At 62.4% G+C, this 110,826-nt stretch carries 113 protein-coding genes (2 of these 113 cut by a window edge); 53 read left to right on the forward strand and 60 right to left on the reverse strand.

Going from position 1 to position 110,826, the window contains the following annotated elements; all coding sequences use genetic code 11:
* Positions 1 to 425, reverse strand: partial view of a polysaccharide biosynthesis/export family protein gene (locus tag K6301_RS20190; RefSeq protein ID WP_246665731.1) — the start only. The gene continues 796 nt to the left of window position 1, outside the view; only the first 425 of its 1,221 coding nucleotides appear in the window; its start codon is at positions 423 to 425; the stop codon falls past the left edge of the window.
* A 63-nt stretch (positions 426 to 488) separates the two neighbouring features.
* Positions 489 to 1,166 (reverse strand): sugar transferase, encoded by a 678-nt coding sequence (locus K6301_RS20195; protein WP_134646331.1) that lies wholly within the window; start codon positions 1,164 to 1,166, stop codon positions 489 to 491.
* 710 nt (positions 1,167 to 1,876) lie between these two features.
* Between K6301_RS20195 and K6301_RS25040 the strand changes: the two genes are divergently transcribed.
* Together K6301_RS25040 and K6301_RS20205 are read left to right on the forward strand one after the other, a co-directional pair.
* Positions 1,877 to 2,197: an exopolysaccharide production repressor protein gene (locus K6301_RS25040; RefSeq protein WP_281505907.1), complete on the forward strand. Its 321-nt coding sequence runs from the start codon at positions 1,877 to 1,879 to the stop codon at positions 2,195 to 2,197.
* Between the two features lie 119 nt (positions 2,198 to 2,316).
* Entirely contained in the window at positions 2,317 to 3,312 is a 996-nt protein-coding gene (locus K6301_RS20205; RefSeq protein ID WP_247222345.1) for a glycosyltransferase family 2 protein, read from the forward strand.
* Between the two features lie 4 nt (positions 3,313 to 3,316).
* Here the strand turns inward: K6301_RS20205 and K6301_RS20210 are convergent, their stop codons facing one another.
* Complete coding sequence (locus K6301_RS20210; RefSeq protein WP_247222346.1) at positions 3,317 to 4,243, reverse strand: polysaccharide pyruvyl transferase family protein; 927 nt, start codon at positions 4,241 to 4,243, stop codon at positions 3,317 to 3,319.
* Positions 4,244 to 4,262: 19 nt separating this feature from the next.
* Complete coding sequence (locus tag K6301_RS20215; protein WP_247222347.1) at positions 4,263 to 5,222, reverse strand: glycosyltransferase family 2 protein; 960 nt, start codon at positions 5,220 to 5,222, stop codon at positions 4,263 to 4,265.
* 121 nt (positions 5,223 to 5,343) lie between these two features.
* Here K6301_RS20215 and K6301_RS20220 point away from each other — a divergent pair, with 121 nt between their 5' ends.
* From K6301_RS20220 to K6301_RS20260, 9 genes are all read left to right on the forward strand, one after another.
* Positions 5,344 to 6,822 carry a lipopolysaccharide biosynthesis protein gene (locus K6301_RS20220; RefSeq protein WP_247222348.1) on the forward strand — a complete coding sequence of 493 codons (1,479 nt, stop codon included), beginning with the start codon at positions 5,344 to 5,346 and terminating at the stop codon, positions 6,820 to 6,822.
* A 369-nt stretch (positions 6,823 to 7,191) separates the two neighbouring features.
* Entirely contained in the window at positions 7,192 to 8,313 is a 1,122-nt protein-coding gene (locus K6301_RS20225; RefSeq protein ID WP_247222457.1) for an acyltransferase family protein, read from the forward strand.
* A 2-nt stretch (positions 8,314 to 8,315) separates the two neighbouring features.
* The gene (gene exoK / locus K6301_RS20230) at positions 8,316 to 9,101 is read left to right on the forward strand and encodes an endo-1,3-1,4-beta-glycanase ExoK (RefSeq protein WP_484594001.1); all 786 of its coding nucleotides are present in this window, start codon (positions 8,316 to 8,318) and stop codon (positions 9,099 to 9,101) included.
* Positions 9,102 to 9,114: 13 nt separating this feature from the next.
* On the forward strand, positions 9,115 to 10,320 hold the full coding sequence (locus K6301_RS20235) for a glycosyltransferase family protein (protein WP_247222349.1): 1,206 nt from the start codon (positions 9,115 to 9,117) through the stop codon (positions 10,318 to 10,320).
* A complete protein-coding gene (locus tag K6301_RS20240) occupies positions 10,310 to 11,308 on the forward strand; it encodes a glycosyltransferase family 2 protein (protein WP_247222350.1) in 999 nt (332 codons plus the stop codon). Before K6301_RS20235 ends, K6301_RS20240 begins: the two co-directional genes overlap by 11 nt.
* Positions 11,305 to 12,228 (forward strand): glycosyltransferase, encoded by a 924-nt coding sequence (locus K6301_RS20245; protein WP_247222351.1) that lies wholly within the window; start codon positions 11,305 to 11,307, stop codon positions 12,226 to 12,228. The genes K6301_RS20240 and K6301_RS20245 overlap by 4 nt, the downstream gene beginning before the upstream one ends.
* Positions 12,225 to 13,235, forward strand: coding sequence for a glycosyltransferase family 2 protein (locus K6301_RS20250; protein ID WP_247222352.1), 1,011 nt, complete (start codon positions 12,225 to 12,227; stop codon positions 13,233 to 13,235). The genes K6301_RS20245 and K6301_RS20250 overlap by 4 nt, the downstream gene beginning before the upstream one ends.
* Positions 13,236 to 13,239: 4 nt before the next feature.
* Positions 13,240 to 14,145, forward strand: a complete 906-nt coding sequence (locus K6301_RS20255; RefSeq protein ID WP_247222354.1) for a UTP--glucose-1-phosphate uridylyltransferase — start codon at positions 13,240 to 13,242, stop codon at positions 14,143 to 14,145.
* A gap of 82 nt (positions 14,146 to 14,227) precedes the next feature.
* Positions 14,228 to 16,594, forward strand: a complete 2,367-nt coding sequence (locus tag K6301_RS20260; protein ID WP_247222355.1) for a polysaccharide biosynthesis tyrosine autokinase — start codon at positions 14,228 to 14,230, stop codon at positions 16,592 to 16,594.
* Positions 16,595 to 16,958: 364 nt separating this feature from the next.
* On the opposite strand, the gene K6301_RS20265 is transcribed toward K6301_RS20260, so the two are convergent.
* From K6301_RS20265 to K6301_RS20300, 8 genes are all read right to left on the reverse strand, one after another.
* Positions 16,959 to 18,281, reverse strand: a complete 1,323-nt coding sequence (locus K6301_RS20265) for an NAD(P)/FAD-dependent oxidoreductase (protein WP_247222356.1) — start codon at positions 18,279 to 18,281, stop codon at positions 16,959 to 16,961.
* A 91-nt stretch (positions 18,282 to 18,372) separates the two neighbouring features.
* Complete coding sequence (locus K6301_RS20270) at positions 18,373 to 19,293, reverse strand: DMT family transporter (RefSeq protein ID WP_247222357.1); 921 nt, start codon at positions 19,291 to 19,293, stop codon at positions 18,373 to 18,375.
* Positions 19,294 to 19,356: 63 nt separating this feature from the next.
* A complete protein-coding gene (locus K6301_RS20275; RefSeq protein ID WP_247222358.1) occupies positions 19,357 to 19,749 on the reverse strand; it encodes a Rid family hydrolase in 393 nt (130 codons plus the stop codon).
* 48 nt (positions 19,750 to 19,797) lie between these two features.
* On the reverse strand, positions 19,798 to 20,532 hold the full coding sequence (locus tag K6301_RS20280; RefSeq protein ID WP_247222359.1) for an SDR family NAD(P)-dependent oxidoreductase: 735 nt from the start codon (positions 20,530 to 20,532) through the stop codon (positions 19,798 to 19,800).
* A 24-nt stretch (positions 20,533 to 20,556) separates the two neighbouring features.
* Positions 20,557 to 21,372 (reverse strand): pyrroline-5-carboxylate reductase, encoded by an 816-nt coding sequence (gene proC / locus K6301_RS20285; RefSeq protein WP_247222360.1) that lies wholly within the window; start codon positions 21,370 to 21,372, stop codon positions 20,557 to 20,559.
* A gap of 10 nt (positions 21,373 to 21,382) precedes the next feature.
* A complete protein-coding gene (locus tag K6301_RS20290) occupies positions 21,383 to 22,687 on the reverse strand; it encodes an alpha/beta fold hydrolase (RefSeq protein ID WP_247222361.1) in 1,305 nt (434 codons plus the stop codon).
* A gap of 15 nt (positions 22,688 to 22,702) precedes the next feature.
* Positions 22,703 to 23,680, reverse strand: a complete 978-nt coding sequence (locus K6301_RS20295; RefSeq protein WP_134646293.1) for an alpha-ketoacid dehydrogenase subunit beta — start codon at positions 23,678 to 23,680, stop codon at positions 22,703 to 22,705.
* The gene (locus tag K6301_RS20300; protein ID WP_167718776.1) at positions 23,680 to 24,651 is read right to left on the reverse strand and encodes a thiamine pyrophosphate-dependent dehydrogenase E1 component subunit alpha; all 972 of its coding nucleotides are present in this window, start codon (positions 24,649 to 24,651) and stop codon (positions 23,680 to 23,682) included. The genes K6301_RS20295 and K6301_RS20300 overlap by 1 nt, the downstream gene beginning before the upstream one ends.
* 262 nt (positions 24,652 to 24,913) lie before the next feature.
* Here K6301_RS20300 and K6301_RS20305 point away from each other — a divergent pair, with 262 nt between their 5' ends.
* The 7 genes from K6301_RS20305 (at position 24,914) to K6301_RS20335 (ending at position 31,368) form a co-directional block, all read left to right on the forward strand.
* Entirely contained in the window at positions 24,914 to 25,954 is a 1,041-nt protein-coding gene (locus tag K6301_RS20305; RefSeq protein WP_247222363.1) for a transporter substrate-binding domain-containing protein, read from the forward strand.
* Positions 25,955 to 26,024: 70 nt separating this feature from the next.
* Complete coding sequence (locus K6301_RS20310) at positions 26,025 to 27,185, forward strand: amino acid ABC transporter permease (RefSeq protein ID WP_247222364.1); 1,161 nt, start codon at positions 26,025 to 26,027, stop codon at positions 27,183 to 27,185.
* Positions 27,186 to 27,195: 10 nt separating this feature from the next.
* Positions 27,196 to 28,308 (forward strand): amino acid ABC transporter permease, encoded by a 1,113-nt coding sequence (locus K6301_RS20315; protein WP_247222365.1) that lies wholly within the window; start codon positions 27,196 to 27,198, stop codon positions 28,306 to 28,308.
* 11 nt (positions 28,309 to 28,319) lie between these two features.
* Positions 28,320 to 29,060, forward strand: coding sequence for an amino acid ABC transporter ATP-binding protein (locus K6301_RS20320; RefSeq protein WP_247222366.1), 741 nt, complete (start codon positions 28,320 to 28,322; stop codon positions 29,058 to 29,060).
* A 121-nt stretch (positions 29,061 to 29,181) separates the two neighbouring features.
* Positions 29,182 to 29,916 (forward strand): GntR family transcriptional regulator, encoded by a 735-nt coding sequence (locus K6301_RS20325; protein ID WP_247222367.1) that lies wholly within the window; start codon positions 29,182 to 29,184, stop codon positions 29,914 to 29,916.
* A 172-nt stretch (positions 29,917 to 30,088) separates the two neighbouring features.
* Positions 30,089 to 30,802 carry an SDR family oxidoreductase gene (locus K6301_RS20330; protein WP_247222368.1) on the forward strand — a complete coding sequence of 238 codons (714 nt, stop codon included), beginning with the start codon at positions 30,089 to 30,091 and terminating at the stop codon, positions 30,800 to 30,802.
* A gap of 29 nt (positions 30,803 to 30,831) precedes the next feature.
* Positions 30,832 to 31,368: a hypothetical protein gene (locus K6301_RS20335; RefSeq protein ID WP_247222369.1), complete on the forward strand. Its 537-nt coding sequence runs from the start codon at positions 30,832 to 30,834 to the stop codon at positions 31,366 to 31,368.
* An 18-nt stretch (positions 31,369 to 31,386) separates the two neighbouring features.
* Here the strand turns inward: K6301_RS20335 and K6301_RS20340 are convergent, their stop codons facing one another.
* The 7 genes from K6301_RS20340 to K6301_RS20370 form a co-directional block, all read right to left on the reverse strand.
* The gene (locus tag K6301_RS20340; RefSeq protein ID WP_247222370.1) at positions 31,387 to 32,676 is read right to left on the reverse strand and encodes an NAD(P)/FAD-dependent oxidoreductase; all 1,290 of its coding nucleotides are present in this window, start codon (positions 32,674 to 32,676) and stop codon (positions 31,387 to 31,389) included.
* On the reverse strand, positions 32,669 to 33,418 hold the full coding sequence (locus K6301_RS20345; RefSeq protein ID WP_343298962.1) for an ABC transporter ATP-binding protein: 750 nt from the start codon (positions 33,416 to 33,418) through the stop codon (positions 32,669 to 32,671). Before K6301_RS20345 ends, K6301_RS20340 begins: the two co-directional genes overlap by 8 nt.
* Positions 33,342 to 34,172: an ABC transporter ATP-binding protein gene (locus K6301_RS20350; protein ID WP_247222371.1), complete on the reverse strand. Its 831-nt coding sequence runs from the start codon at positions 34,170 to 34,172 to the stop codon at positions 33,342 to 33,344. The genes K6301_RS20345 and K6301_RS20350 overlap by 77 nt, the downstream gene beginning before the upstream one ends.
* Positions 34,169 to 35,164 (reverse strand): branched-chain amino acid ABC transporter permease, encoded by a 996-nt coding sequence (locus K6301_RS20355; protein WP_247222373.1) that lies wholly within the window; start codon positions 35,162 to 35,164, stop codon positions 34,169 to 34,171. The genes K6301_RS20350 and K6301_RS20355 overlap by 4 nt, the downstream gene beginning before the upstream one ends.
* Positions 35,164 to 36,114 carry a branched-chain amino acid ABC transporter permease gene (locus K6301_RS20360; RefSeq protein ID WP_134646273.1) on the reverse strand — a complete coding sequence of 317 codons (951 nt, stop codon included), beginning with the start codon at positions 36,112 to 36,114 and terminating at the stop codon, positions 35,164 to 35,166. Before K6301_RS20360 ends, K6301_RS20355 begins: the two co-directional genes overlap by 1 nt.
* A 123-nt stretch (positions 36,115 to 36,237) precedes the next feature.
* The gene (locus tag K6301_RS20365; RefSeq protein WP_247222374.1) at positions 36,238 to 37,347 is read right to left on the reverse strand and encodes a branched-chain amino acid ABC transporter substrate-binding protein; all 1,110 of its coding nucleotides are present in this window, start codon (positions 37,345 to 37,347) and stop codon (positions 36,238 to 36,240) included.
* Between the two features lie 130 nt (positions 37,348 to 37,477).
* Positions 37,478 to 38,251: a GntR family transcriptional regulator gene (locus K6301_RS20370; protein ID WP_247222375.1), complete on the reverse strand. Its 774-nt coding sequence runs from the start codon at positions 38,249 to 38,251 to the stop codon at positions 37,478 to 37,480.
* Between the two features lie 112 nt (positions 38,252 to 38,363).
* Between K6301_RS20370 and K6301_RS20375 the strand changes: the two genes are divergently transcribed.
* Complete coding sequence (locus tag K6301_RS20375; RefSeq protein WP_247222376.1) at positions 38,364 to 39,122, forward strand: pyrroline-5-carboxylate reductase family protein; 759 nt, start codon at positions 38,364 to 38,366, stop codon at positions 39,120 to 39,122.
* 18 nt (positions 39,123 to 39,140) lie between these two features.
* On the opposite strand, the gene K6301_RS20380 is transcribed toward K6301_RS20375, so the two are convergent.
* Positions 39,141 to 39,995: a hypothetical protein gene (locus K6301_RS20380; protein ID WP_247222377.1), complete on the reverse strand. Its 855-nt coding sequence runs from the start codon at positions 39,993 to 39,995 to the stop codon at positions 39,141 to 39,143.
* A gap of 107 nt (positions 39,996 to 40,102) precedes the next feature.
* Positions 40,103 to 41,842 (reverse strand): cobalamin-dependent protein, encoded by a 1,740-nt coding sequence (locus K6301_RS20385; protein ID WP_247222378.1) that lies wholly within the window; start codon positions 41,840 to 41,842, stop codon positions 40,103 to 40,105.
* A gap of 237 nt (positions 41,843 to 42,079) precedes the next feature.
* Between K6301_RS20385 and K6301_RS20390 the strand changes: the two genes are divergently transcribed.
* Positions 42,080 to 43,684, forward strand: coding sequence for an FAD-dependent oxidoreductase (locus K6301_RS20390; RefSeq protein ID WP_247222379.1), 1,605 nt, complete (start codon positions 42,080 to 42,082; stop codon positions 43,682 to 43,684).
* Positions 43,685 to 43,984: 300 nt separating this feature from the next.
* A complete protein-coding gene (locus K6301_RS20395) occupies positions 43,985 to 44,260 on the forward strand; it encodes a DUF982 domain-containing protein (RefSeq protein WP_247222380.1) in 276 nt (91 codons plus the stop codon).
* Positions 44,261 to 44,273: 13 nt separating this feature from the next.
* On the opposite strand, the gene K6301_RS20400 is transcribed toward K6301_RS20395, so the two are convergent.
* Positions 44,274 to 44,714 (reverse strand): hypothetical protein, encoded by a 441-nt coding sequence (locus K6301_RS20400; RefSeq protein ID WP_247222381.1) that lies wholly within the window; start codon positions 44,712 to 44,714, stop codon positions 44,274 to 44,276.
* 220 nt (positions 44,715 to 44,934) lie between these two features.
* Entirely contained in the window at positions 44,935 to 45,402 is a 468-nt protein-coding gene (locus K6301_RS20405; RefSeq protein ID WP_247222383.1) for a pyridoxamine 5'-phosphate oxidase family protein, read from the reverse strand.
* Between the two features lie 249 nt (positions 45,403 to 45,651).
* Here K6301_RS20405 and K6301_RS20410 point away from each other — a divergent pair, with 249 nt between their 5' ends.
* The 8 genes from K6301_RS20410 to K6301_RS20445 all read left to right on the forward strand — a co-directional run bounded on the left by K6301_RS20410 (position 45,652) and on the right by K6301_RS20445 (position 55,340).
* A complete protein-coding gene (locus K6301_RS20410; RefSeq protein ID WP_247222464.1) occupies positions 45,652 to 47,457 on the forward strand; it encodes a sensor histidine kinase in 1,806 nt (601 codons plus the stop codon).
* Positions 47,454 to 48,797: a sigma-54-dependent transcriptional regulator gene (locus tag K6301_RS20415; RefSeq protein WP_134650304.1), complete on the forward strand. Its 1,344-nt coding sequence runs from the start codon at positions 47,454 to 47,456 to the stop codon at positions 48,795 to 48,797. Before K6301_RS20410 ends, K6301_RS20415 begins: the two co-directional genes overlap by 4 nt.
* Positions 48,798 to 49,003: 206 nt before the next feature.
* On the forward strand, positions 49,004 to 49,987 hold the full coding sequence (locus K6301_RS20420) for a tripartite tricarboxylate transporter substrate-binding protein (protein WP_247222384.1): 984 nt from the start codon (positions 49,004 to 49,006) through the stop codon (positions 49,985 to 49,987).
* Positions 49,988 to 50,081: 94 nt separating this feature from the next.
* On the forward strand, positions 50,082 to 50,543 hold the full coding sequence (locus K6301_RS20425; RefSeq protein WP_247222385.1) for a tripartite tricarboxylate transporter TctB family protein: 462 nt from the start codon (positions 50,082 to 50,084) through the stop codon (positions 50,541 to 50,543).
* A gap of 9 nt (positions 50,544 to 50,552) precedes the next feature.
* Entirely contained in the window at positions 50,553 to 52,058 is a 1,506-nt protein-coding gene (locus K6301_RS20430; protein ID WP_247222386.1) for a tripartite tricarboxylate transporter permease, read from the forward strand.
* Between the two features lie 96 nt (positions 52,059 to 52,154).
* Positions 52,155 to 53,147 carry a Bug family tripartite tricarboxylate transporter substrate binding protein gene (locus K6301_RS20435; protein ID WP_247222387.1) on the forward strand — a complete coding sequence of 331 codons (993 nt, stop codon included), beginning with the start codon at positions 52,155 to 52,157 and terminating at the stop codon, positions 53,145 to 53,147.
* Positions 53,148 to 53,296: 149 nt separating this feature from the next.
* Positions 53,297 to 54,766: a sensor domain-containing diguanylate cyclase gene (locus tag K6301_RS20440; RefSeq protein ID WP_247222388.1), complete on the forward strand. Its 1,470-nt coding sequence runs from the start codon at positions 53,297 to 53,299 to the stop codon at positions 54,764 to 54,766.
* Positions 54,767 to 54,962: 196 nt separating this feature from the next.
* Positions 54,963 to 55,340 (forward strand): response regulator, encoded by a 378-nt coding sequence (locus K6301_RS20445; RefSeq protein WP_134650310.1) that lies wholly within the window; start codon positions 54,963 to 54,965, stop codon positions 55,338 to 55,340.
* Positions 55,341 to 55,363: 23 nt separating this feature from the next.
* On the opposite strand, the gene K6301_RS20450 is transcribed toward K6301_RS20445, so the two are convergent.
* Positions 55,364 to 56,251 carry a LysR family transcriptional regulator gene (locus tag K6301_RS20450; RefSeq protein ID WP_160872358.1) on the reverse strand — a complete coding sequence of 296 codons (888 nt, stop codon included), beginning with the start codon at positions 56,249 to 56,251 and terminating at the stop codon, positions 55,364 to 55,366.
* Positions 56,252 to 56,405: 154 nt separating this feature from the next.
* Here K6301_RS20450 and K6301_RS20455 point away from each other — a divergent pair, with 154 nt between their 5' ends.
* Positions 56,406 to 57,302 carry a DMT family transporter gene (locus K6301_RS20455; protein ID WP_247222390.1) on the forward strand — a complete coding sequence of 299 codons (897 nt, stop codon included), beginning with the start codon at positions 56,406 to 56,408 and terminating at the stop codon, positions 57,300 to 57,302.
* A gap of 123 nt (positions 57,303 to 57,425) precedes the next feature.
* On the opposite strand, the gene K6301_RS20460 is transcribed toward K6301_RS20455, so the two are convergent.
* The 8 genes from K6301_RS20460 to K6301_RS20500 form a co-directional block, all read right to left on the reverse strand.
* Positions 57,426 to 58,775: an LLM class flavin-dependent oxidoreductase gene (locus tag K6301_RS20460; protein ID WP_247222392.1), complete on the reverse strand. Its 1,350-nt coding sequence runs from the start codon at positions 58,773 to 58,775 to the stop codon at positions 57,426 to 57,428.
* A gap of 9 nt (positions 58,776 to 58,784) precedes the next feature.
* A complete protein-coding gene (locus tag K6301_RS20465; protein WP_247222394.1) occupies positions 58,785 to 60,020 on the reverse strand; it encodes an SfnB family sulfur acquisition oxidoreductase in 1,236 nt (411 codons plus the stop codon).
* A 16-nt stretch (positions 60,021 to 60,036) separates the two neighbouring features.
* Positions 60,037 to 61,269 carry an SfnB family sulfur acquisition oxidoreductase gene (locus K6301_RS20470; protein ID WP_247222396.1) on the reverse strand — a complete coding sequence of 411 codons (1,233 nt, stop codon included), beginning with the start codon at positions 61,267 to 61,269 and terminating at the stop codon, positions 60,037 to 60,039.
* A gap of 19 nt (positions 61,270 to 61,288) precedes the next feature.
* Positions 61,289 to 61,942 carry a methionine ABC transporter permease gene (locus K6301_RS20475; protein WP_134650316.1) on the reverse strand — a complete coding sequence of 218 codons (654 nt, stop codon included), beginning with the start codon at positions 61,940 to 61,942 and terminating at the stop codon, positions 61,289 to 61,291.
* Positions 61,923 to 63,059, reverse strand: coding sequence for a methionine ABC transporter ATP-binding protein (locus K6301_RS20480; RefSeq protein ID WP_425475430.1), 1,137 nt, complete (start codon positions 63,057 to 63,059; stop codon positions 61,923 to 61,925). Before K6301_RS20480 ends, K6301_RS20475 begins: the two co-directional genes overlap by 20 nt.
* A complete protein-coding gene (locus tag K6301_RS20485) occupies positions 63,047 to 63,850 on the reverse strand; it encodes a MetQ/NlpA family ABC transporter substrate-binding protein (protein WP_247222397.1) in 804 nt (267 codons plus the stop codon). The genes K6301_RS20480 and K6301_RS20485 overlap by 13 nt, the downstream gene beginning before the upstream one ends.
* 36 nt (positions 63,851 to 63,886) lie before the next feature.
* Complete coding sequence (locus K6301_RS20490) at positions 63,887 to 64,726, reverse strand: MetQ/NlpA family ABC transporter substrate-binding protein (RefSeq protein ID WP_425475431.1); 840 nt, start codon at positions 64,724 to 64,726, stop codon at positions 63,887 to 63,889.
* A 549-nt stretch (positions 64,727 to 65,275) separates the two neighbouring features.
* The gene (locus K6301_RS20500; RefSeq protein ID WP_247222398.1) at positions 65,276 to 67,717 is read right to left on the reverse strand and encodes a GcvT family protein; all 2,442 of its coding nucleotides are present in this window, start codon (positions 67,715 to 67,717) and stop codon (positions 65,276 to 65,278) included.
* Between the two features lie 92 nt (positions 67,718 to 67,809).
* Here K6301_RS20500 and K6301_RS20505 point away from each other — a divergent pair, with 92 nt between their 5' ends.
* Positions 67,810 to 68,727 (forward strand): LysR substrate-binding domain-containing protein, encoded by a 918-nt coding sequence (locus K6301_RS20505; protein WP_247222399.1) that lies wholly within the window; start codon positions 67,810 to 67,812, stop codon positions 68,725 to 68,727.
* Positions 68,728 to 68,784: 57 nt separating this feature from the next.
* Here K6301_RS20505 and K6301_RS20510 read toward each other — a convergent pair whose 3' ends face one another.
* The 6 genes from K6301_RS20510 to K6301_RS20535 form a co-directional block, all read right to left on the reverse strand.
* Entirely contained in the window at positions 68,785 to 69,519 is a 735-nt protein-coding gene (locus tag K6301_RS20510) for an aspartate/glutamate racemase family protein (RefSeq protein ID WP_247222400.1), read from the reverse strand.
* Between the two features lie 66 nt (positions 69,520 to 69,585).
* The gene (locus tag K6301_RS20515; protein WP_247222401.1) at positions 69,586 to 70,425 is read right to left on the reverse strand and encodes a substrate-binding periplasmic protein; all 840 of its coding nucleotides are present in this window, start codon (positions 70,423 to 70,425) and stop codon (positions 69,586 to 69,588) included.
* A gap of 23 nt (positions 70,426 to 70,448) precedes the next feature.
* A complete protein-coding gene (locus K6301_RS20520) occupies positions 70,449 to 71,111 on the reverse strand; it encodes an amino acid ABC transporter permease (RefSeq protein ID WP_247222402.1) in 663 nt (220 codons plus the stop codon).
* Positions 71,111 to 71,755: an amino acid ABC transporter permease gene (locus K6301_RS20525; RefSeq protein WP_247222404.1), complete on the reverse strand. Its 645-nt coding sequence runs from the start codon at positions 71,753 to 71,755 to the stop codon at positions 71,111 to 71,113. Before K6301_RS20525 ends, K6301_RS20520 begins: the two co-directional genes overlap by 1 nt.
* Entirely contained in the window at positions 71,752 to 72,516 is a 765-nt protein-coding gene (locus tag K6301_RS20530) for an amino acid ABC transporter ATP-binding protein (RefSeq protein ID WP_134650325.1), read from the reverse strand. The genes K6301_RS20525 and K6301_RS20530 overlap by 4 nt, the downstream gene beginning before the upstream one ends.
* A gap of 328 nt (positions 72,517 to 72,844) precedes the next feature.
* Positions 72,845 to 73,756 (reverse strand): NmrA/HSCARG family protein, encoded by a 912-nt coding sequence (locus tag K6301_RS20535; protein ID WP_247222405.1) that lies wholly within the window; start codon positions 73,754 to 73,756, stop codon positions 72,845 to 72,847.
* 117 nt (positions 73,757 to 73,873) lie between these two features.
* Here K6301_RS20535 and K6301_RS20540 point away from each other — a divergent pair, with 117 nt between their 5' ends.
* Together K6301_RS20540 and K6301_RS20545 are read left to right on the forward strand one after the other, a co-directional pair.
* Positions 73,874 to 74,296: a winged helix-turn-helix transcriptional regulator gene (locus K6301_RS20540; protein ID WP_247222406.1), complete on the forward strand. Its 423-nt coding sequence runs from the start codon at positions 73,874 to 73,876 to the stop codon at positions 74,294 to 74,296.
* Between the two features lie 195 nt (positions 74,297 to 74,491).
* On the forward strand, positions 74,492 to 76,081 hold the full coding sequence (locus K6301_RS20545) for an ABC transporter substrate-binding protein (protein ID WP_247222407.1): 1,590 nt from the start codon (positions 74,492 to 74,494) through the stop codon (positions 76,079 to 76,081).
* Positions 76,082 to 76,166: 85 nt separating this feature from the next.
* Here the strand turns inward: K6301_RS20545 and K6301_RS20550 are convergent, their stop codons facing one another.
* The 15 genes from K6301_RS20550 to K6301_RS20620 form a co-directional block, all read right to left on the reverse strand.
* Entirely contained in the window at positions 76,167 to 76,859 is a 693-nt protein-coding gene (locus K6301_RS20550; protein ID WP_247222408.1) for an RraA family protein, read from the reverse strand.
* A 28-nt stretch (positions 76,860 to 76,887) separates the two neighbouring features.
* Positions 76,888 to 79,248, reverse strand: coding sequence for a molybdopterin-dependent oxidoreductase (locus K6301_RS20555; protein ID WP_247222409.1), 2,361 nt, complete (start codon positions 79,246 to 79,248; stop codon positions 76,888 to 76,890).
* 26 nt (positions 79,249 to 79,274) lie between these two features.
* Positions 79,275 to 80,297, reverse strand: coding sequence for an ABC transporter substrate-binding protein (locus tag K6301_RS20560; RefSeq protein WP_247222410.1), 1,023 nt, complete (start codon positions 80,295 to 80,297; stop codon positions 79,275 to 79,277).
* Between the two features lie 41 nt (positions 80,298 to 80,338).
* Positions 80,339 to 81,718: an FAD-binding oxidoreductase gene (locus K6301_RS20565; RefSeq protein WP_247222411.1), complete on the reverse strand. Its 1,380-nt coding sequence runs from the start codon at positions 81,716 to 81,718 to the stop codon at positions 80,339 to 80,341.
* Positions 81,719 to 81,738: 20 nt separating this feature from the next.
* Entirely contained in the window at positions 81,739 to 82,398 is a 660-nt protein-coding gene (locus K6301_RS20570) for a 4-carboxy-4-hydroxy-2-oxoadipate aldolase/oxaloacetate decarboxylase (protein ID WP_160872377.1), read from the reverse strand.
* A 16-nt stretch (positions 82,399 to 82,414) separates the two neighbouring features.
* Positions 82,415 to 83,605: a mandelate racemase/muconate lactonizing enzyme family protein gene (locus K6301_RS20575; protein WP_247222412.1), complete on the reverse strand. Its 1,191-nt coding sequence runs from the start codon at positions 83,603 to 83,605 to the stop codon at positions 82,415 to 82,417.
* A gap of 44 nt (positions 83,606 to 83,649) precedes the next feature.
* Entirely contained in the window at positions 83,650 to 84,318 is a 669-nt protein-coding gene (locus K6301_RS20580) for a 4-carboxy-4-hydroxy-2-oxoadipate aldolase/oxaloacetate decarboxylase (RefSeq protein WP_247222415.1), read from the reverse strand.
* A 15-nt stretch (positions 84,319 to 84,333) separates the two neighbouring features.
* The gene (locus K6301_RS20585) at positions 84,334 to 85,251 is read right to left on the reverse strand and encodes a DUF1932 domain-containing protein (protein ID WP_247222416.1); all 918 of its coding nucleotides are present in this window, start codon (positions 85,249 to 85,251) and stop codon (positions 84,334 to 84,336) included.
* A gap of 5 nt (positions 85,252 to 85,256) precedes the next feature.
* Positions 85,257 to 86,045, reverse strand: coding sequence for an RraA family protein (locus tag K6301_RS20590; RefSeq protein ID WP_247222418.1), 789 nt, complete (start codon positions 86,043 to 86,045; stop codon positions 85,257 to 85,259).
* On the reverse strand, positions 86,038 to 86,199 hold the full coding sequence (locus K6301_RS20595) for a hypothetical protein (RefSeq protein ID WP_247222419.1): 162 nt from the start codon (positions 86,197 to 86,199) through the stop codon (positions 86,038 to 86,040). Before K6301_RS20595 ends, K6301_RS20590 begins: the two co-directional genes overlap by 8 nt.
* The gene (locus K6301_RS20600; protein ID WP_247222420.1) at positions 86,196 to 87,083 is read right to left on the reverse strand and encodes a LysR family transcriptional regulator; all 888 of its coding nucleotides are present in this window, start codon (positions 87,081 to 87,083) and stop codon (positions 86,196 to 86,198) included. The genes K6301_RS20595 and K6301_RS20600 overlap by 4 nt, the downstream gene beginning before the upstream one ends.
* A 35-nt stretch (positions 87,084 to 87,118) precedes the next feature.
* Positions 87,119 to 88,021 carry an ABC transporter permease gene (locus K6301_RS20605; protein WP_247220692.1) on the reverse strand — a complete coding sequence of 301 codons (903 nt, stop codon included), beginning with the start codon at positions 88,019 to 88,021 and terminating at the stop codon, positions 87,119 to 87,121.
* Complete coding sequence (locus tag K6301_RS20610) at positions 88,014 to 88,820, reverse strand: ABC transporter ATP-binding protein (protein WP_247220693.1); 807 nt, start codon at positions 88,818 to 88,820, stop codon at positions 88,014 to 88,016. Before K6301_RS20610 ends, K6301_RS20605 begins: the two co-directional genes overlap by 8 nt.
* Before the next feature lie 74 nt (positions 88,821 to 88,894).
* Positions 88,895 to 89,905 carry an ABC transporter substrate-binding protein gene (locus K6301_RS20615; protein ID WP_247220694.1) on the reverse strand — a complete coding sequence of 337 codons (1,011 nt, stop codon included), beginning with the start codon at positions 89,903 to 89,905 and terminating at the stop codon, positions 88,895 to 88,897.
* 461 nt (positions 89,906 to 90,366) lie between these two features.
* Positions 90,367 to 91,458, reverse strand: coding sequence for a D-TA family PLP-dependent enzyme (locus tag K6301_RS20620; RefSeq protein ID WP_247220695.1), 1,092 nt, complete (start codon positions 91,456 to 91,458; stop codon positions 90,367 to 90,369).
* A 160-nt stretch (positions 91,459 to 91,618) separates the two neighbouring features.
* Between K6301_RS20620 and K6301_RS20625 the strand changes: the two genes are divergently transcribed.
* The 7 genes from K6301_RS20625 to K6301_RS20655 all read left to right on the forward strand — a co-directional run bounded on the left by K6301_RS20625 (position 91,619) and on the right by K6301_RS20655 (position 96,258).
* Positions 91,619 to 92,458, forward strand: a complete 840-nt coding sequence (locus K6301_RS20625) for a transporter substrate-binding protein (protein WP_247220696.1) — start codon at positions 91,619 to 91,621, stop codon at positions 92,456 to 92,458.
* A gap of 89 nt (positions 92,459 to 92,547) precedes the next feature.
* Positions 92,548 to 93,210, forward strand: coding sequence for an amino acid ABC transporter permease (locus K6301_RS20630; RefSeq protein WP_134650343.1), 663 nt, complete (start codon positions 92,548 to 92,550; stop codon positions 93,208 to 93,210).
* A gap of 4 nt (positions 93,211 to 93,214) precedes the next feature.
* Complete coding sequence (locus tag K6301_RS20635) at positions 93,215 to 93,880, forward strand: amino acid ABC transporter permease (protein WP_134650344.1); 666 nt, start codon at positions 93,215 to 93,217, stop codon at positions 93,878 to 93,880.
* 11 nt (positions 93,881 to 93,891) lie between these two features.
* Positions 93,892 to 94,662, forward strand: coding sequence for an amino acid ABC transporter ATP-binding protein (locus tag K6301_RS20640; protein WP_247220697.1), 771 nt, complete (start codon positions 93,892 to 93,894; stop codon positions 94,660 to 94,662).
* Positions 94,663 to 94,681: 19 nt separating this feature from the next.
* The gene (locus K6301_RS20645; RefSeq protein WP_247220699.1) at positions 94,682 to 95,077 is read left to right on the forward strand and encodes a RidA family protein; all 396 of its coding nucleotides are present in this window, start codon (positions 94,682 to 94,684) and stop codon (positions 95,075 to 95,077) included.
* Positions 95,078 to 95,090: 13 nt separating this feature from the next.
* Entirely contained in the window at positions 95,091 to 95,900 is an 810-nt protein-coding gene (locus K6301_RS20650; protein WP_134650347.1) for an IclR family transcriptional regulator, read from the forward strand.
* Between the two features lie 112 nt (positions 95,901 to 96,012).
* Complete coding sequence (locus tag K6301_RS20655; RefSeq protein WP_247220701.1) at positions 96,013 to 96,258, forward strand: hypothetical protein; 246 nt, start codon at positions 96,013 to 96,015, stop codon at positions 96,256 to 96,258.
* 49 nt (positions 96,259 to 96,307) lie between these two features.
* Here the strand turns inward: K6301_RS20655 and K6301_RS20660 are convergent, their stop codons facing one another.
* Both K6301_RS20660 and K6301_RS20665 read right to left on the reverse strand, forming a co-directional pair.
* Positions 96,308 to 96,844, reverse strand: coding sequence for an acyloxyacyl hydrolase (locus K6301_RS20660; protein WP_134650348.1), 537 nt, complete (start codon positions 96,842 to 96,844; stop codon positions 96,308 to 96,310).
* Positions 96,841 to 97,032 (reverse strand): hypothetical protein, encoded by a 192-nt coding sequence (locus K6301_RS20665; protein WP_247220702.1) that lies wholly within the window; start codon positions 97,030 to 97,032, stop codon positions 96,841 to 96,843. Before K6301_RS20665 ends, K6301_RS20660 begins: the two co-directional genes overlap by 4 nt.
* Positions 97,033 to 97,067: 35 nt before the next feature.
* Between K6301_RS20665 and K6301_RS20670 the strand changes: the two genes are divergently transcribed.
* From K6301_RS20670 to K6301_RS20680, 3 genes are all read left to right on the forward strand, one after another.
* Positions 97,068 to 97,370, forward strand: a complete 303-nt coding sequence (locus tag K6301_RS20670; RefSeq protein ID WP_134650413.1) for a DUF982 domain-containing protein — start codon at positions 97,068 to 97,070, stop codon at positions 97,368 to 97,370.
* 96 nt (positions 97,371 to 97,466) lie between these two features.
* Positions 97,467 to 97,637, forward strand: a complete 171-nt coding sequence (locus K6301_RS20675) for a hypothetical protein (RefSeq protein ID WP_167719228.1) — start codon at positions 97,467 to 97,469, stop codon at positions 97,635 to 97,637.
* Positions 97,638 to 97,797: 160 nt separating this feature from the next.
* Positions 97,798 to 99,279 carry a phospholipase D-like domain-containing protein gene (locus K6301_RS20680; protein WP_247220704.1) on the forward strand — a complete coding sequence of 494 codons (1,482 nt, stop codon included), beginning with the start codon at positions 97,798 to 97,800 and terminating at the stop codon, positions 99,277 to 99,279.
* 94 nt (positions 99,280 to 99,373) lie between these two features.
* Here K6301_RS20680 and K6301_RS20685 read toward each other — a convergent pair whose 3' ends face one another.
* The 4 genes from K6301_RS20685 to K6301_RS20700 are packed head-to-tail and all read right to left on the reverse strand — an operon-like array spanning position 99,374 to position 102,529.
* A complete protein-coding gene (locus K6301_RS20685; RefSeq protein ID WP_247220705.1) occupies positions 99,374 to 100,054 on the reverse strand; it encodes a transporter substrate-binding domain-containing protein in 681 nt (226 codons plus the stop codon).
* The gene (gene hpaI, locus K6301_RS20690; protein WP_247220706.1) at positions 100,054 to 100,824 is read right to left on the reverse strand and encodes a 4-hydroxy-2-oxoheptanedioate aldolase; all 771 of its coding nucleotides are present in this window, start codon (positions 100,822 to 100,824) and stop codon (positions 100,054 to 100,056) included. Before hpaI ends, K6301_RS20685 begins: the two co-directional genes overlap by 1 nt.
* A gap of 8 nt (positions 100,825 to 100,832) precedes the next feature.
* Positions 100,833 to 101,615, reverse strand: coding sequence for a 2-oxo-hept-4-ene-1,7-dioate hydratase (hpaH, locus tag K6301_RS20695; protein ID WP_247220707.1), 783 nt, complete (start codon positions 101,613 to 101,615; stop codon positions 100,833 to 100,835).
* A 20-nt stretch (positions 101,616 to 101,635) separates the two neighbouring features.
* Positions 101,636 to 102,529 (reverse strand): intradiol ring-cleavage dioxygenase, encoded by an 894-nt coding sequence (locus K6301_RS20700; RefSeq protein ID WP_247220708.1) that lies wholly within the window; start codon positions 102,527 to 102,529, stop codon positions 101,636 to 101,638.
* 250 nt (positions 102,530 to 102,779) lie between these two features.
* On the opposite strand from K6301_RS20700, the gene K6301_RS20705 reads away from it, so the two are divergent.
* From K6301_RS20705 to K6301_RS20750, 10 genes are read left to right on the forward strand one after another with little or no spacing between them, the layout of a single operon-like run.
* Entirely contained in the window at positions 102,780 to 103,502 is a 723-nt protein-coding gene (locus K6301_RS20705) for a GntR family transcriptional regulator (protein WP_247220709.1), read from the forward strand.
* A complete protein-coding gene (locus tag K6301_RS20710; protein ID WP_247220711.1) occupies positions 103,499 to 104,314 on the forward strand; it encodes a sugar phosphate isomerase/epimerase family protein in 816 nt (271 codons plus the stop codon). Before K6301_RS20705 ends, K6301_RS20710 begins: the two co-directional genes overlap by 4 nt.
* Before the next feature lie 53 nt (positions 104,315 to 104,367).
* Entirely contained in the window at positions 104,368 to 105,036 is a 669-nt protein-coding gene (locus tag K6301_RS20715; protein WP_134650356.1) for an amino acid ABC transporter permease, read from the forward strand.
* A 10-nt stretch (positions 105,037 to 105,046) separates the two neighbouring features.
* A complete protein-coding gene (locus tag K6301_RS20720; protein WP_134650357.1) occupies positions 105,047 to 105,697 on the forward strand; it encodes an amino acid ABC transporter permease in 651 nt (216 codons plus the stop codon).
* Positions 105,698 to 105,732: 35 nt separating this feature from the next.
* Positions 105,733 to 106,557, forward strand: coding sequence for a transporter substrate-binding domain-containing protein (locus tag K6301_RS20725; protein WP_247220712.1), 825 nt, complete (start codon positions 105,733 to 105,735; stop codon positions 106,555 to 106,557).
* 45 nt (positions 106,558 to 106,602) lie between these two features.
* Complete coding sequence (locus K6301_RS20730; RefSeq protein ID WP_281505909.1) at positions 106,603 to 107,337, forward strand: amino acid ABC transporter ATP-binding protein; 735 nt, start codon at positions 106,603 to 106,605, stop codon at positions 107,335 to 107,337.
* Between the two features lie 21 nt (positions 107,338 to 107,358).
* Positions 107,359 to 108,213: a shikimate dehydrogenase gene (locus K6301_RS20735; protein ID WP_247220713.1), complete on the forward strand. Its 855-nt coding sequence runs from the start codon at positions 107,359 to 107,361 to the stop codon at positions 108,211 to 108,213.
* Between the two features lie 13 nt (positions 108,214 to 108,226).
* On the forward strand, positions 108,227 to 108,595 hold the full coding sequence (locus K6301_RS20740; protein WP_241603046.1) for a 5-carboxymethyl-2-hydroxymuconate Delta-isomerase: 369 nt from the start codon (positions 108,227 to 108,229) through the stop codon (positions 108,593 to 108,595).
* Positions 108,596 to 108,627: 32 nt separating this feature from the next.
* Positions 108,628 to 109,077 carry a type II 3-dehydroquinate dehydratase gene (aroQ, locus tag K6301_RS20745; protein WP_134650361.1) on the forward strand — a complete coding sequence of 150 codons (450 nt, stop codon included), beginning with the start codon at positions 108,628 to 108,630 and terminating at the stop codon, positions 109,075 to 109,077.
* A gap of 7 nt (positions 109,078 to 109,084) precedes the next feature.
* Complete coding sequence (locus K6301_RS20750; RefSeq protein WP_247220714.1) at positions 109,085 to 110,122, forward strand: Gfo/Idh/MocA family protein; 1,038 nt, start codon at positions 109,085 to 109,087, stop codon at positions 110,120 to 110,122.
* A gap of 118 nt (positions 110,123 to 110,240) precedes the next feature.
* Here the strand turns inward: K6301_RS20750 and K6301_RS20755 are convergent, their stop codons facing one another.
* A protein-coding gene (locus tag K6301_RS20755) for a zinc-dependent alcohol dehydrogenase (RefSeq protein ID WP_247220715.1) crosses the window boundary here: on the reverse strand, positions 110,241 to 110,826 show its 3' portion. It continues 584 nt past the right edge of the window; only the last 586 of its 1,170 coding nucleotides appear in the window; the start codon falls outside the window, past its right edge — the gene reads right to left on this strand; its stop codon occupies positions 110,241 to 110,243.

Raw genomic sequence — 110,826 nt, forward strand, 5'->3', positions numbered from 1 at the left:
AGCCCGCCACCGAAGCTGATGGCCTTCAGGACCGTCAACCCCGGCGCATAGGGGTAGGCACCGGGTGTCTGCACGTCGCCGGACAGATAGACCGGCCGGTATTCGGCGATCTCCACCGAGGCGGACGGCAGGTCCTTGAGGCCGAAGAGCACCTGCATCTTCTTGCCGATATCGGCCGAAAGATCCGCTGTGGTGCGGCCGTCGGCAGGCAATTGGCCGATGAACGGCAGGGAAAGGGAACCATCGGCACCGATCCGGTAATCACCGCTGACGGCGCTCCAGTCACGGATCGCGCCTTCTGCGGTCTGCCATTCCGCCACGCGGATGCGCAACTTGTCCATGACGCCGAGCCGGTATTCCTCCGCGGAGGCGGAGGATCCGGCCATAAGCACCGCGGCGAGCGTGAGGCCACCGAGCATTCTCATGGAAAAGGCGTGCGCAACCGTGGCTGCGGTCGAGATCGTTTTCATGGCAACCTCTTGCAGAAATCAGTAACTGCCGCGCGAAAGGCACACGGCCGGGATGGTGCGCACGACGATGACGAGGTCCCGCGTGAGCGACCAGTTGCGCACATAATGCGTATCGAAGGCGATGCGCGCCGCGTAGGAAACATCATTGCGGCCGCTGACCTGCCAGAGGCCGGTGAGGCCCGGGCGGCTGCGCAGATAATAGACGGCGGATGCCTCGTAGAGCTCCAGTTCGTCTTCGACCACCGGACGGGGGCCGACGATGCTCATCTCCCCCTTGAGGATGTTGATGAGCTGAGGGAGTTCGTCGAGGCTGAGCTTGCGAAGCACCGTTCCGAGCACGGTGACGCGCGGATCGTCCTGCAGCTTGCGCGTGGCGCGCCATTCCTCCAGCGCTTCAGGGTTTTCTTCGAAATATTGCTGAAGAAGGGCATCGCCGTTCTCCGCCATGGTTCGGAATTTCAGGCAACGGAAGGTCGTTCCATTGTAGCCGATGCGGCGGTGGCCATAGAAGATGCTGCCGCCGTCGGTGTATTTCACAAGCGCCATGATCAGCAGGAAGATGGGGCTGAGCAGGATGAGCGCGGCAAGTGCCACGAGGATGTCAAAGCTCCGTTTCGATATTCCCCCCACCGGCGGAGCACCGGCTGTCACAGAATTGAATAACGGCGAACTGGCCGATCGGCTCGCGGACTTCATAGAGATGGCTCCATTGGAATTGCGATGGTCGGGTCCCTCGGACGCGTTCAGACATCCAATACGCAGTGTATGGTCACAGTTTGTTTTTTGAAATGTGATGTGACGAATTGATTGCCGGCACCCGGCATTTAAGAAAACCATTATGTCCTAAAATTTTTGCTTCGGCAGTATATGAAAAGTATCAAATATGGGATTTTGTCGAACCACGTCACTGATCAGCGTGCGATATTCCTATTCCCGCGCCAAAATCACTTTCCGTGATCGGCTTGCCGCGCACGATTTTACATATTTATACGCTGTAGGCTCGGCATATGATGGTACATAGGCCCGCCTTAACCTGGCGGCTGCTAATAATTTTGCGCTGCAATATTATTTTGCGGCGCACACTTTTTCCATAAGCGACACCTCATATTGTAACAAAAGGTGATCACGGCTATGCTGCAACGCAACCCAACGGCTGCAACGCGAAAGCACGTATTCGCTTTTTCGGGGTATTTTCGGCCGCCTGGGATGGAAAAGGTGCCGAAATCTGGGCAGCAAAGTGGCAGACGCGATTCTTGGGTCGACCACAACCGCCTTAACCGAACCGCAAGATCGGTCGGCTACGACTCGGAACCCGCCATGCTCGCCCTCGTTAATCCTGCTAGTTGCATGCAGTGCCGCCACCGCCTATAGTTCAAGCCAGCCTCAGAGGAGAAGGCGATCCACCGATGAAACCAGCGCCGGATACGAAATGGCGGGACAGCATGGCCTATGCGCCACGCTTCTTTGTGAGCATGACCCTCGTGCTCGTCGCCTTTGCCGCCGTTACCTATGCCAGCACGGGCTCCGCCGCGACAACGGCGGTCCAGACCCTGATCTGCGCGGTTCTCATCCAGCTTGGCTACTTTGGCGCCGTGCTCTACCTCGCCTGGCGCGTCGGCAAGGCTCGCAAGGAGAAGGCCGGATCGGGACGCCCTGCGACGGACCTCGAAAAGGCAAAGCCCACGGTCCCCGTTTCGATGAACGAGCCGGGCCACTCCAAGCCCTGACCCCAAACTGATCCTAAACTGATCCTGCTGGGCCGTTTTTGTGCCCCCTTTCCCTTTCATGCTGCATTGCAGCGCGGACATGTCTGCGCCGTCGGTTCAGTACGAACGAGAGGTATGCCGTGATCCAGCAAGAAAAGGTCTGTGTCATTATCGCCGCGAAGAATGCGGAAAAAACGATCGGCCGGGCGGTGCGCTCCGCGCTCGCGCAGCCGGAGGTCGACGAAGTCGTGGTGGTTGACGACGGGTCGGACGACCGCACGCTCTCAGCAGCGGCCGCAGCAGACGATACGAGCCGGCGGCTCGACATCATCCGATTCCGCACCAACCGGGGGCCATCGGCCGCGCGCAACCACGCCATCGCCGTATCCCGCGCACCTTTGATCAGTATTCTCGACGCGGATGATTTCTTCTTTCCCGGTCGCTTCAAGCGCATGCTCGCCTGCCCGGACTGGGATTTCATCGCCGATAACATCGCCTTCATGCCGGAGGCCGAACTCACCCGGCAACCGGACGATTTCGCGCCGCGCCCGCGTCGGCTCGGCCTTGCCGATTTCGTTCTTGGCAACATTTCCCGGCGCGGCGCCCCGCGCGGCGAACTCGGTTTCCTGAAGCCGGTCATGCGCCGCGCGTTCCTCGATGCGAACGATCTCCGCTACCGTGAGGACATGCGCCTTGGCGAGGACTACGAACTCTATGTGCGAGCGCTGCTCGCGGGCGCCCGCTACACCGTCATCGAAAGCTGCGGCTACGGCGCGGTCGTGCGTGCCGATTCCCTGAGCGGCCAGCATCGGACGAAGGATCTCGAATCGCTCTATCAGGCGGAGCGCTCGATTCTTTCGGCGGGCAATGTGCCATCCGAGGCGGAGCACGCGATGCGTCGCCATTGCCGCCAGATCGGCCGGCGCCACGCCTTGCGGCATTTCCTCGACCGCAAGCGGGAGGGCGGCGCGCGCGCGGCCCTTGCTTATGCGGTCGAAAACCCCTCGGCCATGCCGGCCATTGCCGGCGATATCCTGCGCGACAAGTTGCAAGCCGCGCAGCGCCGGATGGGGACGGAGCCTTCGGCGCCGCAAGACGGGTTGCGCTACCTGCTACCCGCCTCCGCCACGCGGTAGGATATCAGAGATAATCGCGGCGCACGCCTTCCAGCACGGCGTATAGACGCTCCTTGCGCTCCAGAAGACGCGCGTCCGCGCTGAGTTGGGGTTCAGCACGGCTTGCCTGCCAGAGAGCCAAGGTGGAGGGCGCGGCGAGAACCTGTTTGGCGGCAAGACGAAGACCTGAGCGGGGCACTGCCGCCGTAACGGCGACCGCGCTTTCCTCGGCTGCATGGTTCGCACCATCGTAGTCGATGCCCCAGAAACGGGCGCCCTTGCTGATGGCCTCGGCGCGTGTCGAGATGGGAATGCGCCGCGCGGTCGGATCGACGCCGACCGTCCCGGCCCAGTCCCGCCATTTGAAGCCGTTGATGTTGGCCGATGTGCTGACCGCCACCCACGGCACACGGAAAGCATCCGCAAGAATGGCGCCGTGCATGGATTCGGCGACGATCAGTTCGCATCCGGCGATCTCGCCGATCACGTCCTTCGCCTCGCCGCGCGGGTCGATATAGTGCAGGCCCGCCATCGCGCAGACGACCGGCCAGAGCCCCGCCACCGCCGATTCCCAGTGGGGAACGAAAGCGCATTTGATGCACTTCGGCCGGTTTGCGAACTCCGGCATGTCCGCGACCAGCACGGCGGGATCGATGATGCCCAGTTCCGCCGGCAGGCCCACCCTTGCGGCCGTCAGCGGGCCGCGCACGCAGCGCACGTCCCACAAATCCCGGTCGCTCATATCAGGCAGGGTGCCGTACCCGAAGCCGCTGCCGAGCACGAGCTTGCGGCCGTCCTGCGGTAGGAGGGCATCGTTCAGCACCGTGCCCACACCAACGAGCAGCACATCGGCATGCACCTCGCGGAACCCCGGCAGCAGGAAATCCCATAGCCAGAGATTGAGGTCGTCACCGAAATTGCCGTGCTGCGATTCCCAGTAATAGGGCTTCATGGGTCTCTCCTTGTATGCGTCAGCGGGAGAACTTGCCGACGGCAAGTCCTACCGCGCTTGCGAGGATGCGCGGATCGCGCATCGCCCAGCGGGCCAGCATGTCGAATTGCGGCAGCTTGCGGTGCTTGACGCGCCGCGCCTGGCTCCACAGCGCCTGCCGGCGGGCGGTCTGCTTGTAGGATCGCAGCGACGCCACCTCGGCCGGTCGCTCGGCAAAGCGCGCCTCCAACCGGTCGAGCGCGACCCAGGTGTTGAACTGTTGGCGCAGGAACTGGGGTGAGTCGTTGTCGATCCCGTGGAAGATGTTGACCCCCTCCCCGCGAACCGCACCCGCCGCACCGCTCAGCACCACCCGTCGGGCGGCAAGCACGCAATCGCAGAAGAACAGCACGTCCTCCGCCGCCAGCCGCAGCGCCGCGTCAAAACGGATACGCTCGAAAACCGGCCGGCCTATCACCATCGAGGAGAGATGCAGGAAGCTCCAGTTCTTCAGCATGACCTGGGTGAGATCGGGAATTTCGATGAGGAGCGGATCATCGGCAAGGCACACCACCGCCTCGGTTCGTGCGAGGTCCTCGATACCGAAATGGTAGTAGAACGCATCGCCTCCCGTGATGGAGGCGAAGTAGCAATCGGCGGAAAATTCGGTCATCGCCGCATGGGCGAGAGCGAGGTGGTCCGGCGTCCAGATATCGTCCGAATCGAGGAAGGCGACGAAGTCGGTCGCCGCTGAAACGCTGTCGAGCCCGGTATTGCGCGCGCCACCCGGACCGGCATTTTCCTGGCGCACGACGCGCACGCGCGCCTGTTGCTCCTCCGAAAAGGCGATCAGGTCGCCATCGGGTGGAAAAGGCGATTCATCGTCGACCACGATGACATCGAAGTCGTTGAATTCTTGAGCAAAAACAGACGTGAGCGCACGCCTCAGAATGCCCGGCTCCTTCTGATAGAAGGGAATGATTACTGTCAGCTTCGCCATCTTTTCGTCCCTGTGGTTTCTCTAGAAAGAGGTTCGTCTGGTCTCCTCCCACCGGGGCGTGGCCGTTTCCGGCGCAGGCTTTTGTCTTCGTCGACGCTCCTTTTTGAAGCAGGTTTCCGCCATGTCCCAGTCCGTGAACGCGAAGTCGGTAACGCGAAATGTCGGCTGGAGCGTCTTATCCAAGACAAGCACATTCGGGCTTAAATTTGTCACTGTGCCCATTCTTGCCCGACTGCTGACGCCGGAAGAATTCGGTGCGGTGGCCGTCGCGCTGGCCGTCGTGCAGTTCCTGGCGATGATCGGCGGGGCAGGTCTGGCCTCGGCGCTCATCCTTGAGGCAAAGGAAGAATCCGAGACGATTCATTCGGTTTTCTGGGCCAATCTCGGCTTCGCCTTCCTGATGGCGGCGGGGCTCTATGTCTTCGCCGAGCCCCTGGCGGACTGGTTCGGCGCGGCGGATGCGGCCTGGCTGTTGCAGCTCATGTGTCTGCTCATTCCCTTGCAGCTTGCCGGCGACGTCGCCTATGCGCTGGTCGCCCGCCGCATGCAGTTCAGCCGGGATGCGCTGTGGAGCATGATTTCCGAATCGATTGCGGCCGTCGCCGCGGTGATCCTTGCGCTCTCCGGTTTCGGCGTCTTCGCGCTCGTTGCGCAGCTTTTCGTTGCCGGAGTGATTCGGCTCGCCGGCCTCTTCTTCGTTTCGCGCTATCTGCCGCGTCTGCAGTTCCGCCTCTCAAGCGTCGTGCGGCTGACCCGGTTCAGCCTCGGCCTGATGGGCTCGGAACTTGCAAATTTCGTCACGTTCCAGTCCCCGATGGTGGTGATATCGCGCTTCCTCGGCCTTGGCGATGCCGGCGCCTATTCCGCCGCCAACCGCTTTTCCAGCATCCCCAATCAGGTTGTTCTGTCGGGCGTGATGGGCGTCCTCTTTCCCGCCTTCAGCGCAATGATGCACGACCGCCAACGCCGCTCACAGGCGCTGATGCTGAGCACACAGGTCACGACCCTGCTGCTCGCGCCGATGATGTTCGGCCTTTGGGCGGTCGCCGAGCCGGCCATGCTGCTGCTGTTCGGTGCGCAATGGGCCGCCGCCTGGCCCGTGCTCGGGCTACTGGCCCTTTCCAAGGGACTGCTGACACCCTGCAGCACCTTCATTCCCTACCTGAAGGGTTCGGGCCACGGGAGTGCGCTGTTCTGGTGGGCGGTGGGCCGCGCGGCGGCAACGACAGCCGCCGTCGCCTATGGCGCTTACAATGGCACGCTCATCGAGGCGATGGTCGCGCTTTGCCTCGTCAACGCGGCGGTGCTCGTCGGCTATTCCTGGGTCGTGTTCCGGGTCGACGAAACGCCTTTCCTCTCCGGCTTCTACCAATCCATCCGTCCGATGCTCACCGCCGCACTGATGGCGCTTGCGGTGCGTTACGCGCTCGAGCACTATCTCGCCGCGCAGTTCCACCCCGCGCTACAGGTCGGCATCGGCATCCTGTTCGGCGGCGTGATCTACGCTGTTCTCACCGCTCTTACCGAGCGGCCGCTGCTGCGGAAGCTGCTGGATCTGGTGCGCCGTCCGCGTGCCGCATCGGCCGCGAGCCTGCCTTGAGACTGCCCCAATTCAGGGAAGATTCGCCGCAATTCGCACGGCTCCGCCCTGAATCACCGTAGAAGACTGAAAAAAATCCGGTTCACCTACACCCAGAAATTGCGCTTAAATCAGTACATTCGAATAATCTTCAAAGTATTGTCAAAAGAGACATCACGCTTCTCTCACGCATATGTGAGCGTGCATCTTTGACGGAATGCAATTTCGCTTCCGATGCTGCGATGCAACCGAACTTGCCGGAAAATTTGCTGCGCTGCCACATTTTCTGCTGCCCGATCGTGCAAACTCCTCTTTACAGGCTTCGGTCTGACCTTGTTCAAAGGCCGCCCGATGGGAACGGCGCACCAGAGGGGTGACGCAACCGTGCAAATCGACGCGACAGTCTCCGCACGCATCAACATGATGCGGATCGTGCTGATATCGGGGATCATCTTCGTGCATGTTCCCCACGATCCGGCAACGAGCGCTTATGCGGGCGCGGTCAGCGGTTTCGATTGGATGCGCGTCTTCCTGGGCGACAGCCTGTTTCGTATCGGCGTGCCCTGCCTCAGTGCCATATCCGGCTACCTGCTTTTCCATCGCGGCTTCGAGGCCTTCGATTATCGCAAGACACTGCGTACCAAGGCCTCCACGATTCTTCTGCCGTTCCTGCTTTGGAACATCACCTTTCTCGCGCTCGTCTACCTAGCCCAGCTGCGCGGCATCGGCTTCGGCTACCTACCCGACGTACCCAATGCCACGCCGCGGGAGATGATGAACCTTGCGCTCGCCGTCGAGAGCTGGCCGATCAATATTCCGCTCTACTTCCTGCGGGATCTCCTTCTCTGCCTGATCCTATCGCCGTTGATCGCGCTTGCGGTGCTGCGTTATCCGCGCACGGTGCTCGTGCTCATGCTGGCCTATGCCGTGCTGCCGGTTCCCAATGGCATTTTCCTCAAGAAATCCATTCTGTTCGGGTTCAGCTTCGGCGTGGCGATGGCGCTTCATCGCGTCGATATCAGGCGCATGGATCGTTTCGCTTTGCCCGTCGTGCTGGCCGTGCTCGCGATGGCGGTGCTGCTCTCCTTCGCGCTTTATGCCTACGGTCCGGAATTTCCCGCCTGGCTCGACATGCTGCGTGCCGTTACCGCCATCGCCGGCATCTTCGGCGCTTGGGCGCTTTCGGCGCTGCTTGTCCGCACCGCCACAGGTCAGAGCCTGGCGCGGCTCGGCGGACTGAGCTTCTGGATATTCTGCGGCCACTATCCGCTGCTCATCCTCTTCTGGATGGTCTGGAACCGGTTCGGCAGCGCGGATTACCCGCTGTTCTATGTCGCAAGCCCGCTTCTGGCCCTCGTCATCCTCGTTTCGACCCATGCGCTGGCACAGCGCTTCGTATCCCCACTGCACGCCATCCTCACCGGCCGCCGCATGGGCGACCGCAAACGGCCCGTGGCCGGCCGCCCACACCCGCAGATGAAGCCCGAGGGTTCCATCGCCCAACGGAGGTGATCATGACCGTTTCTCTGACACAGGCCCTTGGGGCATCCGCCCTTCTCAGCATGCTGTGCACCACGGTTCCCGCCGCCGCGCAGGACGGAGCGAACGGCACGTCCTTCGTCGAGGAGTTCGATCGGCTCGATACCGCCCGGTGGTATGTCTCGGACGGCTGGAACAACGGCGCACACCAGAACTGCACGTGGTCGAAGGACCAGGTGCACGTGGAAGGCGGAAAACTCCGGCTTTCCTTCGACGCGAAGCCCGCCGGCGAACGTCAGTATTCCTGCGGCGAGGTGCAGACCCGCAAGCGCTACGGCTACGGCACCTACGAGGTGCGCATGAAGACGGCGACCGGCTCGGGCCTCAATTCGGCTTTTTTCACCTATATCGGACCGACCGACAAGAAACCGCATGACGAGATCGACTTCGAGGTTCTCGGCAAGGATACCAACAGCGTCCAGCTCAACCAGTACATCGCCGGCAAGGGCGGAAACGAGAAACTCGTGCCTGTTCCCGGCGGCGCCGACAATGGGTTCAACGACTATGCCTTCGTCTGGCAGAAGCAAAGCCTGCGCTACTACGTGAACGGCGCTTTGGCGCACGAGGTGACAGACCCGAAGAAGTTGCCCAACCATGCACAGAAAATCTTCCTGTCGCTTTGGGGCACCGACACGCTCTCCGACTGGATGGGTCGTTTTGCCTTTTCCGGCCCGGCGCGGCTGGAAGTGGAGCGCCTCGCCTTCACCGCCGAGGGCGAGCCTTGCCAGTTCGACGGTTCCGTCGCCTGCCTGGTGAATTGATCGGATGACGCCGATGCTACGGATCCTCTACCTCGTCCACGACCTTTCAGACCCCGCCGTGCGCCGGCGGGTGCTGATGCTGCAGGCGGGCGGCGCGGAGGTGATGCTTGCCGGTTTCCGCCGCGGCGAAAACCGTCTCGCCGACATCGAAGGCGTCACACCGCTGGAACTCGGCACGACCGCAGACGCGCGCTTCGCCCAGCGGCTCGTCGCGGTAGCCGGTGCGGTAGCGCGGCTGCCCCGAAAGCTCGCAGGATTGGCGAAGCCGGACGTTATCCTTGCGCGCAACCTTGAAATGCTGGCGCTCGCCCGCCGCGCCTCGACGCACTTCGGCACGGTCCCCATCGCCTATGAATGCCTCGACGTGCACCGCCTGATGCTGAAGTCAGGTCCGGCCGGCCGCGTCCTGCGTGGGGCCGAGCGCCATTTCGGGCGCAAGGCAGGACTTGTCGTCACCAGTTCGCCAGCCTTCATAGAACACTATTTCAAACCCCTTTCGGGCATCCGCGCGCCTATCCATCTGCTGGAGAACCGGGTGCTGGAACTGGACGGCAGCGACGCCGGTCTACCAGCGCGCGTACGCCCGACCGGCGCACCCTGGCGCATCGGCTGGTTCGGCGCGATCCGCTGCCGCAAGTCGCTCGACCTGCTTTGTGCGTTTACGCGACGCATGGAAGGACGTTTCGAGGTGGTGTTGCGCGGCCGGCCGGCCTACCGCGAATTCGACGATTTCGATGGCATCGTCAAACGAGAACCCTTCATCCGCTTTGAAGGCCCTTACCGCAACCCGGAGGACCTGTCGGCCATCTATGCCGAGGTGGATTTCACCTGGGCCATCGACTTCTTCGAGGAAGGCCAGAACTCGCAGTGGCTGCTGCCCAACCGCATTTATGAAGGGGGTCGGCACGGCGCCCTGCCCATCGTTCTGGAGGGGACCGAAACGGCCCGCCTCGCCGCCCGGCACGGTGTCGGCATCGCCCTTGCCGATGGTCGCCTGGAGACGCTCACCCAGCGCTTCGCGGCCTTCGGCGATGATGATTTCCAGGCGCTGAACGCGCGTCTCGTCGCGCTTGGCACACGGCCCTGGATCCTGGATCGCGCCGACTGCACGGCTTTCGTCCAGCGCCTTGGCGCGTTGCGCCAGCCGTCCGGACAGGCGGCGCCCCTGCAACCCCTCCCGTCCCTCATCGCCAACAAGGTGGATTGCCATGAACGCTGATGCTGTCGCCTCGGTGCGCTGCCTGATCGTCATCCCCTGCCTCAACGAGGCGGCTTATCTCGAGCGTCTGGTCCGCCATCTCCAACCGGACCTTGCCGATCTCACCGCCACCCTCGTCGTGGTCGACGGCGGCAGCACCGACGGTACACGCGACATCGCCCGCCGCCTTACGGCAGAGGTGCCGAACATGCATGTGCTCGACAATCCGAAGCGCATCCAGAGTGCTGCGATCAACCTCGCCGTCGCGACCTTCGGCACCGAACATGATTACCTCATCCGCATCGACGCCCACGGCACCTATCCTGACGACTATTGCCGCGTGCTCGTGGAGGAGGCGCTGGAAACCGGCGCGGATTCGGTCGTGGTCGCCATGCAGACTATCGGGTTCGGCACGTTCCAGAAGGCGACGGCCGTCGCGCAGAACTCCGTGCTGGGCAATGGCGGGGCCAAGCACCGGGTCGGCGCCGAAAGTCACTGGACGGACCATGGTCATCATGCGCTGATGCGCATAGCGGCCTTCCGCGCCATCGGCGGCTACGACGAGGCGTTCACCGCCAATGAGGATGCCGAATACGACTATCGGCTCCATCAGGCCGGTTACCGCGTGTGGATGACCGCACGCACGAGCATGGTCTATTATCCGCGGGCAAGTGCCCTGCCGCTCTTCAAGCAGTATTTCGGCTACGGCCGCGGCCGGGCGCGCAATTTCTTGAAACACCGCTCGCGGCCAAGCATAAGGCAGATGCTGCCGCTGATGGTGGCGCCGGTCGCGGTCGGCGCGTTCCTCGCCGCGATCACCTGGATTGCCGCCGTACCCTTCGTGCTATGGGCCGCCGCATGCATGGGCTACGGTGCGTGGATGGCGCTCGGCCAACGCAATCCGTACGGCCCGCTCGCCGCCGTTTCCGCCATGATCATGCACTTCGCCTGGTCGGCCGGCTTCTGGCGCGAAATGCTGGATCCGCGCCAGCGGAGGGCCCTGGCATGACAGCGCCCCTCCACATCGATATCGCCATCTGCACCTTCCGGCGCGCAGCGCTGACGGAAACGCTCACCTCGCTCTCCCGGCTGGTCGTACCCGCAGGCATACGCCTCCGCATCATCGTCGCCGACAACGATGTGGAGCCGAGCGCCCGCAACCGCGTCGAAGCTGCGATGCCGATGCTGCCGGCCGGCATCGTCTATGTGCATTGCCCCGCTGGAAACATCTCCATCGCCCGCAACGCCTGCCTTGAGCACAGCGATGCCGACTTCATCGCCTTCGTCGACGACGACGAGACCGTGGAACCGCTCTGGCTGGACGCATTGCTTGCCGCGGCGGAGAAGCACCGCGCCGACGTGGTGCTGGGCCCGGTGCGCGCACTCTACGGGCAAGGCGCGCCGGACTGGATGCGTGCAGGCGATTTCCACGCCACGCGCCCGGTCTGGGTAAACGGCGAAATCCGCACGGGGTATACCTGCAACGTCCTGATGCGCCGCACCGCACCGGCGATCGCCGGCCGGCGTTTCGATCTTGCACTGGGGCGGAGCGGCGGCGAGGACACCGCCTTCTTCAGCGCGGTGCATGCCGATGGCGGGCGCATCGCCTTCGCTGAGGAGGCCTGGGTGAAGGAAGTCGTTCCCGCCGAACGCGCCCGTTTTTCCTGGCTGGCGCAGCGGAGGCTGCGGATGGGGCAGACCCATGGCCAGCTGCTCGCTGCACGCCATGAAGGTGCAGCACGCGTCGGTGCAGCGGTGCTTGCTGCCGCGAAGGGCGCCGTCTGCCTGGCCGGCGCGAGCGCCTTCGCCTTCTCTCCGGTACGCCGCAACCGCTTTCTCCTGCGCGGCCTTCTTCATGCGGGCGCAATCGGTGGCCTGTTCGGCGCACGCGCCATCGAGCCCTACGGAAAACTGGAGGCGGCGCGATGACCGCCCCCGATGTCAGTGTGGTGATCGCCGCCTACAACGCGGCCGACACCATCCAGCGCGCCATAACCAGCGCCCTGGCGCAGGATGGCGTATCGGTGGAGGTGATCGTCGCCGACGATTGCTCGACCGACGCGACGCGTCAGATCGTTGCGGCGCTCGGCGAGCCGGCCGTGAAGCTTGTATCGCTCGGCTGCAACGGTGGACCCGGTGCAGCGCGCAATGCCGGCTTCGCCGCCGCGCGCGGCCGCTGGATCGCGGTTCTCGATGCCGACGACACGATGCGGCCAAGCCGTCTTGCCCGCATGATCGCCGCTGCGGAAGGAGCGGATGCCGTGGCAGCCGTTGATAATCTGGACGTGCTGCATCAAGATGGCCGAACGGAGCAGATGTTCCCGCAAGATCTCCTGGCCGACATGCCCGCACTGACGCTGCCGGCATTCATCGATTCCAACCGGATTTTTCGCAGCACGCACAATTTCGGCTATATGAAACCGGTCTTCCGACGCGCCTTCCTGCTGGAAAACCGGCTCACTTACGACGAGGCCCTGCGCATCGGCGAGGACTATCTTCTGCTCGCCGCCATGCTCGCCTCGGGCGGCCTCTGCACGGTTGTTCCGGAGGCGGGTTATCTCTATCATATCCGTGAAGGCTCGATTTCGCGCGTGCTGCATCTCGACCATGTCGACGCCATGCTGGCCGGAGACAGTCGGCTGCTTGCCCGCTTCCCGCTCTCGGGCGAAGCCGCTGCCGCACAGCGCCGTCGTACGCGCAACCTCAGGGAAACGCGCGCCTTCCTCGCGCTCGTCCACCACCTCAAGAACCGTTCGCTCGGCGCTGCCGCCAAGGTGGCGCTTGGTGATCCCCTCGCGATGCGGCACCTCGCCATGCCCATCGCCGCTCGTTGGCGCCGCCTGACCGCGCCGCCGATCCACCGCAAGACGGCCGCGTCCCGCGCGGCCTCTTCTTCCTCGAAAGCGCAGGATCTCGCGCTCAAGAACAAAGGATAATGCCATGGTGCGAAACAAGACCGTCCGCAAGGCCGTCATTCCCGTCGCCGGCAACGGAACCCGCTTCCTGCCCGCCACGAAGGCGATGCCCAAGGAAATGCTGACCATCGTCGACCGCCCCGTCGTTCAATATGCCCTCGACGAGGCCCGCGAGGCCGGCATCGAACATGTCGTTTTCGTCACCAGCCGCAACAAGCAGGTCATCGAGGATCATTTTGACGACACGCCGGAGCTCATCTCTTCGCTCGAAAGATCCGGCAAGAACGACAAGGTCAGCGAGCTCGGCCGCCTGCTGCCCGCCGCCGGCTCGGTGAGTTTCACCCGCCAGCAGGCGCCGCTCGGCCTCGGCCATGCCGTCTGGTGCGCGCGCGACCTCATCGGCGACGAGCCGTTCGCACTGCTCCTGCCCGACATGATCTCCTTCGGGCCGCGCGGCTGCCTGGCTGGCCTGATGGAGCTTTATGGCGAAGTCGGCGGCAACGTCGTCGGCGTCGAACAATGCGCACCGGAGGACGCCTCGCAATACGGCATCGTCGGCAAGGGTGCGCCCGTGCGCCACGGCTTTGCCGTAACCCATATGGTGGAAAAGCCGAAAGCCGGCGAAGCGCCCTCCAATCTCTTCCTCAATGGCCGCTACATTCTCCAGCCGGAGGTCTTCGGCCATCTCGCCCGCCAGCAGCGCGGTGCAGGCAATGAAATCCAGCTGACCGACAGCATGCTGGAGCTTTCCAGAAGCCAGCCCTTCCACGCCCATCCCTATGAGGGGCGGACCTACGATTGCGGGTCCAAGCACGGCTTCATCGAGGCCAATGTCGCTTTCGCGCTCGCCCGCCCGGATATCGGAGGCGCGGTCTATGAATCCCTGCGCGACATGATGTCGTCGCATGAGGGCCGGATTCGCGCGGCATAATCTCTTGCCTCCGGGCCAACCAAGCCCGGAGGCATATCGGGGAGGAAAACATCCATCGCGCCGAAAGGCAGAACGGAGCCCCATGCATCAACGCACGGTAACACACAGCCGCATCCTTCACCGGGAACCGGACCCGTCCGATTCCTTCATCGATCTCAACCGCCTGATGACGATCCTCGTCCGCAGGGCGCGGCTGATTGCCCTTTCGGTCGCGGTCGCCATTGCGCTCGCCGTCGCCTATCTGGTGTTCGCGACACCCGTCTACACGTCGATGACGCAAATCCTGCTCGACGAGGATTTGTCGCGTTACGCCGAGGAGAGCGAGCCGTCGCCACAAAGCAGCCAACAGGTCGACATGCGTATCGCAAGCGCCGTCGAGATCCTGAAATCCGGCCGGCTGGCGCTGCGCGTGGTCGATGATCTGAAGCTGGCCGACAACGAAACCGTTCTCAACCCGCCGCAGTCGCCCGTCGCGACCGTCAAAGGCTGGGCGAAATCGCTCACCTCGCTCGGTTCGTCCGGCCAGCAAGCCTCGCAGGAGGCGCTGGCGAAGGGACGCCGCGACAAGGCGGCCAGCATCCTGCAACAGTCGTTGACGGTGGAGCGCGTCTCACGCAGCGCCGTGCTGGCCGTGTCCTTCCGCTCGACCGACCCACAGCTCGCGGCCGCCGTGACCCGGCGCTACGCCGAGGCCTTTTTCGAAGACCAGCTCAGCGCCAATTTCACAGCAACCGAACAGGCGTCGACCTGGTTGCAGGAGCGGCTTGCCGATATCCAGAACCGCGCGCAGGAGGCTGCGCTGGAAGTCGAGCGCTACCGCAGCGAAAACGGTCTGACCACCGCCCGCGGTGAGCTGATGTCCGAGCAGCAGCTCGCCGACCTCAACAGCCAGCTCATTCTCGCCCAGGCCGATGCGGCGAGCGCGTCCGCCCGGTACGCGCAGTTCCGGGCCATCGTCGATCAGGGGCCGGACAAGGCCATCGACAATGCCTCAATCCCGACCCAGCAAGCCGGCGGCTCCGTATTGCAGGACCTGCGCGAACGCTACAATTCCGTCGTCAAGCGCGCGCAGGACATCACGCAGAATTTCGGCGCGGACCATCCGCAGGTCGCCGCGCTGCAAGCCGAGAGAGAAAACCTCGCCGGACAGATCTACCGCGAACTCCAGCAACTGACGGCGAGCTTCCGCAACGAATACGAAGTCGCCCGCTCGCGCGAGGTTTCCCTGCGCGAGAGCATCCAGAAGGTCGCCGGCAGCAATGCCGAGGCGAACCGTTCCTCCGTGCGCCTGCGTGAGCTGGAGCAGAAGGCGACGGCGCTGAAGGCGCTTTCGGAATCCTATCTCGCCCGTTATGAGCAGGCCTCGCAGAAACAGTCCTTTCCCATCCCCAAGGCGCGGGTGATCTCGGATGCCGGCGTGCCGACATCCGCCTCCAGCCCCAACAAGACGATGGTGCTCGGCCTTGCCGCCGTGCTCGGCCTGATGGCCGGCGGCGCCCTGACCTTCGTGCAGGAGATGCGCGAACGCGCCTTCCGGCTCGAAAGCGACGTGCGCGCCATCCTTGGATTGAAGCCGCTCGGCTACCTGCCACTCATCGGCGGCGTAAGGAAAGGCAGGCCCGTTACGATCGGCGCCAAGGCGGTGAAGCCCGACCCCGGGCCGGACAACGCTGCCGGGGAAAGCGGCGAGGATGCGGTGCCGCTTGAGCGCATGACACGCGTCGTCCTCGATGCGCCGCGCTCGGTCTTTGCCGAAACCTTGCGCAACGCCAAGCTCGCCAGCGACATGACGCTCCCAAGCGGCAAGAATCGGGTGATCGGCGTGACCTCGGCCCTGCCGGGCGAGGGCAAGTCCACCGTCGCGATCAATTTCGCGGCACTTCTTGCCGCGAGCGGCAGAAGAACCCTGCTGATCGACGCAGACATGCGCAGGCCGAGCCTGGGTGCGATCATGAAGCCGGCACCGCAGGCGGGTCTCGTCGAAGCGCTCCTGGGAACCATCGCATGGGGCCAGGCGGTCAAGACCGACCGACACTCCCAGCTCTCCATGCTGCCGATCGCCATCCAGCCCGGCGGCGCCTGCGCGCCCCATGTCAACGACCTCATCTCCTCGCCGGCCATGCAGCAGCTCGTCGAAGAAGCACGCCAGGCCTTCGACTATGTCGTCGTGGACCTTCCCCCGCTTGCCCCGGTGATCGACGCCAAGGCTTTCGAGCCGCTGGCCGACGGTTTCCTCTTTGTCGTCGAATGGGGCCGCACACCGGCAAACCTCGTCAAGGATCTCCTCGCCGCAGAAAGCCGCATCGACGCGAAAACCATCGGCGTCATTCTCAACAAGACGGACATGGACACCCTGCCCCGCTACAGTGACGCGGGCACCGCCGAGAAGTACCGCGACCTTTATCAACAATACTACGTCGACCAGATGCGAGGTGGCGCGCGCCAGTAACGGCGCGCTGCCGCACACTCCCGATCAAATCACCGCTGAATGCATCATCCCAAGGCCATGTCATAGCGAGCCGCCCTACGCAATATTCGGCGTGCTCGTTAGCGCTCAGTCCGGGATAATCGATGTGCAACCCGGCATTCTCAGCGCCGAGGCCTTGGCTGTGCCTTAGCCTTGGTGTCACCGTGCCTGTCATCCGTCGCCGCTTTGCCGATCAGCTCCGGTCTTACCGCAGCAACTCAATTCCGTTGCCGGCGGCACGGCTGGGTGGTGAGAACCAGATATTCTGTCGGAATCGGCAATGCTGACGTTCCCTGAACGAAGACCGCCACGCCGGAGCCACGGCGAAGATGGATCGCACCTTCGATCACGTCATACCCAAGCGATCCTTCAGGCGGTAATACGGAAAGACGTATCGCGCGGCCCTGGTTTTGACAGACCACAGCGCGACGTCGTTGCGCTGGTCGTAGACATTGACCGGCACGTCGTCGAGTTCGCGCTTACCCGCGATGAACTCGCCCATGAGACGGCCGAGGTTTTGCGCCAGGTTGACGCCTCGGGTGGAGAAGCCGCCGACTGAGAAGACATTTCGACCCAGCCGGAGGATGTGCGGCAAATAGCTGTCCGTCACGGCACAATAGCCTTCCCAGTAGCTTTCGAGCTGAATGTCGTCGTCGGTCAGTTGCGGGAAGAGCATCCTCATGCGGCCGCGGGCATGGTTTTCGCCATAGGCGACCTTGTTTCCGAAATCGAAGACGGCCCCGCCGGAAATCAGGCGACCATCCGAATCCAGGCGTCCGAAACCGCCGGATTTGCGCAGATCCGTAAAGCACAGCTGCGTCTTTAGGATTTTCTGGCGCAGCGCCTCGCTCAGCGGCTTCGTGGCGACATGGTAGAGATAAACGGGAATGACGGATTTCTGTACGGCCGGCAGGAAGTCTCCCGTATAGGCATTGGTGGCAAAGACGGCCGAGCGCGCAGACACACGACTTGCACCACAGCGGACGACGACGCCCTGCGCGGTTTCCTCGAAACTGTCGACGGCGCTGTTTTCGAATATGCGCACGCCGCTTTGCTCGGCGGCCCGCGCCAGACCGACCGAAAGGCTATAGGGGTTGACGGTGCCGCCTTCCGCATTGGACCAGCCTCCGAGATAGCCCTGTGCACCCAGGAGATCGGCCACATCGGCGGCAGAATGCCATGTCACCTTGGCGCCCAGCGCCTTCCATTCGTCATGGACCTTTCGCACCCTCTGCATCGAGGCGTCGGAATGGGCCGGCTGCATCCAGCCGTTCTGGACCGCCGAGCATTTGATCTGGAAGGCCTCGATCTGCCGGAAGACGGCGTCGGCGCCGTGCAGAACGAGATCGGCGAGCGCGAGGCCCTTGCGCCGGCCGACGGACGCCTCGACGACCGACGGGGTAATGCCGCCCGGAAACTGTGGCACATTGTAACCACCGTTGCGACCCGCAGCGCCGTTTCCGACGCGCCCGGCCTCCAGGACGACGACACGAAGCCCGTTCCTTGCAGCGTGGATCGCGGTGTTGAGACCGGAATATCCCGCGCCGATAACGACAAGGTCGGCTGCCTCCTCGCCGGAAAGACGGGGATAGTCACGGACGGTTTCCTGCAGCGTCTTCGTCCAGACGACGCCTTGCATGGTGGGATCGATCGGGCTTGCCATGGACATGATCACTGACCTTCGATGGGTTGTCGGAGTGGAAATTCGGGAATGGTTTTGGCCGCGTCGCACCGCTGCCGGTGGTTTGGATAGAGCATCGTCATGGCAGGTGTGCCGGCAGGTCGGTCTCGGGCACGGGCTCGATCTTCTGGGCCTTGCGATGCGAGATGAAAAGACCGGCGACGACGATGATCGCGGATCCGATGAGCATGTTCGTACCCGGAACATCGTCGAAGAACATGAAGCCGAACACCATGCCCCACAAGAGCAACGTGTACTGGAACGGCGCCAGAATGGAGACGGGGGCCAATTTCAGCGAGCGCGTGACGACGAGATGGGCAAGAGCGCCGATCACACCGAGAAGCAGCATCGAGGCGCCCTCTGCGAGGGTGAAGGATCGCCAGTCGAAAATGGAGGCAATCCCCGCGAGCACGAATGTGGCGAGCCCCTGGTAGATACCGAGCGTCGCGTCGCCGGTTTGCGCCAAAGACCGGTTGAGCACCAGGGTCAGCGCATAGGCAAGACCACCGGTCAATGCGAACCAGGCCGGGGCGGAGAATGCCGAAGCAGATGGATCGAGCGCGATGACGACCCCGACGAAGCCGATGAGAACCGCAGTCCAGCGCCGCCAGCCGGCGCGCTCTCCCAGAAGGAAATGCGAGGCGACCGTCATGTAGATCGGCCCGGCCATGTAGAAGGTCATGACGTCGGCAAGCGGCAAGTAGATGACGGCCGCATAGAACAGCGATGTGTCGAGGGTGATGAGCAGCGCCCGCACTGTCTGCAAGGTCGGGCGATGCACATTGTGAAAAGGCGTCTCCCGCTGCTGACGCACCAGCGGCACGAGCACCATGAACGCGCCGATGGCGCGGATGGTCAGGACCTGCGCCACGCCGAAACTTGCGACCAGCATCTTTGCCACGACATCGTTCAGCGCGAAGAGAAAATAGCCGACGATGACGAGAACGATGCCCATGGTCAGGGCATGCCGGTTATCGGGACGAAGGAGATGGCGAAGCATGCCGGGGCGCCTTTGAGACGGCTCAGGGGTGAAGGCCGCCGGTTCAGGCCGGCGGCCGATCGGTCACGCGCCGCAGCCGACGACAGCCGTTGCGGAAATCTCGACCTTGACGTTCGGCACCGGGAACTGCACGACAAGCGCCGCATTGGTCGGCAGGATGTCACCGAAAATGTCCTTCAGCGTCGGGCCAATGGCTGCGAACACCTCGGCCGAGGTCACATAGGTCGTGATCTGGACCACATCCTTCAGCGAGGCGCCGGCCTTTTCCAGCCAGGGCTCGATGTTGCGGATGACCTGCCGGAGCTGTTCGACCGGATCCGCGCTGCATTCGCCCGTCTGGAAATTGATGCCGACGGTGCCCGAGACGTAGACCGTATCGCCCACCTTCACGCAACGGGAGTAGCCATAGGTCTTTTCGAAGGAGGAGCCGGAGGAGATGTTGATGCGCTTCGTCATTGTCTTCAGCCTTTCATGCCTGAACCGAAATGGTTCGATCGGGAAATGTCACCAGGTATAGCCGTTTGCGATCCAACCGCCGTCGACGGGAAGCACGATGCCATGCACCATCGAGGCCTCCGGCGAAGAGAGGAACGCAGCCGCAGCCGCGACTTCCTGCGGTTCGGCGATGCGACCGAGCGGCGTGCGGTTGCGGACGCCGACCATGTTGTAGATGCCCTTGTCGATAAGGTCCTGCACCATCGGGGTTCGCACACCCGTCGGTGCCAGCGCATTGACGCGGATGCCGAGCGGGCCCCATTCGGTCGCCAGCGACTGCATCATGTTGTGAACCGCGCCCTTCGAGGCGCAGTACGCCGTGCGCTTGGGCGCACCGACGGAGCCGTAGACGGAACCGATGAAGACAATGCTGCCACCGCCGTTCTCGCTCATGTAGCGGGCAGCACTCTGGGCCGGCAGAAAGCTGCCCAGCACGTTGACGGACATCATGCGCATGAAAGCGTCTGCCACCACATCCAGCGCCGGCTCGACGGCGACGATACCGGCGGCCGTCACGAGGGTGTCGAGCCCGCCGAAGGTTTCGACCGTGCGCGCAACAGCTGCATCGACATCCGCCGGGTTCGTGACGTCGCCTTCGATGGCCAATACATCGGCCCCGAGCTTCTCACGCGCTTCGGCAACGCCGGCGCGATCCAGAATGCAGACCTTATCGCCCCTGCGGACGAAATGTTCCGCCGTGGAGAACCCGATGCCCTGCGCGCCGCCTGTTATGAGGCTGATCATGTCCATGTCCTTCCGGATTTGCTGTCAGTTGGATTTTCCAAGTTCGATGCTGCGGTCGCGAGCCGCGCGCGCCGCTTCCGCCACGAGTTTTTCGGTACGCTCATCGCTCATGAAAACATTCAGGGCAGCGGCCGTCGTGCCGCCCGGGCTGGTGACCTGCCGGCGCAGCGTGGCCGGATCGACATCCGCTTCCATGGCAAGCCGGCCTGCGCCGCGCACCGTCTGCTTTGCCAGCAATGCTGCGGTCTCCGCCGGAAGGCCGAGGGCGATGCCCGCATCCGTCAAGGCCTCGATGAAATGGAAGACATAGGCAGGCCCGGAACCGGAAATCGCAGTGACGGCGTCCATCTGCGCTTCATCATCGATCCACGCGACCATGCCCGAGGTTGCCAACAGCGAGGCCACGAGCGTTTTCGCGGCATCGGAAACGTCAACACGAGCATAGAGAACCATCATGCCCTCGCCGATCGCTGCAGGCGTGTTCGGCATGCAGCGGACGATGGAGGCACCGCCGGGAAGACGATGTGCCATTGCTGCGGTGGTTACGCCGGCTGCGACGGAGACGAAGGTCGCGCCGCGCGCGGCAAAGTCGCCGCAGCCCGCCAGGACCGTTTCCACTAGGTTCGGCTTGACGGCGACGAACACCACCTTGGGGGCGAGGCCTTGCGGGAGATCCGCCACTTGCGGGACGGCGAGCGAACCCACCCCGGCTGCTCGGTCACGAAGCGCATCGGCGGGTTCGACCACATGGACGGTGAGCGTCGGGTCTTCGCGAAGCCAGCCGCGCAACATGGCGAAACCCATGTTGCCGCAGCCGATGAGGAGAAGCGTGTGTGACATGGGCCGCTCCTCAAATGCTCTTGATCAAGGCGCTGATGATGCCAAGGGAAATATCCGGCGCCTCGAGATGCGGCACGTGGCCGACGTCGGGAAGAAGATGCAGGCCAACATGACCAGGTGCCTGCAAGGCATCGCGCCAGTCGAGAACCCGGTCCTTGCGACCCCAGATGATCCGGGTCGGGCATTCCAGGCGATGGAAAGCCGCCACGAGATCGAAGCTCTGGGTGCCATCGGAAAACAGCGTCTCGCCCATGTGGGATTGCGCGGCACGAAGGTCCGCGCTCGCGCGGGCAGTAAAAGCGGCATTGACGAAGGCGGGATCGATGAGCTTTTGGTCATGCACCATTACCTTCAGCCATGCTGAGAGGCTTTCGGGCCGCGAGGCGCGTGCAATACCTGAGATGAAGTCACCGTTGACCTTGGGGCCGAGACCGCCGGGCGCAAGGAGCGTTAGAGAGGCCAGCTTGCGGGGGCGCGTATCGGCAAGCGCAAGCGCAAGCGCGCCACCCAGCGAATGGCCGATCACATGCGCGCCGTCGAGACCGAGAGTATCGAAGGCGTCGCGGACCTCCCGCACCAGATTGGCGAAGCTTCCGATCTGCCGCTTCGGCGAAGCACCATGGTTCGGCAGATCGAGACGGTAAACCGGATGGTCCTTAGACAATTGACGATCGAGCGGATACCAGGACCGCGAGTCGCTCGCGAAACCATGGATCATGAAAACGGGCGCGCCGTCTGTGGCGCCGCTGCGATGTACCTCAAGCGGCCCATTTTCATCGGCAGGCAAGCCGACCGTCACCGGCGCGGCAAACGCCTGCGCACTTTGCGCCGCCCCGGCAACGTCCCGCAATTTGATACGGCCGGACGGGCTGGACGCTCTGACGGCGCGCAGATCAACGCCGGTAGCACTGGCGGCGCGACGCGCCGCTGGGCTTGCAACAATGCGCGCGGAGGACACCGCCGCACGCGGCGCCTCCGCGGCACGTTCCGCCGCCATGACCGCCGTCGCCGGCGTGGATGACGAGCTGGAACCGGTTACAGGCGCTTCTCCGCCGTCATAGTCGACATCCGCTATATCCTTGCCGATCAGGCACAGCACGGCCGCAGCCGGAACCTCGCTGTCCGCCTCCGCGAAGATGGCGCTGACCACACCGGCAGAGGGGGCCTCGATATCGACCGCCGCTTTGGCGGTTTCGATGGTGAGGAGCACATCGCCCTCGGCGACCGCATCGCCGATTCCGACACGCCACTCCACAATCACGAGCGTTTCCATATATTCGCCGGCGACGGCGCCTGCGGTTATCGGCGTTGCCATATCTGTCTCCCGGCCTTACGCGAGGGCCTTTTTCGCCGCAGCGGCGATCTTCACCGCATTCGGCAGAACAGCCATTTCCAGCGGCTCGGAATAGGGGATAGCCATGTCCGGCATCGCGACGCGCGCGACCGGCGCATCGAGATCATCGAAACAATGCTCCATGATCGTCGCGGAAAGCTCCGAGGCATAGCCGCAGAAAGTCCAGCCCTCATTGACCACAACGGCGTGGTTGGTTTTGGCGATGGATCCGCGGATCGCATCGAGATCGAGCGGACGCAGCGTGCGCAGATCGATCACTTCGGCTTCGATGCCATCCTTGGCGAGCAGTTTGGCCGCGTTCTCAGCCTCAATCACCATCTTGGAAGACGCGAAGATCGAGACATGCTTGCCCTCGACGACGGTTTTCGCCTTGCCGATCGGCACGAGCACTTCGTCGCCGTCCGGTACCTCGCCGCGTGTGTTGTAGAGCAGCTTGTGTTCGAGGAAGACGACGGGCTGGCGGTCACGGATGGCCGATTTCAACAGGCCTTTCGCATCTGCGGGCGTAGCCGGCGCGACGACCTTGATGCCGGGAATATGGCAGACCATCGCATCGAGGCTCTTGGCGTGCTGCGCGCCTGTGCCCACGCCGCCGCCGCCCTGTGTGCGCAGCACGAAGGGAATATCCACCTGCCCTTCCCAGAGATAGGTGAAGACCGAGGCCTGGTTGATGAGCGCATCGAGCGACAGCGGCAGGAAATCGGCATACATGATCTCGAGAACCGGGCGCGTGCCCGACATCGCCGCCGTGACGGCCATCGCCGTCAGCGCCTGTTCGGAAATCGGCGTGTCGCGGACGCGCGCATCGCCGAACTCGTCCCGCAAGCCCTTGGAGACCTTGAAGACGCCGCCATATCGTCCGATGTCCTCGCCGAACAAGAACACGCTCGGATCGCGCTGCATCTCCTCCCTGAGGGCGGCGTTCAACGCTTCGGCATAACGCATCACGGTCATCACTTGGTCTCCGAATAGGCGGCCGAGGGGGCATGGATTTCAAAGGTCGGGAACGGGTCGGAGAGCGCGACCTCGAATGCTTGCGCGACTTCCGCGCGGGCGGCCGCCTCGATGGCGGCAACCGTATCGGCGCCCACCAATGCGGAAAGCTTCTCCGCCGAAAGCTTGATCGGGTCACGGTCGAGCCAAGGCGCCATTTCCTCCTCGGACTGGTAACCGCCCATGTCGGATGTGGAGAAGCCCTTCACGCGGTAGGTCTTGGCTTCGATAAGGGTGGGACCATCACCGCGGCGAGCACGTTCGGCAGCGGCGGCAACGGCGCGGTAGACCGCTTCGGCATCATTGCCGTCGACGATTTCACCGGGCATGGCATAACCGGCAGCCCGGATACTGAGATCCTCCACCGGCGACTGCACCTCCTGGCGTACCGTCAAGCCGTACTGGTTGTTCTCAAGCACGAAAATGACCGGCAGTTTCCAAAGCCCCGCCATGTTCATCGCCTCGTGGCAGATGCCGGTCTGGGCTGCGCCGTCTCCGAACACCACCATGGAGACACGGTCCTGCTTGAGGATTTGCATGGACAGCGCCATGCCCGTCGCGGCCGGAATACCGGCGCCGACGATGGCGTTGCCGCCGAGCATGCCGGTCTTCACGTCGCCGAGCAGCATATGCCCGCCCCGGCCCTTGCAGTAACCGGTCTCGCGGCCGAAGATCTCGGCGACGATACCGCGCGTCGTCAGGCCCTTGCCGACATAGACATGATGGCCGCGGTGGGTGGTGCAGACGTAATCATCTGCACGCAGGGCCGCACAGGCTGCAACGCCCACGGCCTCCTGTCCGTCGCAGCGATGAATGGGGCCTCGCGTCTTGCCTTCCTTGGCATAGGTGCCAAGCACTTCCTCAAGTTCACGCGTCACCACCATCTTATGGTGGATGTCCTTCAGTTCGTCCGTGGATGGCGCGTTGATCATCATCGTCCTCGTGGCCTAATTTGTTATAACACGTATCATAACGGAAAAGCCGCGCAATTTGTTTTTTGATGTGATCCTGAAAATTCGCCTCAAGATCGCGCGGATTTTCCAATATTTAACGCGAAAACATGTACTTGACAGATTTCTCGGATCAGCGCGTGAATCATCTGGACAAATTTGAAGCCTCGATCATTATATAACAAATAACTTTTGACGGCCGGGTGGTCCGGCTTGTCGGCAAGCAGCAAAAAAAGGGGAATCCATGTCTATCAAGTCGACACTTGTCGCCGCGCTCGCGGGTACGGTTCTGCTTTCGGTCGCACCGGCCCATGCAGAGTTCGGCGACACCCTGAAGAAGGTGAAGGAGCGCGGTGCGCTCGCCTGCACCGGCCACAACGGCTCCTACATGGGCCTTGCCGAAGTGGACGACAAAGGCAACTGGAAGGGCTTCGACATCGATCTGTGCCATGCCGTTGCGACCGCGATCTTCGGCACGTGGGAAGGTCACGTCGATATCAAGCCGACCAGCTGGGCACAGCGCTGGCCGTCGCTCCAGTCGGGAGAACTGGATATGGTCATCAAATCGTCCGGCTGGACGTTCAGCCGCGACACCGAAATCCGCGCCCAGTTCGCACAGCCCTACATGATGGCCGCAATTCACTACATGGTGCGCAAGGACCTGAACGTCACCTCGGCCAAGGATCTCGATGGCGGCACGCTTTGCCTGCCGAGCGGCACCACCATGGAACGCTACGCCGTCGAGCACGAAGCCCAGAACGGCTACAAGCTGAACGTCGTTCCCTTCGAGAAGACCGAAGAAGCCAACGCAGCCTTTCTTGCCGGCCGTTGCGACGCCATGATGGAATGGGATCTGCAGCTCGGCGTCCTGCGCGCCACGGAAGCCAAGAACCCCGACGAGTTCGTCATCCTCCCGGACGTCCTCTCGGCCGAGCCGGTCGGCATCGTCATGCGCCAGGGCGACGACAACTGGGTCGACATCGCAAACTGGGTGCAGACCGCGCTCCTGCTTGCCGAACAGGCCGGCGTGACGAGCGAAAATGTCGATGAGATGAAGGCCAACCCGCCGACGCCCGCCATCGGCAAGCTGCTGGGCGCGACACCCGGCATGGGCACGCCGCTCGGGCTCAATGATGACTGGGGCTACAACGTCATCAAGACCGTCGGCAACTACGCCCAGATCTGGGACCGGAACATCGGCAAGGACTCGCCCTACAAAGTCGAGCGCGGTGTAAATGCCCTGATGAAGAACGGCGGCATCCTCTATCCGCTCGTTCTCGACTGATCCTTCTCCCAAAGCTGGTCGCCGGCGCATGACGCGTCGGCGACCCCGACGACAGCGGAGGGCTGTTCCGATGCAGATGTTCAGAAACAGAAAAACGCGCAGCCTCGCCTATCAGGTGGCGTTTATCGTCATTCTCGCCCTCGTCGTCTTTGGGGCCGTACATGAGGCATCAAGGAAGCTGGCCGCACAGGGCATGACCAGCGGTTTCGATTTCCTCTACAAATCGACCGGCTTCCGGATCGGCTTCTCGCTCGTCCCGTTCGATCCGTTCGAAAGCTACCTTCAGATGCTGTGGGTCGGTATCGCGAACACCATCTTCCTCGGCATTCTCAGCATCATCCTGGCCAACATCGTGGGCCTGATCATCGCCTCCTTCCGGATTTCCTCCAATGGCGTGCTCAACGATATCGGCACCCTCTATATCGAGACGTTCCGCAATGTCCCGCTCATCCTCCAGGCTTTGTTCTGGTATGCGGCGCTGACCCATCTGCCGCCGACGAAACAGGCCTATTCGCTCTTTGACGCCGTCTTCCTGTCGGCCCGCGGCATGTTCGTGCCAAGCCTCAACGTCGGTGGCCAGTGGTTTGCCGCCGTCGCGCTGGCATTGTTGCTCGGCCTGTCCGTGCTTGCCTGGTTTTCCATGTCGCGCCGCTTCCGGCGCGTGAAGAACCGCGGAACGCTCCAGTTTGTCATCGCCGGCCTGACGCTTGCTGCCATGGTCGGCATTCTCGCTTATGCGCGCGAGCCCGGCTCGGACATTTTTTCCGTCCCGGAATTGCGCGGCCTGAATTTCCGTGGCGGCATCACCATTCCGCCGGAATTGTCAGCCCTGGCGATCGCCACCGCCATCTATGGCGGCGCCTATATCGCGGAGGTCATTCGCGCCGGCTTCCAGTCCGTCGGCAAGGGCCAGGTCGAAGCGGCCCGCGCGCTTGGTCTGTCTTCGTGGCACGTCTTTTCCCGCGTCCACCTGCCGCTCGCCATCCGCGCCGTGCTACCGACCCTGATTAACCAGTATGTCTGGCTCTTCAAGGCGACCACGCTCGGCATCGTCGTCGGTTTTGCCGACTTCTTCTCGGTTATTTCGGTTTCCATCAACCAGAGCGGCCAGACGCTAGAGCTGATCGCCATCCTGATGGCCGGCTTCCTGATCATGAACAACACGCTCTCCTTCGTCCTCAATCGCGTCAACAAGGCGATTGCCCTCAAGGGCACGCAGTTGAGAACCTGAGGAGAGCGCCATGACCGCCGTTTCCGACATGAACACACACCGGCAAACGCTTGACGTCGGCTTTCGGCCCGACGGGCTCGCAACGCGCCTTCGCCGCCGCTATTTCCGCACCCCCGCCAACGCGTTGATCTCGCTCCTGGGCATGGCAGCTCTCCTCTACCTCGCCTATCATGCGCTCGATTGGGCGGTGTTGAAGGCGGTATGGTCTTCCCCGGATGGCACCTCCACCGTCTGCCGCGACATCGCGGGCGCCTGCTGGGCCGTGATCCAACAACGGTGGCGGATCATCATCTTCGGCCTGTTTCCCTATGACGAGCAGTGGCGCTCCATGCTGGCCTGCATTGTCATGGTCGTGACGATCGTGCTGTCTTGCCTGCCATGGTTCTGGAAACCGCTGCGGCTTTCCATCCTATGGTGCGCCGGCTTCGTCATCTTCTACGTGCTGATGCGCGGCGGCCTTTTCGGCATGCGGACCGTCATGCCCGCCGATTGGGGCGGGCTGACGCTTACGGTGTTTCTCTATGCCGCCGGCGTCCTGATCGGCATGCCCATGGCCGTTGCCATGGCGCTACTGCGCCGTTCCGAAATGCCGCTCGTTTCCAGAATGACCGGTGCCCTGATCGACGGTGTCCGCTCCCTGCCCCTTGTCACCATCCTGTTTACCGCCGCCCTCATCTTTCCCTTCGTCCTGCCGGATTGGCTTCAAGGCGACAAGATCTGGCGGGTCATCATCGGTTTTGCTCTCTTCTTCGCCGCTTATCAGGCAGAGATCATACGCAGCGGCATTCAGTCCATCCCCGTTGGCCAGGAAGAGGCGGCCAAGGCGCTCGGGCTGGGCTACTGGCAGCGAACCGGTCGCATCATGCTGCCCCAGGCCTTCCGCAATGCCCTGCCGCCGACGATCAACCAGCTCGTCATCACCTTCAAGGAGACGTCGCTGATCGTCATCATCGGCTTCTTCGACATCCTCGCGTCGGGCAATGCCGCCTACGGCACCGGCGAATGGTCCTTCGCCTATTTCGAGGTCTACATCTTCGTGGCGCTCGTCTACTTCGTGTTCGTCTTCAGCCTTTCCCGCTACGGCGCCTATCTCGAGCGGCGCATGCGTTTCGGCCAGCATTGAAAGAAACCCTCATGAGTGAAGCCGCAATACGCATCACCGGCATGAACAAGTACTACGGCCGGTTTCAGGTCCTGCGGGACATCAACCTCGATGTCGGCTCAGGCGAACGGATCGTCATCTGCGGACCTTCGGGCTCGGGCAAATCGACGCTGATCCGCTGCATCAACCGCCTGGAAGAACACCAGCAAGGCCGCATCGACGTGCTGGGAACGGAGTTGAACGACGATATCGGCAATATCGACCATATCCGGCGCGACGTCGGCATGGTTTTTCAGCACTTCAATCTCTTCCCGCACCTGACCGTGCTGGAAAACTGCACCCTTGCACCGACGCTTGCCCGCAAGATACCAGCCGAGGAAGCCGAGGCGACCGCCATGACCTATCTGGAACGCGTGCGCATTCCCGAGCAGGCATCGAAATTTCCCGGCCAGCTCTCCGGCGGCCAGCAGCAGCGCGTGGCCATTGCGCGTGCCCTTTGCATGAAACCCAAGATCCTGCTCTTCGACGAACCCACATCGGCCCTCGACCCCGAGATGATCAAGGAAGTGCTCGATGTCATGGTTGAACTCGCCAACGACGGCATGACCATGCTTTGCGTCACGCACGAAATGGGCTTTGCACGACAAGTGGCCGACCGGGTCATCTTCATGGACAAGGGCGAGATCGTCGAGCAGGGCCGGCCGGCCGAACTTTTCGATAACCCGAAGAACGAGCGCACACGCACGTTCCTCAGCCAGGTGCTCAGCCACTGAACCGGGGAGAGACGGCCGCCGCCTCTTTCCGTCCGCCATCAATCACGTGTAAAGTGGTGCAGCAAATAACAATACACGCCTCAGTTATCGGGCTGGAGGCGTCTCGGGTGCCGGCGACTCAATGAACAAGACGAAGACCGAAGACACCTCCTTCGCCGGCATCGATCTAGCACCGATCGGCCGTAGCGAGACGCTGGGACAGCAGGTGCGCACCCAGCTCGGCAGCGCCATCATGGCCGGCCGTTTCAAGCCGGGCCAGAAGCTCACGATCCGCGCCGTCGCCACGGCGCTCGATGTCAGCCTGACGCCGGCGCGCGAAGCGCTCTACAATCTCGCCGCCGAGGGCATTCTGGAAATGCGCTCGAACGGCTCGGTCTATGTTCCGACGCTGACGACGGACCGGATCATCGAGCTCACGAAGATCCGTGCAGCGCTCGAAGGCCTGGCCGCGCGCGAAGCGGCGTTGCGCATCACCGACGCGGAAATCGCCCATATCATCGAAATCAACGACCTGATGGTCCAGGCAAACGAGCGCAAGGACTATGCCCGGGTCATGGAGTTGAACTGGGAATTCCACTTCGCGATCTATCGCGCGAGCGGGATGAATGAGCTGGTACGGATGATCGAAAAGCGCTGGATGATGAACAGCTCCTATCTCAACGTCATCTATCCCCGCTTCGGTCAGATCGAACAGGGCATCAACAATCACCAGATGATGGTGCGTGCGCTTCAATCGCGCGATCCGGAGCGCCTTGCCAGCGCTGTCGTCGTCGACATCAACTTCGCGGCAGATACGCTGGTCGATATGATCAAAGCCCAGCAAGGCACCGAGCGCAGGCACAAGGCGGCGCGCTGAGATAGGTGCTCTCGCGGGCGTCATGGTGTCGTCGCTGAAGCGTTGCGCCGACCACCTCTCCCAGCACTCAATCTTCTCGCAGAAGGCCGGATTTCCGATCTCATCCTTGACGCGAAAAGCCGCATCGCATTAAATGTTACAACAAATAACATGTGTTTCCGGGAGGACGCGAATGACGGGAACGGCCATCGTAACGGGCGCGACGGGAGGCATTGGCGACGCAGTCACCAAGCGCCTGACCAGCGAAGGTTTTCGCGTGATTGCCGTCGGCACCCGCCGTGCGGCTCTCGATGATCTCTGTGAACGATATGGGTGCGAGGGTATCGCCGTCGACATCGGCGACGCGGTTTCCGTCGAGGCGGCCCTTGCAGGGCTGACCGCGGATGTTCTTGTTCACGGCGCCGGTATCCTCGGCCCGAACCTGCCCATCCACAAGACACCGGCGGAGACGATTGCCGGGTTGATCGCCGTCAATCTCACCGGCCTGTTCAATGTGCTGCGCGCAGTCGTCCCTGGAATGGTTGAACGGCAGCGCGGCAGCATCGTTCTCCTCGGCTCCATCTGCGGCAACGTCCCCGGCGCGGGCCCGGGCGCCTACAGCGCCACCAAGGCGGCCATGCAGTCGGTCGCCGCCAACCTGCGGTTCGAGTTGCAGGAAACACCGGTGCGTGTCGGCGAGATCCGACTCGGCCGTGTTCGCACGGGTATCCACAACCAGCTCGACATGGATGCCGACTTCTATGACGGCTATGAGTGCATCCTGCCCGAAGACGTCGCCGCGACGATCTCGCATATGCTTGCAACCCCGTCGGCCGTCGACCTCTCCATCGTCGAGATGCTGCCCACCCGACAGGTCGTCGGTGGCACCCGCTTCTCCAAAAGCTGATCCCTGTTCCCTCTAAGAAAGGCCTTGTCATGTGCAACGGCACCGCTCACCACGGCACCATCAACTACACGACCATTACGCTCGATGAATGCCTGCCGCTCGCCCAGCGCCTGCAAGGCGAAGGCAAGCCCTGGCACTCGCATGTGCTGTCTCCCGGCTGCCGGTTCAACCCGTTCGAGGGCCGCTATGCTGCCGTCGTGGAGGACGACGCGACGCAAAGGGCCTACATCGCGCCGTCCGATGGTTTCCCGGAGGTCGACAAGCAACTGGTGAGGATGCTGCATGGCGACGACATTCTCGATGCCGGTCATCCCTCCAGTGCCGAGGATACGCTTCTCGATGGCTCACCGCTGCTCAAGCGTCTCGTGGAGATCGATAGCGCCGGAAAATCCTGGCATCACCACATGAATTTCCCCGATTGCGCGCTGAATCCGCATCGCGGCCGCTGGGCCATCACCATCGAATGTGGTGAAGAGCAGTTTTCAGAAAGCTACGACGATGAACCCCGCGACATCCTGCGGGCCATCGAAGTCCGTTATTTCCGCAATCTCGACAAAAAGGCCTAAGCTCTTCCACAGGCGCGCTCAGGCGCGCCTGTCCTTGAGGCGGTTCCAGGCATGCATGCGGTTGGCGACCTGCACCGCGACCGGATGAAAGGCAATCGGCTGCATCGCCGTGACCGGAAGCGGCATATCGGCATCCGTCCGCCGACCCGCCGCCCACCGTCCCATTTCCTGCCCAAGCGCCATGGAAAGCGCGACACCCCGTCCGGAATAGACCCCGCCAAAGACGAGGCCGGGCGCCAGACGATAGAGATGCGGCTTGAGATCCGGCACCACGGCAAAGGTACCGCTCCAGTACTCAGCAATAGGCGGCTCTCCGCCGAGCGCCTTGAAGGTGCGCGCCAGCATGCGCGCCACCTTGGCACGACCGCGCCGGTCCTCGTCATGCCAGAATGTGTGCGTCGCACCGCTGACGAGCCTGCCATCGCAATCGTAATGGAAATAGCGCAGGTCGTTGTGCATATCGGAAACGGCCGGATTGCCGACGAGGACCTGCGCCTTGATACCATCGGACAACGGCTCGGTTGCGGCCTGAAAGACCTTCATCGGGATCAGCGTGCGCTTCAGGCCCGGCCACAGATCATCCGTCAGCGCGTTGGTGGCGAGGATAACCTCGCGCGCGGTGACGCTGCCCCTTGTCGAATAGACCCGCCAACCGCGTTCCGCCTTTTCGATGCGCACAGCCCGTGTATTTTCGAATATGTGCACGCCTTCCCGCTCGACGGCATCGGCCAGCCCCACCGTCATGGCGAAGGGGTTGATATGCCCCGAATTATGGACCATCCAGCCGGCGCGATAAGGGCTGCCGACGCGGTGTGTCACCTCATCGCGATCGAGCCACGAGACATGCGCTCCAAAAGCCTTCCACTCATCGTGGAACTGCCGCGCGCGGGCACAGGTCGCCTCCGTGTGGGCGGATTGTATCCAGCCCTCCTGAACCTGATGCGCATCGATGCCGAAGCGCTGCATCAAGCCGAAGGCGACATCCGCCGCGCTCGCGACGAGCGCGTTGAAGCGATCACCGTGCGTCCTGCCGAACGCCTTGTCGAACTCCGACGGCGAGGCCTTCGAATGGTGCGAAATGACGAGCCCATTGTTGCGCCCGGAAGCGGCGGAGCCGATCTCGTTGCCTTCGAGCAGCACGACATCGGTGCCGCTGTCACGAGCCCCGAGTGCCGAGGCCAGGCCGGTAAACCCGCCACCGACGACGAGCACATCGGTTTCGATATCGCCGATGAGCGCTGGAGAAGTCTTGCGGGCCGCTGTCGTCTTCCGCCACAGGTGCGGAGTCCTCCAGTCGACCTCAAACATGAATGGTGTCCTCGGTCGCTCCACCGAGATAGTGCTCTCCGAGCGCAGAATGCTCCGCCATCTCCTGTGCCGGTCCGTGCAGCTTCACCCGGCCGGTGTTCAGGAGGTAGCCATAGTCGCCGCATTCCAGCGCAAGCTGGACATTCTGCTCCACGAGCAGGATAGACATGCCGGTTTTCGACAGATCGAGAATGATGCGGAAGATCTGGTGCACGATCTTCGGGGCAAGGCCAAGCGACGGCTCGTCCAGCATCAGGAGCTTCGGCTCGGCCATCAGCGCGCGCCCGATCGCCAGCATCTGCTGCTGTCCGCCGGACATGCGGCTCGCCATGCCGTTGCGGCGTTCCTTGAGAACCGGGAAAAGCTCGAAGACCTCCGAACGCAGCGTCTCGAAGCTCTTGCCGGCACGGCCGATATGTGCGGCAACGAGATTTTCCTCGACGGTCAGGCGTTGAAATATCTGCCGGCCTTCGGGGCAATGCGTCAGACCAAGGCGCACGACCTGCTCCGGCCGGGCGCCAGTGATATCGCGTCCTTCGAAATGGATCGATCCGGCGGTCGGGCGTGCCACGCCCGAAATGGAGTTGAGCAGCGTGGTCTTGCCGGCACCGTTCGGGCCGAGGATGACGACGATCTCGCGGGCGTCGACCTCGAGATCGACGTCTTCAAGAACGCCGACGCGCCCGTATCCCGAGCTGAGCCCGGCGATCCTGAGCAGCGGCTCTGATGTCATCGATGTCATTGTCGGTCCCCAGATAGGCAAGTTGAACGTCACTGCTCGCCTGAACTTCGGCGGGCGTGCCTTGGAAGAGAAGTTTGCCGTGGTGCATGACGACGATGCGGTCACAGAGCGTCATCACCAGGTCCATGTCGTGCTCGACGACCAGCATGATCCGTTCGGGCGAGCGCAGCTCGGCAAGCTTCGCCGTCAATTCAGCCGTTTCATGATGGTTGAGGCCTGCGGCGGGTTCGTCGAGCAGCAGAACCCGCGGGTTCATTGCCAGCGCGCGGGCGATTTCCAGCATGCGCTGGCGGCCATAGGGGAGGCTGCCGGCTTCCGCATCCGCATAGCCCTCGAGCCCGAAGAAGCGCAGGATCTCCATCGCGCTTTCGCGGCGAGCCGCCGCTCGCGCCCGGCCATAGGGCGGCCAGAGCACCTCCCGCCAGACGTTGTGCACCTCGGCCGGGTAAGCGCAGACTTCCAGGTTTTCAAGCACCGTCATCTGGTCGAAAAGCCGGATATTCTGATAGGTCCGCGCGATGCCGGAATTGGCGATCTGGTGTTTCTTCATCCCATCGAGGCGACGTCCGTCCAGCGAGATGGAGCCGGCTGAAACGGTGTAGGAACCGGCCGTCATGTTGATAAGCGTCGACTTGCCGGCACCGTTCGGGCCGATCACGCCATAGATGAGGCCGGGCGCGAAGTCCGTCGAGACATCGTTGATCGCGACATTGGCGCCATATTGCTTGCGCAGGTTGTTGAAGACGAGCGTCATTTGCCGAAAAGCCCCCGAATGAGTTTTTCCGGGCCGAAGGTCCGCGGCACGATGCCTGCCGGACGCACGATGATCAGCACGACCATCAGGATACCGAGGAAAAGAATGCGCCACTCTGCGAATTCGCGCAGCACTTCCGGCAAGAGGATGAGTATGGCCGCTCCTGCGACAATGCCGAGGATGTTGCCGATGCCGCCGATGACGATCATCAGAACGATCAAAACCGATTCCTGCAGGGTGAAGCTTTCCGGGCTGACGAAACGCTGCGAGGCCGCGAAGATCGTTCCGGCAATAGCGCCGATCGTGGCGGATGTCGCGAAAGCCGCAAGCTTGGCATTGGTGGTATTGATGCCGATGCCGCGCGCGGCATCCTGATCCTCGCGGATCGCCGCCCACGCCTTGCCGAGGATCGAGCGTTCGAGGCGCCAGACGAAAAGGCCGACCAAAAACACGGTGACGAGGAGCAGCCAATAGATTTCCACCGGCCGCGCAATTTCGACGCCGAGAATGGATGCCTTGTCGAGCCGGGCGATGCCCTTCGGCCCACCGGTCAGCCAGTCGACGTTGTTGATGACGATACGGATGATTTCACCGAAGCCGAGTGTGACGATGGCGAGGTAATCGCCCCTCAGCTTCAGGACAGGGATGCCGAGAAGGATGCCCGTGATCATACCCAGCACGGCCGCGATGCCGACAATGAGAAGGAACGGCAGGTGCAGATCGAGCTGCGGGCTTGCCAGCAGCGCGTAGGTGTAAGCGCCGACCGCATAAAAGGCCACGAAGCCGAGATCGAGAAGCCCCGTATAGCCGATGACGATGTTGAGGCCTATGCCCAGCAGGATGTAGATGAGCAGGCTGTTGACGACACGGATATGGTAGTTCGGCAGGAACGGCGTTGCGGCCGCCAGCGCGACGATAGCGGCAAGCACCAGAAAGGCCACGAGCCGCGAGGCCTGGGGCTTTACGGATGGGGAAGTGCTGGCGATGGACATCAGAACTCCCTCTTGTAGACCATGCTTTCCTCGGAAACGGGCTCACCGAGAATGCCGGCGGGCTTCACGAGAAGCACGAGAATGAGAATGGCGAAGGACAACACGTCGCGATACTCCGTGCCGAGCACACCATTCGTGATGAGCGGCAGGAGCGCAGTCCCGCCGACTTCGACGAAGGCGAGGATATACGCGCCCAGCATCGCACCGGGGATGGAGCCGATGCCGCCGAGAATGGCAGCCGTGAAGGCCTTCAAGCCGATCACGGCGCCCATGGTCGGCGACATGATACCGTAGTAGCTGGCATAGAGAATGCCCCCGGCGGCACCGAGCAGTGGACCGGAGAAGAACACTGCCGAGATGGCCAGGTTGACATTGATGCCGAGCAGTTGCGCCGTCGGACGGCTCTCGGAAACGGCGCGCACGATGATGCCCATGCGGCTGCGGTTCACCAGCGTATAGAGCGCGAACATCAGCACGAAAGCGGCGACCAGAATGCCGATCTGGACCGAGGTGACCGTGCCGCCCATGAAGTCGTAGCGTGTCGCCGGGAAGAAGCTCGGAAACGCCACGGGTTGCGGGCCGGCCAGGATCTGAACGCCGGTGACAAGCGTCAGCGAGACGCCAAGCGACGACAGCATCGGCGCAAGGCGCGTGGAATTGCGCAATGGCTTGTAAGCCAACCGCTCGATGCCCACACCGAAAAAGCCGACGGCTATCACGGCGCCGAAGAATGCCAGTGTGAGGCCAAAGGCGCCAACCGCTCCGATGTCGCCGACGAATACCGTCAGCACGAGAAAGGCTGCATAAGCACCGAGCATGAACATCTCGCCATGTGCGAAATTGATCATCCGCAGCACGCCATAGACCATCGTGTAGCCGAGCGCGATGAGTGCGTAGATGGAGCCGATGGTCAGAGCGTTGACCGTTTGTTGAATGAAGGTTCCCAGCATGGATATCCTGCCCGGAAGAGTTCGCGGCAATGGCGGCGAACGGGAATAGGTGCGCGGCGGCGGCACGAGATCACCGGCCGTACGGCGAAGGACGGACCGGCCTGGAAGGCCGGCCCGAAACCATTATTTGGAGCCAGCCAGTTTGAAGTCCTTGCCTTCCACCTTGTAGAGGTAGGAGGGCGCGACCTTCAGCTCGCCTATATCGTCGAATTCGAGTTCACCCACGGCGGTCTGAACTTTGACCGCATGCAGCGCATCGTTGATTTCCTCACGCGACAGGCCCTTGGTCGACTTCAGCACAGCCTCGAGGATCTGGCCGTGGACATAGCCGTAAATCGAGTACGGGCCGGCCTCCTCACCATATTTTTCCTTGTATAGCTTGGCGAATTCGGCGATGGCCGGGGAGGCGTCCATCGGCGGAACCTGAATGGCGACCATCGTGCCCTGAACGTTTGCTTCGCCTGCCTGCGCAATGAAATCGGGGGTATAACCGCCATCGGGCACCATGAGCGACGCTTTTACACCCTGCTCATGCATCTGCTTGGCGAAAAGCGCGATCTGCGGCATGACCGCGCCGACATAGATGACGTCAGGCGATTTCGCCTTGATCTGTGCGAGCACGGACGTGAAGTCCACGTCTGTCGGTGCAACAGCGAGCGTGTCGAGCACCTGACCGCCGCCGGCCGTGAAGTTCTTTCCGAAAATTTCGGAAATGCCCTGGCCGAACACCTGCTTGTCGCTGACAATGACGGCGGTCTTGGCATTGAGCTTCTGCAGAGCATATTCAGCAGGCAGCAGTGCATTTGCCAGATCGTTTGCGACCGGGCGTACCATGAACTTGTAGCCCTGCTTGGTCAGATCCGGGTTGGAGCCGAACGTCATGGTCGGCAGTTCGCAATCCTCATAGATCGGAAGCGTGGACTGGGCGACACCGGAGTTGAAGTTCACGAGCCCGATGACGACGCTGTCGTCATCGCAGAACTTCTGCGCAACGAGCGTGCCTTCACGCGGGTCAGCCTTGTCGTCCTGCTGGTTGTACTTGATCGTCACGCCGTTGACGCCACCTTCGGCGTTCAGCTTGTCCCAGTACAGCTTGAAGCCGTTGTGCCAGGTGTTGCCGAAATAGGCCTGCGGACCCGACAAGGGAGCAGCTAGACCGACGGAGATTTCTTCGGCGAAGCCCGGCGTGGCGAACAGCGAGACGCCGAGGCAAAGTGAGGCAGCGATTTTCATGTAAGTTCCCCTGTGATGGACGCTACGCGAGTGTCGGCCGGCCATTCCGGTCTCTTGCCATGCACATAAGGAAGCAGACATTTGCTGCCGCGTCAATAAAGTGTCGACACTATTGCGTTCAATTTTTGCATCAACCGCCTTTTGCCCTCCGGCGCCCCCGTGCCGGCGCGGCAGGATCCGGCGTGGTGTAGACCTTCAGCAGGGCGTCCTTCAGGGCGTCCTGCGTTGCCGAAACGGACATTTCGATATGATCGCGCAGCAATTTCATTCCACGTTCCGCATCCCGCCGAACGGCGGCTGCGACGATCTCGGAATGAGACGACACCTGACGGGGATCATGTGTGCGCTCGATCTGGATTCGTCGGATGAAACGGATCCGTGCATTGATCGCAGCAAGCTGGTTCACCAGTTCGGGATTGCCCGAAAGCTCGGCAATCAGCAGGTGAAAACCCTCATCCTTCGCAAGAATCTCATCCGGCGGATTGCTCTGGTAGCCGTCGACGATGCTGGCCCAATAGGCCGTCAAACGGCCGATATCCGCATCAACGGCCCGTTCGCACATCAGACGGAACGCCGCGCACTCGATAATGGAGCGCAACTCGTAGAGGTCGATCAGGCCTTCCGTGGACAGGCTGCGCACGAAGAACCCGCGGTTCGGCGTCAGTGATACGAAGCCTTCCGAGGCAAGCCGGTTGAGCGCTTCCCGGATCGGCGTGCGGGAAACGCCGAGGCTGCGGGAAAGCTGGACCTCGTTCAGCCGCGCATCGGGCTTGAGCTTGAATTCGACTAGAAGCTGGCGGATCGTGTTGTATGCGCGTTCGCTGCTGTCGGCCGATCGACGGCTGTCCTGCTCGGATTCAACCATCGCCGTGTCTGCCGCTTCCATATCGATTCTTTCCGTCATGGCGCTTCCTGCGTCTTGTCGCTTGCAATGATAGTGTCTACAGTTTTGTACAATATCTTTTTCTCAACTTCGCGTCGATGGCAAGCCGCCGTCATCACTTTGGAGGCGAACGGTGATTATCGGCATCATTGGCGTTGGTCACCTCGCAGCTTCAATCATATCCGGGCTCATAGGCGCGGGTGTTGATCCCGCCGACATTCTCCTGTCCCCGCGCGGGCAGGCACGTGCGCTTTCCGCGCGCTGGGGCATTCCCCTCGCCGCCGACAACGACGATCTCGTGAATCGCGCGGACATTGTGCTGCTTTCCGTGCGCCCTGTCGATGCGCACGCCGCGGCTGCCGGCCTGCCCTGGCGCCCCGGCCAGACGCTCGTGTCGTTTTGCGCCGGCGTGCCGATTTCCCGTCTTGAAGCAGGTCCCGCCCGCGTGACGCGCGCCATGCCGCTGACATCGGCCGCGATCAATGCAAGCCCGACCGTGTGCTTTCCCGCAACCGGGCCGGCTATCGCGGTGTTGGAGAGGCTCGGACCGGTCATCCCGCTCGGAAGCGAAGAGGAGTTCGAAGTGGCCACCGTCAACGCTGCCGTCTATGGCTGGGCGCAGGATCTCATCCGGCAATCAGCCGACTGGGCGACCGCGCGGGGTGGCGATGCGGTGGCCATGCGCAAACTGGCCGCCCTGACCTTCGTCGCGGCCGGCCGGCTGATCGCGGAGACCGACAAGCCCATGGAAACGTTGATCGGGGAACTGGTGACGCCCGGCGGCATCACCGAGCTGGGTCTTGATGTCTTGACAAGGGGAGGCCAGCCGCAGGCATGGCAGGCCGCCTGCGACGCCGTTCTTCAGCGGCTGTCCGGCCGCGTGCCGGCTTGATGGCGAAAGTAACCGCTCTCAATCGAGAGCGGTGCGGAAGGCTTCGTTGAGGTCGTTCCACGGAATCAGCAGGTCGAGCCAAGCGCCGATGCGGCCTGCGACAAGGATTGCCTCGTCAACGAGGGCCGCCAGCGGCACATCCGTCTGCGTCGCGTCACGCAGAGCGAAGAGCAGGGCCGGCGTCTCGTCCATGTGACAGAAGTCGCGCAAGCGTGTCGCCGTCTTGTCGAGCGTGATCGCCATGGTCTGCCGCAGCACGGCGTCATCATATCGAGGCTGGCCGGCTCGAATCCACCAGAGCAGTTCATGCAGGACACGGGCCTCGGCTTCCGCCGCAAAGACCGGGCCGGCAGGGTGCATGATCGCACGGGATACCGTGAGGCGCGCGATATCTTCGGGCATCGCATGCCACAACGCCTTGCGGCGCGATACGAGATCGTCCGGCAACTGCGGCAAAGCTGCCGCTCCGGTCGCCTCCCCTTCGGCCAAGGCTAGGGTTCCCTCGATGATCCGATGGCCCTGCTCGTTCTTCAGGGTCGCGGCAAGCTCCGCGATGCCGTCCACCGGTGCATCGAGCTGCCCGAGCACGGTGATCTGCGCATTCTCCGCTTGCAGAGGGGCGAAGGTGATTTCCAGGAACTGGCGGACCGGCCAGTAGATAAAGGCGCCGGCCTGCGCATCGAGCACGTGGGTGGCGCCTTCCACATCCTTGACGAAGGGCGCATGCCAGTAAATGTGGCTGCCGGCAATCTTCGGCGTATGAAGCTGAAGGCGTAGCGGCAGGCTCGCAAGCAGTGCGGCGCGCGTGCGGATCGCATTTCCGCTGAGGCGAATTGGCCAGCTCCGACCTTCAGCCGTGAATGTGAGATGCATTTCCGTTCCTTTGTTCCGCAAGTGCGATATGTCCGTCACTCGTATCTCAACTCAATACAAATGTGTAGACACTTTTAAGTGCAGGGATTGGCAATCCCGGATTTCGTCTAAGCAGTCTGCGAATGGGCCCTGAGCGCGACCAGCATTCCATCCAGATCGTGACAGGGAATGCAGCCAATGGCGGCGATGTCGCTGGAGACGTCAACCGGAAGGCCGGAGTTCGTATCCTTCGGCACCTCATTCAATCTGCCGCCGACAAGAACCGGAAGGTCGACGCCCCGCGCTTTCATTGCTGCTTTTACCGCCTTTGCATAGGACAACGCGACACCGTTATAGGTGCTGACCGCGACCATGTCGGCTCCGGCTTCGATGGCACGCGCCACCAGTGCCTCGGGATCGACCGCGACACCTGCATCGATGGTTTCGACGCCCAGCCCTTCGAAGGCCTTTTCGACGAGATACTTGCCGTGCTCATGGACGTCGGTGGTGCCGATGCAGACGGAAACAGACGTTGCACCAATGTCCTTGCTGCGCGCGGCGACCCATTCTTCGGCCTTGTGGTTGAGTTCGCGCGCCCACTCGGCGTGAATGAGAGGCGTGCGCGCCCGCGCGCCTGGAGCACCCGGACCGAAGAGGGCTTCCATACGCTTCGGCCCCATGCGGCGGATCGCCAGAAGGAGGGCGGCCGGATCGTCGACCGCCACGCCGCGCGCGGCAAGCCCCTCCAGACTGGACCTGGCAAAACGACGCCCGCCCTCGACAAGCACAGCAGCCATCTTTTCCACCTGCCCCCAGTCGAAGACCGGATCGTAGAACGGCGCCTGCAGGGTCAGCCGGCGCGCGAAGGTCTGCGCGTCGATAATTTCCTCGATATCGGGGATGCGCTGGTTTTCCGTCACCGGAACCGGATTGATCGCATGCCCCGTCGGCCACCGGCCGAGCGCCAGAATGTCGGCCAGCAGATAGCTCGCGAGGCTCGCATAGTTGCCTGCGGGGGTCGACTGATAGGCAACGGTGTTGCCGAAGATCATCGTGCCCGGCGTATCGCTGACCTGAACCAGCGCGGCATGGAAGGCCGTACGCGACAGCGGGTCGCTGAAGTGGTGACCATAACAATGGGCCAGACGTGCACCGATGAGATCTTCCACGATATGCTTTTCGATGAGCACCATGCCCAGTGCACATGCCATATCGATGAAGAGCCCCGCAAACCCGTCATCGAGGTTGGAATGCACGAGAATTTCGGCGTCCTGCGCGGCGATCAGCCCGAGCGCCGTAACCGTGGCCTCGGTGGTGGCAACGTCGTCGTCCCAATAGGGCAGACGGAAGGTGAAATATTGGCCGAGATTACCGACAGCCGTGGCGCCGGCTGCGATGGCGGCGCGTGTGTTTTCCAGTGCGCCGGGAAGGCCGAGCATGAAATCGCCGAAGTGGGCGGCCGCCGGTGCCGCCTCGATGATGCGAGCGAAATCGTCCGGGCCCGTCAGGACGATGCCGGTTCCGCGCGAAGCCCTCGCCCGCCAGGCCTCAGGATATCCCATCGACCAGTCGAGCGTGATGCCGAAACGATCGACCGTCACGCCGGCATCCGCGCAGGAGCCGTGGACCGCGCGGATACCCTCGATCGTGCGGTTGACATCGCGAAAGCCAATGTGGGCGTGCTGCATGATCCGGCGGTTTGCAGCAGCCTGCCGCTTCCACGCGGCTTCGGAGGCCACACCCGTTTCGCGCATGAAGCGGCTCGTTCCCAGGCGCCAGTCCCGCGCCATCGCCCGCCCTTGGGCCAGAAGGTCCGCTCCCGGTGCAAGGCGCGGATCCTGAAGGCCGGATATGTCGTCTTTGGTCATGATATGATCCAGTCGGCAAAGACAATTTCAGAATGGGCCTGCTGCGGTGGGCCGTCCGTCCGTCTCGGATATACGTCACCCGTCAAGCGGCGCGGCCTTTGCACGGCGTCAGTCCGAAGGGCCGCCACCCTCCAGAGCAAACCGTAGGTGCAACCTAGCGTGCGGAAAGTGTCTACACAATAGTAGACAGATAAAGATTCTTCTCTCTATAGTGCATGCATACGATTGGAGACGGTAATGAACGAGTTCGACGTTGTGGTGATCGGATCCGGATCCGCGGCATGCGCGGCAGGCTTGCGCGCCGCTATTGGCGGATTGAAGGTGCTGGTTATCGAGAAATCCAACCGCCTCGGCGGCACCTCGGCCATGTCCGGTGCGGGGATCTGGATTCCGGCAAACCATCTCGCAGCCGCCGCCGGCATTGCAGACAGCAAGCAGGAGGCCCTTGCCTACCTTCATGCCGTGCAACCACCACAGCAGAGGGAGAGCGATAGCGGCCGGTGGGCTGCCTTCGTGGAAGCGGCGCCCGACATGCTGCAGTTTCTTGCGACGAACACGCCGCTCGATTTCCAGCTCGTCGCCGAACCCGATCCCTTCACGGAGGCTCCGGGCGGCAAGATGTTCGGCCGCATGGTGACGCCTAGGGCCTTGAGTCGCCGCCTTCTCGGCCGCTTTGCCGCGAAACTCCGCCGTTCGACCCTGCCGCACAGCTTCACCTACAAGGAAGCCGTCGACCTCGACATCTATCATCACCCCGTCAAGGCGGGCTTCAAGGTCTGGCACAAGCTCCTTTACCGCTGGATGACCAATGCGGGGGGACAGGGTACGGCGCTGATGGTCGGCTTGATCAAGGGATGCCTTGATGCCGGCGTCGAATTCCGGCTGGAAACGCGTGCAGTGCGTCTCATCCAGGATGCGGAAAGCCGAGTCACGGCTGTCGAGGTGGAGCATAAGGGAGAAACGCGCCAGATCGACGCCACCAAAGGCGTGATCATCGCCAGTGGTGGCTTCGAGTGGAACAAGGAGATGCTGGACCGGTATTTCCCCGGCCCGATCGACCGGATCGGCAGCCCAAGCAGCAACGAAGGCGATGGGCAGATGCTGGCTCGCATGGCCGATGCAGCGCTGCTCAGCATGGATCAGGCAAACATTTATCCGTGCCTGCCGACACGATATGAGCGGCGCCCGAGCGGCCTGCCCATGACATTTCAGGCGGAGCCCCATTCCATCGTTGTCAATCGCCATGCGAAGCGCTTCGTCAGCGAAAGCGATTTCAATATCGGCGAGGCGCTGGATGCGCGCGACGACCAGGGAATGCCGGTCAACCTGCCGGCGTTCCTCGTCGGCGATCACCGCTTCCTCAATGCCGCCCTGCCCTTTCGTTGGTATGCCGCTTACGAAAAAGGCTGGGTCAAGACGGCGAACACCGTGGGCGAACTTGCCGGTGAGCTCGGGCTTTCGCCAGACGCCCTCGAGGCGACGATCACGCGCTGGAACGCGCAGTGCGAGACGGGCCGCGATACGGACTTCCGCCGCGGAGAAAACAGCTGGGAAGAGTACAAGGCGCACGGCGCGGCGAACCGCCTTAAACCCATCGACAAACCGCCCTATGTCGGCATGTCGCTCAACCGCTCCATCCTCGGCACGAAGGGCGGCGCCAGGACGAACGAGCGCGGCCAGGTTCTTCGTGAAGATGGCTCGGTCATTGCCGGCCTGTATGCGGCAGGCCTCGCGATGGCAAACCCGTTCGGCACGCGCGCTGTCGGAGCCGGCACGACGCTCGGTCCCAACATGACGTGGGGCTACATCGCCGCAGAGACCATCCTAAGGCAAAACCGGTAACCGGCATCGCCGAATGACCGTGCCCGCCTGGATAGTCACAAGCTGGTGGAGCAGTAACGATCCAGTCCGGGAAGCAGCGGTCACGCGCTTGACCTGCCTGCCTTCCCAGCCGATACGCTTTCGCTCGCTCTGTGTATCGGCGTCGGCAATCTCGCCGCGACGACCATGACGCCTGGTCTTCAGCCGCACATCCCCGTCCTCGCGCTGCTTGGAATGAAGTGCTGCGCGATTTCATCGTCGAGCCACGGAACCCTTTCGCCCGATGTGCATTTATCGGCCCGGTTAGACTGGGAAAATGCAATGCTTTCTACGATTTGGGACCGTGCACTCGCCATACTGCTTCCGGGCATGCCCCGCGCAATCGAAATCAGGGACGCCAGAAATGCCATGTTCGTGCTGGCCGAAAAATGGCCCGTGACCTACGGACGCGCATTTCAGCGCGCTCTCGCATTCTGCGCCAAGGCGATCGAAGGCAAATGCTCTCCGTCCAAGGCTCGGCTGGCGTTTCTCGCCGCAGCGCGCGAAGCGAATGTGGCCGTCGTGCGCTTAGGTGCTCACCCGCAAGCTATTCGCTGAATTAGGCGAGGCTTCAAAGCCCCGCGTCGTCATGCACCAGCTCCCCACTGAAACCGCACGCCGCGCCGTGATAGCCAATGCAGCCATTGCGCTCTTCCAGCACGAGCTTCCGCCCCTCGGTGAACGTCAAGCCGATTTCGCAGTAGCGTTCACTGAGGCCTGGAGACGTTGAATCGGGATCGTAGGATTCATTTTCGACGAAGAAGTTGCCGCCCGTCTTGTCGAGCTTCACTTCGCCGGCAATACCGCCGCCGCAACCGGGAACGTCGCCGTCCATGGGGACGGTCGTTCCAATGGAAATCTTGTAGATGTCGTCCTGCACGTGCGTGAGATCGACAGTCAGATCCCCTTCTCCCTGGCCGGACCACAGGCCCTCGACTCCGGCTGGATCCTGCGCAAAGGCGGAGACAGCAACAAGGCTAAGCGAGGCAGCGATAAGAAAGAATTTGAACATATGCTCTCCAAAACAACAAATGCCAGATAATGACGGTCCGGTGCCGGAACCTTTCATGGATATGCATGACCAATCAAGCCGGTGTTTTGGAATCGCGTCGTTCATCCCCCAATTCAACTTGCGATGATGTGGTGGCAACGCGACGAGCAGTGCATGTGATATCGGCTGTCGATGTGACCGCCGATCAAAGATTCACATCCGGGAATGTCCTCCCGCGCCGTTAAACAGCGCCTTCCGCCACGGCATCCGCCTCGCGCGGACGGATACGGCCGTTTTCCTCGCCGTCCCAGTATTCGATCGTCCTTGCGGATACCTTGATCAGAACGAGACCGGGTGTGTCCATGCCATCGGGAAACCACCGATCAAGATCTTTCACCCAGTGCTCTTCGAACTGCGCCTTGTCGCGGATCACGCTTGCGTCGCCATCGACGGCGACAAAGATTCCCGGCTTTCCGAGAAGGCTGGGCGGTGCGGTGAAGGTCAACGCGACCCGCGCGTCGCGACCGATTTCGCCGACCTTTCTTGTATCTTCGTAGGAGAAGAACCAGGAGTCGCCATCATACTCGACGTCGCCATTGTTGCTCATCGGCCGGCTGTTGATTTTTCCCTCGCCGCCGTTCGTGTTGAACATGCAGAAATCGATCTTGCTGAGCGCCTTGGAAAGCTCATTCATCGTCATCGTACTCATCGTGGTCTCCTGGGTTACCTGCCCATGAACCCTTTGCATCCTGTATGGTTCCCATGGAACGGGCGCGCCGCGGAAGGCGCCCGTCGAAACCCGTGAGCCTTGCCCGTTCACGAAGGAGAAAGCGATCAGGGGCCGTCTCGATCGGGGGACTTGGAAAGCTGCCGATAGCCCTCTACACTTGATCAACGGCCGAATGCCGCGACCGGAAAGGTGGGGAGGAGCCTGCGTTTCGTGACCTATCGTGTGATCATGGCGTTGTCTGGGCTGTGTGTGCTCGCCTATGTCGTGGTCGTGTATGGCGACCGGCTGGCGACGCGCAGCTATCTGGACGAAGCGTCGCTGCAGGCCGGATCGGCGTTGCGGCTGACGGTCTCGGCGCTCAGCGGCCATCTCAGCCGCTACGAGCCGCTGCCGGCGCTGATCGCCGACCATGACGACATAAAAGAGCTCGTCAGCGATCCCGACAATGCGGCCCTGGTGGAGGCGGCGAACCTCTATCTCAAGGAGATCAACGCGCTTCTGGAATCCTCGGACATCTATGTCATGACGATGGACGGCTCGACTGTGGCCGCAAGCAATTTCGAGTCGGAGACCAGCTTCATCGGCGAGAATTTCAGCTACCGGCCCTACTTCCAGGATGCCGCGAAAGGTGGCCAGTCGCGTTTCTATGCGCTCGGAACCACCTCCCTGAAGCGTGGCTACTACTTCGCCTCGCCCGTCCACGTTGGCGAGGCAATCCGTGGCGTGATCGTCTTCAAGGTCGATATAGACACGATCGAAACCTTCTGGCGCGGCGGTGAATACAAGATCCTGGTGTCCGATCCGGAAGGCATCATCTTCATGACCGGCAGCCCGGAATGGCTCTATTCGAGCCTTCTGCCCTTGTCGCCCGACCGGTTGGAACGCACGCAGGCGTCGCGCCGGTATGCGGAAGCCGTGCTGAAGCCATTGCCGTTCAAACATGGAGAGCTTGGCTCTCATAACCTGATGACCATTGCGGACGGCGGATCGGCGCGGGAGTATCTGGTCCTGTCGCAATACATGCCCCAGGCCGACTGGACTGTCAGTGTGCTCATGGACACCAGCTCGGTTCGCAGCCAGGCGCGGACGATGCTGATCGCCGTGGTTCTGTTCTTCTGCCTCGCGGGCCTCGGTCTGGCAATCGTCCTGCAGCGTCGGACGCGCGCCGCCGAACGGCTGCGCATGCAGATCGAAGCGCGCAACGAGCTGGAGCGGCGGGTCGAGGAGCGGACGGCCGATCTTGCCCTCGTCAACCGGCAGATCGAGCTGGAGATTGCCGAACGTCGGCTGACGGAACAGGAACTGCGAAAGACGCAGGGCGATCTCATCCAGGCGGGAAAGCTTGCCGGCCTCGGCCAGATGTCGGCCGCGCTGTCGCATGAGTTCAACCAGCCGCTCACCGCGGCCAAGACCTATGCCGACAGCGCCGCGATGCTCATCGACCGCGGCCGCGTCGAGGAAGCGCGCGACAATGTCCAGCGCATTTCCCGGCTTGTCGATCGGATGGCGGCAATCAGCCGTCACCTGCGCAACTTCGCACGAAAGCCCAACGAGAAGCTCGGGCCCGTCCCGATCGAAACCGTCGTGGGCGACACCCTGGAGATCGTCGCGGCGCGCCTCAAATCGGCCGATGCCCGGCTGGATATCGATCTCGGTCCCCAGCCTCTGTGGGTCCAGGCCGGGTCGGTACGGTTGCAACAGGTGCTGGTCAACATCATCACCAATGCCGCCGATGCCGTCGAAGGTCTGGAGGACCGGCGCATCGAACTTGTCGGACGGGCGCAGGACGGCAAGGTCATCCTGACGATCCGGGATCATGGGCCGGGGGTTCCCGCGGCGATTTCCGAACGGATCTTCGATCCTTTCTTCAGCACCAAGGGCGTAGGCCGCGGCCTGGGGCTCGGCCTCTCCATATCTTACAACATCATCAAGGATTTCGGCGGCGGCCTGTCCGTATCCAACAAGGCCGACGGCGGCGCGGAGTTCCGCATCGAGCTGGACGGCGCATTGCCGGCGCAGGAGGCCGCCGAATGAGCCGGATCCTGCTGATCGATGACGAGGAAGAGATGCGTCGTTCGTCGGCCCAGGCTCTGGAGCTTTTCGGCATGGAGGTCGATACGTTCGCCAGTGCCGAGCCGGTGCTGGAGCGCGTCGGCTACAGTTTCGATGGTGTCGTGGTGAGTGATATCCGCATGCCCGGCATGGATGGAATGACGCTTCTGCAGCGGGTGCGCGAGCTTGACGCCGAAATACCCGTCATCCTGCTGACCGGCCATGCGGATGTCCAGTTGGCGGTGACGGCCATGCGCGCAGGGGTCTATGACTTCCTCGAGAAGCCGTTCACGGCGCAGCATCTGGCCGGCATCATCCGCCGCGCGATGGATCGGCGCGGCCTCGTTCTGGAAAATCGTCGTCTTCGTGCGGTCGCCGGCAAGCGGGACGATATCGAGGCCCGTCTGCCGGGCCGCACACAGGTCATGGTCGATTTGCGCTACAGCCTGCGCGCCATCGGCGCCACCGATGCGGATACGCTGGTGATCGGCGAAACGGGTGTCGGCAAGGAGGTCGTCGCCCGGGCCCTGCATGACATCAGCGCCCGGGCGGACCGGCCGCTGATCGCCATCAACTGCGCGGCGCTACCCGAAAACCTGATCGAAAGCGAGCTTTTCGGCCATGAGGCGGGCGCCTTTCCCGGTGCCATCCGGCCGCGTTACGGCAAGTTCGAGCATGCGCGCGGCGGCACGATCCTTCTCGACGAGATCGGCTCCATGCCCTTCGACCTCCAGGCGAAGTTTCTGCGGGTGCTGCAGGAGCGGGTGATCAGCCGGCTTGGCTCGAATGAGGTCGTTCCCCTCGACGTGCGCTTCATCGCCACCAGCAAGGTCGACCTGGAGGCCGAGGTCGCGGCCGGACGGTTCCGCGCCGATCTGCTCTATCGCCTCAACGTCGCCACGCTGCATGTACCGTCGCTTGCGCAGCGCCGCGCCGATATCCCGCTGCTTTTCCTCCAGTTGGTGCGCGAGGCCTCGGCACGCTACGGCCGGGCCGACATGGAGGTTCCGCCCGATGTGATCGCTGAGGTGGCGAGCCGCAACTGGCCGGGCAATGTCCGCGAACTGCGCAATGCCGCCGACCGGCTCGTGCTCGGCCTCGACCCCCAGCGCGACGAGGCGCAGTCCGAGCCGCAGCGACTGGCCGACAAGGTGGCGGCCTATGAGCGCAGCGTCATCGCCAGTGCGCTTGCGGCGCATGCCGGGCGCATCCGGCCGGTTTATGAGATGCTCGGCATCTCCCGCAAGACCCTGTACGAGAAGATGCAGAAATACGACCTCGACAAGAAGATGCCCTTCACCGACGACGACTACGCGGCATAGGCCGAAACGCGTGTTGGGTGGAAATCCACCCATGCCTATGCCCGTTTGTTTCCATTTCGACCCATGCTGCGGCGCACCGCGGCAGAAAATGCCCGGCGACCGCCGAAGCGCGATTGCCCGCCGGGCCTTCCTCTTCACAGATTGGGATATTACGACCGGTGAGGGAGGAGCCACACCGGCGGGAACAGTCCATCCGGGAGGATTCGATGAAGTTTATGAACGCCGTGCTGGCCATGTCAGCCGCTGCAGCCGTTTCGATGGTCTTTGCGCCGGCGATGGCGCAGACCTACCCCGAACGCAACATCACCATGGTCATTCCCTTCTCGGCCGGTGGCCCGACCGACACGGTAGGCCGCCTCGTCGCGGAATCGATGTCGAAGGATCTTGGCCAGCAGATCATTGTCGAGAATGTCGGGGGCGCGGGCGGCACGCTGGGTGCCGGCCGGGTCGCACAGGCAGATCCGGACGGTTACACCATTCTCCTGCACCACATCGGCATGGCGACAAGCGCCACGCTCTATCGCAAGCTTGCCTATGACACGCTGAACGCTTTCGAATATGTCGGTCTCGTCACCGACGTGCCGATGACCATCGTCGCCCGCAAGGATTTCGAGCCGGCCGATCTCAAAAGTCTCGTCGAGTATGTGAAGGCGAACAAGGATACGGTAACCGTCGCCAATGCCGGCATCGGCGCCGCGTCACATCTCTGCGGCATGATGTTCATGAGCGCCGTCGAGACGCCGCTGACGACCGTGCCCTACAAGGGTACGGGTCCGGCCATGACCGATCTTCTCGGTGGCCAGGTCGACATCATGTGCGACCAGACCACCAACACGACGAAGCAGATCCAGGGCGGCACCATCAAGGCCTATGCGGTGACCTCGCCCGCACGCCTCGACGTGCTTCCCGACGTGCCGACCGCCATCGAAGGCGGGCTTGCCGATTTCCAGGTCGGTATCTGGCACGGTGTCTATGCACCGAAGGGCACGCCGCCAGAGGCCATCGAGCGCCTGTCGAAGTCGCTTCAGGTGGCGCTCAAGGATCCGAACGTCATCGCCCGTTTCGCTGAACTGGGCACGGTGCCTTCGCCGGAAAGCGACGCGACGCCGGCGGCGCTGAAGGCGAAGCTCGAAAGCGAGATCGCCCGCTGGAAGACCGTTATCGAAGCCGCCGGCCAGTACGCCGACTGAGGACACCTTCCGATCCGGACGTGCCGCGTGGCTCCCCTGCCGCGCGGCTCGTATGCCAGGATCGGCCGCCTTCCAGTCGAGAACAGGAAACACCATGAAATCGCTCGCGGTTGATACCACCAATGCGCTTTGTGGCGCGATCTTCATCGCCCTTGGGGCCTTCTTTGCCTATCAGAGCTTCGAACTTGAGCTCGGCACGGCCTTGCGCATGGGGCCGGGTTATTTTCCCTTCGTGCTGGCGCTGATCCTGATGCTGCTCGGCATCGTCATTCTCATCCAGTCGGTGCGGACCGATAGCGGCCCGTTGGGGCCGATCGCGCTGCGCGGCATGCTCTTCATCCTTCCCGCACCGATCTTCTTCGGGCTGACCGTACGCGGCCTCGGTTTTGCGCCGGCGCTCTTCTTCTCAGCGCTGATCGCCGCCTTCGCCTCGACGCGGATGCGGCCGCTGATGGGCGTCATCCTGGCCGCCGCCGTCACGGTCTTTTCGGTCGTGGTCTTCAGTTATGCGCTGGGCTTGCCGTTCGAACGTTTCGGCCCCTGGGTCCGGTTCTAGGAGGCGGCCATGGATCTCGTCAGCAATCTCGCCCTCGGTTTCGCGACCGCCGCCTCTCCGGCAAACCTGCTCTTCTGCCTCATCGGCGTGCTGCTCGGCACCCTGATCGGCGTCCTGCCGGGCATCGGCGCCACGGCGACCATCGCCATGCTCCTGCCCATCACCTTCCAGCTGGAGCCGGTCTCGTCGCTCATCATGCTCGCCGGCATCTATTACGGCGCCCAGTATGGAGGCTCGACGACCGCCATTCTCATCAACATGCCCGGTGAGTCCTCGTCCGCCGTGACGGCCATCGACGGCTACCAGATGGCGCGCAAGGGACGGGCCGGCGCCGCATTGTCGATCGCCGCGCTTGGATCGTTTTTCGCCGGTACGGTCTCCACCTTCCTTGTAGCGATCTTTGCCATTCCGCTGACGGCGCTCGCCCTGCAATTCGGGGCGGCCGAGTACTTCTCCCTGATGATCGTCGGTCTCGTCTCCTCGATCGCGCTGGCGCACGGGTCGATCGTCAAGGCGCTCGCCATGGTGTCGCTCGGCCTGCTGCTCGGCCTCGTCGGCACGGATATCTATACCGGCACGCCGCGGTTCACCCTCGGTATCCGTGAATATGCGGACGGGTTGAACTTCGTCGCCGTCGCCGTCGGCGTCTTCGGCGTGGCGGAGATCCTGCGCAATCTGGAAGGCGAGAAGACACGATCGGTCCTGATGGCGAAAGTCAGCGGTCTCTGGCCGACACGCGATGATTTTCGCCGCATGGTCGCCCCCGTCCTGCGCGGCACGGCGATCGGATCAGCGCTCGGCATCCTGCCGGGCGGCGGCGCCATCCTTGCCGCCTTCGCCTCCTACACGGTGGAAAAGCGCATGTCTTCGACGCCGCAGGAATTCGGCAAGGGTGCGATTGCCGGCGTTGCCGGTCCGGAATCGGCCAACAATGCCGGTGCGCAGACCTCGTTCATTCCGCTTCTGACGCTCGGCATTCCCGCCAATCCGGTCATGGCGCTGATGGTCGGAGCGATGATCATCCAGGGCATCGTGCCCGGGCCGAACGTTGCCGTCGAGCAGCCGGCGCTGTTCTGGGGCATCATCGCCTCCATGTGGATCGGCAACCTGATGCTCGTCGTCCTCAACCTGCCGCTCATCGGCCTCTGGGTGAAGCTGCTGACAATCCCGTATTACGTGCTCTTTCCGATCATCATGGCCTTTTGCTCGATCGGCGTCTACAGCGTCAATTCCAACGTCTACGACCTCTATGCCGTCGCCTTCTTCGGGCTCGCCGGCTACCTCTTGGTCAAGCTGCGCTGCGAGCCGGCACCGTTGCTTCTCGGTTTTGTGCTGGGACCGTTGCTGGAGGAGAACCTTCGGCGCGCGATGATCCTGTCGCGCGGCGACCCGACCACCTTCGTCACAAGGCCGATCAGCGCCATCCTGCTTTTGATTGCGCTCGCCGTGCTCGTTGTCGTCTTCCTTCCCTCGGTCAAGGCCAAGCGCGAGGAGGTTTTCCAGGAAGAGGATTGAGAACAGGGTTCATACCGCCTGGAGGGGCGGGCCCCGAGGTGGCGGGCGGGCGCGCGAGGCGCCCGCCTGCATGGTTTGAAAGAGAGGAGAAACGCAATGAAAATGTCCAAACTGACGCGCCGCATGGCGCTCTCTGCCGGATTGTCGCTGCTGTCCCTGCTGGCTGTGAATGCGCCCGCCTTGGCTGACGGCTTCCCGGAAAGGCAGGTCACCCTTGTCGTTCCCTTCGCCGCCGGTGGCTCGACGGATGTGGTGGCGCGGATCATCGCGCAGAAGATGTCGGAGGATCTCGGCCAGCAGGTGATCGTCCAGAACGTCGCCGGCGCTGGCGGCAATCTCGGCGCGGACAATGTCGCCCGTGCCGATGCGGACGGCTACACGATCCTGATGGGCACGGTGGCCACCCATGCGCTCAACCCGCTCATCCTCAAATCGACGCCCTATGATGCGGAAAAGGATTTCGCTCCGATCTCGCTGCTCGTCGTCGTACCGAACGTGCTGGTCGTCAACCCTGCGCTGCCGGCGAAGAATGTCGAGGAATTGCTGGCGCTGCTGAAGGGCGCGCCGGATCAATACAGCTACGCCTCATCGGGGAACGGTACGCCGCTGCACCTCTCCGGAGAACTCTTCAAGAGCATGGCGGGCGTCGAGATGGTCCATATTCCCTATAAGGGTGCGGGACCGGCGCTGAACGACGTCATTGCCAATCAGGTGCCGATCATGTTCGACAACCTGCCCTCCTCGTCCGGCCACATCAAGGCCGGCACGCTGCGCGCCCTGGCGGTGACGACGAAGGAGCGGGCCACATCCTTCCCCGATGTCCCGACGGTCGCCGAATCGGGCATTCCCGGTTATGAAACCTATACATGGAACGCCCTTTTCGCACCGGCGGGCACGCCCACTGAAGTGATCGCCCGCCTCAATCAGTCGGCGAACACGGCGCTGAAGGATCCTGCGGTGGCCGAGCGCATGAAAGAATTCAGCGCCACCATCGTCGGCTCCACGCCGGAGGAGCTGGGCGCCCATGTGAAGGCCGAAATCGCCAAGTGGACGCCGGTCGTCCGTGACGCGAAGGTCCAGATGGACTGAGCGGAACAGAGCGCCCGGGAACCTGGCTTCCCGGGCAACATTCCTCACATATCAGGCATTCAGAAAGCAGCGGTTTACCTCTTCGTCATAAGGTAATGTCTTCCGGACAGGGTTGCCACGGCAGCTCTAACTCTCTCTAGGCAATGCCGATGACCGCTGCTTTCGATTCCGATATTTTCAACCTCGCGCCGATCGCCATGTGGATCGAAGATTTCAGCGGGGTAAAGGCGCTTTTCGACGCGTGGCGCGCAGAGGGTGTCACCGATATCAGGGCCTTCCTGCGAGAGGATCGGGACCGGGTCATTGCCTGCTCCAAGCGGATCCGGGTTGTCGGCGTCAACGCCAAGACGCTGGACCTTTTCGAGGCCAAGGACCTTGAGCACCTGACGGCCAATATCGCCGCAATCTTCCGCGACGACATGCTGGATACCCATATCAACGAGCTGGCAGCGCTGTTCGATGGCGAGCTGACCTTTTCGAGCACGACCGTCAATTACACGATCACCGGCCGGCGGCTCGATATCCAGCTGCGCGGCGCCGTGCTGCCCGGTCACGAACGTACGCTCGGCAGGCTGCTTCTGACGACCGAAGACATTACCGAGCGCGAGGATGCCCGCCGTGCGGAAGAAGAGCAGAGGCGGCAGGCGGAAGGCATCTTCGAGCACTCCCCTGTTTCGCTGTGGATCGAGGACTTCAGCCGCATTCGCACGTTGATTGAAGACATCCGCGATCGCGGCATCACCGACTTCCGCACCTTCATGGACGTGCATCCGGAGTTCGTGCAGCAGTGCATGAGCGAGATCAGGGTGATCGACGTCAACCAGGCGACGCTTAATCTCTTCGGTGCAAAAGACCTCCGCGACCTTCTGCAGCGGCTTGGTGAAATCTTTCGCGACGATATGCAAAAGCCGTTTCGCGAACAGCTCATGGAGCTTTGGAACGGCAATCTCTTCCACCACCGCGAGGTGATCAATTACGCGCTCGACGGATCGGAGCGCCACATCCTGCTGCATTTTTCCGTGTTTCCGGGACATGAACACGATTGGTCGCGGGTTCAGGTGGCGCTTGCAGACATCACCGCACGCAAGAAGGCGGAAGCCTATCTCGAATATCTCGGCAAGCACGACGTCCTGACAAAGCTCTACAACCGCGCATTCTACGCCGACGAGATCAACCGGCTCGAGCGGAAATCGCTACGGCCGGTCTCGGCCATCGTGATCGACCTCAATGGCCTCAAGGTCACCAATGACCAGTTGGGCCATGATGCGGGCGACGGTCTGCTGCGCCGTTTCGGTGAAATCCTCAATGGCGCGGTGCATGCCCCAAACCACGCCTGCCGGATCGGCGGAGACGAGTTCGCCGTTCTCCTGCCCGGCGCAGACGCGAAATCCGCCGCTACGATGGTGGAGACCATCCTGGAGCTTTTAAGGATCAACAATCAGTTCTACTCCACCGCACCGCTCAGCATGTCCTATGGCGTTGCGACCAGCGAGAACGGTGAGACAATCGAATCCGTCATCAAGCGCGCCGATGCGTTGATGTACGAGTACAAGAGCGCGCATTACGCGACGATCGATCTCGGCACCGGCACGCCACGAGCCAAAACCCGAACCCGGTAGGATGCCGGTAGCGGCCATCGGCCTTACGCCAAAAGCGCGCTTGAAAGAAATGGCCGAACCGCCCCGACATGGTTGGTTATCTGCGTGCCAACCGAACCGGGTTCACGCGCAGACGCACGCGGAGACGTGCAAATGGTCGATACGCCATTGACCGATCCGCTTGCCCGCCTAGATCTCCCGGGATGGAGGCACCCCAATGCGCGTTTTGATCGTCGAAGACGAATTTCTCATAGCATCCCTTCTGGAAGCCATTGTCGAAGAACAAGGCCATGAGCGGCTCGGCCCCGTCTCAACCGTCGAGCAGGCGCTCGCTTATGCACCGCGCGCTGACATCGCCCTCGTCGATTTGGGTCTTGCCGACGGCAATAGCGGACGGTTGCTCGCCCGCCGGCTTGTCGATCGCTTTGGCATACAGGTGATTTTCGTGACGGGCGACGCCAGCTCGCTTCAGGATGGATTTGACGGTGCCATCGCAGTCATACAAAAGCCTTTTCGCGACGACGAGATCGCTTCCGCCCTCGCGGAAGCGCTCGATCGACGGCGCCGATCGATGTGGCGGGCGAATTCCGGCTGACCATGATTTCGAGTGTCCTGCCGTCAGCCTGCAAGAGCCAGGCCGCCTTGGCGACCGACATCCCTTTCGATTTCCCGTATGAGGGTATCGAGGGCCGGGTTTCTCGACTTGCGTGCGCGCCGCACAACATAGGCCAGGGACGGTGGCGGAGGCAGCCGGTCGGTGATGATTTGCATCTCACCCTGGATATACCGGTCACTCAGCAAAGCGACGCCCATTGTCGCGTTCACCGCGGACACGATGCCGGCGGCACTTGAACACTCGAATACGGTTTCAAGGACGGGACCGTCCCGGCCCATGTCGAACGCCCATTTTCGGTAGAAGCAATCCTCATCGAACGATAGAAACGGGATGGGTTCATCCTGCCGGATGACCAGTTCCGGATGCTTCACCCAGTGAAGCCGTTCTCTGTAGAGGATGACATCGGCCGGTCGCACTTCATGGTCGAAGACCTGAACAATCGCAGCATCAAGTTCGCCACGCTCCAGCATGGCACGAAGAACAAGGCTCATGCGGACTTTGGTTCGCACCGTGACGTTTGGATGAAGCCGACGGAAGCGGCCAAGAATTCGAGCAAGGTCGCTGCAAGCGGTGTCTTCTGTGAAGCCGAGCAGAAGTCTGCCTGCTAGAGGCGTCTTCGATAGGCTCAGGAGCGCCTCGTCATGCATCATCAGGATGCGTCCGGCATAGTTCAGGAGATCCTCACCTGCAGCCGTGAACATGGGTGCACCGGCTTTCCGTCCAAGCAGCTCACAGTCGAGGCTGACTTCAAGCCGCTTGATCTTATGGCTGACGGCGGACTGCGACAGGCCCAGCGCGACGGCTGCTTTTGTTATGCCTCCGTGCTGCCGGATTGCAGAGAGCGCCCGCAACGCATCGATTTCCAGTCGGCGACTGTTCAGCTCGTTCATTGTCCTGTCCACTTCGGTCTCGGAGTGACCCTACCATAAACCGAAAGCGATATGACATGGATTACGTGATTGTCATCCCTCTATCGATATTTGTCATGTGCGTTGCCCTCGCTTTCAGCCTAGCAGTGGTCGCGTTCCGCTTAACCGAGGCCCCATGTCTGAAGCCACTTCCGCACCGGTCGATACCAGCCGCCATCCGCTATTGTGGCCGTTGCTTGCGGCACTTCTCATCATCGGATGGAGTTCCGGCTTCGTCGGCATCCGCTACGCGAACCAGGAAGCAAGCGTCATGCTTCTGCTTTTCTGGCGCACATTGCTGTCTGGATTGATACTGCTGCCCTTTGCCTTGTTCATGGGCCCCGGAATATCGATGCGCGCGGTCAGAGATCAGGCGCTGTTCGGCATCATGGCGGTTTTCCTGTATCTGGGGGGCTTCGCGCTGGCCATCGAGCAAAAGGTGCCCACCGGGTTGGTCGCCCTTATCGCCGATCTTCTTCCGCTTGCCATCGCAGCTCTCTCGCAGCCCGTGCTGGGCGAACGGCTGACGGCGAGGCAATGGCAGGGGACCGCGATTGCCGTCGCCGGAGTCCTCATCGTATCCTTCGACAGCCTCAGCTTGGGCACGGCACCCATATGGGCCTACGGGCTGACGGTGGGTTCGATGCTTGTGTTCGCCGCCGCCTCCGTCCTCTACAGACGGCACGAGAGGAGCCGGATGCCTGTCTACCAGAGCCTTTGCATCCACACGCTGGTGGGTTCGGTCCTCTTCGGCCTGTGCGCATCGGCGCAAGGCAGTCTCGCTCCGCCGATGACGCGGGACTTTGCGATCGGAATGGTCTGGCTGGTACTGATCGCGACGTTTCTTGCCTATGCCGTCTACTATACCAGTCTGCGGCTGTTCCCCGTCGCCAAGGTAAGCGCCGCCATCTATCTCAGCCCACCCGTGACGATGATATGGGCATGGCTGTTGTTCTCGGAGCCGTTGACCTTGGGGATGATCGCCGGCCTCCTCGTGACGCTGGTTGGCGTCTGGATGACCTCGCGGGGCTGAACGATGTGATCGGCAACCAACGCATTCGCTGAAAGAACGTAACCGACCGCCTGCCGAGACAGCCGGCGCGCGCGTCCGTTGCCAAGCCCCGGAGACGGGGCAACGCCACGCACTAGGTGGTACTCAAATCCGGTATGTCGCCCCGGGATGATTGAGCGGCAGGCGGTCACCCGACCGGAAAAGGCGGTCGCGCAAGCTTGAGCCGCCGTAGCCGGTCTTGTACCGGCCGCGCTCCTGCAGGACCGGGACGACGAGGTCCACGAAATCCTCATAGCACTCCGGCGTCACGGTGCGGGCGAGGTTGAAACCGTCGATCTCGCCCTCGTCTATCCAGCTTTCCAGTTCGTCGGCGATGATATCGGGCGTCCCCACGAGCAGTGGATACCGCCCGCCGAGCGCGAGCTCCTCCAGCAGCTGGCGTTTGGTCCACTGCTTCTTCTTCGCGAGCTCGGTCGCGGACTGTATGGCGTTGGATGTGCCGTATTCGATCGGCTCATCAAGCCCATAGCGCGAAAAATCGATGCCTGTGCTGGCCGCGAAATGTGCAAGGCCCGCTTCCGGACTGGCATGCCGAAGATAGTCGCGATGTTTTTCCTGCGCCTCCTGAGGGGTGCGCCCCGGAATGACGGAAATGCCGATGAAGATCTTGATGTCCTCGGGTGCACGGCCAGCCTCGACGGCTTCCGCGCGCAAGGCGCGCGCCGTGGCCCGGGCGGCTTGCCTGTCGGTCGCCGTGATGAAGATGCATTCGGCGTGGCGCGCGGCGAAGCGGCGCCCGCGACCGGAGGTGCCAGCCTGGTAGAGGACCGGCGTGCGCTGGCGCGAGGGTTCCGCAAGGTGGTGGCCTTCGACCCGGTAGAACGGCCCGTCATGCCGGATCGGCGTCACCTTGGAGGGATCGGCATAGACACGCGCCTGCTTGTCGCCCAGTACCGCGTCGTCGCGCCAGCTTCCCTCCCAGAGCTTGTAGAGGACTTCCAGATAATCCTCCGCGCGGTCATAGCGGCTATCGTGCGCCGTCAGCGCGTCCTGCCCGACGGCGCGCGCCGCGCTGTCGAGGTAACCGGTCACGATGTTCCAGCCGATGCGACCGTCTGCCAGATGATCGAGCGTCGAAATCCGCCGGGCGAACGTATAGGGCGGTTCGGCATTGGCGTTCACGGTGATGCCGAAGCCGAGATGCGTCGTAACGGCCGCCATGGCGGAGACGAGCAGCAGCGGATCGTTGACGGGAAGCTGGATGGACTCCTTCAATGTCAGGTCGACACCGCCCTGGTAAACATCGTAGACGCCGATGATGTCGGCAATGAAGATGCCGTCGAACAGCCCGCGTTCCAGTGTCCTGGCGAGCGATGTCCAGTAATCGATCCTCTTGTAGTCGACGGAGCGGTCGCGCGGATGCGTCCATAGACCATGGTTGATGTGGCCGACACTGTTCATGTTGAACGCGTTGAGAAGAATCTGCTTTTTCATGGGGGTCCGTCAGATCGCGCCGTGGCGCGGCGGGCGTTTGCCGTTGAGATGGAAATTGCCGACCGCCTGGTATTTCCACCGGACCGGATCGTGCAGCGTGTGCGTGCGCACATTGCGCCAGTACCGGTCGAGATTATCCTCGCTCGCGGTGGCGGATGTGCCGGACAGCTCGAACAGCTTTTCCGCAGCTAGCAGGCCGGCCTTCGTCGTCAGGATACGCGCCTGCGCGACAGCGATGGACGCATTCGCCACGCTGTCCTCGTCCGGCGCCGCCTGTGTCGCATCGACAATGCGGCCGGCCCGCTCGACGAGCGCCTCGGCAGCCCGGAGCCGCAGGCGGACATCACCGATCTGATGCAGCGTCAGCGGATCGGCCGAAGCCTTGTCGACGCCTGAATCGAGCCAGGGCCGCGCCCGATCCCGCACGAAGCGCAGCGTCTCCTCGAAGGCGCCGAAGCCGATACCGAGATCGATCGCCGCATGCATGATCTGCGCGTGCGGACCTATGGTCGTCGGCCGGTCGAACGATGCCTTGAACGGTACGACCCATTCCGGCTCCACCCGCACGCGGCCGAACCTCACCGAGCCGCTGCCCGTGACACGCTGGCCGAAACCGTCCCAATCGTCGATGATCGTCACGCCCGGCGCATCCCGTGGAACGAAGGCGAGATAGGACACCTCCGCTTCGTCTTCCTCTGCAACCACCAGGGTCGGTATCCAATGGGCATACAGGGCGCCGGTGCAGTAGAATTTTTCGCCTTCGACGAACCATCCGGCCGGCTCGCGCACAAGCCGCGTGCGGCGCTTGAAATCGCGCGTGCCGACTTCGGCAAGAGCGTTGCCCAGCCTGTCGCCGGCCAGCACCCTGTTGAAGAAGAACCGCTTCTGCGCCTCCGATCCACCGACGCGCAGCACCTCCAGCGCATAGAAATGGTTCTGCGGAATTTGCGCCAGCGAACCGTCTGCGGCTGCGATAATGGCGATGGCCTTGGCGAGGGTCACCGTCGAGATGCCCGCGCCGCCATAAGCCTTGGGCACCGTCGCCCCCCAAAGCCCGCTCGCCGTGTAGCGTTCCAGCTCGTCCCAGGGAAGCCGCCGCTCGGCGTCCCGCAGCGCGGCCTCCCGCGCGAAATCGGCAGCCAGGATATGCGCCACCTCCAGCGCATGCGCGTCATCGCGAATGATGTTCGGTGCGGTCTCGGCGGGCAATGCCTGCTGAACCGGTCGTGAAGCCGATGAAGTCATGTCCGTCGCCCTCCTCTCAATTCCACTGGTGGCGGGCGGGGTGGGCGCCGTTGAGGTAATAGTTGCCGAGAAGGTGGTACTTCCACCGAACCGGATCGTGCAGCGTATGGACCCGGGCATTGCGCCAGTGCCGATCGAGACCGTGCGCGGCGCGCGTCGAACTCGACCCGGCGAGATCGAAAAGCGTCTCGCTGGCATCCAGCGCGATTTCCGTGGTCAAAATCTTCGCCTCCGCGACCGCGACCGAAGCCTTGGCGCTCGTCTCGGCAGTGACCGGCACGGCGCTCAGCTCGTCCAGCACGCTCGCGGCATGATGCAACAGTGCCTGCGCGGCCTGATAGTCCGTTTCCAGCCGGCCGATTTCATGGAGGATCGTCGGGTCGTCGGCCGCACGCTCCAGCCCGGAGTCCATCCAGGGGCGTGCCCGATCACGCACGAAGGCGATGGCATCGTCGATCGCGGCGCGCGCGATTCCGGAATCGATCGCCGCCTGTATCAATTGCGAGATCGGTCCCCAGAGTCCCGGCCTGTCGGCTGCTTGCCAGACCGGCAGCACCTGCACAGGTTCCACGGGCACATTATCAAACTCGACCGTACCACTGGCCGTGGTGCGCTGACCGAAGGACGACCAGTCGTCGATGACGGACACGCCCGGCGCGTCGAAGCGCGCCCAGACCTGCACGGCGCGGCCCTCGTCGTCAATCGCCCGGGTCGGGATCCAATGGGCGAACAACGCACCCGTGGAATAGAAGCGCCGGCCGGTGAGCCGCAGCCCGCCGGCGGTTGCGGTAATGCGCGTCGTCACGTGGCTGATGGCATTCCTGCCGCGCTCGGGGCCGGCATTGCCGATGCGCTCGCCGCGCAGGATATCGGCATAGAAGCGCCGCTTCTGTTCCTCCGAACCGAGGTCGTGCAGCAGGGCAAGCACACCGAAATGGTTCTGGGGGATCTGGCCGGCCGAAGGATCGGCGGCACAAAGAATCTCGAACACCCGCACCAGCGTCACGAAAGAAAGTTCGGGGCCGTCATATGCCTTCGGCACCGTGATGGCGCCAAAACCGGTCTCGCTGTAGGCCTCGATCTCATCCCAGGGCAGGATGCGCTCGCGGTCGCGCAGCAGCGCTTGCGGCCGAAGCTTATCGGCAAGCGCAGTCGCCGCGGCGATCGCCTGCGCGTCATTGTCGATCCGTGCGGCGGAAACGGCCGGCGCCGGACGCCGACCGGCATCGTTGGTGTTGCTCTTGCTCATTGTCGTTCCGTTCCGTTTTTTAGCGATCGCGCAGACGGCGCACGGTATAGTCACCGGCGAACTGGACGATCGTCACCATGGCGACGAGCACGATGATCACCGCCACCATGACTGCCGTGTCGAAGCGCTGGTAGCCGTAGCGGATGGCCATGTCGCCGAGCCCTCCGGCACCCACGGCACCCGCCATTGCGGAGGCCCCTATCATGGTGACGACCGTGATGGTGAAGCCGCCGACGATGCCGGGCAGCGCCTCGGGCAGCAGCACATGACGGACGATGTGCCACTTGCGGCAGCCCATCGCCTGCGCCGCCTCGATCAGCCCCTTGTCGACCTCGCGAAGACTGACTTCGGCAATGCGGGCGAAGAATGGCGTCGCGCTGATCGAAAGCGGCACGATCGCGGCCCACACCCCGATCGTCGTGCCCGTGAGGAAGCGCGTGAACGGCAGGAGCGCGACGAGCAGCACGATGAAGGGCGTCGCCCTGAACCCGTTGACGACGGCTGCCACGGCGCGGTTGAGCCGCGGCGCTTCATAAAACCCGCCCGGAGATGAAACGACGAGGAAAACGGCGATCGGTATGCCGACAAGCAGTGCAATCAACGCCGAAGCGCCCACCATCTGCACCGTATCGAGGAAGGCGGCCCACAGGCGGTTATACATCGCTGGCGACATAGCCGACCACCCTTGCGCTGCCGACATGCCCTTTCAGGGCGTCGAGGTCTTGTTCGGAAATTCCACGCGCGGCAACGAGAAGCGTGCCCTGCGCGTGTCCCTGGATGCGATCGATCGTGCCGTGCAGGAGCCGGAGCGACGTGCCGAGCGTGGCGGCAAGCCGGGCGAGGTCGGGATCGCCGCCTTGCGCGCCGGTATAGTGCAACTCGATGATGGTTCCTCCGCCGGCGACGGGGCGCGGCGCGAGGCGTGCGGCAAGATCTTCCGGAAGATCGCGGCTAAGCGGCCGCAAAAGCGCACGCGTGGCGTCATGCTTCGGATCGCCGAAAACCTGCCAGACAGGTCCCTCCTCCGCAATACGCCCCTGCTCCAGGACGAGGACGTTCTCGCAAACCTCGCGGATGACGCTCATCTCGTGCGTGATGAGGATGATGGTCAATCCGAGGCTGCGGTTGATGTCCCTGAGAAGCCTGAGGATCGACAGGGTCGTCTCGGGATCCAACGCGGAAGTCGCCTCGTCGCAGAGCAGGATTTCCGGTTTGTGCACCAGGGCGCGAGCGATGCCGACACGCTGCTTCTGCCCGCCGGAAAGACGCGACGGATAAACGTCGTGCTTGCCTTCAAGGCCGACAAGCGCCAGCACCTCGTCCACACGCTGGTCTATCTGGCGACGCGGCAGGCCGGCCACGACCAGAGGCAGCGCCACGTTTTCCCGAACGGTTTTCGCCGACAGCAGGTTGAAATGCTGGAAGATCATTCCGACGCGTCGGCGCAACTGCACGAGCGCGTTCTCGTCGAAGCGGCCGATGTCCTGCCCGTCCACGATGACACGGCCTGATGTCGGTTCCTCGAGCCGGTTGATCGTGCGAAGCAGGCTGGATTTGCCCGCGCCGCTTCGACCGATGATGCCATAGATGCGGCCCGTCGGGATTTCGAGGTCGATCTCCTCCAGCGCGCGTACGGCGCCGGCCGCCGAGTGGTAGGTCTTACCGAGGCTCTCGAAACGCACGGCCCCGGGTCCGGCCGGCGAGATCGCCCTCGCCCGAGCCTGCACCGTGTTCGCGACCGCATCGACTGGCAGAGGCGCCGCCACCGTTCCGAGCATCAGTGCTGCCATGACAATGTGTAGAGCTTGTCGTTACCGTGGTAGGCCTCGGCGATCGTCTTCTTCACGGCCGGTGAATTCTGATAGAGTTCGACCACCTTCTTGAGGGCGGGCTCGTCCTTGCGGTCTTCCTTGACGGTGAAGATGATGGAGAAACGCCGGTCGTCGATGCCGGAATAGATGAGACCCGAGCCGGGATCGAAAAGACCGGATGCCGCGATGAAGTGCGGATAGCCGAGCGCGAGGTCGACGTCGGCGGTGACGCGGGCGAGCTGCGGCCCTTCGACCTCCGTGAATTCGAGATTGCGCGGATTCTCGGTGATGTCGTCAAGCGTTCCGGTAAAGCCGACGCCTTCCTTCAGCTTGATGAGCCCGGCCCGCTCCAGAAGCAGGAGACCGCGGCCCTGATTGACCGGATCGTTGGCAATCGCGACCTTGCCGCCGTCGGGTATCTCGTCGAAGCTCTTGTGCTTGAGCGAATAGAGACCGATATTCGCCAATATGCCGACGCCGATGTCCGTTAGCTTGTAACCCCTGTCGGCAATGGCGTTGTCGAGAAAAGGCCGGTGCTGAAAGTAGTTGAGATCGATGTCGCCGGCGTCCAGCGCCACGTTCGGCGTAGTCCAGTCGGTGAACTCGACAGCTTCGATGTCGATGCCCGCCCCCTTCGCCTCCGGCACCAGGGCGGCGATCGAGTCGGCATAAGCCCCCGGCACGACGCCGATCTTGACCGTTTCGGCCTGTGCCGCCGTTGCAAGCGATATCGCCGTGGCTGCCAGAAGGCCTATCATGCGCAATTTCATATCATTATCCCTTTTAAAGTACTGTTGTGGTTGCGGTCAGTTGACCGGCTGCCCCTGCGTCCAGGGCAGGCTGTAAAGCTTGTCGTTTTCGGCGAACGACTTGTGGATCTGCGCCTTCACGGCATCGGAATTCTGGTAGATTTCGACGAAGCGGCGCACGAGCGCGGAGTCCGCATTGTTTTCACGCGTGACGAACCGGATCGCGTAATCGGTGTCGTCGATCCCGGAATAGAGCAGCGCCTGGCCGGCGATGTCCGCAAGCCCCGCATTGACATAATGGGCCGGATAGCCCTGCGCGAGATCGACGTCGTCAAGCGCGCGGACGAGCTGCGGCCCCTCGATCTCGACGAACTGCAGCTCTCGCTTGTTCTCGACAATATCGTCGATCGTGGGGCGCGCGCCGACGCCCTCGCGCAGCTTGATGAGGCCGGCACGCTCGATGAGCAGCAGGCCGCGACCCTGGTTGACGGGATCGTTCGCCACGCCGACACGCGCACCTTGCGGCACCTCGTCGAACGACTTGTACTTGGAGGAATAGAGACCAAGATTCGGCAGGAGCCCGACAGCCACGGACTTCAGCTTGAAACCGGTCTCCGAGACTGCGTTGTTGAGAAAGGCCTGGTGCTGGAAGTAGTTCACGTCGAGGTCGCCGGCATCGAGCGCCACATTCGGCGTCGCCCAGTCGGTGAACTCGATGACCTTGACATCGATGCCTTGTTCGCGGGCTTCGGCCGCCGCCACCTCTACGGAATCGGCAAGCGATCCGGGTGTTACGCCCACCTTCAGTGTGTCTGCGAATACGGCCGTCGCCATGAGCGAAACGGCGACAGCCGTCCCCGCCAGTGCCCGGAAGGTTCCCAACAACCGATTTCGCATCACAATCTCCAAACGACGCCCGATATACGCAGGAGAATAGTCGATAATTTCTATGCACAAAGGAGGAAATTATCTTTATGGCGACGGTCTCTGGAATTTTGTTCCAAGCTGCGTGTCTGCAGTCGCCGGTACTGGGCGATCGAGCGAAGACCGATGAAGACGGGATCGAACGACAGTATCTGAGATGGGTGATCGCGGCGGCGATGCCGCGCGCGCCTCACAGTCGCCGTGCGCTTCCACCATCTGTTTCTTTCAAAGGCGAGATCAGCCCGCTTGGGCTTACACGGCCTTCTGCAATTCCGGCAGGACTTCGAAGAGGTCACCGACGAGGGCAGCGCATCCTTGACATGGGTGGAGACGCCCGGGTTTGCCGCGGCAGCGATGGTCTCGACCGGCGCATTGCCACCCTCGTCGGCTGTGGCGAAGGACGTCGTACCACCTCCTGGCATCGATCGACTACATCGCCTGAATGGCGTTGCCCGCATAGATCGAACGCCTTAACGCGAACCTTCACGTTGTAGTCAACGAGGGCAACTCCTCTCGGGTTCGTTACATGCGGCCGCGCAACGCTTCCGGATCGTAGGGCGATTCTGCGATCACTCGTGCCTTGCGCCACTCACCGAGGATAGGCACTTGCAGCTCCGTTCCAGGCGTGCCGAGCGCAACCGGGAGCAGCGCGAAAGCGATGTCGTGGCCCAGCGTGTAGGCGTAGCTGCCGGAGGTGATGCGCCCGACGAGCTTGCCGTCATGATAGACACCCTCGTGAATGAGCGAGCTTGCTCCATCCGTGTCGATCGCGATGGTCACCGAACGCTGCTTGACACCTTCCTCTCGCTGGCGCACCAGCGCCGCCTTGCCGATGAAGTCGCCCTTGTCGAGCCGGATAAAGCGGTCGAGGCCGCTTTCCCAGGCCGTCAGCTCCGGGTTCATGTCGCGATACATGGCGCGGTAGGACTTTTCGAGGCGCAGCGATTCCAGCGCGTGGTAGCCGACGAGGCGCAGGCCGTGTGGCGCCCCCGCGGCAAGGATCGCCTGCAACAGCTGACGCTGGTAGGGCAGTGGATGGTAGAGTTCCCACCCCAATTCGCCCTCATAGTTGACGCGCAGCATGCGCACGTCCGTCGCAAGGCCGACCGTATCGGACCTGACGCCGAACCATGGAAACGCGTCATTGGAGAGGTCCATCTCCGTCAGTCCTTGCAACACCTCGCGCGCCTTGGGACCGACGACGGTGAAGCAGCCGCGCTCATTGGTGACATTGCGAAGCTGAACGCTGCCATCCTTCGGCAGGAGCTTCGAGAGATCGTCGAAGTTCCAGCGTTCGGCGCGTGGTGTGGAGATGAGATAGAAGCTGCCGTCCTCAAGGCGCGCCACGACGTATTCGGCCTGCACGCCACCGTTCTTCGTAAGGTGGTGGCTGAGATTGACACGGCCGGCTTTCGGCAGGCCGTTGGCAAGGATACCGTCGAGCCAGGCTTCGGCACCGGGGCCGGAGACTTCGAACTTCGTCATCGGCGTCATCTCGACGAGGCCGACCGCCTCACGCACCGCCCGCACCTCTTCGGCCACGTAATGGCCCTTCTGCGTCCAGCGCCAGCTGTACTGGTCTTTGGCTTCCACACCATCGGGCGCAAACCAGTTGGGCACTTCCCAACCGTTCAGCACACCCCAGACGGCGCCGCGCTGCGACAGGATATCATAGGAGGGCGCGGTTTTCTGCGGACGGGCAGCGGGCATATCCTGGCCCGGATAGTGCAGCTCGGCATGGGTGCCCCAGCTTTCGCGCACCTTTTGACGCGTCCATTCCTTGTTGGCATAGGTGCCGAAGCGACGCGGATCGAGATCGGACGTGTCGAGACTGTTTGCGCCCTCGACAATGCGTTCGGAAAGATAGTAGCCAATCGCACCGCCCCAGAGGATACCGCCGGGCACACCTTCGGCGATCCAGACATTATCGAGCCCCCAGGCGGGTCCGACCAGCGGCAGCTCGTCCGCGGTCATCTGGAAGGGGCCACGGACATTCGCCTTGATGCCGACGCGACCGAGCGCCGGCACCATTTCCATCGCGGCCTCCCAGTTCCAGGCCACCGCGTCGAAATCCTCCTCTACAAGATCCGCACCGAACCACTCAGGCACGCCGTTTTCGGCAAAAAGCTTCAGGTGCTCCGTCTTTTCGTACGGACCGAACATCAGTCCGTCGCCCTCTTCCCGCAGATAGCCCTCGAAACCTTCATCTCGCAGGATCGGCATTTCCGGCAGCCCCTGGCGCTTGCGCTCGATGATCTCCGGCACGGCATCGGTAATCCAGTATTGATGCAGGATGGGGATTGCCGGGATGTCGAGGCCGAGCAGGGCACCGGTCTGACGGGCATAGTTGCCGGTCGCGGAGATAATGTGCTCGCAGATGATCTCGCCGTTGTTGGTGATGATTTTCCATTCACCGCCGGCAAGCCGCTCAAAACCCCTCACCTCGGTATTGAGATAGATCTTCGCGCCACGGTCGCGCGCACCCTTGGCCATGGCCTGCGTGACGTCGGCGGGCGCGATGTGCCCGTCATCGGGATGGTAAAGCGCCGCCAGCATGTCCTTGTTGTTTTCCAAGAGCGGCCAAAGCTCGCGCGCTTCTTGCGGCGTCACCAGTTCGGCACGAATGCCCTGCACGGCGGCAACGCTCATGTAGCTCTTGTACTCGTCCAGACGGTCGCGCGTGTTTGCGATGCGCAACTGGCCGCATTTGTGCCAGCCGACATGCTGGCCGGTTTCCGCCTCCAGGCCCTCATAGATCTCGATGGTCTTGGCGATCATCCGTCCGATATTGATGCTGCGCGCATAGGAGGGAATGAGGCCGGCGGCGTGCCAGGTCGAACCGGCGGTGAGTTGCGTGCGCTCGAGAAGCGCGACATCCGTCCAGCCACGTTTGGCAAGACCGTAGAGGATGGCGGCGCCGACGCAGCCACCACCGATGACGACGGCGCGAGCATGAGTTTGCATGGAGAGTCCCTCGAATGAATTTTCACCAGCCTACAAACCGCCTCCAGGCCTGTAATCTTGCTAAAAATTCTTGAGGGGCATAACCTCAGATTATGCACAGGCTCCGCTCGCTCGTTCCGTCCGCCAACTACCTCTTCTGCTTCGAGGCCGCAGCCCGACGGCGCAGCTTCACCGCCGCCGCGCAGGAGTTGAATGTCAGCCAGCCTGCGGTCAGCAAGACGATCCGCCTGCTGGAAGAGGCTACGGGACTGAAGCTCTTTCGTCGCGATCACACCCGGCTGGAACTGACGGCGGAGGGACAACGGCTTTACAAGGAAACGCAAGAGGCGTTCGACCATCTGCACATGGTAATCTCGTCGCTGCAGAAGAAGCACTCGAATGATGTGGTGCGCGTTTCCTTCTCTGCGTCCTTCGTGCAGCTGTGGCTTCTCCCGCGATTGAAGGACTTCAAGGCCAAGCACCCCGATGTATCGCTGCGCATCGAGGAAAGCAGTCGCGACGACCAGGACCTGGTGGAAGAGGATATCGATCTTTCCGCACGCCTCGGCAACGGCAAATGGCCGGGCATTCACTCCTGGCGTTTTGTGACGGAAGACGTCATGCCGGTGTGCAGCCCCGACTATCTACGGGAGCACGGGCCGATCCACGAGCCGGCGGATCTCCTTCGGCATACGCTGCTCAATTTCGAGGAAAGGCACCGCACCCGTCTTGGCTGGCGCGAATGGCTGGAGCGCCATGCCGTCCCGGTTGCCCGGCTGAAACAGGATTTCGTCTTCACCGATGCACTCGGCTCCATCGAAGCGGCTGTGCTTGGCCAAGGCATCGCACTTGGCTGGAAACACCTCATCCATGACCATGTACAAGCCGGACGGCTGGTCCTTCCCCTTCGGGAATCGTATCGGTCCGGACAAGCGGTCCACATCATCATGCCGGCGCAACGCCCACCAAAGCGCGGGGCTGAACTTTTCCGTGATTGGCTGATCGAGCAGGACGCTGACGGCGCGGCGTAGACGCATAGCCGAGATCGAGCCGCATAACCGGTTCTGCATCCGCCTCAAGCTCGCTTGCTACATGGCGCCCGTATATGCGCGGCGCGCGATGCTTTGCTGCACGTAATTGATCATGGTGATGAAATCGAAGACCGGCCGACCGGTCGCCGCTTGCACGGCGTGGGCATAGGGGGGCAGATCGCTGCATTCAAGCAGAATGGAGCGCACATCGGGATTGTCCGCAACGAGGCGCCGGGCCACCTCCGTCACCTCCCGCTCGATGGCTGCGGAATCCAGCGTTCCACGCTCTTCCAGAATGGCCTCGCGAAACTCCGTCTGCCCCTCCATGCCGGCAACGGCGAGGGGAACGTGATCGGCGACGTTGCAGGCGGCAAAGTGGCGCGGCGTCAATCGCGTGGCGTTCGCGGTGATGACGCCGACCCGCCCACCGCACAGAGCATGCATGAACGGAATCTGCATCAGGCTCGAAAGGAAGACAGGGACGTCGACCGCAGCGGCGACTTCCTCCTGAAAATAGGCCATGAAGCCGCAAGCGCCCGTGATTGCCTTGACACCCCGGTTCTGCAACTCGACGGCGGCCTCGATGAAGACATCCTTCAAGGCGGGATCGCGCTGGTTCAACAGGCGGTCGATCGAGGCGCCCCTCACCTCCTGGAAGCGCACGGGATAATCATAGGTCGTCGCATTGCCGACATTGCCGGGGATGCAGGGATAGGCGGCATCGAGGATCAAGATGCCGATCTGCTCACCATACCACGACTGCGTCTTTCGCGTGACCGTATAGACAGTCATCGTTATTGCCTCCGATTTCCATGTCAGGGAAATGCGGGAGAGTTGCCTCCCCCGCCTGTTTCTTCGTTACTCGACGAGGCGCGGCGCACCCGTATCGGCCGCCGTGCCATCAAGGCCGTAGGACTTGAGGATAGTGACGATCGTGCCATCAGCATGCATTTCGGCAATCGCGGCATCGAGCGCGACGCCGAATTCCTTGGCATTCAGCGAATAGGGGAAGGCTGCCTGAGCGGCTTCCTTGGTGGCCTTCACACGCTGGTCCGGAGCCGCGACGTTGACCTTCACGTCGCCAAGCGCGCCCTTCTGTTCCGCGACGACGCCGGTCGAATAGCCGTCCACCGCGACATCGATGCGGCCCGACGAAAGGTCCTGCTGCATGTTGACGGAGTTCGGATAGAGCTTCAGCGAACCGCCGAGCATCGCCTTCAGGTCTCCGACCCAGAGATAGCCTTGCACCGTACCGACCTGCTTGCCTTCGAGGTCGGAAACGGTCTTGAAGCCTTCCTTGGAATAGATACCCATCTGGTCGGTGTAGAGCGGGGCCGAAAGGCTCATCACTTTCGCGCGTTCAGCCGTGCGGTACCAGTCTCCGGTCGCGATATCGGCTTGACCGGAAAGGACATACTGGATAGCCGCCGCCGGATCGACCGCGACAGCCTTGACCTTCAGGCATTCGCGCTTGGCGAATTCTGCGGCGATATCACCGTCGATGCCTTTCATGTTGCCGCTGTCATCGACGAAGGAATGCGGAACATAGGTGGTGACCGCGACGGTTAGCGTGCCCGCCTCGATCGTGGTGAACTGGTGCTTCGGCGTGCACTCCTGGGCGGATGCAACCCCGGCCGTCAGGGCCAGACCGGCAATGCCGGCAAGGAGGAACTGCGTGGTGGTGATTGTCTTCGGCATGCAGGTATCCTTTCAGCTTGGTTTCAACGTTGTGCGTAGAGGCCGGCGCGCTTTTCGACGTGGCTGACGAGAAGCGCGGCGGGAATGGAGATGGCGGCATAGAGCACACCCGCGGCGAGAAGCGCGGGGAAGTAGCGGAAGGTCGTCGACCCTATCTCGTAGGCCCGGCTCACCAGTTCCGGTAGCGCGATGGTGAAGCAGAGCGAAGTGCCCTGAAAGATCAGGATGGAGAAACCGAGCAGCGCGGGAAGTGCCACCCGAAGCCCCTGAGGCAGAAGCACGTAGCGCAGCTCATCGAACCGGTTGAGGCCGAGTGCTTCTGCCGCCTCCCGCTGGCCATGCGCGACGGACTGAAGGCTGGCGCGAATGATTTCGCTGGTATAGGCGCCGGTGTTCCAGGCAAGGGCGATGATCGCGGCCGAGAAGGAGCCGAGCGTCAACCCCGTCGCCGGCAGGCCGAAATAAATGAATTGCAGAAGCACCAGCGCCGGCGCGCCACGGCCGATCTCCACGAGGAAAAGGCTGATAACTTTCAGCCAGCGGCTCCTGGCGAGAACCCCCAATGCGAGGAGAAGGCCGAAAGGAATGCCGATCAGCAAGCTGAAGGCCGTTACCTGGAGGCTGATGGAGAGACCGCCGAGAAGGTCGGGTAGCCAGGCGGAGATTTCGTCTCGGGTCGGAAACATCAGCGTGCCACCTTTGCCCGGAGATAACCGTCGGCGACGCGCGAGAGCCAGGCGATCGGCAGGCTCAGGAGCACGTAGAAGAGACCGACCAGCGCAAAGACTTCAAGGCCCCGGAACGTCATCTGGGAAAGCTGATTGCCCTGATAGGCAAGTTCCGCCACGCCGATGGTCGAGGCGACCGCGGTCTCCTTCATCAGCCCTATCAGGTAGCTCGCCGCCGATGGCAGCGCGACGCGGAAGGCCTGGGGCGCGACGATATCGCGGAAGGTCGACCAGCGGCCGAGATCGAGCGCCGCCGCGGCCTCCCACTGACCGAAATGGATGGAAGCGACCGCGCCCCGATAGATTTCCGCCAGGTTCGCCGCCGCGATCAGCCCGAGGCCCATCAGGGCGGCGTTGAACGGGCTGATCGGCATCACGCCCATCCCAAGGCCAAAGAAGATGATGAAGAGCCAGAGGATCGGCGGGATGGCGCGTACGATCTGGATAACGGACATGGCGATGAAGCGGAGCAGCCAGAGGCGGCTGCGGCGCGCCGCAAGCAGCGGAACACCAAGCACAGCGCCAATGAAAAAGGCACCGGCCGTGAGTGCGACCGTCCAGGTCAAGCCGCGCAGGAGCGGCAGAAGGTCCGCCGCGTTCATCGATCGTGTACCGCACGAAGGAAGCGTTTGGTCCGCTCCTGCTGCGGATTGCGCATGATTTCCTTGGATGGTCCCTTCTCGACGATATGCCCGTCGGCCATGATCATGACGGTGTCGGAAACGTTCTCGGCAAACCCCATTTCATGCGTGACGACGATCATCGTCATACCGGTTTCGGCAAGTTCCCGCATGACGGCGAGAACCTCCAGGCCAAGTTCGGGATCAAGCGCCGAAGTCGGCTCGTCGAAAAGCATGATCTCGGGGTCGAGGGCGAGAGACCGTGCAATGGCGATGCGCTGCTGCTGGCCACCCGAACAACGGACAGGGAACTGTGTCGCCTTGTCTGCAAGCCCTACCCGCTTGAGGAGCTGCATGGATCGCTCCTCCGCCTCTGCACGACCGCGACCAAGCACCCGTTCCTGCGCAAGGCTGACATTGCGCAGAACCGACATGTGGGGGAAGAGGTTGAAGGACTGAAACACCATGCCCACCCGCCGACGCAAGCCGGAGAGTTCCGCCCGCGCAACCGGTCGAGCAGCGTCGATCGTCATCGAGCCGATCGTGATGGTCCCGCCATCCGGCGGCTCAAGATAGTTTATACAGCGCAGCAGGGTGCTTTTTCCGGAGCCGCTCGGCCCGATGATGGCAAGCACCTCGCCGGATCGCACATCGAGATCGATGCCGTCGAGAACCGTGTGGCTGCCGTAGTGCTTGCTGAGGGTTTTCAGGCGGATGAGGGCGTCGGTCGAGGCTGGCATCATCGCGGGCTGTACCCTGCCACGCTGCCGATCGTCTTCCGGCAGACAAAGGATGGCGCCATCCACATCATCGTGACCCCCAATAGATCAGCACCCCGCGCGCCGCCTCTGCGGGCCGGTTATCGCCTGAGCTGCCTGGTTGTGATTGGCCGTCGGATTTCCGCTTGAGGCCGTGTTCCCGTCTTTATTATGAAGATGGTAGCAGTCTGCCGTATGCTGGGCAGGGCGAAAAAATTGCCGCCCCACCAAACTTGAGGTTATGCCGCCTCTGGGGAGGTGCGAAATCACACCCCTCTTCATGTTGTAGAGAAAAGAACGTCCCCGGACGGCGTTAACGCAGTGCCACCTCGGCACCGTCATGATTGAGCGCCGCGTCGAATAGCGTTTTTCCGGGGCCACCGAGCCATTCTTCGAGCGACGCAAGATGGCCGAATTCGCGCGCGAGCGCTGTCAGGTCGGCCGCTCCGGCGAGCAGGCCGCTATCCAGAAGCTCGGCTAAACGGCGAAGGAAAGGATTGGCCGCAAGCAATTCATCTGGAAAACGCTTGTAGATGATCGGTCGACCCGCTGCCTTTGTGAACGCATGTTGCAAGTCCTTGCCGGTGACAGACGCACCGGCCAACTCGATAACTTCACCGGAGTAACGATCCGGAGCCATCAGGATTTCGGCATTGATGCGGCCTAAATCGGCGAGAGCAATCATCTGCATGGATTGGTCCGGTCTCATGAAGAAGGTGAACTCGCCTCGAGGCAGTCCCATGCCGGGCAGCAGCAGCATCTCCATGAAGGTCGCCGGACGGGTAATCGTGCTCATGATCGGGAGGCCCTGCACGTAGGCTTCGATTTCAGACTTGCTGTCGAAGTGACCCATTCCCGTTTTGCCCTTGCCCGCGGCGCCGCCCGAGGAATAAACGATATGCCGGGCCCCCTGTCGAACTGCGCTGTCCGCGATCGCCTTTCCCTGGAGTACCTCCTGGTCATCGGTGACTTCACCTCCCGGTGAACTGGTCTGGACGCTGAACACGCCCGAGACCCCAACCATCGCGCGATCGATGGAAGCAGCGTCGAACAGGTCGCCGACTGCCAGGGAAATACCTTCGGCGATCAAGGCCTTTGATCGAGCGCTGTTGGGATTGCGTGTGAAGGCCCTGACCTTTTTGCCGCGCGCTTTCAGGGCGCGCGCGACGGCCCCGCCTTGCTGCCCGGTCGCACCGAAGATCAGAAACTCCGCTGAATTATCCATGATAGTTACTATCCGTAATTAATGACGGTTATTATCTGGAACCAATTGAAATTAGCCGCAAGACGGCACATTTTTGAGCGTCGGTTACATCAGGATAACCATTGGAGGACATGATCCGTGTCGCGTGAAATCAATGGCCGCCCCGTTATCGAGACCCCACGTGGGCCTGTCCTCACGCCCTGCGCGCCGGGTAGCGTGCTGGCGCGTCTTGGAGACAAATGGACGATCCTCGTCGTGTCCATGCTCGCCTTGTCGCCCGATGCACCAATGCGGTTCGGCGCAATAAAACGCGGTATCCCGGACATTTCACAAAGGATGCTGACGTTGACACTTCGCAATCTCGAGCGGGACGGCCTTGTCGCGCGCCATTATCATCCCGAGGTGCCGCCGCGGGTGGAATACGAGTTGACGGCGCGTGGCAGGTCGATGCTGGAACCCCTGGCTGCCTTCACAAGCTGGATCAGAGACACCTGGCAGGACATCGAAGCCTCCCGGTGTGCCTTCGACAGTGCTGAACGCAAGCGCGAAAGCGCAGAATGACCGCCGAGCGGACACGCCGAGCGAAGGCGCGAACCAACCTCTTTGGCGCGCTGTTTTCGCAGACTTCCCGATAGAACTGGCCGACCGGCTGGCCGCTTGCGCCCGCCTCTCAAAAAGTCGTTCTACCCACTTGGCAAAAGGCTCCGCAGGCATGCAAGATGGCCATGGAGATCTTGTCAAAGAAGGGAAGCGCGCATGTCCAGGGACCTCGATCAACTCGGCCGGCTTCTTCTCGGCGGACGGCTGAACCGACGGGATTTTCTCGGGCGTGCCGCAGCGCTTGGCCTGTCGGCGGCGGCTGCGAACACGATGCTCGCGCGCGCCGCTGCGGCCCAGTCTCCCGTAAAGGGCGGGGTATTACGGGCCGGGATGGTCGGCGGTGCGGCAACCGACAGCCTCGACCCCGCGACATGGGCAAGCCAGGTGCCGTATACGCTCGGCCGCTGTTGGGGCGAACAGCTGCTCGAGATTTCGCCGGCCGGCGAGATCGAGTACCGCCTGGCGGAAGCCTATGAGGCCTCTCGCGATGCCAGGACGTGGACGTTCAAGATCCGCCAGGACGTCACCTTCCACAATGGCAAGGTCCTGACACCCGAAGACATCGTCGCGACTTTCGAGCGCCACGCGGATAAAAACTCCAAATCGGCAGCGCTGCCCTTTGTCTCCGCGTTCGAGACGGTGAAGGCCGACGGGCGCAACATCGTTATTACGCTGAAAGAGCCCAATGCCGACCTGCCCTATGTGGTCGGTGATTACCACCTGATGATCCAGCCAAATGGCGGCAATGACGACCCGACTGCAGCGATCGGCACCGGCCCCTACAAGATCGTCGTCAACGAGCCGGGCGTGCGCCATGTCGGCGAAAAGCACGAAGGCTATTGGGGCAGCGATGTGCGCGGCCACGCCGACAGCATCGAAATCATCGTGATGAACGATTCAACCGCGCGCACAGCCGCCCTGCAAGGCGGCCAGATCGATATGATCAACCGGGTCGAGCCCAAGGTCGTGGAGCTTGTGAAGCGCGTTCCGGGCGTCACGATCCGCAACGTGCCGGGCAAGGGTCATTACGTGATGATTGCCCATTGCGACACCGCCCCCTTCGACAACAACGACTTGCGGCTGGCGTTGAAATACGCCGTCGATCGTGAGGAGATGGTTGAGAAGATCCTCGGCGGCTACGGCACGGTCGGCAATGACACGCCAATGATCAAAGGCTACCCGCTGTTCGACGATGATATCGAACAGCGGGTGTTCGATCCGGAAAAGGCCGCGGAGCACTACAAGAAGTCCGGCCACAGCGGGTCCATCCTTTTGCGCACGTCGGAGGTCGCCTTTCCCGGTGCGGTGGACGCCGCCCAGCTCTTCCAGCAGAGCGCCGCCAAGTGTGGCATCACGCTCGAGATCAAGCGCGAGCCGGGCGACGGCTATTGGTCGGATGTGTGGAACAAGCAGCCGTTCTCGATGTCCTACTGGACCGGACGCCCCACGCAGGATCAAGTGTATTCTCTCGCCTATCTCTCCGGCGCGGAATGGAATGACACAAGGTTCTTCCGGGAGGACTTCGACAAGCTGATCATCGGCGCACGTGCCGAACTCGATACCGACAAGCGCAAGGCTCTGTACCGCCAGGCAGCCGTGATCCTGCGCGACCAGGGAGGCGTGATCGTCCCCATGTTCAACAACTACATTGACGCGACGACCCCACGCGTCGGCGGCTGGATCGACGACCCGAACGGCGAGCTCATGGGTGGACATGCGCTGACAAAATGCTGGGTGGTCTCCTAGGCATTGACGACGCCGCGCGGCCCTTCGTCAAAGCGGCGGCGTCGTGCGCCGGAATTCAGTTCAACCGAAAGCAGAGCGCACCATCTCAGCGCACCTTGTATTTCTGAACCGCATCGTAGAGCGAGGCGCCGCTGTCCATGAACGCTTGCATCTCTTTTTCGATGCCGAGGAGTTCGGCCGACTTGCGGGCGATGTCCCCGGCATGTTCCGGCGGAATGACGAGCACGCCGTCGCGGTCACCCAGAATGATGTCGTCGGGCCGCACATTGACGCCGCCGCAGATGACAGGCCCGTTGGCCACCGTGGTGGCGAAGCGGTGTTGTCCGGCGCGTACGGAGGTGCCCTGGGCAAAGACCGTCAGGCCATAACCTTCCATCTCCTCGACATCACGCAAGGCACCGTCCGTCACGAGGCCGACGGCGCCGAGGTGGCTGGCGCGGTGGGCCATGTTGCCGCCCCAGTTGGCGTGGCTCGCAATCCCCTGTGTCGCGATCACCATTACCGTGCCCGGCCTGCAGCCGTCGATGACCTGCTGGATCGCGAAGGCATAGTCCTTTGCCAATTCGGCCTGGCCTGCATTGGCTGTGATCGGCGTGCGGCCGACAGTGCGGGCGCGGCCGAGAATGCGCCGTCCCGACACCAGCCGGACAGTCGGATCCAGCGCGCTGTCCTTCAGGCCGAGCGAAAACATCGCATCCGAAACGGTGGCCGGCTGGAATGCATCGAAAGCAAGGGCCAAAGGATCGGCAGAAAGGGCGTGCGTGGCAGGCGCGGCCATGATGGCTCCCGGAAAATGATAGGTTTCGTCAGGCCTTCGTGCCGCGCAGCCGAGACGCGAAGGGCGGAGGGGTGAAGGCCTGGACAGGCGGCAACGGCGCATCGAACCGCTCCACCTGGACGAGGCAGGATTGGGCACTCGGCCCCTGCGCGAGGCGCGATGTGCCGATATCGGCCGTCAGGACGTTCGGATTGCCGTGGATTTCCAAGGGCTGCGGATCGTCGGCGGCGGCCGGTAGCGGATCGTACCATGCGCCGGTAGCGAGCTGGACGACGCCGGGCAGAAGATCGCCGCTTGTCTCCACGGCAGCCAGGCAGGCGCCGCGATCGTTAAAGACCTTCACCACGTCGCCGTCGGCAAGCCCGCGTGCGGCCGCATCGTCGGGATGCATGCGCATCACCTCGCGGTCATGCACCTTGCCGCTTCGCGAATGGGCCGCGACATCATACTGGCTGTGCAGCCGACGTTTAGGCTGGTTGGAGAGAAGATGGAGCGGGTAACGGGCGGCCAGCGGCGCCCCCAGCCATTCCCTTGGCGCAAGCCACGCCGGATGCCCCGGGCAATCGTCATATCCGAAGCCGGCGACCGTCTCGGAGTAGAGCTCGATCTTGCCGGACGGGGTGTCCAGCGCATGCTTTTCCGGATCGTCGCGGAAAGCGCCGAGCAGATCCGTCTGTTCCGCCGGCGGGGGCGGCGGCAGGAGGGCGACGCCTTGCGACCAGAAGCGCTCGAATTCCGGCAGTTCATGACCGATACCGGCCGCCATCTGCCGGGCGTTGGAATACATGTGCCGGAGCCAGGATTCGATATCCCGCCCACCGGTGAACGCGTCGCGTGCGCCAAGCCGGTCGGCCAGGCCCGCGAAGATCGCGTGATCGTCCCGCGCTTCGCCGGCCGGAACGAGGCTTGCATGGGAGGCTGCGATGAACAGATCGCGCGCCGAGCAGGCGATATCGTCGCGCTCGAGCGTCGTCGTCGCCGGAAACACGATGTCCGCATGGCGCGCAAGCGGGTTCCACCAGCTGTCGTTGATGATGACGGTCTCGGGCTTCTGCCAGGCACGGCGGAGCCGGTTGAGGTCCTGGTGATGGTGGAAGGGGTTTCCGCCCGCCCAGTAGATGAGCTTCAGGTCCGGATAGACCCGGCTCTCGCCGTTGAAATCATAGCGCTCGCCGGGATGCAGGAGCGCATCGGCGATACGTGCAACGGGGATGTAGTCGGAGACCGCGTTCGTGCCTTGCGGCAGGGAGGGCCATTTGACGTCCGGTATCGCATTGCCGATACCGTTGGCGCAGGCGTAACCGAACCCGAAACCGCCGCCCGGCAGACCGATCTGCCCGAGCATCGCGGCGAGCGCGACGCTTGCCCAATAGGGCTGCTCGCCGAAATCCGCCCGTTGCAAGGACCATGACATCATGAGGAAGCTGCGCGTACCGGCCATGGCAAGAGCGAGACCCCGGATGGTCTCGCCGGGTACCCCGCAGATGTCGGCGGCCCATTCCGGCGTCTTCGGCAGTCCGTCCACGGCACCGGTCACATAAGCCGCGAGCTTATCGTAGCCGACCGTATAGCGCGACAGGAAGTCGAGATCGGCGCGTCCCTCGGCGATGAGAACCTGCATCATCGCCAGCAGCATGGCCGTGTCGGTGCCCGGGCGGATGGGCAGCCACTCGACGTTCTCGCCCGCCGTATCGTCCCTGATCGGCGAGACGGAGACGACCCGCACGCCATTGGCGGCGGAAAGCTCCATCGCCTCGCGAACGATATGGGACGCCACGCCACCGGAGCCGACCTGCGCATTGCGCAGCGGCGCGCCGCCGAACATCACGACGATCTTCGCGTGCGAGACGACGCGTTCCCATGACGTGTGGCCGTCGATCAGGCCCTTCCGGCTCCCGATGACATGCGGAAGGATCATGTCCGCGGCGGCGAAGCTGTAGTTCTGCACCGAGCGCGTATAGCCCCCGATGCTGTTGAGGAAACGATGCACCTGGCTCTGCGCGTGGTGGAACCGTCCGGCCGAACTCCAGCCGTAGGAGCCGCCATAGATGCCCTTGTTGCCGAAGGTACGGCGTACGTAATCCAGCTCGGCGGCCGCGAGGTCGAGCGCCTCGTCCCAGGGCAGCTCGACGAAGGGCTCATAGCCCCTGCCCGCGCCGTCGCCGGCACCGCGGCGTCCTGCCTCGCGCGCCTGGAGGAACGACTGCCGCACCGCCGGCCTCAGGATGCGCGACGGCGCGGAGTGGGCCTCGACCAGCCCCTCTGCAAGCGACACGGGATCCTTGTCCAGCTCGAAGGGATCGAGGCGAGCGATCGTGCCATCGACCATCTTCGGCCGGTAGAGACCCCAATGGGTCGCGATCGTCTGCCGCTCGGGCGTAGGCAACATAAGGCTCTGCTCCTGTTCAGTCGAGATCAACTGCCTTCGGTTTGCGTGATCGGGCCGGTGAAGAAGTCTTTCCAGGACGCGGGAACATCCTTCAGGTCTCCAAGCTCGCGCATGACATTCGCCACCTTCATGAGGCCGTTCGGCACGGTGGCATAGTCATCATTGCTCGCCGCGATGACAGCGCGCAACTCGTCAAACGACAGAGGCGTCTTTTCCGCGGCGGAATACAGTTTGGTCGCCTGTTCGGGATCCTCGAGGATAATCTTGTTGGCACGGTTCAGGGTCTCGATGATCACGGCTGGAACATCGGGGTGCGCCGTGTAAACACGCTCGATGGCGCCGAGAAAAGCATTGGTGGTCGCCGGATCGGCGAAGTCGCGCGAGGTCGCCAGAAGGTGAACCCGCGGCGATTTCGCAACGAATTCCGAATAGGGGGAAATCCCCATATAGACCTGGATGGCATCCGACCGCGTCAGCGCCGTCACGGCCTCGGTGTGCGGTAACAGAACGAGCTGGTTGTCGAAGCGGTGTGCCTGATCCGGCCCGAAATAGTGCATGGCAGCCAGCTTGACGTAAAGCGCCTGCGCGCTTTTCGGCCCCTGGACGGCGATCTTGTCGTCCGGCCCGATATCCGCGAAACTCTTGATCCTGTCCGTGTTGGAAAAGACCGAGAACTTGCCCTTCCAGTAAGCCGAGATACCGCGGAAGTTCACGTTGCCCCGCGTCTTGGCCCAGGTGTTGAGGAGCGCCTGGTTGCCAAGCGTGCCGAACTGGACGTTCTGCGTAAGAATGGCGTCGATCAGTGCGGTGGCGACGTTGATGCGGCGGATCGCGAATGTCGCGTCCGTGACGCCGAGATCCTTTGCGGTCGTATTGAACAGGTCGAGCTGTTCGGCGACGGCGTAGGGAAGAAACGGCAGGCCGGTATTGATGCCGATATTGATTTCCCTTTGCGCGGCGAATGCCGGCAGGCCGAGCCCGATTGAAACACCGGCACCAAGGCCTGCGGCGAGAAGACTGCGCCGGGTCAATTCCGGGGACTGTGTCATTGCAAGTTCCTTCTCATGAGGATGTTTTATGGAAGATCCGGCTAGTCGAGCAGCGAGCCGAGCTTGCCGGGATTCATGATGTCGTTGGGATCGAAGGCGTGCTTGAGGGCGACCATGCTTTCCAGCGCGGGCCCGTGTTCGCGGCGCATGAATTTCAGCTTGCCGATGCCGATGCCATGCTCGCCGCTGGCCGTGCCCCCGCTTTCGAGCGCGCGTTCCACCACGCGCGCCGCCAGCCGCTCGGCTTCGCGGATCTCGTCCGCCGCACCCGGCATGACGAGATAGTTGACGTGGAAATTGCCGTCGCCGACATGACCGTTGATCTTCGTGCGCAGGAACGACTGATCGGCATCCGCGCGCGCGGCCAGAATGTTGTCCGCAAGCGCGGAGATCGGCACGCAGGCATCCGTCACGAAGTTCGCCGAGCCGGGACGCAGCGCCCGTGTGGCGTGGCTAGAATCGTGCCGCGCCTGCCAGAGCCGATTGCGATCCTCCGGGCGCGAGGCCCATTCGAAGCCGTCCGCCCCATATTCGGCGGCGATGGCCTCTACCGTTTCCGCCTGCTCCTTGATGCCCGCTTCCGTCCCGTGGAATTCGAGGAACAGCGTCGGCGCGATCTTCAGGCTGAGCTTGGAATAGTTGTTGGCCGCCTCGATGGCGACCTCATCGAGAAACTCTATGCGGGCCATCGGAACGCCGGACTGCATGGTCGCGATGACCGCGTCCACAGCCCCCTGAAGAGAACCGAACGTGCAGACGGCCGACGAGATGGCCGCCGGGATCGGATGAAGCCGCACGGTCGCCTCCGTGATGATGCCGAGCGTGCCTTCCGAGCCGACGAACAGCTTGGTCAGATCGTAGCCGGTCGAGGACTTGCGGGCGCGGGTTCCGGTCCGGATGACCTTGCCGTCCGGCAACACCACTTCCAGCGCCAGCACATTCTCGCGCATCGTTCCATAGCGCACGGCGTTCGTACCCGAGGCGCGGGTCGCCGCCATGCCGCCGATCGAGGCATCCGCGCCCGGATCGACAGGGAAGCTCAGGCCGGTGGCGCGAAGATGCTCGTTCAGCTGCTTGCGGCGAACCCCCGGCTGCACCACGGCGTCGAAGTCCGCCTCGTTCACGGCGAGGATATCGGCCATGCCCGAGACATCGATGGAGATGCCGCCCTTCAGGGCATGGGTCTGCCCTTCGATCGACGTGCCCGTGCCGAAGGGTATGACCGGCGTGCGATTGGCATTGCAGATCGCAAGCGCCTGGCTGACATCCTTCGTGCTTTCCGCGAAGAACACCGCATCCGGCAGCATGGCCGGAATATAGGAGAGATCGTCGCCATGGTGCTTGCGCACCGCTTCGGCGCGCGAAACACGGGTTCCGAAAAGGGCTTCGAGCTCATTGATCGTCTGATCGATAGTGGTCATGCCGTCGCAAGCCCCACCGCTTACAGGCGGAAGGCGCTTCCCTTCTTTTCCATCAGGGCGTTGAGGTTGAGCATTTCCCAGGTCGTGTTGCCCTGAAGAAGCGCTTCGCGGAATCGGATTTCCTTCTGCTCGCGCTCGAGGCAGGCGTCTGCGGTCTCGGCAATCAGCGCCTTCGGGATAACCACCACACCATCGTCGTCGCCGATGATGAGGTCGCCCGGCGAAACCAGTTCGCCCCCGACGACGATCGGCTCGTTCAAGGGCCCGAGCGTTTCCTTGACCGCACCCTTGATCGAGATCGAGCGGCTGAAGACCGGGAAGCCGATCCGGTGAATGTCGCTGGCGTCACGCACGCCGCCATCGACGATCAGGCCTGCAAGGCCCTTGCCCTTGGCGGCGCTCGCCATGACGTCGCCGAACAGGCCCTGTTCGGTAAAGCCCGCGGCCGCGCAGACGAGCACGTCGCCAGGCTTGGCAAGCTTCAATGCCGCATGAAGCGTCAGGTTGTCGCCGGGCGGGCAGACGCAGGTGAAGGCCGGCCCCAGCACGCGCATGCCGCTGCGGATCGGCTTGATCGCGGAGTCGAGCGCGCCCTTGCGGCCCATGGCTTCATGCGCGGTTGCCGCGGTTACGGTTTCGTAGCGGGCCAGCAGTTCGGGCGTCAAAGCAAAATCGGTCATTTTCGGTCTCCGGTTCTCAACGGGTAACGTTCGCGACGCCCCAGACGTAATTCTTGCGCGGGAACTCTTCCCAGTACTGGCGCATGTCCTTGTGCGGGAAATCCTTGTAGGGATGCCGGCGAAGGGCATCGACATCGATGTCCACCCCAAGGCCCGGGCCGGTCGGCAGGTCGACCCAGCCATCCTCGATCGTCAGGCCGGGCGAGGCGATTTCCGCGCAGGCGTCCGACAGGTTGATGAAGCATTCGGCGATGAGGAAATTCGGGATAAGCGCGGACAGATGCACCGTCGCGGCGAGGCCGATGATGGGGCTGTTATAGTTGTGCGGACTGATCGCGATCGCGTGCGGCTGCGCCATGGCGGCGATGTCGAGCATCTGGAGAATACCGCCTACGGCGCAGATATCCGGATTGAGAATATCGGCCGCGCGCTTTTCGAAGACCTGCGCGAACTGCTCCTTCGTATAGAGCGTCTCGCCGGTCACGACGGGCGTGGCGATCGAGCGGCGCACTTCGGCGACGAGATCGATATTGTCCGAAAGGCAGGGCTCCTCGTAGCAGAAGATGCCGAATTCCTCGAGCCGGCGCGCCACGCGGATGGCATGATGCGGCGCGACGCGGCGATGCGCGTCGATCAGGAGATCGATATCGGGCCCGAGTGCTTCGCGCACCGCGCGGACATTGTCGACCGCATAGTCCTCTTCTTCGCGGGAGATGAAGGTGCGCCACGGACCGGGAAACGGATCCCACTTCAGCGCGGTGTAACCCATGTCCTTGACCTGCAGCGCGCGCTCCACGGTCTGCTCGATATTGGTGACGCCATACCACCAGCCATTCGCATAGATGCGGACCTTCTCGCGCACCGGGCCCCCCAGCAGATTATAGACCGGCTGGTTGGAGAGCTTGCCGACGATATCCCAGAGCGCGATCTCGATGGCGCTCCAGGCGCAGAGAAAATCGACCGACGTGCGGCGGATGGCGAAATCGTCGAACATGACCTGCGCCATGTGGCGGATCGTGTAGGGGCTGCGGCCGACGAGATAAGGCGCCATGGCGTTGACGTACTTCTCGACGATCGCTTCCTTCTTCACGCCGACATAGGCCTCGCCCCAACCATAGGTGCCATCGGACGTCTCGACGCGCACGAACAGCAGGTTCTTGCCGCTGCCGGGATGAAACAGGAAGGTCTCGATATTGCTGATCTTCATCTTAAGGGTCCTGCGGCCGAACGATCGGCCGTGCTGTTGTCGTCTTAGAAATTGACCGCGACGCCCTTGGCGCGGAGGAAGCCGCCGAGATCGTTGACATCCCAGGGCGTTCTGCCATCGGCAAGAGCGGAGACCGTCTGGGCTTCCTTCTGCGCGCGCTTGCGGCAGGCATCGAGCACCGCTTCCGCCGTCTCCGCCGGCACGACGACGACACCGTCCTCATCGCCGATGACAAGATCGCCGGGCCGGACGAGGACGCCACCGAGCGTGATCGGCGCGTTGACCGGGCCGAGCACCTCCTTGACCGTGCCCTTCATGCAGACATTGCCGGCGAAGATCGGAAAACCGACCTCGATGATGGTCAGCTTGTCGCGCACGCCGCCATCCGTGACGAGCCCGGCCAGACCGCGCCCGAGGCCGCAGCTTGCCATAACGCCGCCGAACATGCCCTGCTCCGTCGCCCCCATGGCATCGCAGACCAGCACGTCGCCCGGGGCCGCCATCTTCAGCGCGGCATGAAGCGTGAGGTTGTCACCGGGCTCGCAGGCACAGGTGAAGGCGGGGCCGGCGATCTTCATGTCGCGGTGAAGCGGCTTGATCGCCGATGCCAGCGCGCCCGTGCGGTTCTGCGAATCGAACACCACGGCGGAACCGAACGAGAGCAGTTCCTTGGCGAGGGCGATCGCGTTTTCTCTATCGTGAGACGAACTCATGGAAGTCTCCAATCTTCAGGATGGATCGGCGCCGGAGGCGGAGCCCGGCAACTCGGTTTCAAGAACGGCCAGCGCCTCTTCGAGGCTGCCCGGCTGGCGCCGGCCGACGCGATCGGCGGCGGATGTCACAGCCGTCTGCCGCATCACGCGAATGATGGCGTCTGTCATGATGGGTTCGACGCCCGCCTCCCGGACGAGGTCGCGGGCCAGCGACACCTCGTCGGCCCGGCGCGCGGCGTGCACGACATGGGATTTGAGGAGGATCGCCGCCGTGTCCCGCGCGCTGCGCGCATCGAGAAAGGCGCAGAACGTATTGAGCACCTCCCCTGTCACGCCCGAGCGTTCAGCCACGACCAGCGCCTCGACATAAAGGGCTTCCAGCCCCTTGGCGAGAATGCTGCGGACGAGCTTCGTTCCCGCAGCCACGCCGACCGCATCACCGACCAGCGTGATGTCCATGCCAAGGGGTGCGAACGTGTCGCGGAAAACGCCGGCATCCGCGCCGGAAGCGATGACCGGGACGCGGTGGCCGGAGGTGGGCACGGAGCCGATGATGCCGGCATCGATATACCGTCCGCCGCCCGCCGAAACGATCTCGGCGGCAGCGCGCTTGTCGGCCGGCGCTGCGGAGGAAAAGTCGACGTAGAACGTCCCCGATATCAGGTGCGGTCCGACGGATGCGGCGGCCTCGCGCGCCCTGACGGGCGGAACCATCGCAAAGATCCATTCGGCGTCCGAAAACTGCTCAGGCCCGGAGAGCAAAGTCGTCCCCGCCTGTGCCGCACGATTGCGCAACAGGGCTTCGCCCGGACCGCCATGGACCGACGGACTGTAGGCAGCAAGCCGCTCCACGCCTTGCTGCGCAAAGCCTTTGGCGAAAAGCGAGGCCGCTTCACCGAAGCCGACGAACATGAGGCGTGGGCGCTGGGCCATGCCGCTCACCACTTGTCCGGCGAAATGATGGAGGCGCTTTCCTTGGCGGAGGCGCCGGATTCGATGGCGCCGAGCAGGACCTTTTCCTTCTCTGCGACCTGCTCCGCGCGCAACAGCACCTCTTTGCACAGGTCGTAGGGCACGATGATCACGCCGTCGGAATCCCCCAGCACCAGATCGCCCGGCAGAACCTGCACGCCGGCGACATCCACCTTGCCGTTGAATTCCACCAGCTCCATGCGGTGCTTGCCGGTGCGTGGGGTCGCTCCGCGCGCCCAGACCGGAAGCCCCATGCGTTTCATGTTTTCCACATCGCGGACACAACCATCGACCACCACGCCGGCAAAGCCCTTCGCCGCAACCGCCGTGGCCATGATGCCGCCGATGTTGGAGGCGGTCGGAACCGCGCTGCCGTCGATCACCATCACGTCACCGGCTCTGGAGAGGGTCACTTCATCCACGGCACCGAGCTGCGGACTGGTCTTGTTGGCAACGTTGTGCCCGGCATTGAAGCGTGCGGGCCCATGCTTGACGGTGACAGCCGGGCCGACCATGCGCTGGCCGGGCGCCAGCGGCGCCAGCAGCGTCGTCGGGATCGCACTGTCGACGCCGAACTGGTCGAGGATGTCGGCGATCGAGGACGTGAGGTCGGGCAGCCGCTTGTAGCGCTCGATGATATCGGGCGCCGGGCGCGGAAAATTCACCGCCTTTATACGATCGACCGGAATGAGGCCGAGAAGCTGTCCTTCGAACGCCTTCAGCTGTTCGGCAACGGTTTGGGTGTTATCAGACAATCACGCCTCCATGGCCTGCACGTGACAGGCTTTTGCCGCCGAAAAGCCCGGCAAGGCCGCCCTCGATCAAGCGAAATAAATCGGCCGCACCCGATCGATTTTCTCGATCCGTGATCGCGGCGGTGATGCTTTGCCGTGGCTTTAGGTTCGTCACGCGCCCGGCCTCGCAAATCTGCAATGGTCCTGCGCCAGGCGCGCGATCTGCGAGGCGATCAGGTCGTCCCGGTAGATCGCCGCATATTGCAGCGGGCGCATCGCCATGCTCGTATGGACCACACTGAGGCCGCCATAGGCCTGGAAGTACTCGCGCGGGAGATAGGCGATGCCCAGCCCCTCGCGCACCAGCTCCGCCAGTGCGATCATGCTGCTGCAGGTGATGGTCTGGCGCGCCGTGTGGCCGTGTTCGGCCAGCGTCTTCACAACGGTCTGATGCAGGAGCGAGCCTTCGTTGAAGGTCAGGAGCGGCAGGCCGGCAATGTCCTGCGGCGAGAGGATGCCCTGGCGACCGAGCGAAAACCCCGAGCCGCACATCCAGGCGGATTCCAGCGGCTGCAAGGGCACGGACGGCTGCCCGGCCAGCGCCTCGCTGTGTGTCATCGGGCACAATACGAGATCCAGCTTGTATTCGCTGAACTTCGCCTGAAGCTCATGCGTCATATTGATGCTGGTCTTGAGATTGATGTTGGGAAAACGTGCGGTGATGGCGCCGATCAGCTTCGGCAGCCACGTGAGCGCCACCATTTCCGTTGCACCAAGATGGAAGTAGCCGGAATAACCCTCGTCACTGCTGGCATAGTGCTCGATCTTGTGATGCAGGCTGAGCATGGCCGAAAAATCGTCCAGCAGGCCGCGCCCCTGCACCGTGAGCTGGGACATCTTGTGAGACCGGTCGAAGACGGCGAAGCCGAGCGACTGCTCCAGTTCCTGGATGCGCTTGGATATCGTTGATTGCGTGGTGTTGAGGCGTTCGGCGGCCGCGTGAAAGCTTCCGAGCTTTTCCACCCAATGGGCCGCTTCAACCTGCTTTATGGTAACCATGATTATCTGCCAACGAAGTTGAGCCGGGCGCCGCCCTAGCTGTTCTGCATGCCCCAGCGATGCACGGTGACGGCCTCAATGCTGCGGAAGACCACGCCCTCCACGAGAAGACCGATGATGATGACCGTCAGCAGGCCGGCGAAGACATTCGCGGTCTCCAGCGCATTCCGGTTCTGGAAGATGTACCAGCCGAGGCCGGCGGAGCTTCCGGAGACACCGAAGACCAGCTCTGCCGCAATCAGCGTTCTCCAGGCGAAGGCCCAGCCGATCTTCAGCCCGGACAGGATCGAGGGGAAGGCGGCGGGAACGAGAATGCGCAGCACGAAGCCGACACCCTTCAGCCCGTAATTGCGCCCCACCATGCGCTGCGTCTGGCTGACGGAGAGGAAGCCGGTCAACGTGTTGAGCGACACCGCCCACAGCACCGAATGCACGATGACGAAGACGAGGCTCGTGACACCCAGCCCGAACCACAGAAGGGCGAGCGGCAGGATAGCGATGGCCGGGAGCGGATTGAACATCGCGGTCATCGTGGCCAACACATCGGTGCCGACGCGGGTGCTGATGGCAAGCGTCGTGATGAGCGCGGAAATGCCGATCGCGACCGCGTATCCAAGAAGCAGCACCTGCATCGTGCCGTAGACGGCGCGGATGAGCACGCCGGAGCGAACGCCCTCCCACCACGCAAGCGCCGTGTTGCTGAAGGAAGGGAACATCAGCTCGTTGCTGGCGTAACGGGCGTAAAGTTCCCAGGCGATGACGAGCACGAGGATGACGGCCAGGCGGCGCAGCCACGTCTTCTCGCTCAGGCGCTCGAAGAGGCCGAGCTTCTGCGTCACGTCGCCGATGGCATTTGCCGCGGCCAATGGACGATGAATGTCCGGGCGGAAGGCGACTTCTATCACCTGCTTTTGCGCCTGTGTCGAAACGTCAGCCATTTGCCACCTTCTGCTGACCGAACAGCATGCCGTTGATCTGCTTGTGGAACGCGACGAATTCGTCGCTTCCCGACTGATCGTGGGCAAAGCGCGTCGCATCGAGTTCCGCGATGATCTGGCCTGGATGCGGGGTCATCACCACGATCCGGCTTGCCAGCAGGATGGCCTCCTCGATCGAATGCGTGACGAAGATCATGGAGAAGCGGATCTCCGCCCACAAATCGAGAAGCTCCTCCTGCACGCGCCGGCGCGTCAGGGCGTCGAGTGCCGCGAACGGCTCGTCCATCAACAGGACGGCCGGCTCCATCGCCAGTGCCCTCGCGATCGCCACACGTTGCTTCATGCCGCCGGACAGCGTATGCGGATAGGCATCGACGAACTTGCCGAGTCCGACCTTGGCGATTGCGGCGCGCGCGCGGTCTTCCCACTCGCCACGCGCGAAGCGACCGGCCGTGCGCATGGGGAAAACGACGTTCTGCAGCACGGTCTGCCAAGGCAGCAGCTGATCGAATTCCTGGAAGACGATCATCCTGTCCGGTCCGGGCCGGGCGATACGCTGTCCCTTCAGCCGGATCTCGCCCTCGACCGGCGACAGGAAGCCGCCGATGCTCTTCAGCAGCGTCGACTTTCCGCAACCCGAAGGGCCCAGAAGAACGAACCGGTCATGCTCGTACATATCGAACGACACACGATGCGTGGCCGTCACGATCTGCTGGCGCGTCGCATATTGCAGCGTCACGCCATCGACCGCGAGAAGCGGCTCGCTCGGACTGGTGTTCCGGCCATTGGTCTGTTGCATGCGGGCTGTCCTTCCTGCGCCACGGCCCCGCCGGAGCGGGGCCGCGACGACAATGCTCAGCGCATTGTCCGCGCTTAGCTTCCTTCGCCTTCGTTGATCGGTGCGAAGAAGACGTCCTGCCACTTGGCCGGCACGGTCTTGAGCTGGCCAAGCTTGCCGATGAAATTGGCAGTGTCGATCACGCCATTCGGCGTGGTCGTGTATTCATTCGCGTTGTTGCGGATGATCGCGACCTTCTCGTCGTCGGCAAGCTTGGACGGCTCCGCCGCGAAGTAGATTTCCGCCGTCTTCTCGATGTTTGCCGGAATGAATGCGTTGGCTTCGCCGAGTGCCGCCAGGAACGCCTTGATGACGACCGGATTTTCCGAAACGAAGTTCGAAAGGCCGGCCGTCACCCCGTTGGTGAGGCCAGGCGGATTGTAGTCGGGGGACTTGCCGATGACATGGACGTTAGGCGCCTTGGCAAGGATTTCGGTAAAGGGCGAGAGCGCGAAATAGACCTGAACCGTGTTGCCGGTCGAAAGTGCGGCAACCGCGTCGGGATGGGGCAGCGTGACGAGCTGCTCGTCGAACTTGTTTGCATTGCCGGGCCCGAAGATCTTCTCCACCGCACGACGCAGGATCACCGCCTGCGAGCTCGTCGGGCCGGGTACGGCGATCTTGTCGGTCGGGCGAATATCGGCAATCGACTTGATGGCCGGATCGTTCGCATAGATCGTGTAGGAGCCCTTCCAGTAACCGCTGATGCCGCCCATCTTGTAGTTGTTGAGCGTCTTTTCCCAGCCGATCAACAGGGGCTGGATGCCGAGGGCCGCGATCTGCACGTTGCCGCTGAGAATCGCTTCGGTAATTGCAGTGGGACCGCCGAGACGGGTGATCTCGAAGTCCGATTTCACGCCGAGTTCTCCAGCATGCTTCTCAAACAGGCCGAGCTTTTCGGCGACGATGAAGTTGAGGTAGGGCAGACCGTTCTGCACGCCGATGACCGTTTTCGCCGCCTGCTGGGCGCGGCTGATCGATGGCAGGGAAAGCGTTGCCGCGGCGCCGGCCAGAAGGCCCAGTCCTTGGCGTCTTGTGATAAGCATGCTCGACTCCTTGGCGCCCGTTTCGATCGAAACGGGTCGCTATGACGTGACGGGAATGTGGTGAACCGTCTTTGCGGTTACGCGATCGCTTCAGACGTCGATCGCCGTTTCTAGCGCGTCCTCATGTCCAACCCTGCCGGACATGGGTTCATGCGGCTCATCCCTCTCATTCGAGGGGCATTCGAATATTCGATTGCCTTGGAGAACTGCATGGAATTTCTTTCATCAAAGATCGTCTGCACAAACACTTGCACAGGATATCGACCGACAAAAGCGGAATTATTCCGATCAAAAACGATCGAAAAAACGACTTTAACTCCCGATCGTCAGCAGCGCAGAACAGCTTTTCATAGCCGAACGGCGCCTGCGAACGATATTGCCCGGAGGGCGGGCATCAGCGGGATCAAAATTTTCTATAAAAAGAGTCGATTACATCCCCGGCCGCCACCGAATTGCTTGAATCAAACCACCATGCCGCGTGCCGTGACCGGCCAGGCCTCGGTCCGAAGCAAACCGTTGCCGATGACGGAAACGGTATCGACCATGTTGGTCACAACGCATGCGTGATTTGGCACGATACGGATCTTGTCTCCGACGGAAAGGCCAATCGGCCCGCTGCTGATCAGGCGTCCGTGTTCTTCGGACAACTGGTCGATAGCGATATCGTCGCGACCCAGGACATGCCCGTAGCCCGTCAGCCCGAGAAGATCGGACGTCAGGACTTTCGATCCGGCGTCGATGATCGCCCGGTTCGCTGCGGGCACGGAGACAACGGTCGCCAAGACCGTGAGGGCGCAATCCTCCCATCTGCAGGCACCGCGGGATACGAGCGACCGGTCATTGTAGACATAGGTACCGGGCCGGTACTCCGTTGTCGTTGGCGCGTCGGCCGCGTGCATCATGGAGGGGCTGCCGCCGGACGTGATGACGGGAACCTCTATTCCCAAGGCCTCGATGTTCGCTTTGGCCACGCGCATGAACGCCTCGACCGCCGCTTCGCCCCCAGCCGGCGGATAGGTCATCAAGCCGCCAAAAACCAGGCCCGGCATCTTGTGGATATATGCCGCGAGAGACGTTGCCGCATCAGAGGTCTGCACACCGCACCGGTTGGCACCGGTGTCGCATTCCACCAGCACCGTGAGCGGTTGCGCTTCCTCGCGGAACGCTGCCGAGAGGCCGTCCACGATCGCCACGCTGTCGGCCACGACCGAAAGCTTCACCCGCGCCGCCAACGCCTTGAGACGCTGAAGTTTCTCCGCGCCGACGATGTTGTAGGTGATGAGAACGTCAGCGATCGAGCGGCTACCCGCAACCATCGCCTCGGCTTCGGAAACCTTCTGGCATGTGATCCCGATCGCACCCGCCGCTATCTGCAGATCCGCGATCGCAGGCAATTTGTGGGTCTTGATATGCGGACGGACGTTCAGGGCGTGGCTGTCGGCATATTCCTGGAACCGACGGATGTTGGCGACGGCCACATCGAGGTCGATCAACACGGCCGGCGTCTGTATCTCGGCAATATCAGCAGGCGAAAATGTCACGAGGACCTCCATGCGGGCTCGAGGGCGAGAGGGGTTCCTCCGCGTCTCCATAATTATCGGTAAACCACTATTGACAATCCATCGGCTAAGGGACTTCATATGTCAATCCGGTAATGCAGACATATGTCCAATATACTGGATTTAAGAAGCGCTCAGATATCAGGGGAACACGATGAACAATTTCTCACGCGCCGGTATGATTGCGATGGCCGCAGCCACATTCTTCGCCACTCCCGTGCTTGCTGACGGAAGCAAGCTCGATGAAGTGCTCGCACGCGGTCATCTCGTTCTGGGAACCGGCAGCACCAATGCGCCGTGGCATTTCAAGAGTGCCGACGACAAGCTGCAGGGTTTCGATGTCGACATGGGACGCATCGTCGCCAAGGCGCTGTTCGGCGATCCCGACAAGATCGAATATGTGAACCAGTCGTCGGACGCACGCATTCCCAACATCACCACGGACAAGGTGGACCTGACATGCCAGTTCATGACGGTGACCGGCGAGCGTGCCCAGCAGATCGCGTTCACCATTCCGTACTATCGGGAAGGCGTTGGCCTGATGCTCAAGGCTGATGGCAAATATGCCGACTATGATGCGCTTAAGGCCGCTGGCTCGTCCGTCACGATCTCGGTGCTGCAGAATGTCTATGCAGAGGCCATGGTGCACGCCGCCCTGCCGGAAGCCAATGTCGATCAATACGAGTCCGTCGACATGATCTATCAGGCACTCGAATCCGGCCGTGCCGACGCCGCCGCCACCGACCAGTCGTCGCTCGCCTGGTACATGACCCAGAACCAGGGCCGCTACAAGGATGCCGGCTACGGCTGGAACCCGCAGACCTATGCCTGCGGCGTCAAGCGCGGCGACCAGGATTGGCTGAACTTCGTCAACACCGCACTCCACGAAGCGATGACCGGTGTGGAATTCGACTTCTACGCCAATTCCTACAAGACCTGGTTCGGCAAGGAACTCACACCGCCCCAGATCGGCTTCCCGGTCGAGTACAAGTAAGGCGAATACAAGTAAGCTGAAGCTTACATTCTTGGGACGAAGGACAGCTGTCCTTCGTCCTCCCAACCCTATGATGGCAGGATGACGCCATGGGCTATTCGCTCAATTTCGCCGCCGTCTGGCGCAGCTTCGACCAGCTTCTCGAAGGTCTGCTGCTCAGTCTCGGCCTGGCTTTCGTATCGATACTGATCGGCGCGCTTATCGGCCTGCTCCTCGCCTTCGCGCTGATCTCGAAGAGTGCCTGGACCAAGGCACCGGCCGCCGCCTATGTCACCGTTATCCGCAATCTGCCTATCCTGGTTCTCGTGCTGTTTGCCTATTTCGCGCTTCCGCAGCTCGGCGTCCGGCTCGGCAAGATCGAAAGCTTCGTGGCCGTGCTCGCCCTCTATTCCGGCGCTTACCTCGCCGAGGTGTTTCGCGCCGGCCTGCTTTCGATCCCGCGTGGACTGACGGAAGCCGGCCTCGCCATCGGGCTGACGCCGATGCAGATCCGCAGCTCGATTATCGCGCCGCTAATGTTTCGAAACGTGCTTCCCTCCCTGTCGTCGACGATCATATCACTCTTCAAGGACACCTCGCTCGCAGCGGCAATCGCCGTACCGGAGCTGACCTTCGAGGCGCGCAAGATCAATGTCGAGACCTTCCGCGTCATCGAGACCTGGATCGTCGCATCCGGGCTCTATGTCGCCACCTGCTCCGTTCTTGCCGCGCTGATGCGTGTCGCAGAGCGCCGGCTTTCCGTTCCGAGGTGATGCCATGACGGAACTCTCCACCTTTCTCGAGCAGGTCTGGCTTGCCCGCGTCGTCATCCTGAAGGGGCTCGGCGTCACCGTATCGATCTCGCTGCTGGCGATTGTCGCAGGTTCGATCCTCGGCGTTTTCGTCGGCCTGTCGCTAGTCTACGGCAACAAGCTTCTGCGCTTCGTCGTGCGTGCCTACACCGATTTCATCCGCGGCACGCCGGTGCTCGTGCTTGTTCTGGCCAGCTATTACGTGCTTTCCACCATCGGCATCGAGCTCGGCCCGTTCCAGGCGGGCGTCCTGGCGCTGGCCATCTTCTGCTCTTCGCATGTGGGCGAGATCGTCCGCGGCGGACTGCAGGCCATCCCGCAAGGCCAGACGGAGGCCGCCAAGGCGATCGGTCTGACCTTCGTGCAGACATTCGCTTACGTGCTCTGGCCCCAGGCACTGCGCCAGTTCCTGCCCGCCTGGGTCAACACGGCTGCCGAGATGGTGAAGGCCTCGACGCTTCTGTCGGTCATCGGTGTCGCCGAACTTCTGCTTCGCACCCAGGAGATCATCTCCCGCAACTTCATGAGCCTGCAGTTCTATTTCTTCGCCGGGCTTCTCTATTTCGTCATCAACTACAGCATCGAGCGCTTCGGCAAATATGTCGAACGCAAGACCGCCGTTCCGTCCTGAGGCCGCATGTCATGAGCAAGGTACTTCTCGAAATCCAGGGCCTGCGAAAGCAATATGGCTCGCTTGAAGTCTTAAAGGGCGTCGATTGCACCATGCGGGAGGGCGAGGTGATCTCGATCATCGGCTCCTCCGGTTCCGGCAAGACGACGATGCTCCGCTGCATCAACATGCTGGAGGATTTCCATGGAGGAAGCATCCGTCTGGCAGGCGAGGAGATCGGCTACGAGCAATCCGGCTCGGTCCGCAGGCGCAAGAGCGAAAAGGAAATCGCCCGCCAGCGTGCCATGACCGGCATGGCCTTCCAGCAGTTCAACCTCTTCCCGCATATGACCGCGCTTCAGAACGTCATGCTCGGCCTCGTGAAGGTCAAAAAAATGAGCCGCGACGAGGCCCGCGCTGTCGGTGAAACGTGGCTCGACCGCGTCGGGCTCGGCACGCGTGGCGGACATTACCCGGGCCAGCTTTCCGGCGGCCAGCAGCAGCGCGTGGCGATTGCACGAGCGATTGCCATGGCACCCCAGTTGATGCTGTTCGACGAGGTGACCTCGGCGCTCGACCCCGAACTGGTGGGCGAGGTGCTGCAGGTCATCAAGGGCCTCGCCGCCGATGGCATGAGCATGTTGCTCGTCACCCACGAAATGCGATTTGCCTATGAGGTTTCCAACCGCGTGATCTTCATGAACCAGGGCGTCATCTGCGAGGAAGGCGACCCGAAGGACATGTTCATCAACCCCAGGACCGAGCGGTTGGCCGAATTCCTCAAGACTTCCAGCTTCAACTAAAACAAAAGAGAGATACGACATGACGATCAAACGGTACGGCGCAGGTGAAACCGGCGCTGGCGGACAACCCCTTCCATTCGCACGCGCCGTCGAAGCCGACGGCTGGCTCTATGTTTCCGGCCAGGTGCCCATGGAAAAGGGCGAGATCGTCCGCGGCGGCATCGTCGCCGAGACGCGCAAGGCAATCGAAAACCTGATCGCCATCCTGCACGAAGCCGGCTACGGCGTCGAAGATGTCGTCCGCATCGGCGTCTGGCTCGACGATCCCCGGGACTTCTGGAGTTTCAACGGCGTCTATACGGAGTACTTCGGCGCAAACCCGCCGGCACGCGCTTGTGTTCAGTCGCGGATGATGGTCGATTGCAAGGTGGAAGTCGATTGCGTGGCCTACCGCGCCGATCGCAAGCAAAGATAAACTGGAGAACAGCATGACCGAGGCCGCAGGCGATAGCGTATCGCGACGCACCCGGGGACTGGACCGCGCCTTCGAAATCCTCGAATTTCTGCGCGTAAAACGCCAGCCCATGCGCCCGAACGAGATCGCTGCCGAGATCGGTGCGCCGCGCTCATCGGTTTATGAGCTCGTCAACCTGCTGCTCAGCCACGGCATGCTGGATTACCAGGGCGGCGACGGACGCGTTTTTCTCGGCCGCCGCCTCTACTTCCTCGGCACGGCCTATGCCGAACAGTTCGATCTCATGCGCGAGTGCGACCGCATGCTGGTGCGGCTTGCCGAGGAGACCCGCGAGACGGCGCAGATGTGCCTTCTCGAAGGCCGGAAGTATACGGTCGCCATGATGCGAGAGGGCGTTCGTCCGTTCCGCATTTCCTCCAATGTCGGCGAACTCGTCTCCATCGCCTGGACGGCATCCGGCCGCCTGCTGGTCTCCCATCTCACCGACCAGCAGATTATCGACCTTATCCCGCCGGAAGACTTCGTTCTTCCCAACGGCCGGCGCATGGACCCGTCTGAATTCATCTCGCAGGTCCGTCAGGCCGACCGGGACGGTTTCTTCACATTCAACAGCGAGGTCGAAAATTTTACGCACTGCTTTGCCGTCCCGGTACGCCAGGCCGACGGCGCCTGCATAGCCACACTGTGCCTCGTCACCCCGCGTGAGGACGGTCTGCGAAATCGGACGGGGTATCTCGAAAGTCTACTCAGTGCCGCGAATGAAATCTCCGATAAGCTTGGATATCAGCAGATCAGGGACCGATCGACAGCCAGAAGCGGGTAACGTCCGGTCCCTGCCCCACGTCCAACCCGCCCAGATGAGAAGCAGCACGATCCGCCCGTGCGACGGAACCGGCGGCAGCCTGTCAGCATTTCCCTGAAAAGGGAGACCGGATATGACAAAATCCAACGACAGCCGGACCGTCGCGCCGACACCGCAGGTGGAGGATCCTCACCCAGGCAGCATTTCGGATGGCACACATCCGGCGGCGACGGAGCACAAGCAGCCGAAGCCGGACAAAGGCAGGAGAGAGGCTGAGCGGGTCTCCGGCTCTGCCGACAAGCGCCCTCTTGAGCCGGGGCGGAAAGCCGTCAACGCCGAAGCGCCGAGACATCCCAACAAGGGCGCTTACGGTACCTGAAGCAGCCGGCGCGAATGCGGCTTGGTTCGGCTGGACGACCGTACGCTGTCTAGAATTTTACGCCGATCGCCAAACCGGCATGGGTGATGCCATCGTTCGGCCCGTCGCAGAGGTTTGCGTGCGACGAGTGGTCCGCCGTGGCCATGACACTCACAGTATCCGTCACCTTCATACCGAAAGCGACATGCTCGCGGAAAAGGAAGCGACAACCGAGAAGCGGGCCTTCGCCGGAATCAAGGTTGCCGTTGTGAACCGTACCGCCAAAGCCGGCTTCAGCGAAGAACGTTTCCCCAAGGGGCAGATGCCAGTTCAGACCGGTGTAAACTTGATCGGTACCGGAAGACCCGCCGGAGACGCCGAGCTGGACCCGCGGCTCCAGAAGAACCTTCGCAACGCCACTATGCGTGCTTTCGAACGGTGCGAGGAATACTTCGGCGGAGCCGACGAACCCCTTGTCTCCCGATGAATCGCTATCCAGAATCCCGCTTCCGCCGATTCTGAATTCGTCCAGCAACTCTCCCGCCTGAGCAGCCGCCGGCAAGAAAACCAGCGGAGCCACCGCGAGTGAAGCAATCAATCGTTTCATTGCGAGCGCCCCGAATCAACCGCTTTGACTATTGCCCAGAATGCACCCGATGTCACCGTGTTAACCTTCGGGTTAACCGCCGGCGTTTTTGCCCGTACCCGCGCTAAAATAACACGTGCCGCAAGCTCCATCTTGAAACCGCAAACGACCGAAAATAGATTCTGAATCGGCGCCATCACGAGCGCCATCCTTGTTGATCACCAACGTTTTCAGTGAGGTAGAAATGAATGCCAAGGTTTTCGATCGGCCGGTATATCTCAAGAAAGGCAGAGATCTGATCGAAGAAATAACGTGCCTGGAAGACGCCATCGACTTTCTCGAAGCGTGGCCTCGAAATGATCGTGATATCGTTCACGACGCAACGCTCAAGACCTGCCACATGGCCTTCGATGGCCTCAAACCCGTCAAAGTCGGGCGTGATGCCATCCGCGCATTCGGCGACAAGAAGGGCATTCTGGTGAAATCGCCCGGTGTGCAGCCGTGGATGATCCGCTCGCGGTCCGGCGGCGGCCGCGTATCCGCTTGATGCGTCGATGATGATGGGGAGGCTACGATCGTGGCCTCTCCACGGCCGGCGCAACATTCGGCCGCCGGCAGGCCTTTCCCTCCAAAGGAGACCATCATGGCCATTGCACCAGTCGACCCGACCCCGAAGAACCCGCCCGGCATCGTTCCCGATCCGACACCCGATCTGCCCGAGCCGCCGATCCAGGAACCGGACCCTGACGTGCTGCCCGACGAGTTGCCGAACCCGAACCCGGATGAGAACGACGATCTGCCGAAGAGGCTGTAGATCGCCGGCATGTAAGAGATTCGCACAGACTGGAGAAACGCTCCGAAACGCCGTTAGGGCGATATAAGTGACCGGGAATTTTTCAACTTTCCACCTTTGCAGGATTGATTGAAGACGTCTCGGTTATAGGTATTGTACGCGCGCGTTAAGGGAGGTCTGAATGTCTGACGGGTCAATGTTCCGGCCCGGATCCAACTGCTGGAGTATTGCGCGGGCAGACGATTTTTCGATCATCGTCGATGCCGACGATTATTTCGGTGCGATCCGCAATGTCATGCGAACCGCTCGGCATTCCATATTCCTTGTAGGATGGGACTTCGACGCAGGTACGGCGCTCGGTCGACCGGATGTCGATGACGGCGCGCCGCGCAAGGTCGGCGACTTCATTCTCTGGCTGGCACGCCAGAATCCCGATCTCGAGATCAGAATACTCCTGTGGAGCCCCGCACTCCTCGCAAGTTGGATGAGGCCGTCCAACCTGCCCTACCTCCTGCGATGGAAATGGCATCCGAGCATTTCCGTGAAACTCGACGGAAAACATCCCGTCGGGAGTTCCCACCATCAGAAGATGCTGGTCGTCGATGACGAGATAGCCTTCTGCGGCGGAATCGATGTCACCCTGGACCGTTGGGATACGCGCGACCATCTTGACGACAATCGGCTACGGCGCCGGCCGAGCGGCGCGCCTTACGGACCGTGGCACGACGCCTCCAGCATGTTCACCGGCGAGGCGGCCCGTGCCCTGGCAGAACTTTGTCGCATGCGATGGCGGCGCGCCGGCGGCGAAGAAATGCCTCAGGCTCCGTCACGAGAAACCGTTATCGACAGGCCGAATGCAGGCTTCTCGTTCGGTTCGGTGAACCTGGCCGTTGCCCGCACGGAGCCCTTGCATCTCGACGAGAGCCGGGTCGTCGAGATCGAGAAACTCTATCTCGACATGATCGCCGCCGCCCGCACATTGATCTACGCGGAAAGCCAGTATTTCGCGTCGCGGGCGGTGGCCCAGGCAATCGCCCACCGGCTGGCCGAGCCTGATGGTCCGGAGGTCGTGCTCATCAATCCCATCGCCTCCGACAACTGGCTTGGCGCGCTCGCGATGGACACCGCCAGAGCACGCTTACGGGAATCGCTGAGACGGCACGATCCGCACAACCGGTTCCGGATGTATCACCCGGTAACCGTGCGCAAGCAGCCGATTTACGTACATTCGAAGCTGATGATCGTGGACGACGAGATTGTGCGTGTCGGTTCCTCGAACATGAACAACCGGTCCATGCGCTTCGACCGGGAATGTGATGTCGCATTCGAAGCCGGCGGCTCCGAAGAGAAGAGTCATCGGATTGCGGCGTTCAGAAACGACCTGCTTGCCGAACATCTCGGCGTGTCCGTTCACACCGTGGCGCAGGAAGCGGCGCGGTCCGGATCCCTGATCGCTGCGATTGAAACGCTGCGCACAGCGCAGCCGGTACGCACCCTGATCCCTTACCAGACGCCTGATGTTTCGGATCTCGAGAAGTGGCTCGCCGATAACGAAATCTTCGATCCGGAAGGACCCGAGGAGATGTTCGAAACGATAGCACGCCGTGGCTTGTTTCGAGGCGGGCTGCATTTGCCGCGTGGGTGGCGAAAGCGCGAAGGCTGAACCGGTGTCCTGCGCGCGGGCGCTCACGTCCCGAACATCTCACGCGGCGCTATAATCTTTCGCTGAGATGGTCGCGAACCGCCATCGGTCGCTCTTATTGGAGCGAACCCTTACCCAAATAGCTCTCGACGAACTTTGCGACGAAGGCCGCCGCGGCTTTGTTGTCCTTGAGGACGGCGACGGTCTGGGGAATTTCGGAAAACGCATCAGGCAGTGTGCGAAATGCGGGATCCCCGAGCGCCGTGGGTTCGAGGGACTGCCTCAGCCCGGCAGCAGCATCGCTTGCGCCCGCTCTCAGCATCTCCACCGCCGCCGATGGGGTTTCGACGTAAACGATCGTCGCGTGTTTCACCTGACGTTCGATCTCTTTGGTGTAGGCGGCGCCACGAGCCGCCGCTATGCGACGGCCTGAAACATCCATGTCCGCCACGAATTTGGCATCGGACATCTCGGGCACCAGGTAGGTCGCCGTTACAAACGTATAGGGCGGGGAAAACGCGAAGCGATCCGTCCGCGATGGATCTGCCGCAATCAGGGCGATATCCCATTCGTTCCGCTCCGCCGACGCCAGAATTGCTGCCGCCGACGGGTATTTCACGATGGAAAGCGGGCAGCCGACTTCATCTGCCAAAGCGCTTGCCAGATCGACGCTCGGTCCGCTCGGTACCCCTGTGCGTTCATCGATACGGACAAGGGCGGCATTGCTGCCGTTCACCGCCGCCCGGAGCGTGCCGATCGGTGCCAGTTCGGCGAGAACGCTGTCCGGGATCGCCATCAAGCCCGCCCCGCAAACCTGCCCGCCAAGGCTTCCGCGCCGCGCGCCAGCACGGCGACATCGACGCCGACCGCCGTGAAAAGCGTTCCCAGCTCCATGCACCGCGCTGCGAACTTCTCATCCGGCGTGAGGATTCCGGCCGGCTTTCCGAGCCTCTTGAGCAGCCCGATGGCCTTCTCAATGGCCTCCACCACTTCCGGGTGGCCGGGCTGCCCGGGATAACCGAAGCTCGCGGCAAGATCCGCCGGGCCGATGAAGACGCCATCCACGCCATCGACCGAAGCGATGGCTTCGATATGCGCCATTGCTTCGCGTGTTTCGACCTGGACGAGAACGCAGAGCTCCTGCGCTGCCTGCTGCGCATAATTCTTCACCCTGCCGAAGCGCGTGGCCCGCGTCAGCGCCGAAACGCCCCTGATGCCTTCGGGCGGGTAGCGGGTCGCCTCGACGGCGGCCTTGGCTTCAGCTGCGTTCTGGACATAGGGAATGAGCAGCGTCTGCACCCCGATATCCAGAAAGCGCTTGATGAGGACCGGATCATTGACAGCTGGCCGCACGACGGGCGCGACATCATAGGCGGCGACGGCCTGCAACTGCGGCAAGACCGTCAGCACGTCGCTCGGGGAATGCTCCGTGTCGAACAGCAGCCAGTCAAACCCGGCCGGTGCGACGATTTCAGCCGCATAGCTTCCCGGAAGTCCGCACCAGAGGCCGAGCTGGCTTTGGCCTGCCTGCAGCTTCGCTTTGAATTTATTGACGGGAAGATCCATCTGCCACCTCACAGAAACGAAACGCCGATAGATCCGACCGGACCGTAGTCGGCCTGGATAACGTCACCCGCGGCGATATCGACGGGGCGCGTGAACGAGCCGGCGAGCACGATTTGCCCCTTCTTGAGGCCCCCGCCGACGGCATGCAGCTTGTTGACGAGCCAGGCGATGCCGGCTGCGGGATGGCCCATGATCGCGGCCGACACACCCGACTCCTCGATAATGCCGTTCTTCGACAGCGTCGCGCCGACCCAGCGGATATCGATATCCATGGGGCGGATGACGCGTCCTCCGACCACGATGGCGCCGAAGGCCGCATTGTCGGCGATCGTATCGGTTATCGCCCGCGGCACTTCCGTGCGATAGTCGATGATCTCGAGTGCGGGCACGACGAACTCCGTCGCACGCATGACGTCGTAGATCCGGGTCCCCGGCCCCGAGAGATCCTCGCCCATGATGAACGCCAGCTCGACTTCAAGCCGCGGCTTGATGAACAGATCCGCCTTGATCTGCGCGCCGTCGTTATAGAGCGCGTCGTCCAGAATGACACCGTAGTCCGGCTCCGTCATCTTGGATGCCATCTGCATCGCACGGGAGGTGAGGCCGATCTTGTGACCGACGATCCGGGCTCCACGGGAAATACGCGACTGTGCCCAAAGCGCCTGAATACGATAGGCGTCCTCAAGGTCGAGATCGGGATAGGTCTTGCTGGGCTGCACGATCGGCTTTCGCTCGGTCTCCGCCTTCAATATGGCGTCTGCCGCCGCCTGACGTTGCTCTTCGGTGATCATGAACTGGCTCCGGGCGTTCGTTACTTGATGGGCGGGCGCGGCAGGACCGCCTCGCCCGGCTCCATGACATAGGTGTAGTCGAGCGAGTACCATTCGCCCGCGATGTCGCGGTCGGTCGGATGCGGTTCGTCATGACGGACGAAGTCCCCCGTGAGCGCGGCGGTCACACCGAACTGCACATCCGATGCGATATGCGGGTCGCTGGGATCGAAGACCTGCGAAATCAGCGTCTTGTAGCCCTGCCTGAAGATCAGGGCGTGCAGGTGTGCCGGCCTATACGGATGACGGCCCTGCGCCTTGAGCATTCGACCGACGACGCCATCGACGGGAATGGGATAACCCACCATCTTCACGGTGCGGAACCAGAAGCGCCCGTCCGCATCGGTCAGGAACTTGCCACGCAAATTCATCTCCGCCTGGTCGGGATCCTGGTTTTCGTAAAGACCGACAGGCGATGCGTGCCACACATCCACTTCGGCGCCGACGATCGGCTTGCCCTCCCGGTCGACGACGCGGGCATGCACGAAAAGCGGCGTACCGGGCGTATCGGAACGAATGATCGTTCCGCCGTTTTCGACCCTTGGAGAATTCAGGCGCCAGAACGGGCCAAGAAGCGACTGGGAGGTCTCTGTCTGCCCCTTGTCACCATTGTTGAGCAGGCAGACGAGCGAGGAAACGCCCAGCGAGCCCGACATCAGCACGAACTCGTTGTGACTGTCGGTCTGAAGCTGGCCGATTTCGTTCAGGATGGCGGTGGCGTCGCGGAATTCCGCCTCCGTCAGACGCACTTCGCGCACGAAGGCATGAAGATGCTTCACGAGGGCCACGAGGATTTCGCGCGTCCTTGGGTCGGACGTCTGCTGCATCGCCGCCACCACGGCGGGCGTTACGTCGCTTTCAGTTTTAATGACCATATGCCACCTCCCGATAGCGGACCGATACAGCGATAATCGATTATTTGTCAAGCGATGGAGGCCAACATGGCCGTTCTCAATCCACGAACGAATAAAGGCTATCCATCAAATACCTGATTTAATTATATTTATGGAACTTATTCCACGGGCGCCCGCCGAAGTCGCACAACAATTTTCCTGACGGTTGACAAGAATAATCGTTTATCCTATCCATCATCGACGACGGACGATTTCCGTTCGGGAGGATCGAATGAAGCAGCAGGTCGGCGCAATAAGCCCAGCCGAGATCGGCAGTTTTTCCGACGACGGGAAAAACACGATCGGCAGCCAGCTTGCGTCCCGGCTGCGCGAAGCCATCATTTCCGGCAGCCTGGAAGCCGGCAGCAAGATCAACCTCGACAAGGAGCGGCAGGCGTTCAATGTCAGCCTGAGCCCGCTGCGCGAAGGATTGGCGCGCCTGATCTCGGACGGCCTGGTCGAGTTCGAGGACAATCGCGGCTATCGGGTTTCTCCCGTCTCGCTGGCGAACCTCGAGGAGATCACCGTGCTTCGCGAGGAATTCGAGGTTTTCGCGCTCAAGGAATCCATTCGTGTCGGCGACGTGGAGTGGGAGGGCAACGTCATGCGTGCGCTTCACAAGCTGACCCGTGCCGAGCGCGATGCGAGCAGGCCGGAAACGCTGGAGCACTGGGAAGCGGTCCACCGGGACTTCCACCTCACCCTGATTTCAGGCTGCGGCAAGCCCCTTCTTTTGCATTTCTGCAAGACGCTGCTCAATCTCAACGACCGCTACCGCCGGACATTTCTCAAGCAGACGTCCGGCGACCGGAATGTGAACCAGGAGCATAGCGAGATCGCACAGGGCGCGGTCGCCCGCGACAGCGATTATGCCGCCGACAAGCTGCGCCAGCATATCCATCGCACGGGCACCAATCTCCTGGCCCACCTGGCCCGCACCGGAGCGGTACGATGACGGACGTCCGGCAGATGCACGAAAACCCGATCGGCGTCGCGCATTTCTCCGCGATCCAGTTGCCGCCGCACGAATTCGTCCGACAGGCGGCGGCGGCCGGGTTCAGCGCCGTCGGGCTTCGGCTCCATCCCGCTTTCGCAGGCGCCCCCTACTACGAACTGCCGCAGGGCAGCCGGGCCGCATCGGAGTTCCGCACCCTGCTCGACAGCGAAGGCATGAGGGTTTTCGATATCGAGTTCTTCATTATCGGCCCGGATTTTGAGGCGTCCGCCGTCGAACATATCGTTGCCGCCGCAGCGGATATCGGCGCCCGACGGTTGTCGGCCTGCGGCGACGATACCGATCGCGGCCGGCTCGTCGATAATTTCAATGCGTTCTGCCAGCTCGCCGGGCGGTACGGCATGGCTGTCGATATCGAAAACATGGGCTGGCGCGCGGTCGGCAGCTACAAGGACAGTGCTGCACTCGTCCATGCCTGCGGGCAGGACAATGCCGGCGCCCTGGTGGATGCCATCCACTTCTTTCGCAACGGCGGAAGCGTGGATGAGATCGATGTCGATATCGTGCGGCACGTTCAGCTTTGCGATGTGGCCGGCCCGCCGCCGGAGGGCGCCGAAGGCATGATAAACGAGGCGCGGGCCGGACGGTTGGCGCCGGGCGATGGAATACTCGCGCTCAAAGACCTGGTTGCGAAGCTTTCCGGCAAGGCCGCGATTTCGGTCGAAGTGCCGCTGGTGGGTGACACACCGGCATCGGCGCATCTGCGAAATCTCAATCTGAAAGCACGCGAAATTCTACGAGCAGAAACTTAGACATTCTGGATCTGGCGCGGTGGAGGCTGCGCCCGGAGGAGGAAGACCCTTTCATGAATTACCAGTTCGACTTCGGCGTGGTCTTCGAGCGCGCCCCCGAATTGCTGTGGGCTACGCTCGGGACGTTCGGGCTCGCCTTCGCCGGCATGGCGCTCGCGCTGGTGATCGGCGTGGTGGGCGTCATCGGCCGGACATCGCCGAACAAGATCGTGCGTGCGCCCGTCATCGCGTTTGTCGAGATCGTGCGCAACACGCCCTTTCTCGTGCAGATCTTCTACATCTATTTCGCTTTGCCGCTGATGGGCATCCGCCTCAATCCGACGACGACCGCCATCATCGCGCTTGGCATCAATGGCGGCGCCTACGCGATCGAAATCATTCGCGGCGGTGTCGAAAGCATCAGCAAAGGCCAGGTCGAGGCCGGTTACGCCCTGGGCCTTCACAAGGCCGACGTCTTCCGGCTCATCGTCCTGAAGCCGGCCCTGCGCGCGATCTATCCGTCTCTGACCAGTCAGTTCATCATGCTGACGCTGACAACCTCCGTCTGCACGTCGATCGCGGCCTATGAGCTGACATCGGCGGCGCAGAGGATCGAGTCCGACACCTTCAGAAGCTTCGAAGTCTATTTCATCGTGACCGGGATCTACCTCGTCATTTCCACCGTGATGATGGGCATCTTCGCTCTCATTTCCCGCCGCTACTTCAGCTACCCGACACGATAGAGGTTTGGCCATGGGACCTATCGGAGCAAACGAATTCCTGTTCATCCTGCACGGCCTGAAATGGACAGCCCTGCTTGCGATCATCGGCTTCATCGGTGGTGGCGTGTTCGGCATCCTGATTGCGCTGACGCGCGTGTCCAAGAGCCCCGCGGCGCGCGCCACCGCCGCAGCCTATATCGGGCTCTTCCAGGGCACACCGCTGCTGATGCAACTGTTCGTCGTCTATTACGGCGTCGCCCTGCTCGGCATCAATGTGAGCGCCTGGCTCGCCGTCGCGATCGCCTTCACGCTGCATGCCAGTGCATTCCTCGGCGAAATCTGGCGCGGTTCCATCCAGGCTGTGCCGAAGGGACAGACGGAAGCCGCCAACGCGCTCGGGCTTCATTACGTGTCGCGCATGAAGGACGTCATCCTGCCGCAGGCCCTGAAGATTTCCATGCCGGCAACCATCGGCTTCCTGGTGCAGCTGATCAAGGGCACGTCGCTTGCGGCAATCGTCGGCTTCATCGAACTTGCCCGCGCCGGACAGATCATCTCGAACCAGACGTACCGCCCGCTGCTCGTCTTCGGCATCGTCGGCGCGATCTACTTCATCATTTGCTGGCCGCTCTCCCATTTCGGAACGGCTCTCGAAAAACGGATGGCCAAGGCCGCCCGCTGACCCTGCAAACGACAATTCAAAGAGGAGGAAGTGACATGCAATACAATCGCAGAACATTCATGGGCGTGGTGCTCGTAACGACGGCCTTGGTCATGGGCGGCACGACCGCGGCATCCGCGGCCAGCCTTGAAGAGGTGAAGGCCAAGGGCACGATCGTCGTCGGAATCCAGGGCGACAACGCACCCTGGGGCTTCGTGAACTCGAGCGGCACCCAGGACGGCTTCGATGCCGACGTGGCGACGCTCTTTGCCAAGGAGATCGGAGTCCAGGTTCAGTTCCAGCCGCTCGCCGTGGCGAACCGTATCCCCGCCCTGACGACCGGCAAAGTCGATATCCTCTTCGCCACGATGGCGATGACGGAAGAGCGCGCCAAGTCGATCCAGTACAGCAAGCCGTATGCCGCCAACACGATCGCACTCTATGCCGCCAAGGCGGACAAGGTTGCGACCGTCGAGGACGTGGCGGGCTGGGAAATCGGCGTGCCGAAGTCGAGCTCGCAGGACAAGGCCGTCACCGATGCCGTCGGCTCAACCGCAACGGTCCGTCGCTTCGACGATGATGCGGCCACCATCCAGGCGCTGATTTCGGGCCAGGTGAAGGCCGTCGGCGGGAACCAGTTCTATGGCCAGCGGCTCGAGGCCGCGGCTGCCGGCACCTACGAGCGCAAGATCGATTTCCTGACGACCTATAACGGTGTCGGAACGCGACTGGGCGAAAAGGACTGGAACGACGCCGTCAACGCCTTCATCGACAAGATCAAGGCGAACGGCGAACTGGCCGCCATCACCAAGAAATGGATGGGGATCGAACTTCCGCAATTCCCGGAATCCATTCCCAACATCCCCTTCACCGTGAACTGACCTATCAAGGAGGGCGTCGTGACAGCTTCCGACAACACTCAATCGATGCTGATTTCACTTGAAAAAGTGGAAAAGTGGTACGGCGCCTTTCATGCCTTGAAGGACATCAATCTGACGGTCCGCAAAGGCGAGAAGATCGTTCTTTGCGGGCCGTCCGGCTCCGGAAAATCGACGTTGATCCGCTGTATCAATGTGCTGGAGACCATCGAAAGCGGGCAAATAACGGTCGCAGGCCGGGTGCTCGACGGCAGCGGCAAGGCTGTGGATGCGATCCGCCGGGAAGTCGGCATGGTCTTCCAGAGTTTCAATCTCTTTCCCCACATGACCGTCCTGCAGAATTGCGCGCTGGCGCCCATGCGGGTGCGCGGAATGGGTCGCGCCGAGGCCGAAGCGCTGGCGCGGAAGTATCTCGAGCGCGTCCGCATCCTCGACCAGGCGGACAAATATCCGGCGCAGCTCTCGGGCGGCCAGCAGCAGCGCGTCGCTATTGCGCGTGCGCTTTGCCTTGAGCCGAAAATCATGCTGTTCGACGAGCCGACATCGGCGCTTGACCCGGAAATGGTGAAGGAAGTCCTCGACACGATGATTTCACTGGCGCGCGACGGCATGACGATGATCTGCGTTACCCACGAGATGGGCTTTGCGCGTCAGGTTGCCGACCGCGTCATCTTCATGGCTTCCGGCGAGATTATCGAGGAAGCGGAACCGGACGTCTTTTTCACGTCGCCGAAGCACGAGCGCACCAAGACCTTCCTTGGTGAAATTCTCGCGCATCACTGAACATAGACAAGGACTTGAAGCATGAGCGACAGGCGTTACCTGGTCGGCCTCATCGGCGCGGATATTCAGATGTCGAAGTCGCCGGCCCTTCACGAGGCCGAAGGCCGGCATCAGGGCCTTGACTATCACTACGAGCTGCTCGACCTGACGGAGCGCGGCCTGCCGGCATCTGCCCTTCCCGCTCTTCTCGATGAGGAGGAGCAAAGAGGCTTTGCCGGCAGCAACATCACCCATCCCTGCAAGCAGACGGTCATCCCTTATCTCACACGGCTGTCCGACGACGCCGAAATGCTCGGCGCCGTGAACACGGTCGTGTTCCAGAACGGCGAGCGGGTCGGTCACAACACCGACTGGTATGGCTTCTACAAGAATTTCGAGCGCGGCCTGCCGGACGTCGCCAAATCTCATGCCGTTCTGCTCGGCGCAGGCGGCGCCGGTGTTGCAGTGGCCCATGCGGCGATCAAGCTCGGAATAGAGCGCCAGTCGATCTTCGACCAGGACAGCGATCGCGCCGAACGTCTGGCTTCCCAGCTGAACGACCGGTTCGGCCGGGTATGCGCGGAGGCGACGACCGATGTCGGCGCCGCGCTGCGTGCCGCAGACGGGCTGATCCACGCCACGCCGACCGGAATGAAGAGCCATCCCGGCCTGCCGATCGAACCGCAATGGCTGGAGCAGCGTCACTGGGTGGCCGACATTGTTTACATGCCGCTGGAAACCGAGCTCCTTGCTCTGGCGAAGGGCAAGGGCTGCCGCACCCTGCCCGGGAGTGGCATGACCGTCTTTCAGGCAGCGGCCGCGTTCCAGCTTTTCACGGGCATCACCCCCGATACGGAACGCATGTCGCGCCATTTCGACGACCTGACCACGCGTTGAAAGGCTGGAATCGATGCCTCACGTTGTGATCGAATACAGCCGGGGTGCCGGTGAACGCGTGCCGATCGAAGCCTTGACCACGGCGGTGCACCGCTGCATTCGCGATGGCGGTGTCGTAAAGCCGAAAGCCGTCCGCACGTTCGCCCGCGAGGCGACGTTTTCCTGCGTCGCGGATGAGCATCCGCAGAACCATTTCATCCAGATCATCATTCGCATGGCGCCTGGCCGCTCGCTGGAAACCAAGCAGCAGCTTGTGCGGGCCACGTTGCAGGCTGCCCGTGTCGCCGCCGCACCCGCTCTCAGCGAGGGCCGTCTCGGCCTTCGCGTCGACCTTTATGAATCCGATCCCGCACTCGCAGTTCAGGAAAGCACGCTTGACTGAACTGCCGGCTTTCAGAATGAGAGGAGAACCTCGTGAGCCTGATCTATGTCCTGAACGGTCCCAACCTCAACCTGCTCGGCAAACGCCAGCCCCATATCTACGGTCATGAAACGCTTGCCGACGTCGAGGCCGACTGCCGCAAGCTGGCAACCGAACTCGGTCACGACATCCGTTTCCATCAAAGCAACCGCGAATACGAGATCATCGACTGGATCCATGAAGCGCGCGAGGATGGCGCCGGTATCGTCATCAATCCGGCTGCGTTCACCCATACGTCGCTCGCCATTCTCGATGCCTTGAACACGTTCGAGGGTCCGGTCATCGAAATTCACATCTCCAATGTCCACAAGCGCGAAAGCTTCCGGCATCACTCTTTCGTTTCCCATCGGGCCGATGGGGTCATCTGCGGGCTCGGCACCGAAGGCTACCAGCTCGGCCTGCGCCGGGTCGCGACGTTGATCAAGTCCGCAGAGAAGAAATGAGCCCGCAATGACTGCCCCTGTGAAACTGGCCGTGCTCGGAGCCGGCCTCATCGGAAAGCGGCACATCGAGCATGTGGCGCGCGAACCGGATGCGGTGCTCAGTGCCGTGGTGGATCCCACGCCTGCCGGCGAGGCGATAGCCAGGGAAGCCGGCGTGCAGTGGTTCGCCAGCTTTGCCGACATGATCGCCGTGGATCGGCCCGACGGCATCATCGTCGCGACCCCCAACCAGGTCCATGTGAAGAACGGTCTCGAAGCCATCGAGGCCGGCATTCCCGCCCTGATCGAAAAACCGATCGCCGACGACATCGCGTCCGGAGAGCGGATGATCGCGGCAGCGCAGGCGAAAGGGGTGCCGATCCTCACCGGCCACCATCGCCGGCACAACCCCATGATGCGCAAAGCCAAGGACATCATCGATAGCGGCCGGCTTGGACGGGTGCTCGTCGTCAATGCGATGTTCTGGCTTTTCAAGCCGGACGACTATTTCGATATCGATTGGCGCCGCCAGGCAGGTGCGGGACCGGTTTTCCTCAACCTCATTCATGACATCGACAATCTTCGGTATCTGTTCGGCAATATCACCGCCGTGCAGGCACGGGAATCCAATGCGGTTCGTGGAAACGCGGTCGAGGAGACGGCCGTGATCCTCATCGAATTCGAGAACGGCGTTCTCGCAACCGCATCCGTCTCCGACGCCGTCGTAGCGCCTTGGAGTTGGGAGATGACGACAGGGGAAAACCCGGTTTATCCGAAGGCGGACGAGGCCTGCTACGTCATCGGCGGCACGCACGGTTCCCTTGCCATCCCGTCGCTTGACGTGTGGCGCAATCCCGCCAAGCGCAGCTGGTGGGAGCCCTTCGAGAAGGAACGGGTCGAATACGAGCCGCAGGATCCGCTCGTCCTGCAGATCAGGCAGTTCTGCAAGGTCATCAGGGGTGAGGAACAACCGCTCGTCAGTGGCCTTGAGGGCCTGCAAACGCTGAAGGTGATCGATGCCGTGAAAAGATCGGCGAAGTCCGGAGAGCGTGTTCTGGTAAGCTGAAATCCCGAACGGCGGTGGCGTGCCGGCAGGATCCTGCCGGATCGTTCCACGCTTCCAGCTGTCACGGCACCGGCCGTGACAGCGTTTTGTCAAATCCGGCCTGTCAGCGCGCGCCTGGTCAGGGTTTGAGAACGACTTTGATGCAGCCGTCCTTCTTGTCCCGGAATGTCTTGTAGAGATCCGGTCCATCTTCCAGGCCGGCCCGATGCGTGATGACGAAGGACGGATCGATCTCGCCGCGCTCGATGCGTTCCAACAGCAAGGGCAGATAACGCTGCACCGGCGTCTGGGCCATCCGGAAGGTCAGGCCGCGATTGATCGCCGATCCCATCGGGATCTTGTCGACGAAACCGCCGTAGACGCCGACGATCGAGACCGTGCCGAAGTTGCGGCAGCAATGGATCGCCTGACGCAACACATGCGGCCTGTCCGTTCCCATGAAGGTCGCGACCTTTACGCGGTCGACCATGGCATCGACGCCCGACATGGTGTCCGGCTCGGTCCCGACCGCGTCGATGCACGCATCGGCCCCGCGGCCGGCTGTCAGTTCCATGATACGGTCGTAGATGTCCTCGTCGCGAAAATCGAGCACCAGCGCACCGCTCGCCTCCGCCAGCGCTTTGCGTTCCGGCACGGTGTCTATCGCGATCACGCGTTCCGCACCCAGCAGGAAGGCGCTTCTGATCGCCATCTGCCCAACCGGG

This window comes from Shinella oryzae (assembly GCF_023038235.1).
Lineage (GTDB): Bacteria > Pseudomonadota > Alphaproteobacteria > Rhizobiales > Rhizobiaceae > Shinella > Shinella sumterensis.

What these genes read in the sequence shown, in the direction of transcription:
- K6301_RS20195 (WP_134646331.1), bottom strand. Translation starts at nt 1,166, where the DNA reads ATGAAGTCCGCGAGCCGATCGGCCAGTTCGCCGTTATTCAATTCTGTG.
- K6301_RS25040 (WP_281505907.1), top strand. Translation starts at nt 1,877, where the DNA reads ATGAAACCAGCGCCGGATACGAAATGGCGGGACAGCATGGCCTATGCG.
- K6301_RS20210 (WP_247222346.1), bottom strand. Translation starts at nt 4,243, where the DNA reads ATGAAGCCCTATTACTGGGAATCGCAGCACGGCAATTTCGGTGACGAC.
- K6301_RS20215 (WP_247222347.1), bottom strand. Translation starts at nt 5,222, where the DNA reads ATGGCGAAGCTGACAGTAATCATTCCCTTCTATCAGAAGGAGCCGGGC.
- K6301_RS20220 (WP_247222348.1), top strand. Translation starts at nt 5,344, where the DNA reads ATGTCCCAGTCCGTGAACGCGAAGTCGGTAACGCGAAATGTCGGCTGG.
- exoK (WP_484594001.1), top strand. Translation starts at nt 8,316, where the DNA reads ATGACCGTTTCTCTGACACAGGCCCTTGGGGCATCCGCCCTTCTCAGC.
- K6301_RS20235 (WP_247222349.1), top strand. Translation starts at nt 9,115, where the DNA reads ATGCTACGGATCCTCTACCTCGTCCACGACCTTTCAGACCCCGCCGTG.
- K6301_RS20240 (WP_247222350.1), top strand. Translation starts at nt 10,310, where the DNA reads ATGAACGCTGATGCTGTCGCCTCGGTGCGCTGCCTGATCGTCATCCCC.
- K6301_RS20245 (WP_247222351.1), top strand. Translation starts at nt 11,305, where the DNA reads ATGACAGCGCCCCTCCACATCGATATCGCCATCTGCACCTTCCGGCGC.
- K6301_RS20250 (WP_247222352.1), top strand. Translation starts at nt 12,225, where the DNA reads ATGACCGCCCCCGATGTCAGTGTGGTGATCGCCGCCTACAACGCGGCC.
- K6301_RS20255 (WP_247222354.1), top strand. Translation starts at nt 13,240, where the DNA reads ATGGTGCGAAACAAGACCGTCCGCAAGGCCGTCATTCCCGTCGCCGGC.
- K6301_RS20260 (WP_247222355.1), top strand. Translation starts at nt 14,228, where the DNA reads ATGCATCAACGCACGGTAACACACAGCCGCATCCTTCACCGGGAACCG.
- K6301_RS20265 (WP_247222356.1), bottom strand. Translation starts at nt 18,281, where the DNA reads ATGTCCATGGCAAGCCCGATCGATCCCACCATGCAAGGCGTCGTCTGG.
- K6301_RS20270 (WP_247222357.1), bottom strand. Translation starts at nt 19,293, where the DNA reads ATGCTTCGCCATCTCCTTCGTCCCGATAACCGGCATGCCCTGACCATG.
- K6301_RS20275 (WP_247222358.1), bottom strand. Translation starts at nt 19,749, where the DNA reads ATGACGAAGCGCATCAACATCTCCTCCGGCTCCTCCTTCGAAAAGACC.
- K6301_RS20280 (WP_247222359.1), bottom strand. Translation starts at nt 20,532, where the DNA reads ATGATCAGCCTCATAACAGGCGGCGCGCAGGGCATCGGGTTCTCCACG.
- proC (WP_247222360.1), bottom strand. Translation starts at nt 21,372, where the DNA reads ATGTCACACACGCTTCTCCTCATCGGCTGCGGCAACATGGGTTTCGCC.
- K6301_RS20290 (WP_247222361.1), bottom strand. Translation starts at nt 22,687, where the DNA reads ATGGCAACGCCGATAACCGCAGGCGCCGTCGCCGGCGAATATATGGAA.
- K6301_RS20295 (WP_134646293.1), bottom strand. Translation starts at nt 23,680, where the DNA reads ATGACCGTGATGCGTTATGCCGAAGCGTTGAACGCCGCCCTCAGGGAG.
- K6301_RS20300 (WP_167718776.1), bottom strand. Translation starts at nt 24,651, where the DNA reads ATGATCAACGCGCCATCCACGGACGAACTGAAGGACATCCACCATAAG.
- K6301_RS20305 (WP_247222363.1), top strand. Translation starts at nt 24,914, where the DNA reads ATGTCTATCAAGTCGACACTTGTCGCCGCGCTCGCGGGTACGGTTCTG.
- K6301_RS20310 (WP_247222364.1), top strand. Translation starts at nt 26,025, where the DNA reads ATGCAGATGTTCAGAAACAGAAAAACGCGCAGCCTCGCCTATCAGGTG.
- K6301_RS20315 (WP_247222365.1), top strand. Translation starts at nt 27,196, where the DNA reads ATGACCGCCGTTTCCGACATGAACACACACCGGCAAACGCTTGACGTC.
- K6301_RS20320 (WP_247222366.1), top strand. Translation starts at nt 28,320, where the DNA reads ATGAGTGAAGCCGCAATACGCATCACCGGCATGAACAAGTACTACGGC.
- K6301_RS20325 (WP_247222367.1), top strand. Translation starts at nt 29,182, where the DNA reads ATGAACAAGACGAAGACCGAAGACACCTCCTTCGCCGGCATCGATCTA.
- K6301_RS20330 (WP_247222368.1), top strand. Translation starts at nt 30,089, where the DNA reads ATGACGGGAACGGCCATCGTAACGGGCGCGACGGGAGGCATTGGCGAC.
- K6301_RS20335 (WP_247222369.1), top strand. Translation starts at nt 30,832, where the DNA reads ATGTGCAACGGCACCGCTCACCACGGCACCATCAACTACACGACCATT.
- K6301_RS20340 (WP_247222370.1), bottom strand. Translation starts at nt 32,676, where the DNA reads ATGTTTGAGGTCGACTGGAGGACTCCGCACCTGTGGCGGAAGACGACA.
- K6301_RS20345 (WP_343298962.1), bottom strand. Translation starts at nt 33,418, where the DNA reads ATGACATCGATGACATCAGAGCCGCTGCTCAGGATCGCCGGGCTCAGC.
- K6301_RS20350 (WP_247222371.1), bottom strand. Translation starts at nt 34,172, where the DNA reads ATGACGCTCGTCTTCAACAACCTGCGCAAGCAATATGGCGCCAATGTC.
- K6301_RS20355 (WP_247222373.1), bottom strand. Translation starts at nt 35,164, where the DNA reads ATGTCCATCGCCAGCACTTCCCCATCCGTAAAGCCCCAGGCCTCGCGG.
- K6301_RS20360 (WP_134646273.1), bottom strand. Translation starts at nt 36,114, where the DNA reads ATGCTGGGAACCTTCATTCAACAAACGGTCAACGCTCTGACCATCGGC.
- K6301_RS20365 (WP_247222374.1), bottom strand. Translation starts at nt 37,347, where the DNA reads ATGAAAATCGCTGCCTCACTTTGCCTCGGCGTCTCGCTGTTCGCCACG.
- K6301_RS20370 (WP_247222375.1), bottom strand. Translation starts at nt 38,251, where the DNA reads ATGACGGAAAGAATCGATATGGAAGCGGCAGACACGGCGATGGTTGAA.
- K6301_RS20380 (WP_247222377.1), bottom strand. Translation starts at nt 39,995, where the DNA reads ATGCATCTCACATTCACGGCTGAAGGTCGGAGCTGGCCAATTCGCCTC.
- K6301_RS20385 (WP_247222378.1), bottom strand. Translation starts at nt 41,842, where the DNA reads ATGACCAAAGACGACATATCCGGCCTTCAGGATCCGCGCCTTGCACCG.
- K6301_RS20390 (WP_247222379.1), top strand. Translation starts at nt 42,080, where the DNA reads ATGAACGAGTTCGACGTTGTGGTGATCGGATCCGGATCCGCGGCATGC.
- K6301_RS20395 (WP_247222380.1), top strand. Translation starts at nt 43,985, where the DNA reads ATGCTTTCTACGATTTGGGACCGTGCACTCGCCATACTGCTTCCGGGC.
- K6301_RS20400 (WP_247222381.1), bottom strand. Translation starts at nt 44,714, where the DNA reads ATGTTCAAATTCTTTCTTATCGCTGCCTCGCTTAGCCTTGTTGCTGTC.
- K6301_RS20405 (WP_247222383.1), bottom strand. Translation starts at nt 45,402, where the DNA reads ATGAGTACGATGACGATGAATGAGCTTTCCAAGGCGCTCAGCAAGATC.
- K6301_RS20410 (WP_247222464.1), top strand. Translation starts at nt 45,652, where the DNA reads ATGGCGTTGTCTGGGCTGTGTGTGCTCGCCTATGTCGTGGTCGTGTAT.
- K6301_RS20415 (WP_134650304.1), top strand. Translation starts at nt 47,454, where the DNA reads ATGAGCCGGATCCTGCTGATCGATGACGAGGAAGAGATGCGTCGTTCG.
- K6301_RS20420 (WP_247222384.1), top strand. Translation starts at nt 49,004, where the DNA reads ATGAAGTTTATGAACGCCGTGCTGGCCATGTCAGCCGCTGCAGCCGTT.
- K6301_RS20425 (WP_247222385.1), top strand. Translation starts at nt 50,082, where the DNA reads ATGAAATCGCTCGCGGTTGATACCACCAATGCGCTTTGTGGCGCGATC.
- K6301_RS20430 (WP_247222386.1), top strand. Translation starts at nt 50,553, where the DNA reads ATGGATCTCGTCAGCAATCTCGCCCTCGGTTTCGCGACCGCCGCCTCT.
- K6301_RS20435 (WP_247222387.1), top strand. Translation starts at nt 52,155, where the DNA reads ATGAAAATGTCCAAACTGACGCGCCGCATGGCGCTCTCTGCCGGATTG.
- K6301_RS20440 (WP_247222388.1), top strand. Translation starts at nt 53,297, where the DNA reads ATGACCGCTGCTTTCGATTCCGATATTTTCAACCTCGCGCCGATCGCC.
- K6301_RS20445 (WP_134650310.1), top strand. Translation starts at nt 54,963, where the DNA reads ATGCGCGTTTTGATCGTCGAAGACGAATTTCTCATAGCATCCCTTCTG.
- K6301_RS20450 (WP_160872358.1), bottom strand. Translation starts at nt 56,251, where the DNA reads ATGAACGAGCTGAACAGTCGCCGACTGGAAATCGATGCGTTGCGGGCG.
- K6301_RS20455 (WP_247222390.1), top strand. Translation starts at nt 56,406, where the DNA reads ATGTCTGAAGCCACTTCCGCACCGGTCGATACCAGCCGCCATCCGCTA.
- K6301_RS20460 (WP_247222392.1), bottom strand. Translation starts at nt 58,775, where the DNA reads ATGAAAAAGCAGATTCTTCTCAACGCGTTCAACATGAACAGTGTCGGC.
- K6301_RS20465 (WP_247222394.1), bottom strand. Translation starts at nt 60,020, where the DNA reads ATGACTTCATCGGCTTCACGACCGGTTCAGCAGGCATTGCCCGCCGAG.
- K6301_RS20470 (WP_247222396.1), bottom strand. Translation starts at nt 61,269, where the DNA reads ATGAGCAAGAGCAACACCAACGATGCCGGTCGGCGTCCGGCGCCGGCC.
- K6301_RS20475 (WP_134650316.1), bottom strand. Translation starts at nt 61,942, where the DNA reads ATGTCGCCAGCGATGTATAACCGCCTGTGGGCCGCCTTCCTCGATACG.
- K6301_RS20480 (WP_425475430.1), bottom strand. Translation starts at nt 63,059, where the DNA reads ATGGCAGCACTGATGCTCGGAACGGTGGCGGCGCCTCTGCCAGTCGAT.
- K6301_RS20485 (WP_247222397.1), bottom strand. Translation starts at nt 63,850, where the DNA reads ATGAAATTGCGCATGATAGGCCTTCTGGCAGCCACGGCGATATCGCTT.
- K6301_RS20490 (WP_425475431.1), bottom strand. Translation starts at nt 64,726, where the DNA reads ATGCGAAATCGGTTGTTGGGAACCTTCCGGGCACTGGCGGGGACGGCT.
- K6301_RS20500 (WP_247222398.1), bottom strand. Translation starts at nt 67,717, where the DNA reads ATGCAAACTCATGCTCGCGCCGTCGTCATCGGTGGTGGCTGCGTCGGC.
- K6301_RS20505 (WP_247222399.1), top strand. Translation starts at nt 67,810, where the DNA reads ATGCACAGGCTCCGCTCGCTCGTTCCGTCCGCCAACTACCTCTTCTGC.
- K6301_RS20510 (WP_247222400.1), bottom strand. Translation starts at nt 69,519, where the DNA reads ATGACTGTCTATACGGTCACGCGAAAGACGCAGTCGTGGTATGGTGAG.
- K6301_RS20515 (WP_247222401.1), bottom strand. Translation starts at nt 70,425, where the DNA reads ATGCCGAAGACAATCACCACCACGCAGTTCCTCCTTGCCGGCATTGCC.
- K6301_RS20520 (WP_247222402.1), bottom strand. Translation starts at nt 71,111, where the DNA reads ATGTTTCCGACCCGAGACGAAATCTCCGCCTGGCTACCCGACCTTCTC.
- K6301_RS20525 (WP_247222404.1), bottom strand. Translation starts at nt 71,755, where the DNA reads ATGAACGCGGCGGACCTTCTGCCGCTCCTGCGCGGCTTGACCTGGACG.
- K6301_RS20530 (WP_134650325.1), bottom strand. Translation starts at nt 72,516, where the DNA reads ATGATGCCAGCCTCGACCGACGCCCTCATCCGCCTGAAAACCCTCAGC.
- K6301_RS20535 (WP_247222405.1), bottom strand. Translation starts at nt 73,756, where the DNA reads ATGGATAATTCAGCGGAGTTTCTGATCTTCGGTGCGACCGGGCAGCAA.
- K6301_RS20545 (WP_247222407.1), top strand. Translation starts at nt 74,492, where the DNA reads ATGTCCAGGGACCTCGATCAACTCGGCCGGCTTCTTCTCGGCGGACGG.
- K6301_RS20550 (WP_247222408.1), bottom strand. Translation starts at nt 76,859, where the DNA reads ATGGCCGCGCCTGCCACGCACGCCCTTTCTGCCGATCCTTTGGCCCTT.
- K6301_RS20555 (WP_247222409.1), bottom strand. Translation starts at nt 79,248, where the DNA reads ATGTTGCCTACGCCCGAGCGGCAGACGATCGCGACCCATTGGGGTCTC.
- K6301_RS20560 (WP_247222410.1), bottom strand. Translation starts at nt 80,297, where the DNA reads ATGACACAGTCCCCGGAATTGACCCGGCGCAGTCTTCTCGCCGCAGGC.
- K6301_RS20565 (WP_247222411.1), bottom strand. Translation starts at nt 81,718, where the DNA reads ATGACCACTATCGATCAGACGATCAATGAGCTCGAAGCCCTTTTCGGA.
- K6301_RS20570 (WP_160872377.1), bottom strand. Translation starts at nt 82,398, where the DNA reads ATGACCGATTTTGCTTTGACGCCCGAACTGCTGGCCCGCTACGAAACC.
- K6301_RS20575 (WP_247222412.1), bottom strand. Translation starts at nt 83,605, where the DNA reads ATGAAGATCAGCAATATCGAGACCTTCCTGTTTCATCCCGGCAGCGGC.
- K6301_RS20580 (WP_247222415.1), bottom strand. Translation starts at nt 84,318, where the DNA reads ATGAGTTCGTCTCACGATAGAGAAAACGCGATCGCCCTCGCCAAGGAA.
- K6301_RS20585 (WP_247222416.1), bottom strand. Translation starts at nt 85,251, where the DNA reads ATGGCCCAGCGCCCACGCCTCATGTTCGTCGGCTTCGGTGAAGCGGCC.
- K6301_RS20600 (WP_247222420.1), bottom strand. Translation starts at nt 87,083, where the DNA reads ATGGTTACCATAAAGCAGGTTGAAGCGGCCCATTGGGTGGAAAAGCTC.
- K6301_RS20605 (WP_247220692.1), bottom strand. Translation starts at nt 88,021, where the DNA reads ATGGCTGACGTTTCGACACAGGCGCAAAAGCAGGTGATAGAAGTCGCC.
- K6301_RS20610 (WP_247220693.1), bottom strand. Translation starts at nt 88,820, where the DNA reads ATGCAACAGACCAATGGCCGGAACACCAGTCCGAGCGAGCCGCTTCTC.
- K6301_RS20615 (WP_247220694.1), bottom strand. Translation starts at nt 89,905, where the DNA reads ATGCTTATCACAAGACGCCAAGGACTGGGCCTTCTGGCCGGCGCCGCG.
- K6301_RS20620 (WP_247220695.1), bottom strand. Translation starts at nt 91,458, where the DNA reads ATGGAGGTCCTCGTGACATTTTCGCCTGCTGATATTGCCGAGATACAG.
- K6301_RS20625 (WP_247220696.1), top strand. Translation starts at nt 91,619, where the DNA reads ATGAACAATTTCTCACGCGCCGGTATGATTGCGATGGCCGCAGCCACA.
- K6301_RS20630 (WP_134650343.1), top strand. Translation starts at nt 92,548, where the DNA reads ATGGGCTATTCGCTCAATTTCGCCGCCGTCTGGCGCAGCTTCGACCAG.
- K6301_RS20635 (WP_134650344.1), top strand. Translation starts at nt 93,215, where the DNA reads ATGACGGAACTCTCCACCTTTCTCGAGCAGGTCTGGCTTGCCCGCGTC.
- K6301_RS20640 (WP_247220697.1), top strand. Translation starts at nt 93,892, where the DNA reads ATGAGCAAGGTACTTCTCGAAATCCAGGGCCTGCGAAAGCAATATGGC.
- K6301_RS20645 (WP_247220699.1), top strand. Translation starts at nt 94,682, where the DNA reads ATGACGATCAAACGGTACGGCGCAGGTGAAACCGGCGCTGGCGGACAA.
- K6301_RS20650 (WP_134650347.1), top strand. Translation starts at nt 95,091, where the DNA reads ATGACCGAGGCCGCAGGCGATAGCGTATCGCGACGCACCCGGGGACTG.
- K6301_RS20655 (WP_247220701.1), top strand. Translation starts at nt 96,013, where the DNA reads ATGACAAAATCCAACGACAGCCGGACCGTCGCGCCGACACCGCAGGTG.
- K6301_RS20660 (WP_134650348.1), bottom strand. Translation starts at nt 96,844, where the DNA reads ATGAAACGATTGATTGCTTCACTCGCGGTGGCTCCGCTGGTTTTCTTG.
- K6301_RS20665 (WP_247220702.1), bottom strand. Translation starts at nt 97,032, where the DNA reads ATGGCGCTCGTGATGGCGCCGATTCAGAATCTATTTTCGGTCGTTTGC.
- K6301_RS20670 (WP_134650413.1), top strand. Translation starts at nt 97,068, where the DNA reads ATGAATGCCAAGGTTTTCGATCGGCCGGTATATCTCAAGAAAGGCAGA.
- K6301_RS20675 (WP_167719228.1), top strand. Translation starts at nt 97,467, where the DNA reads ATGGCCATTGCACCAGTCGACCCGACCCCGAAGAACCCGCCCGGCATC.
- K6301_RS20680 (WP_247220704.1), top strand. Translation starts at nt 97,798, where the DNA reads ATGTCTGACGGGTCAATGTTCCGGCCCGGATCCAACTGCTGGAGTATT.
- K6301_RS20685 (WP_247220705.1), bottom strand. Translation starts at nt 100,054, where the DNA reads ATGGCGATCCCGGACAGCGTTCTCGCCGAACTGGCACCGATCGGCACG.
- hpaI (WP_247220706.1), bottom strand. Translation starts at nt 100,824, where the DNA reads ATGGATCTTCCCGTCAATAAATTCAAAGCGAAGCTGCAGGCAGGCCAA.
- hpaH (WP_247220707.1), bottom strand. Translation starts at nt 101,615, where the DNA reads ATGATCACCGAAGAGCAACGTCAGGCGGCGGCAGACGCCATATTGAAG.
- K6301_RS20700 (WP_247220708.1), bottom strand. Translation starts at nt 102,529, where the DNA reads ATGGTCATTAAAACTGAAAGCGACGTAACGCCCGCCGTGGTGGCGGCG.
- K6301_RS20705 (WP_247220709.1), top strand. Translation starts at nt 102,780, where the DNA reads ATGAAGCAGCAGGTCGGCGCAATAAGCCCAGCCGAGATCGGCAGTTTT.
- K6301_RS20710 (WP_247220711.1), top strand. Translation starts at nt 103,499, where the DNA reads ATGACGGACGTCCGGCAGATGCACGAAAACCCGATCGGCGTCGCGCAT.
- K6301_RS20715 (WP_134650356.1), top strand. Translation starts at nt 104,368, where the DNA reads ATGAATTACCAGTTCGACTTCGGCGTGGTCTTCGAGCGCGCCCCCGAA.
- K6301_RS20720 (WP_134650357.1), top strand. Translation starts at nt 105,047, where the DNA reads ATGGGACCTATCGGAGCAAACGAATTCCTGTTCATCCTGCACGGCCTG.
- K6301_RS20725 (WP_247220712.1), top strand. Translation starts at nt 105,733, where the DNA reads ATGCAATACAATCGCAGAACATTCATGGGCGTGGTGCTCGTAACGACG.
- K6301_RS20730 (WP_281505909.1), top strand. Translation starts at nt 106,603, where the DNA reads ATGCTGATTTCACTTGAAAAAGTGGAAAAGTGGTACGGCGCCTTTCAT.
- K6301_RS20735 (WP_247220713.1), top strand. Translation starts at nt 107,359, where the DNA reads ATGAGCGACAGGCGTTACCTGGTCGGCCTCATCGGCGCGGATATTCAG.
- K6301_RS20740 (WP_241603046.1), top strand. Translation starts at nt 108,227, where the DNA reads ATGCCTCACGTTGTGATCGAATACAGCCGGGGTGCCGGTGAACGCGTG.
- K6301_RS20750 (WP_247220714.1), top strand. Translation starts at nt 109,085, where the DNA reads ATGACTGCCCCTGTGAAACTGGCCGTGCTCGGAGCCGGCCTCATCGGA.